The 115343-nt window shown below is 31.5% G+C and carries 118 protein-coding genes, 1 tRNA gene and 2 pseudogenes (1 of these 121 running past the window's edge); 27 read left to right on the top strand and 94 right to left on the bottom strand.

What is annotated here, in order from left to right:
- Nucleotides 1–187, top strand: partial view of a helix-turn-helix domain-containing protein gene (locus tag ACESR5_RS01795; protein WP_373153921.1) — the 3' portion only. Its footprint begins 146 nt before the window's first position; 187 of the gene's 333 nt are visible here — the last part of the coding sequence; its start codon lies off the left edge, out of view; its stop codon occupies nucleotides 185–187.
- Between the two features lie 13 nt (nucleotides 188–200).
- Here ACESR5_RS01795 and ACESR5_RS01790 read toward each other — a convergent pair whose 3' ends face one another.
- From ACESR5_RS01790 to ACESR5_RS01760, 7 genes are all read right to left on the bottom strand, one after another.
- Nucleotides 201–383, bottom strand: coding sequence for a hypothetical protein (locus ACESR5_RS01790; protein WP_373153920.1), 183 nt, complete (start codon nucleotides 381–383; stop codon nucleotides 201–203).
- Nucleotides 384–390: 7 nt separating this feature from the next.
- Complete coding sequence (locus ACESR5_RS01785) at nucleotides 391–738, bottom strand: DUF2958 domain-containing protein (RefSeq protein WP_373153919.1); 348 nt, start codon at nucleotides 736–738, stop codon at nucleotides 391–393.
- Nucleotides 735–1439 carry a DNA-processing protein DprA gene (locus ACESR5_RS01780; RefSeq protein ID WP_087243895.1) on the bottom strand — a complete coding sequence of 235 codons (705 nt, stop codon included), beginning with the start codon at nucleotides 1437–1439 and terminating at the stop codon, nucleotides 735–737. Before ACESR5_RS01780 ends, ACESR5_RS01785 begins: the two co-directional genes overlap by 4 nt.
- A gap of 135 nt (nucleotides 1440–1574) precedes the next feature.
- Nucleotides 1575–1856 carry a hypothetical protein gene (locus ACESR5_RS01775; protein ID WP_373153918.1) on the bottom strand — a complete coding sequence of 94 codons (282 nt, stop codon included), beginning with the start codon at nucleotides 1854–1856 and terminating at the stop codon, nucleotides 1575–1577.
- 74 nt (nucleotides 1857–1930) lie between these two features.
- Entirely contained in the window at nucleotides 1931–2104 is a 174-nt protein-coding gene (locus tag ACESR5_RS01770) for a helix-turn-helix domain-containing protein (RefSeq protein WP_087243897.1), read from the bottom strand.
- 197 nt (nucleotides 2105–2301) lie between these two features.
- Entirely contained in the window at nucleotides 2302–2844 is a 543-nt protein-coding gene (locus ACESR5_RS01765) for a relaxase/mobilization nuclease domain-containing protein (RefSeq protein WP_087243898.1), read from the bottom strand.
- Complete coding sequence (locus ACESR5_RS01760) at nucleotides 2832–3107, bottom strand: hypothetical protein (RefSeq protein ID WP_087243899.1); 276 nt, start codon at nucleotides 3105–3107, stop codon at nucleotides 2832–2834. Before ACESR5_RS01760 ends, ACESR5_RS01765 begins: the two co-directional genes overlap by 13 nt.
- 473 nt (nucleotides 3108–3580) lie before the next feature.
- Between ACESR5_RS01760 and ACESR5_RS01755 the strand changes: the two are divergent.
- The 4 genes and pseudogenes from ACESR5_RS01755 to ACESR5_RS01740 form a co-directional block, all read left to right on the top strand.
- Nucleotides 3581–3745: pseudogene (locus tag ACESR5_RS01755) on the top strand (amino acid--tRNA ligase-related protein); the annotation flags it as partial.
- Between the two features lie 483 nt (nucleotides 3746–4228).
- Nucleotides 4229–4813 (top strand): histidine phosphatase family protein, encoded by a 585-nt coding sequence (locus tag ACESR5_RS01750; RefSeq protein WP_087243901.1) that lies wholly within the window; start codon nucleotides 4229–4231, stop codon nucleotides 4811–4813.
- A gap of 196 nt (nucleotides 4814–5009) precedes the next feature.
- Nucleotides 5010–5468, top strand: a complete 459-nt coding sequence (locus ACESR5_RS01745) for a hypothetical protein (RefSeq protein WP_373153917.1) — start codon at nucleotides 5010–5012, stop codon at nucleotides 5466–5468.
- Nucleotides 5458–5778 (top strand): hypothetical protein, encoded by a 321-nt coding sequence (locus tag ACESR5_RS01740; RefSeq protein WP_087936700.1) that lies wholly within the window; start codon nucleotides 5458–5460, stop codon nucleotides 5776–5778. Before ACESR5_RS01745 ends, ACESR5_RS01740 begins: the two co-directional genes overlap by 11 nt.
- A gap of 216 nt (nucleotides 5779–5994) precedes the next feature.
- Here the strand turns inward: ACESR5_RS01740 and ACESR5_RS01735 are convergent, their stop codons facing one another.
- Both ACESR5_RS01735 and dusB read right to left on the bottom strand, forming a co-directional pair.
- Nucleotides 5995–6975, bottom strand: a complete 981-nt coding sequence (locus ACESR5_RS01735; protein ID WP_373153915.1) for an Ig-like domain-containing protein — start codon at nucleotides 6973–6975, stop codon at nucleotides 5995–5997.
- A gap of 11 nt (nucleotides 6976–6986) precedes the next feature.
- Nucleotides 6987–7985, bottom strand: coding sequence for a tRNA dihydrouridine synthase DusB (gene dusB / locus ACESR5_RS01730; protein WP_373153914.1), 999 nt, complete (start codon nucleotides 7983–7985; stop codon nucleotides 6987–6989).
- Nucleotides 7986–8202: 217 nt separating this feature from the next.
- Between dusB and ACESR5_RS01725 the strand changes: the two genes are divergently transcribed.
- Nucleotides 8203–8649: an NUDIX hydrolase gene (locus ACESR5_RS01725; RefSeq protein ID WP_373153913.1), complete on the top strand. Its 447-nt coding sequence runs from the start codon at nucleotides 8203–8205 to the stop codon at nucleotides 8647–8649.
- A 181-nt stretch (nucleotides 8650–8830) separates the two neighbouring features.
- Here ACESR5_RS01725 and ACESR5_RS01720 read toward each other — a convergent pair whose 3' ends face one another.
- The 8 genes from ACESR5_RS01720 to ACESR5_RS01685 form a co-directional block, all read right to left on the bottom strand.
- Complete coding sequence (locus ACESR5_RS01720) at nucleotides 8831–9370, bottom strand: DUF1697 domain-containing protein (protein ID WP_168080907.1); 540 nt, start codon at nucleotides 9368–9370, stop codon at nucleotides 8831–8833.
- A 28-nt stretch (nucleotides 9371–9398) separates the two neighbouring features.
- Nucleotides 9399–9797: an SRPBCC family protein gene (locus ACESR5_RS01715; RefSeq protein WP_087936704.1), complete on the bottom strand. Its 399-nt coding sequence runs from the start codon at nucleotides 9795–9797 to the stop codon at nucleotides 9399–9401.
- A gap of 29 nt (nucleotides 9798–9826) precedes the next feature.
- Entirely contained in the window at nucleotides 9827–10351 is a 525-nt protein-coding gene (locus ACESR5_RS01710) for a flavodoxin domain-containing protein (RefSeq protein WP_087243908.1), read from the bottom strand.
- Between the two features lie 185 nt (nucleotides 10352–10536).
- Nucleotides 10537–11409: an Hsp33 family molecular chaperone HslO gene (gene hslO / locus ACESR5_RS01705; protein WP_087936705.1), complete on the bottom strand. Its 873-nt coding sequence runs from the start codon at nucleotides 11407–11409 to the stop codon at nucleotides 10537–10539.
- A gap of 132 nt (nucleotides 11410–11541) precedes the next feature.
- Entirely contained in the window at nucleotides 11542–13500 is a 1959-nt protein-coding gene (ftsH, locus tag ACESR5_RS01700; protein WP_191341360.1) for an ATP-dependent zinc metalloprotease FtsH, read from the bottom strand.
- A gap of 15 nt (nucleotides 13501–13515) precedes the next feature.
- Nucleotides 13516–14046 carry a hypoxanthine phosphoribosyltransferase gene (gene hpt / locus ACESR5_RS01695; RefSeq protein WP_087297786.1) on the bottom strand — a complete coding sequence of 177 codons (531 nt, stop codon included), beginning with the start codon at nucleotides 14044–14046 and terminating at the stop codon, nucleotides 13516–13518.
- 27 nt (nucleotides 14047–14073) lie between these two features.
- Nucleotides 14074–15309, bottom strand: coding sequence for a tRNA lysidine(34) synthetase TilS (tilS, locus tag ACESR5_RS01690; protein ID WP_191341358.1), 1236 nt, complete (start codon nucleotides 15307–15309; stop codon nucleotides 14074–14076).
- A gap of 70 nt (nucleotides 15310–15379) precedes the next feature.
- The gene (locus ACESR5_RS01685; protein ID WP_373153911.1) at nucleotides 15380–17566 is read right to left on the bottom strand and encodes a SpoIIE family protein phosphatase; all 2187 of its coding nucleotides are present in this window, start codon (nucleotides 17564–17566) and stop codon (nucleotides 15380–15382) included.
- Nucleotides 17567–17728: 162 nt separating this feature from the next.
- Between ACESR5_RS01685 and ACESR5_RS01680 the strand changes: the two genes are divergently transcribed.
- Nucleotides 17729–18190 (top strand): YbaK/EbsC family protein, encoded by a 462-nt coding sequence (locus tag ACESR5_RS01680; protein WP_373153910.1) that lies wholly within the window; start codon nucleotides 17729–17731, stop codon nucleotides 18188–18190.
- Between the two features lie 21 nt (nucleotides 18191–18211).
- Here the strand turns inward: ACESR5_RS01680 and ACESR5_RS01675 are convergent, their stop codons facing one another.
- The 5 genes from ACESR5_RS01675 to prfA form a co-directional block, all read right to left on the bottom strand.
- Nucleotides 18212–20107 (bottom strand): cell wall metabolism sensor histidine kinase WalK, encoded by a 1896-nt coding sequence (locus ACESR5_RS01675; protein ID WP_087243913.1) that lies wholly within the window; start codon nucleotides 20105–20107, stop codon nucleotides 18212–18214.
- A 3-nt stretch (nucleotides 20108–20110) separates the two neighbouring features.
- Nucleotides 20111–20776 carry a response regulator transcription factor gene (locus tag ACESR5_RS01670; protein ID WP_087243914.1) on the bottom strand — a complete coding sequence of 222 codons (666 nt, stop codon included), beginning with the start codon at nucleotides 20774–20776 and terminating at the stop codon, nucleotides 20111–20113.
- A gap of 152 nt (nucleotides 20777–20928) precedes the next feature.
- Nucleotides 20929–21429 carry a GNAT family N-acetyltransferase gene (locus ACESR5_RS01665; protein WP_373153909.1) on the bottom strand — a complete coding sequence of 167 codons (501 nt, stop codon included), beginning with the start codon at nucleotides 21427–21429 and terminating at the stop codon, nucleotides 20929–20931.
- A gap of 4 nt (nucleotides 21430–21433) precedes the next feature.
- Entirely contained in the window at nucleotides 21434–22288 is an 855-nt protein-coding gene (gene prmC / locus ACESR5_RS01660) for a peptide chain release factor N(5)-glutamine methyltransferase (RefSeq protein WP_373153907.1), read from the bottom strand.
- Nucleotides 22285–23352: a peptide chain release factor 1 gene (prfA, locus tag ACESR5_RS01655; RefSeq protein ID WP_373153965.1), complete on the bottom strand. Its 1068-nt coding sequence runs from the start codon at nucleotides 23350–23352 to the stop codon at nucleotides 22285–22287. The genes prmC and prfA overlap by 4 nt, the downstream gene beginning before the upstream one ends.
- Nucleotides 23353–23496: 144 nt before the next feature.
- Here prfA and ACESR5_RS01650 point away from each other — a divergent pair, with 144 nt between their 5' ends.
- The gene (locus tag ACESR5_RS01650) at nucleotides 23497–24147 is read left to right on the top strand and encodes an HAD family phosphatase (RefSeq protein ID WP_087305068.1); all 651 of its coding nucleotides are present in this window, start codon (nucleotides 23497–23499) and stop codon (nucleotides 24145–24147) included.
- Between the two features lie 171 nt (nucleotides 24148–24318).
- Here the strand turns inward: ACESR5_RS01650 and ACESR5_RS01645 are convergent, their stop codons facing one another.
- From ACESR5_RS01645 to ACESR5_RS01630, 4 genes are all read right to left on the bottom strand, one after another.
- Nucleotides 24319–24972 (bottom strand): ABC-2 transporter permease, encoded by a 654-nt coding sequence (locus tag ACESR5_RS01645; RefSeq protein WP_373153905.1) that lies wholly within the window; start codon nucleotides 24970–24972, stop codon nucleotides 24319–24321.
- Complete coding sequence (locus ACESR5_RS01640) at nucleotides 24969–25814, bottom strand: ABC transporter ATP-binding protein (protein ID WP_373153903.1); 846 nt, start codon at nucleotides 25812–25814, stop codon at nucleotides 24969–24971. The genes ACESR5_RS01645 and ACESR5_RS01640 overlap by 4 nt, the downstream gene beginning before the upstream one ends.
- 2 nt (nucleotides 25815–25816) lie before the next feature.
- Complete coding sequence (locus ACESR5_RS01635) at nucleotides 25817–26188, bottom strand: GntR family transcriptional regulator (RefSeq protein ID WP_087358280.1); 372 nt, start codon at nucleotides 26186–26188, stop codon at nucleotides 25817–25819.
- A gap of 95 nt (nucleotides 26189–26283) precedes the next feature.
- A complete protein-coding gene (locus tag ACESR5_RS01630) occupies nucleotides 26284–26703 on the bottom strand; it encodes a GNAT family N-acetyltransferase (protein WP_373153901.1) in 420 nt (139 codons plus the stop codon).
- An 84-nt stretch (nucleotides 26704–26787) separates the two neighbouring features.
- On the opposite strand from ACESR5_RS01630, the gene ACESR5_RS01625 reads away from it, so the two are divergent.
- Nucleotides 26788–27942, top strand: coding sequence for a CapA family protein (locus ACESR5_RS01625; RefSeq protein ID WP_087243923.1), 1155 nt, complete (start codon nucleotides 26788–26790; stop codon nucleotides 27940–27942).
- A 44-nt stretch (nucleotides 27943–27986) separates the two neighbouring features.
- Here the strand turns inward: ACESR5_RS01625 and ACESR5_RS01620 are convergent, their stop codons facing one another.
- The 4 genes from ACESR5_RS01620 to ACESR5_RS01605 form a co-directional block, all read right to left on the bottom strand.
- Nucleotides 27987–29435, bottom strand: a complete 1449-nt coding sequence (locus ACESR5_RS01620; protein ID WP_206399237.1) for a glycoside hydrolase family 1 protein — start codon at nucleotides 29433–29435, stop codon at nucleotides 27987–27989.
- A gap of 68 nt (nucleotides 29436–29503) precedes the next feature.
- On the bottom strand, nucleotides 29504–29845 hold the full coding sequence (locus ACESR5_RS01615) for a DUF5684 domain-containing protein (protein WP_373153898.1): 342 nt from the start codon (nucleotides 29843–29845) through the stop codon (nucleotides 29504–29506).
- A gap of 143 nt (nucleotides 29846–29988) precedes the next feature.
- The gene (locus ACESR5_RS01610; RefSeq protein ID WP_373153896.1) at nucleotides 29989–32649 is read right to left on the bottom strand and encodes a DEAD/DEAH box helicase family protein; all 2661 of its coding nucleotides are present in this window, start codon (nucleotides 32647–32649) and stop codon (nucleotides 29989–29991) included.
- Nucleotides 32650–32712: 63 nt separating this feature from the next.
- Nucleotides 32713–33546 (bottom strand): DegV family protein, encoded by an 834-nt coding sequence (locus ACESR5_RS01605; RefSeq protein ID WP_087243927.1) that lies wholly within the window; start codon nucleotides 33544–33546, stop codon nucleotides 32713–32715.
- A gap of 257 nt (nucleotides 33547–33803) precedes the next feature.
- Here ACESR5_RS01605 and ACESR5_RS01600 point away from each other — a divergent pair, with 257 nt between their 5' ends.
- Together ACESR5_RS01600 and ACESR5_RS01595 are read left to right on the top strand one after the other, a co-directional pair.
- Nucleotides 33804–35141, top strand: coding sequence for an FtsX-like permease family protein (locus ACESR5_RS01600; RefSeq protein ID WP_373153894.1), 1338 nt, complete (start codon nucleotides 33804–33806; stop codon nucleotides 35139–35141).
- Nucleotides 35113–36399 carry an ABC transporter ATP-binding protein gene (locus ACESR5_RS01595; protein WP_373153893.1) on the top strand — a complete coding sequence of 429 codons (1287 nt, stop codon included), beginning with the start codon at nucleotides 35113–35115 and terminating at the stop codon, nucleotides 36397–36399. The genes ACESR5_RS01600 and ACESR5_RS01595 overlap by 29 nt, the downstream gene beginning before the upstream one ends.
- Nucleotides 36400–36646: 247 nt before the next feature.
- On the opposite strand, the gene ACESR5_RS01590 is transcribed toward ACESR5_RS01595, so the two are convergent.
- The 14 genes from ACESR5_RS01590 to ACESR5_RS01525 form a co-directional block, all read right to left on the bottom strand.
- Nucleotides 36647–37660: an IS1595 family transposase gene (locus tag ACESR5_RS01590; RefSeq protein WP_373153892.1), complete on the bottom strand. Its 1014-nt coding sequence runs from the start codon at nucleotides 37658–37660 to the stop codon at nucleotides 36647–36649.
- Between the two features lie 618 nt (nucleotides 37661–38278).
- Nucleotides 38279–39163 (bottom strand): ParB/RepB/Spo0J family partition protein, encoded by an 885-nt coding sequence (locus tag ACESR5_RS01585; protein ID WP_087246033.1) that lies wholly within the window; start codon nucleotides 39161–39163, stop codon nucleotides 38279–38281.
- Nucleotides 39150–39923, bottom strand: a complete 774-nt coding sequence (locus ACESR5_RS01580) for a ParA family protein (RefSeq protein ID WP_087297768.1) — start codon at nucleotides 39921–39923, stop codon at nucleotides 39150–39152. The genes ACESR5_RS01585 and ACESR5_RS01580 overlap by 14 nt, the downstream gene beginning before the upstream one ends.
- Before the next feature lie 12 nt (nucleotides 39924–39935).
- A complete protein-coding gene (locus tag ACESR5_RS01575; protein WP_373153890.1) occupies nucleotides 39936–40796 on the bottom strand; it encodes a phosphatidylserine decarboxylase in 861 nt (286 codons plus the stop codon).
- Nucleotides 40793–41425 carry a phosphatidylcholine/phosphatidylserine synthase gene (locus tag ACESR5_RS01570; protein ID WP_373153889.1) on the bottom strand — a complete coding sequence of 211 codons (633 nt, stop codon included), beginning with the start codon at nucleotides 41423–41425 and terminating at the stop codon, nucleotides 40793–40795. Before ACESR5_RS01570 ends, ACESR5_RS01575 begins: the two co-directional genes overlap by 4 nt.
- 138 nt (nucleotides 41426–41563) lie before the next feature.
- Nucleotides 41564–42007: an Hsp20/alpha crystallin family protein gene (locus ACESR5_RS01565; protein WP_373153887.1), complete on the bottom strand. Its 444-nt coding sequence runs from the start codon at nucleotides 42005–42007 to the stop codon at nucleotides 41564–41566.
- A gap of 210 nt (nucleotides 42008–42217) precedes the next feature.
- Nucleotides 42218–42676 carry an HIT family protein gene (locus ACESR5_RS01560; protein ID WP_373153886.1) on the bottom strand — a complete coding sequence of 153 codons (459 nt, stop codon included), beginning with the start codon at nucleotides 42674–42676 and terminating at the stop codon, nucleotides 42218–42220.
- Nucleotides 42677–42703: 27 nt separating this feature from the next.
- Nucleotides 42704–43231: a hypothetical protein gene (locus ACESR5_RS01555; RefSeq protein ID WP_373153884.1), complete on the bottom strand. Its 528-nt coding sequence runs from the start codon at nucleotides 43229–43231 to the stop codon at nucleotides 42704–42706.
- A 36-nt stretch (nucleotides 43232–43267) separates the two neighbouring features.
- Nucleotides 43268–43801, bottom strand: coding sequence for a sugar O-acetyltransferase (locus ACESR5_RS01550; RefSeq protein ID WP_373153964.1), 534 nt, complete (start codon nucleotides 43799–43801; stop codon nucleotides 43268–43270).
- A 56-nt stretch (nucleotides 43802–43857) separates the two neighbouring features.
- Nucleotides 43858–43998, bottom strand: a complete 141-nt coding sequence (locus ACESR5_RS01545) for a hypothetical protein (protein ID WP_164483584.1) — start codon at nucleotides 43996–43998, stop codon at nucleotides 43858–43860.
- A gap of 51 nt (nucleotides 43999–44049) precedes the next feature.
- Nucleotides 44050–44637 (bottom strand): hypothetical protein, encoded by a 588-nt coding sequence (locus ACESR5_RS01540; protein WP_373153883.1) that lies wholly within the window; start codon nucleotides 44635–44637, stop codon nucleotides 44050–44052.
- 113 nt (nucleotides 44638–44750) lie between these two features.
- Nucleotides 44751–45881, bottom strand: coding sequence for a CapA family protein (locus ACESR5_RS01535; protein WP_373153882.1), 1131 nt, complete (start codon nucleotides 45879–45881; stop codon nucleotides 44751–44753).
- Nucleotides 45882–46391, bottom strand: a complete 510-nt coding sequence (locus ACESR5_RS01530; RefSeq protein ID WP_373153881.1) for a dUTP diphosphatase — start codon at nucleotides 46389–46391, stop codon at nucleotides 45882–45884.
- 10 nt (nucleotides 46392–46401) lie between these two features.
- Nucleotides 46402–47298 (bottom strand): D-alanyl-D-alanine carboxypeptidase family protein, encoded by an 897-nt coding sequence (locus ACESR5_RS01525; RefSeq protein WP_289527443.1) that lies wholly within the window; start codon nucleotides 47296–47298, stop codon nucleotides 46402–46404.
- Nucleotides 47299–47460: 162 nt separating this feature from the next.
- Here ACESR5_RS01525 and bilS point away from each other — a divergent pair, with 162 nt between their 5' ends.
- The 3 genes from bilS to ACESR5_RS01510 all read left to right on the top strand — a co-directional run bounded on the left by bilS (nucleotide 47461) and on the right by ACESR5_RS01510 (nucleotide 50168).
- Nucleotides 47461–47952: a flavodoxin family protein BilS gene (gene bilS, locus ACESR5_RS01520; protein WP_087936065.1), complete on the top strand. Its 492-nt coding sequence runs from the start codon at nucleotides 47461–47463 to the stop codon at nucleotides 47950–47952.
- 136 nt (nucleotides 47953–48088) lie between these two features.
- The gene (locus ACESR5_RS01515) at nucleotides 48089–48943 is read left to right on the top strand and encodes a zinc dependent phospholipase C family protein (RefSeq protein ID WP_373153880.1); all 855 of its coding nucleotides are present in this window, start codon (nucleotides 48089–48091) and stop codon (nucleotides 48941–48943) included.
- Nucleotides 48933–50168 (top strand): MFS transporter, encoded by a 1236-nt coding sequence (locus ACESR5_RS01510; RefSeq protein ID WP_129737739.1) that lies wholly within the window; start codon nucleotides 48933–48935, stop codon nucleotides 50166–50168. The genes ACESR5_RS01515 and ACESR5_RS01510 overlap by 11 nt, the downstream gene beginning before the upstream one ends.
- 80 nt (nucleotides 50169–50248) lie before the next feature.
- On the opposite strand, the gene carB (ACESR5_RS01505) is transcribed toward ACESR5_RS01510, so the two are convergent.
- The 8 genes from carB (ACESR5_RS01505) to ACESR5_RS01470 form a co-directional block, all read right to left on the bottom strand.
- Nucleotides 50249–53443, bottom strand: a complete 3195-nt coding sequence (gene carB, locus ACESR5_RS01505) for a carbamoyl-phosphate synthase large subunit (RefSeq protein WP_373153879.1) — start codon at nucleotides 53441–53443, stop codon at nucleotides 50249–50251.
- Nucleotides 53436–54515 (bottom strand): carbamoyl phosphate synthase small subunit, encoded by a 1080-nt coding sequence (locus ACESR5_RS01500; protein ID WP_373153878.1) that lies wholly within the window; start codon nucleotides 54513–54515, stop codon nucleotides 53436–53438. The genes carB (ACESR5_RS01505) and ACESR5_RS01500 overlap by 8 nt, the downstream gene beginning before the upstream one ends.
- A 224-nt stretch (nucleotides 54516–54739) precedes the next feature.
- The gene (locus ACESR5_RS01495) at nucleotides 54740–55087 is read right to left on the bottom strand and encodes a P-II family nitrogen regulator (protein ID WP_373153877.1); all 348 of its coding nucleotides are present in this window, start codon (nucleotides 55085–55087) and stop codon (nucleotides 54740–54742) included.
- A 13-nt stretch (nucleotides 55088–55100) separates the two neighbouring features.
- Nucleotides 55101–56339: an ammonium transporter gene (locus ACESR5_RS01490; RefSeq protein ID WP_087304528.1), complete on the bottom strand. Its 1239-nt coding sequence runs from the start codon at nucleotides 56337–56339 to the stop codon at nucleotides 55101–55103.
- Nucleotides 56340–56364: 25 nt separating this feature from the next.
- The gene (locus ACESR5_RS01485) at nucleotides 56365–57819 is read right to left on the bottom strand and encodes a glutamate synthase subunit beta (protein ID WP_373153876.1); all 1455 of its coding nucleotides are present in this window, start codon (nucleotides 57817–57819) and stop codon (nucleotides 56365–56367) included.
- 11 nt (nucleotides 57820–57830) lie between these two features.
- Complete coding sequence (gltB, locus tag ACESR5_RS01480; RefSeq protein ID WP_373153875.1) at nucleotides 57831–62312, bottom strand: glutamate synthase large subunit; 4482 nt, start codon at nucleotides 62310–62312, stop codon at nucleotides 57831–57833.
- Between the two features lie 13 nt (nucleotides 62313–62325).
- Complete coding sequence (gene asnB, locus ACESR5_RS01475) at nucleotides 62326–63906, bottom strand: asparagine synthase B (RefSeq protein WP_373153874.1); 1581 nt, start codon at nucleotides 63904–63906, stop codon at nucleotides 62326–62328.
- Nucleotides 63907–63932: 26 nt separating this feature from the next.
- The gene (locus tag ACESR5_RS01470; RefSeq protein ID WP_087936058.1) at nucleotides 63933–66026 is read right to left on the bottom strand and encodes a glutamine synthetase III; all 2094 of its coding nucleotides are present in this window, start codon (nucleotides 66024–66026) and stop codon (nucleotides 63933–63935) included.
- A 254-nt stretch (nucleotides 66027–66280) separates the two neighbouring features.
- Between ACESR5_RS01470 and purF the strand changes: the two genes are divergently transcribed.
- A complete protein-coding gene (gene purF / locus ACESR5_RS01465) occupies nucleotides 66281–67684 on the top strand; it encodes an amidophosphoribosyltransferase (protein ID WP_373153873.1) in 1404 nt (467 codons plus the stop codon).
- Nucleotides 67685–67708: 24 nt separating this feature from the next.
- Here purF and ACESR5_RS01460 read toward each other — a convergent pair whose 3' ends face one another.
- Both ACESR5_RS01460 and ACESR5_RS01455 read right to left on the bottom strand, forming a co-directional pair.
- Nucleotides 67709–68098, bottom strand: coding sequence for a hypothetical protein (locus ACESR5_RS01460; RefSeq protein ID WP_373153872.1), 390 nt, complete (start codon nucleotides 68096–68098; stop codon nucleotides 67709–67711).
- Nucleotide 68099: 1 nt separating this feature from the next.
- Nucleotides 68100–68435 (bottom strand): hypothetical protein, encoded by a 336-nt coding sequence (locus ACESR5_RS01455; protein WP_289527424.1) that lies wholly within the window; start codon nucleotides 68433–68435, stop codon nucleotides 68100–68102.
- A gap of 110 nt (nucleotides 68436–68545) precedes the next feature.
- Between ACESR5_RS01455 and ACESR5_RS01450 the strand changes: the two genes are divergently transcribed.
- Nucleotides 68546–68896, top strand: coding sequence for a hypothetical protein (locus ACESR5_RS01450; RefSeq protein ID WP_373153871.1), 351 nt, complete (start codon nucleotides 68546–68548; stop codon nucleotides 68894–68896).
- 26 nt (nucleotides 68897–68922) lie between these two features.
- On the opposite strand, the gene ACESR5_RS01445 is transcribed toward ACESR5_RS01450, so the two are convergent.
- The 13 genes from ACESR5_RS01445 to ACESR5_RS01385 all read right to left on the bottom strand — a co-directional run bounded on the left by ACESR5_RS01445 (nucleotide 68923) and on the right by ACESR5_RS01385 (nucleotide 82457).
- Entirely contained in the window at nucleotides 68923–69291 is a 369-nt protein-coding gene (locus tag ACESR5_RS01445) for a hypothetical protein (protein ID WP_373153870.1), read from the bottom strand.
- A 299-nt stretch (nucleotides 69292–69590) separates the two neighbouring features.
- Nucleotides 69591–70844 carry an ATP-binding protein gene (locus tag ACESR5_RS01440; protein ID WP_373153869.1) on the bottom strand — a complete coding sequence of 418 codons (1254 nt, stop codon included), beginning with the start codon at nucleotides 70842–70844 and terminating at the stop codon, nucleotides 69591–69593.
- Nucleotides 70845–71484: 640 nt separating this feature from the next.
- Nucleotides 71485–72300, bottom strand: a complete 816-nt coding sequence (locus ACESR5_RS01435) for an AAA family ATPase (protein ID WP_373153867.1) — start codon at nucleotides 72298–72300, stop codon at nucleotides 71485–71487.
- A 41-nt stretch (nucleotides 72301–72341) separates the two neighbouring features.
- A complete protein-coding gene (locus ACESR5_RS01430) occupies nucleotides 72342–73178 on the bottom strand; it encodes a DUF2262 domain-containing protein (RefSeq protein ID WP_373153866.1) in 837 nt (278 codons plus the stop codon).
- A 136-nt stretch (nucleotides 73179–73314) separates the two neighbouring features.
- Entirely contained in the window at nucleotides 73315–73797 is a 483-nt protein-coding gene (locus ACESR5_RS01425) for an ABC transporter permease (RefSeq protein ID WP_087297376.1), read from the bottom strand.
- A gap of 26 nt (nucleotides 73798–73823) precedes the next feature.
- Nucleotides 73824–74792, bottom strand: a complete 969-nt coding sequence (locus ACESR5_RS01420) for a serine aminopeptidase domain-containing protein (RefSeq protein ID WP_373153865.1) — start codon at nucleotides 74790–74792, stop codon at nucleotides 73824–73826.
- Between the two features lie 30 nt (nucleotides 74793–74822).
- On the bottom strand, nucleotides 74823–75143 hold the full coding sequence (locus tag ACESR5_RS01415) for a TfoX/Sxy family protein (protein ID WP_087936053.1): 321 nt from the start codon (nucleotides 75141–75143) through the stop codon (nucleotides 74823–74825).
- 21 nt (nucleotides 75144–75164) lie between these two features.
- Nucleotides 75165–75710: a hypothetical protein gene (locus ACESR5_RS01410; RefSeq protein WP_373153863.1), complete on the bottom strand. Its 546-nt coding sequence runs from the start codon at nucleotides 75708–75710 to the stop codon at nucleotides 75165–75167.
- 145 nt (nucleotides 75711–75855) lie between these two features.
- Nucleotides 75856–79074: a carbamoyl-phosphate synthase large subunit gene (gene carB / locus ACESR5_RS01405; protein WP_373153862.1), complete on the bottom strand. Its 3219-nt coding sequence runs from the start codon at nucleotides 79072–79074 to the stop codon at nucleotides 75856–75858.
- A 230-nt stretch (nucleotides 79075–79304) separates the two neighbouring features.
- Nucleotides 79305–80507: a threonine ammonia-lyase gene (ilvA, locus tag ACESR5_RS01400; protein WP_087297373.1), complete on the bottom strand. Its 1203-nt coding sequence runs from the start codon at nucleotides 80505–80507 to the stop codon at nucleotides 79305–79307.
- A gap of 116 nt (nucleotides 80508–80623) precedes the next feature.
- Nucleotides 80624–81136: a metallophosphoesterase gene (locus ACESR5_RS01395; protein WP_168080999.1), complete on the bottom strand. Its 513-nt coding sequence runs from the start codon at nucleotides 81134–81136 to the stop codon at nucleotides 80624–80626.
- A 329-nt stretch (nucleotides 81137–81465) separates the two neighbouring features.
- The gene (locus tag ACESR5_RS01390; RefSeq protein WP_087244772.1) at nucleotides 81466–81639 is read right to left on the bottom strand and encodes a DUF4250 domain-containing protein; all 174 of its coding nucleotides are present in this window, start codon (nucleotides 81637–81639) and stop codon (nucleotides 81466–81468) included.
- Nucleotides 81639–82457, bottom strand: a complete 819-nt coding sequence (locus tag ACESR5_RS01385; protein WP_373153861.1) for a Cof-type HAD-IIB family hydrolase — start codon at nucleotides 82455–82457, stop codon at nucleotides 81639–81641. Before ACESR5_RS01385 ends, ACESR5_RS01390 begins: the two co-directional genes overlap by 1 nt.
- Nucleotides 82458–82582: 125 nt before the next feature.
- Between ACESR5_RS01385 and ACESR5_RS01380 the strand changes: the two genes are divergently transcribed.
- Entirely contained in the window at nucleotides 82583–83548 is a 966-nt protein-coding gene (locus ACESR5_RS01380) for a hypothetical protein (protein ID WP_373153859.1), read from the top strand.
- A gap of 1 nt (nucleotide 83549) precedes the next feature.
- Here ACESR5_RS01380 and ACESR5_RS01375 read toward each other — a convergent pair whose 3' ends face one another.
- From ACESR5_RS01375 to ispF, 6 genes are all read right to left on the bottom strand, one after another.
- Nucleotides 83550–83858, bottom strand: a complete 309-nt coding sequence (locus ACESR5_RS01375) for a UTRA domain-containing protein (protein WP_373153963.1) — start codon at nucleotides 83856–83858, stop codon at nucleotides 83550–83552.
- Between the two features lie 297 nt (nucleotides 83859–84155).
- Nucleotides 84156–84569, bottom strand: coding sequence for a DUF188 domain-containing protein (locus ACESR5_RS01370; RefSeq protein ID WP_373153858.1), 414 nt, complete (start codon nucleotides 84567–84569; stop codon nucleotides 84156–84158).
- 26 nt (nucleotides 84570–84595) lie between these two features.
- The gene (locus ACESR5_RS01365) at nucleotides 84596–85165 is read right to left on the bottom strand and encodes a rhomboid family intramembrane serine protease (protein WP_373153857.1); all 570 of its coding nucleotides are present in this window, start codon (nucleotides 85163–85165) and stop codon (nucleotides 84596–84598) included.
- Nucleotides 85155–85952 (bottom strand): DUF5011 domain-containing protein, encoded by a 798-nt coding sequence (locus ACESR5_RS01360; protein WP_373153856.1) that lies wholly within the window; start codon nucleotides 85950–85952, stop codon nucleotides 85155–85157. The genes ACESR5_RS01365 and ACESR5_RS01360 overlap by 11 nt, the downstream gene beginning before the upstream one ends.
- Nucleotides 85953–86035: 83 nt before the next feature.
- Nucleotides 86036–87466, bottom strand: coding sequence for a glutamate--tRNA ligase (gltX, locus tag ACESR5_RS01355; protein ID WP_087305496.1), 1431 nt, complete (start codon nucleotides 87464–87466; stop codon nucleotides 86036–86038).
- A 5-nt stretch (nucleotides 87467–87471) separates the two neighbouring features.
- The gene (gene ispF, locus ACESR5_RS01350) at nucleotides 87472–87948 is read right to left on the bottom strand and encodes a 2-C-methyl-D-erythritol 2,4-cyclodiphosphate synthase (RefSeq protein WP_373153962.1); all 477 of its coding nucleotides are present in this window, start codon (nucleotides 87946–87948) and stop codon (nucleotides 87472–87474) included.
- Between the two features lie 135 nt (nucleotides 87949–88083).
- Here ispF and ACESR5_RS01345 point away from each other — a divergent pair, with 135 nt between their 5' ends.
- Nucleotides 88084–89754 carry a glutamine--tRNA ligase/YqeY domain fusion protein gene (locus ACESR5_RS01345; RefSeq protein ID WP_373153855.1) on the top strand — a complete coding sequence of 557 codons (1671 nt, stop codon included), beginning with the start codon at nucleotides 88084–88086 and terminating at the stop codon, nucleotides 89752–89754.
- Nucleotides 89755–89762: 8 nt separating this feature from the next.
- On the opposite strand, the gene ACESR5_RS01340 is transcribed toward ACESR5_RS01345, so the two are convergent.
- Both ACESR5_RS01340 and ACESR5_RS01335 read right to left on the bottom strand, forming a co-directional pair.
- Entirely contained in the window at nucleotides 89763–90389 is a 627-nt protein-coding gene (locus tag ACESR5_RS01340; protein WP_373153854.1) for a GTP pyrophosphokinase family protein, read from the bottom strand.
- A 78-nt stretch (nucleotides 90390–90467) separates the two neighbouring features.
- Nucleotides 90468–91499 carry a MerR family transcriptional regulator gene (locus ACESR5_RS01335; RefSeq protein WP_373153852.1) on the bottom strand — a complete coding sequence of 344 codons (1032 nt, stop codon included), beginning with the start codon at nucleotides 91497–91499 and terminating at the stop codon, nucleotides 90468–90470.
- Nucleotides 91500–91644: 145 nt separating this feature from the next.
- On the opposite strand from ACESR5_RS01335, the gene ACESR5_RS01330 reads away from it, so the two are divergent.
- Complete coding sequence (locus ACESR5_RS01330) at nucleotides 91645–91944, top strand: PTS sugar transporter subunit IIB (RefSeq protein WP_087245342.1); 300 nt, start codon at nucleotides 91645–91647, stop codon at nucleotides 91942–91944.
- Here the strand turns inward: ACESR5_RS01330 and ACESR5_RS01325 are convergent.
- From ACESR5_RS01325 to ACESR5_RS01305, 5 genes and pseudogenes are all read right to left on the bottom strand, one after another.
- Nucleotides 91939–92934 carry a Gfo/Idh/MocA family protein gene (locus tag ACESR5_RS01325; RefSeq protein ID WP_373153851.1) on the bottom strand — a complete coding sequence of 332 codons (996 nt, stop codon included), beginning with the start codon at nucleotides 92932–92934 and terminating at the stop codon, nucleotides 91939–91941. The genes ACESR5_RS01330 and ACESR5_RS01325 overlap by 6 nt on opposite strands.
- A 3-nt stretch (nucleotides 92935–92937) precedes the next feature.
- Complete coding sequence (locus tag ACESR5_RS01320; protein WP_373153850.1) at nucleotides 92938–93669, bottom strand: class I SAM-dependent methyltransferase; 732 nt, start codon at nucleotides 93667–93669, stop codon at nucleotides 92938–92940.
- Between the two features lie 94 nt (nucleotides 93670–93763).
- Nucleotides 93764–94378, bottom strand: a pseudogene (locus ACESR5_RS01315) (CatB-related O-acetyltransferase).
- 24 nt (nucleotides 94379–94402) lie between these two features.
- Complete coding sequence (locus tag ACESR5_RS01310) at nucleotides 94403–95056, bottom strand: HAD family hydrolase (protein ID WP_087245316.1); 654 nt, start codon at nucleotides 95054–95056, stop codon at nucleotides 94403–94405.
- Between the two features lie 2 nt (nucleotides 95057–95058).
- Nucleotides 95059–95799, bottom strand: a complete 741-nt coding sequence (locus tag ACESR5_RS01305) for a 4Fe-4S binding protein (RefSeq protein WP_373153848.1) — start codon at nucleotides 95797–95799, stop codon at nucleotides 95059–95061.
- Between the two features lie 248 nt (nucleotides 95800–96047).
- Between ACESR5_RS01305 and ACESR5_RS01300 the strand changes: the two genes are divergently transcribed.
- Nucleotides 96048–96326, top strand: coding sequence for a hypothetical protein (locus tag ACESR5_RS01300; RefSeq protein ID WP_087936915.1), 279 nt, complete (start codon nucleotides 96048–96050; stop codon nucleotides 96324–96326).
- A gap of 33 nt (nucleotides 96327–96359) precedes the next feature.
- Complete coding sequence (locus ACESR5_RS01295) at nucleotides 96360–96965, top strand: DUF4351 domain-containing protein (RefSeq protein WP_373153846.1); 606 nt, start codon at nucleotides 96360–96362, stop codon at nucleotides 96963–96965.
- Nucleotides 96966–97028: 63 nt separating this feature from the next.
- On the opposite strand, the gene ACESR5_RS01290 is transcribed toward ACESR5_RS01295, so the two are convergent.
- From ACESR5_RS01290 to ACESR5_RS01255, 8 genes are all read right to left on the bottom strand, one after another.
- Nucleotides 97029–98648: a CTP synthase gene (locus ACESR5_RS01290; RefSeq protein WP_087936917.1), complete on the bottom strand. Its 1620-nt coding sequence runs from the start codon at nucleotides 98646–98648 to the stop codon at nucleotides 97029–97031.
- A 104-nt stretch (nucleotides 98649–98752) separates the two neighbouring features.
- On the bottom strand, nucleotides 98753–99229 hold the full coding sequence (locus ACESR5_RS01285) for an N-acetyltransferase family protein (RefSeq protein ID WP_373153845.1): 477 nt from the start codon (nucleotides 99227–99229) through the stop codon (nucleotides 98753–98755).
- Between the two features lie 11 nt (nucleotides 99230–99240).
- Nucleotides 99241–99969 (bottom strand): MurR/RpiR family transcriptional regulator, encoded by a 729-nt coding sequence (locus ACESR5_RS01280; RefSeq protein ID WP_129736517.1) that lies wholly within the window; start codon nucleotides 99967–99969, stop codon nucleotides 99241–99243.
- 54 nt (nucleotides 99970–100023) lie between these two features.
- On the bottom strand, nucleotides 100024–100662 hold the full coding sequence (locus ACESR5_RS01275; RefSeq protein ID WP_373153844.1) for an RDD family protein: 639 nt from the start codon (nucleotides 100660–100662) through the stop codon (nucleotides 100024–100026).
- Nucleotides 100663–100683: 21 nt separating this feature from the next.
- Nucleotides 100684–101559, bottom strand: a complete 876-nt coding sequence (locus ACESR5_RS01270; RefSeq protein WP_087360397.1) for an ROK family protein — start codon at nucleotides 101557–101559, stop codon at nucleotides 100684–100686.
- On the bottom strand, nucleotides 101559–102983 hold the full coding sequence (locus tag ACESR5_RS01265) for a 6-phospho-beta-glucosidase (protein WP_373153961.1): 1425 nt from the start codon (nucleotides 102981–102983) through the stop codon (nucleotides 101559–101561). The genes ACESR5_RS01270 and ACESR5_RS01265 overlap by 1 nt, the downstream gene beginning before the upstream one ends.
- Nucleotides 102984–102997: 14 nt before the next feature.
- Entirely contained in the window at nucleotides 102998–104320 is a 1323-nt protein-coding gene (locus tag ACESR5_RS01260) for a PTS sugar transporter subunit IIC (protein WP_373153843.1), read from the bottom strand.
- A gap of 158 nt (nucleotides 104321–104478) precedes the next feature.
- Entirely contained in the window at nucleotides 104479–105192 is a 714-nt protein-coding gene (locus ACESR5_RS01255) for a MurR/RpiR family transcriptional regulator (protein WP_162607712.1), read from the bottom strand.
- A gap of 134 nt (nucleotides 105193–105326) precedes the next feature.
- Between ACESR5_RS01255 and ACESR5_RS01250 the strand changes: the two genes are divergently transcribed.
- Nucleotides 105327–105716, top strand: a complete 390-nt coding sequence (locus ACESR5_RS01250; protein ID WP_087360498.1) for a hypothetical protein — start codon at nucleotides 105327–105329, stop codon at nucleotides 105714–105716.
- 21 nt (nucleotides 105717–105737) lie between these two features.
- A complete protein-coding gene (locus ACESR5_RS01245) occupies nucleotides 105738–106637 on the top strand; it encodes a MurR/RpiR family transcriptional regulator (RefSeq protein ID WP_087936867.1) in 900 nt (299 codons plus the stop codon).
- 5 nt (nucleotides 106638–106642) lie between these two features.
- Here ACESR5_RS01245 and ACESR5_RS01240 read toward each other — a convergent pair whose 3' ends face one another.
- The 6 genes from ACESR5_RS01240 to ACESR5_RS01215 form a co-directional block, all read right to left on the bottom strand.
- Nucleotides 106643–107251 carry a DUF1349 domain-containing protein gene (locus ACESR5_RS01240; protein WP_087936866.1) on the bottom strand — a complete coding sequence of 203 codons (609 nt, stop codon included), beginning with the start codon at nucleotides 107249–107251 and terminating at the stop codon, nucleotides 106643–106645.
- A gap of 23 nt (nucleotides 107252–107274) precedes the next feature.
- Nucleotides 107275–107844, bottom strand: coding sequence for a sugar O-acetyltransferase (locus ACESR5_RS01235; protein ID WP_373153841.1), 570 nt, complete (start codon nucleotides 107842–107844; stop codon nucleotides 107275–107277).
- 107 nt (nucleotides 107845–107951) lie between these two features.
- Complete coding sequence (locus ACESR5_RS01230) at nucleotides 107952–109358, bottom strand: 6-phospho-beta-glucosidase (RefSeq protein WP_373153840.1); 1407 nt, start codon at nucleotides 109356–109358, stop codon at nucleotides 107952–107954.
- A gap of 14 nt (nucleotides 109359–109372) precedes the next feature.
- Nucleotides 109373–110092 (bottom strand): glucosamine-6-phosphate deaminase, encoded by a 720-nt coding sequence (locus ACESR5_RS01225; RefSeq protein WP_087359385.1) that lies wholly within the window; start codon nucleotides 110090–110092, stop codon nucleotides 109373–109375.
- 18 nt (nucleotides 110093–110110) lie between these two features.
- Complete coding sequence (locus ACESR5_RS01220) at nucleotides 110111–110380, bottom strand: hypothetical protein (RefSeq protein WP_373153839.1); 270 nt, start codon at nucleotides 110378–110380, stop codon at nucleotides 110111–110113.
- A gap of 29 nt (nucleotides 110381–110409) precedes the next feature.
- Complete coding sequence (locus tag ACESR5_RS01215; protein WP_129736548.1) at nucleotides 110410–111729, bottom strand: PTS sugar transporter subunit IIC; 1320 nt, start codon at nucleotides 111727–111729, stop codon at nucleotides 110410–110412.
- Nucleotides 111730–111982: 253 nt separating this feature from the next.
- Here ACESR5_RS01215 and ACESR5_RS01210 point away from each other — a divergent pair, with 253 nt between their 5' ends.
- From ACESR5_RS01210 to ACESR5_RS01195, 4 genes are all read left to right on the top strand, one after another.
- Nucleotides 111983–112678 carry a response regulator transcription factor gene (locus tag ACESR5_RS01210; protein WP_373153838.1) on the top strand — a complete coding sequence of 232 codons (696 nt, stop codon included), beginning with the start codon at nucleotides 111983–111985 and terminating at the stop codon, nucleotides 112676–112678.
- Nucleotides 112675–113799, top strand: a complete 1125-nt coding sequence (locus tag ACESR5_RS01205; protein WP_373153837.1) for a sensor histidine kinase — start codon at nucleotides 112675–112677, stop codon at nucleotides 113797–113799. The genes ACESR5_RS01210 and ACESR5_RS01205 overlap by 4 nt, the downstream gene beginning before the upstream one ends.
- Before the next feature lie 76 nt (nucleotides 113800–113875).
- Nucleotides 113876–115153 (top strand): aminotransferase class I/II-fold pyridoxal phosphate-dependent enzyme, encoded by a 1278-nt coding sequence (locus ACESR5_RS01200; protein WP_373153836.1) that lies wholly within the window; start codon nucleotides 113876–113878, stop codon nucleotides 115151–115153.
- A gap of 117 nt (nucleotides 115154–115270) precedes the next feature.
- Nucleotides 115271–115343 (top strand) — tRNA-Gln (locus ACESR5_RS01195).

Below are 115343 nucleotides of genomic sequence, written 5' to 3'. Positions count from 1 at the left end.
TCCTACACTAGACACTTTATCTGTCATTGCTAACTATCTTGAATTAGACCTCGCATTTCTTATTACTGGAACTTCTACACTGGAAAAGAACTATTATCTCAAGCAACTTGATGAAATATGTTCAAAAGCCACAAATAAACAGCTTAATCTCATTATAAAGATTGCAAAAACAATACTTGAAGAATAATACCCTTAGCTCATTACTTTGCTAAGGGTATCAGTTTATCTAATTTCTTTTTTATCATCTTACGTATATTGATAATCTTGCAATGATAATGACTGGCTACAATACCTATGTACTGTGGGGACAAGTCATGTTCTATCGAAGCTAATATACCTAATATTGCTTCTATTTCTTCAAGCTCATAATATATCTGATCCATCTCTTGTTCATCCATATTCAAATTCTCTGATACCTAATCTTACACACTCATCATGAACAGTTGTATTTTCTCTTAGATATCTATCTCTTTCTAGGATGGGAATTTCATTACCTAATTTCAATGATTCTAGTTCAGATAATAATATATAGCCCCATTCATTATATATAAGACTAACATACCCAAATAATAACCAATCCCCATCCACAAGCCTTTTTCCACCAGTAATGAGCCATGTTCCTACACCATATGGATTGAAATACCTAGCAATAACCTTAGAATGAAAAACAAGTTCTCTTTGACCATCAATGCCATACTTCAATAATTCTTCTTCTATTTCTTTTGTCAATAGTTTCATACTGCTGACTCTAGCTCCCCATAGTTTTCAATATGCTTGATTTTCTGTTGATTCAATATATCATACAGCTCATACTCATTTCCAATCATATAGACATCCTTATTCTGCTCAATTGCATAAGCAAGTGCCATGATATCTTCATTTGTATCATAGCATTGAGCCATCACAATTTTATCTGCTAGACCACTGACAATTCTATACGAAAAAGGAAGATACTTCTTTGGTGGCTCGACATAATAAGGATACTCACTAAAAACAAGAGTATTTATATTATCAACATCACCATAGAATGAAATACCTCTATCCATAATTTTTATAGTCTTAACTGCATAATCATCCAAAGAGCTTCTATGTGGCTTAACCAGTACAAACTCATCATCTTCTATCATATCATCAACAAATTGATTCAATAGTTCCTGTGTCGAATGATTGCTTTCTGGTGTTATTAAACACAGTGTCTTTTCATCTAACAAATCAATATTTCCCTTATAGAAAAGCACAAATGGTGGACAATTGATTTTCCTTAATCCTGAAGGATATTCCTCATCAAATATACTGATATACTGACAATCTAGCTGTTCCTTCATTTTACATAATGCTTCTCCATCAAACTTTTCCTTATTTGAAAGTGCATTATATATTCTATTGAAATCACCTTCATACTTCAATGCAAAATATAATACTAAATCTCTTATATTCATTTTTCTATCTTCCTTTCATCATAAAAATTAATGGGATTAGCTTCATGCTAATCCCTAACCATTATCTCTTTCAAAAATATAGACAGCAATAGCTGTCAGTATAGCAAAAACCATTTTACCCATTGCATTATCCTCCTAATAACTGAACTTAAATCTAAGACTTTTTGTATCTTTCATATAAGAATAATACAATTCTGCAAAGTTTTGTTTGAAACTCTTGGTATCAAATCTTCGACCAAGAATCTCCTTATAAATTACCTTCTCCCCTTTCATTCCATGAAGTTCTTCTAAATTATACATCTGCATGTACTTCTTGATTTCACTTTCATGTTCCTTGATTTCTTTATCAATTTTTTCCTTTGCAATCTCTAATTGTTTAAGACTGCGAATAACGTTTTGAATATAAAGTTCACTCATTGCTTATTACCTCCTTCAATTTTATATTCATAGATATAATATATAATTGAAAGATTGAACTTTATCTTTATTACTCAACGTCCATATCGTTCTTTTATAAATCTGTTTAGATCATCTCTAGTAATACGATAACTTCTTTTAAATTTGATTGCATTCAATTCCTTGCTTCTTATATACCTTCTAATTGTCTGTTCTGAAATGTTAAGCATTACTGATACTTCCTCTACTGTCATCAATGGTTCATCCATAATATAAAACCTCCTATCATTTGATGTATATCTATATGTTTTATTGATTTTATACAATTAATATGAATCCACAGCATATTTTAATGATCATTTTCAAAATTAAAAAAGCTAATTTTTTTAGCTTAATTTAACATTTTTAATACACCAGTAATGCTTATTCCATATCCCTATACTTTCTACATACTCATTATATAAAGTTATTCATAAAGATTATCTATTTTATTATTCTTTTTATAAACAATCCTAAAATCCCATTGCAAATTAGGTGTCATTTGATACAGGTTAGAAAGAATACCATGAGTTAGATATTTTTTATCAGCAATTCGTTTTCCTGTCATAAAATTAATAGAGTTGATTATAAAATGAACATGAATAGAATCATATTCATTATGTACAAAATACATGTTTTGAAATCCCTCTTCGAGTAATTGAAAACCTACATTTGACATGATCTGAATTCCCTCATAATTAGTAATAGGCTTATGATTGTGTCGTGTTCTAAATGTAATAATAATATGATGCAAAAGATTCCCTTCATTTCTTTGATATATTTTTTTTACAGCATTAAATCCATCAATAGCAGTCTGTGGTGTTCTTGTAATAATACCTTGACCTCCCCAAATTATTCTTTGCATAGGATTGTCCAAATCATCTTTGTCAGTTCTTAATGCATATGCAACAACATTTTCCAGTGCATCACTATTAAGATATTGTCTGTTTTTATATATTAGATTAGACATTGCATTTCCTCCAATTCCATTTGAATAGCTGTTCTTACTTCCTCATCACTTATACACTGTGAATCTTGTAATAGTCTTACTAAGCATGAAGAAAACTCTTTTCTCTTCACAATAAAACTTTCACCTTGTAAATATGAATCTACTAGATTATTCATCAAGTAACTAAGTGTAACACCATTCTGTTGTGCTTTCAGTTGCATCTGTGCTTTCTTTTCCTGAGTTGTTTTAAAATCAATTCGTGCTACAATGCTTTTCTTCGCCATATTCTTTTCCTCCTTTTTATATCAGTCATATCCTATAAGGGATATGTAGCAAGTATGCGTAATGGTCGGACAATGACCATTATGATTCACACATACTTCTACTTATATGTTATGTATCATAATTAAATATTAATATTTAATATGAACAAAAAAATTATTATGAACATTAAAGATTAATTAATCTAATAATATCTAGTACTTAGTAACAATAAGAGTTATAATTATTACTAAAGGAGAGTGAATTATAAATGGATCATCAAACAATCGGTGTAGAAGTAGTTAGAAAATGATAGTAAATGTTACTATCATCTTTTATATTTCATATATTATTATGATAAAAATAATAAATAACTATAAGTGGACACAAAAATGGACACAACTTATATGTTTTTATAAATAATTACATATAAAAAAATATTTAACTTAGTGCCAATAGGGTCCCATTATCATATTTTTGTACACAATTATTTAAACAAAAAAACGAAATGGATTTAGATTATGTAGAAGCATTGGAATACGGATTACCACCAACAGGTGGAATGGGTATGGGTATTGATAGACTTGTTATGTTATTAACTGGACAAGAATCTATCCAAGAAGTTATCTTGTTCCCTCAGATGAAACCAAGAAATAAATAGCGATAAAAACAAGATAATTTAAATTTGAAAATCAAAAAAACAAATACTTTTTCATCTGATATACTATAAGTAATCTTAATCAAGTAAATGCATAACAATATTCTGTAAAAAATTATTAAAAGTAATCATACTTGAGATTAGGTAGGTTACATGTTATAATCTGCTTGTAAATCTGATAGCATTGTACCAAATGCAAATAGGTAAGGATTGTGACTCCTTACCTTTTTAGTTTTTAGAGCGAACTTAACACTAGGCTAGTTATCGTTAAAAGTGACTGTCTAACCATTCGCATATCTAATATACAATGACCTTTACCATAACAGAAATAATTGAATTAAACATTATTATATCACCCAATGTTGTTAGATTGGTAACAATAAAGAAAATGATTAATAAATATGCTCTATAAGCATAGGGAATGGCATAAAAAAAGTATTTGGTTATATATAATAAATTTGATATAATCAATATGAGGTGATATTGATGACTAAACATTTATATTTGATGAGACATGGAGAAACGCTATTTAATAAAAGAAGAAAAATACAGGGTTGGTGTGACTCCCCTTTAACCAAAACTGGCATCTTGCAGGCCAAAGCAGCAAAGAAATGTTTAAAAGATATTTCATTTGATCATTACTATAGTTCTACATCTGAAAGATGTTGTGATACATTAGAAATTATTATCGGACAGGATACACCCTATAAAAGATTAAAACAACTTAAAGAAAGAAATTTTGGTGATTTTGAAGGAGAAAGTGAAGATTTAAACCCAAAGCGTTGGAGTGAATTCAATTATGATGACTTATTCCCTCATTATGGTGGAGAATATACGCATGATGTTGTAGAAAGAATGTCAAAATGTTTACTTGAAATCATGGAAAATGACGATCATCAAAATGTTTTAGCTGTATCTCATGGTGGTGCCTGTTATTCCTTCTTAAGTTCAGTAACTGATCCAAATATAGTAAGGGATAATGGCGGTTTCACTAATTGCTGTATTTTACACTTTGAATATAACGATGGAAAATTTAAGTATATTGATATCTTAAGGCCAGAATTCAGTTAGTAATCGTACTCTATTATTAAAGCAGGACAAAATAGTCCTGTTTTATTATTCATGAAATCTATCATATTTATCAAACTATTCTTTAAGCATCATTATAAAAACGTTTCTTGTCTATATCATCATTATTTTAACTTGTTGGTGTATATGATATAATTATTATAACAATGATATTCAAAAAGAGAGGACCTGTATAACAATGAAACAAATCGATTCCTATTCCTATCAATGTGGTATTATTGATTGTTTTAATGAAATGGTTAAAGCTGGTATAAAAAATATAGCTTTAGCTCATCCTTGTACTACCAAAGAAGAAAGAGATAGCTATATTCCTTTTGTGGAAACTATCACAAATCAATATCAAACTTATTATTATTTGGATGATGATCCTTTAATTACTGATTTATTTCCTTATTCACTCAATAGAAAAACATATAATATTATTTTTTATAAAGAAAAGAAATATATAGAAGAATATATTGCATTAAAAGAACACAAAAGGCAATCTATTATAAATCAACAATATTCTCAGTTAAGAACAGAAATCGCTTATGAATTTGGTCATCTGTTAAGTTATTCAGATCAAACGATTGAACAATATATAAATATGAACAATGAAAAAGAAAATGATGAAGGAGAGATTTCATATGAGTCATGAAAAATATTTTATTATTGTTGTAGGATTAATTATCATAGTTTCTGCAATCTATCATTATACGTCTCAGAAGCCTCTTACAATTTATCATAATATACGCCCTATACTTGCTAAAAATATAACAGATGTTGCTAAACATAATCATGCCACTGCACTATTATTGTTTATATATGGATTGATTTTCATTTTAGAAGGCGTTATTTTCGACCAAACAGTTGTTCTTCATATAGCCATTTTCACTGCTGTACCTGGAATGTTTGTTGTTATGGCCATTTATGAATTTTTTATAAGGAGAAAATATTCAAAAAGGTAAGGTAAGTGATTATGCTTACCATTTTTTTATAGATCATATATTTATATACTTCATCAATTCAAAATTTTTATAATAGTTCTATTATTTAATTATCAAAATAGTAGCAATTTATTTGAAAATATGTTCTTAAGCCAAATAAAAAGAGATTTTCTAAATGATGATTAAACTCAACATTTCTAAAATCTCCTATTTATATATTTTGATGATTTTTATATTTTAGAAACACACACTACATGCTGTGTATCCTTCATTTTTAGCTTCACTTAAAGAAATTGCAATTTGACTTTTTCTTAAATAACGACAACCAGCACGATGATATTTACTACCGGTTTTTGTAATATAAACTGTTTCTCCAATATTCGTATTTGATGATTGTGTTGTTCTATTTGTTGAAGAATGATGTGTTGTATGATGAGAAGATGTCGTTGATTTCTTTTGAGTGGATGGAACAGTAATGTGACAAGTTTGTGTATGTCCGTCTACAGTGGCACTTATAGTTGCAGAGCCTGCTTTTAATGCAGATATATGACCTGCCTCATCCACCGTCACAACATCTGGATTACTTGATGAGTATGTAATGGCATGATGACTGTTCGTTGTCACTTTTAATGTTTGTGTTTCATTTGGTTTCAAAGTCATTGTAGTCTTTGAAGCTTTTAAAGTCACTTCTTCAATTGTGACAGGTATATCTATTGTTGATTGATTTTGATATTGATCTTTGACAATAGCTTTAGCTATGTATTTTCCAGGTGTGTTGTAATTCACGTCATCATCATTAATCGTGATGTCACATTTTGATAAATCTTGTATAGATAAACATCTCTCATAATCAATAGTATGATTTTGTAAAGCTGTTGCCTCTTTTTGTAATTGTAACTGAGGAGCAGTTGTATCTTCGACTGAGACATGCAACGTTTCCTTCTTATCTCCCAATTGGAAATCAATTGTATAATTTCCAACATCTAAGATATCTTTAAAATCATCTATATCCTGACTGCTGTATTCAATGTTTGCAATATCACCATCAGTATCAATAAAATCATCAAATTGTTCTGGTAATGTTTCTCCGTATTCCAAACTGAGTGTATCTTTAACCAAATGAAAATCCTGTTTGTTCCCAAAAACAATACCTATAACACAGACAATAACAAATACACTTAAAATACCAATAATAATTTTTTTAATTAATTTTCCCATATTGTTTTCCCCTATTTTTCCTCAAAAATTGCTTTATCTCCTGTATGCAAATAAATACGATATTTCTCTATAATCTCTTCTAATTCTTTATATGTATCAACCTTAGAAAGAAGATTTTTAATAGCACTGGCTGACTTTAAACCTTTTATATACCATGGAGCATGTCCTCTCATCTGCCTCATAGCATTTTTTTCTCCCTCAACGCCCATTAATCTTTTAGCATGTGATAAGCATTGATTGAGTTTTTCATCCATTGTTGGTTCTTCTAATAAAACTCCATTTTCAACATAAGCAACCATTTGTTGAATAACCCATGGATTCCCAAGCGCTGCTCTTCCAACCATCACAGCATCACAACCTGTTTCTTCCAACATACGTTTTGCATCTTGAGCCGTTTTGACATCTCCATTACCAATAACGGGAATAGAGACAGCTTCTTTCACCTGTCTGATATAGTCCCAGTTGGCATGACCTTCATACATTTGTGAACGTGTTCTTCCATGTACAGCAATAGCACTCGCTCCTGCTTTTTCAATCAATTTTGCAATTTCTACACAGTTAATAGAATCAAAGTCATAGCCAATACGTATCTTAACAGTCACTGGCTTGCTGACAGCTTCCACCACATTTTTAACAATATCATAAACCAAATCAGGATACTGCAACAAATAACTTCCTGCATGAGCTTTTAAAACTTTCTGAACAGGACATCCCATATTAATATCAATAATATCACAGTTTGAATGTTCGTCTACAAACTTGGCTGCTTTGACCATGGAATCTACATCCCCACCAAATATCTGTATACTAACCGGATGTTCATCTTCATCAATCGTCAACATTTCGATCGTTTTTTGATTACCATAACACAAGGCTTTATCACTAACCATTTCACTAACGACTAACCCAGCTCCAAATTCTTTAATAATCTTTCTAAACGCAACATTTGTGATACCAGCCATAGGCGCCATAATAATTCTATTTTTAATTTCTATATTTCCAATTTTCATTTTTTTCACCATAACACAATATAACATACTTTCTTGAAAATACAAAGACAAATACTTGATATAGTATAAAACATAGGAGGCGATAAAGAATAAATTTTCCATTGGCAATGTAATATTTTCCCTCTCCCATTCAAAATACATTGTTAGTAATAAACAAATGCGATTCTCATCAAAAGAATCGTATTTTTTTGTTATAATAATGATTGAGGTGATCATGATGGAAAAACACATAAAAGTGGGTGTAGGTGTTATGATTATTCATGATAATCAAATACTCATGGGACATAGAAATGCTCATTATGAAGATACAGGTGGTATCTATCAACCTGATTGCTGGTGTCTACCAGGTGGCAAACAGGAATTTGATGAAACAATATATGAATGTGCAAAAAGAGAAGTCAAAGAAGAAACAAATCTTCATATTGATGATTTACATATTGTTAATGTTGTTGATGATTTCCAAAAAGATAAACATTTTGTAACGATTCATGTTGTGACCAAAAAATATGATGGTAAGCTCCAAGTTATGGAACCTGATAAACAAGATGAATGGCGCTGGTTTTCATTAAATGAGTTACCTAAAAATATTTATTTACCCTCACTCAAATTTATTGAATTTTATTTGAATAAAAATAAAAGATCTGTCAACCATATAAACAGATAACTTACACTTTCCCCTCTATTTTTCCTCCCCAATATAAAATAGATGTAAGTTATCAAAGTTATATTCCTAATATTGGTAAACCCCAAAAAGAGAAGGCACCTTCCCCTTGTGCCTTCTTTTTTTATAAAAATTTATCTTTATCTATATGACTTTTCATTTTATATCATTATTTGAAAAGTGATTACATATTGGCTATTTTTCTGACTGTATTTGCTGTTCTTATCGTTAGTTTTGCACTGATATTTGCACTTGCTGTCTTGGACCACCAATTTGTTTTTTGATAATCTTTACGACTAAAAGACCAAAATATCACTTCTTTATAATTCTCTATCTTTTCTAATTCTTTTTTTGGTTCCCCAATTTCATTATAGACGTCCAAGAATTTTGCTGGTGGTATAATAAAAATAAGATTATCATAAATATCTTTGTTATTATTGCCCCACCATTGAGGTGAATTGTGTAAAATATCTAGAAGATCTTGTTTTGATATAACAAAAACAGAAATGTCTAAATGAAACTGATTGTGAATCACGAGTTCAATTTGATTTGTCAACTTCTTTATATCATCTTCGTGACTAGAAAAAATAACATTTCCACTATTAAGATAAGTCTTAACATCTTCAAATGCAAGTTGTTCAAAACCTTCTTTTAATGCTGGCATAAAGACTTTATTTTTTCCACTTACATTGATTCCTCTCAATAAGGCAACATATCTTTTCATATTCTTCATCGCCTCTATAAATTAGGATTTATTTCTCTAATATTCTTTTCAAATCCATAACAAACTGTGTTTGCTGTTTTTTTAAATATGATTTTACAAATGGCTTCATATAGAATTTCTTTGCTGTTACCTGTTCTGTAAAATCAATCTCCGTTTTATCGTCTATGGAAGTGAAAATGCCAATCCAATGTCCTTTCATATTGCTATTTTCCATATCAAATTCCCAGCGCTTATGTGGTTCTACAACAGTGATAGTAAAAGTGGTGGAATAGCCGTTTTTGGTATATTCAATAAATTGTTCTTCATTTATTACTTCCGTTTTACTTAAATCACTTCGCCATTGAGTATATTTATCAACTGCTAAAACAGTTTCCCAAACTTTATGAATATTACTATCAATGCTGTCTTTTATATTTGAAATTGTCATTTTTTGCACTTCCTCTCAAATTATAATTTTTATTGAATATATTCCAATAATGGTCTTAGATATTCCTTATCAGTCCAATCACATTTTTCTCCTACTGCACTCATGAGTGCTTTCATCCAAGGTTCATAAGTGCTAGGATCTTTCTTTGCTATAGCTTTTTGTAACATTTTGCATAAAGTTCTATCTTTCAATGACATTTTTTCTTCATCCCAAGCACCTCTCGCATAAAATGTTGGTACATTTTTTAAATCTTCTTTAAGATTATGTGCTTTTACTTCATTAAATGCTTTCTTGTCAAATGGTGATGCACCAACACATAGTATAGCTATTTTTTTATTTTTTAATAAATGATAGTTTTTCCTAAGAAATGATAAACCTGCTATACCAGAAGCATAGATACCACCACATAATACAATTGTATTATATTTTTCTATATCTTTTATCTTTGCATGTGGTGTTTCTATATAATCAAATTGAGTTTCTTCAATTAACCAATTGACATATTTTTTTGTTGATCCATACTTTGATTGATAAATGATAATACCATTTTCCATATTTTCATCTCACTTTCTCATAACGCATTTTCATGATAAATTATATTTTACAATACAATTATATCAGGAATATATCACACAATCATTTCTTTTCAGCTTCTAACAAACTATTATCTCCAAAATTTTTTGTATCATCAAATAGTCGTAAGACATTCTATGATTTCACAACATAAAAAAAGAATATCCTACTGGATATCCTCTAATAATGATTTTAATTCATCTTCACTAAAAGTATACTTTGAATTACAGAACTGACATGTCATTTCACAACCATGATCTTCATCAATCATCGCTTGAATTTCATCTTTTCCTACTGTCATTAATGCATTTCTCATTTTATCTTTTGAACAGTCACATTCAAAAGATAAATCTTGCGTATCTAATATTTCAACATCTTCAAAAATCATTTTTAATATTTCTTCAGGTGTATGACCTTCATTTAATAAAGCAGAAACTGCTGGGAAATTTCTCATTTTATCTTCAATATAAGAAATATCTTCATCACTGGCTTCAGGTAAAAGTTGGATAATAAATCCACCACTAGATAAGATTTCATTTGTTGTATCAACAAGAACACCTAATGAAACGACAGATGGCACCTGTTCTGATACCATAAAATAATAAGAAAAATCTTCACCAATTTCACCAGTTTGGATAGGTACAGTCCCAATAAATGGTTCTTTTAATCCCATATCCTTAATCACTTGTAAAGTTCCCTGATTTCCTACAGCTAAACCAACACCGAGTTTACCTGTATCTTCATAAGTATAATGAACATGTGGATTTCCAACAAAAGCTTTAATTTTCCCATCACTATGTGTACATGCCATTAATGTGCCAATAGATCCACCACCGTTCATTGTGACGGTCATTTTCTCATGATTTTTATTCATCGCTCCAAGCATCAAAGTGGCTGACATCAAACGTCCTAAAGCTGCTGAAGCTGTTGGCCATAAGTCATGCTTTTGTCTTGCTGTTTCTAATAAATGCTGTGTTGTACATGCAAATACACGACAGTTTTTTGATTGTACTAAACCTCTCACTAAATAATCTTTCATCTTTTAACCTCCTAGCGCAAAGTAACCAATTAACGGAATAACCATAGACGCAATAATAATAAGAACCAATAATTTACTCATTGTACTTCTTTTCATTGTAATCTCCTCTTACAAAAATAAGCACATACGTGCTTATTTCATTTCATCTAATAAATCATCATCTAAATTCACTGTGTTTTTCTTTTCTTCTACTGGTGGGTTTTGATCATGATGATCATTGTCATCCACACCATTATCCATTTCTAACATATGTCCAGTGTTATATAATGATTCAATTTGTTCATTATTTAATGTTTCATGCTCTAATAAAGCATTCGCAATAATAATTAACTTATCTTTTTGTTCATTGATAATCTGACGACATTGTTCATAACAAGTATCAATAATCTTACGAACTTGCTGATCAATTTCATAAGCAATTTGACCAGAATGTGTATTGCTTGTAGAAGAATAATCTCTACCTAAGAATACTGCATCATGACCAGAATCATATTTAATTGGTCCTAAATCAGACATACCTAATTCAGTAACCATTAATCTGGCAATACGAGTCGCCTGTTCAATATCATTATGCGCACCAGAAGAGACATCACCAAAGAAGATTTCTTCAGCCACACGTCCACCCATAAATCCAGTAATGCTTGCCATTAACTGTGATTTTGTTTGGAAATACGTTTCTTCTTTTGGTGTCATTAAGTTATATCCACCAGCTTGACCTCTAGGAATAATTGTGACTTTTTGAACTTTATTGGCATCCTCTAAAGTTAAACCAATAATTGCATGTCCTGCTTCATGATAAGCAACCAATTTTCTTTCTTTTTCTGTATACTTACGTGATTTTTTCGCTGGTCCACCAATAACACGGTCAATTGCTTCATCAACATCATCTAAAGTAATACGTTTATGTCCTAAACGAACCGCTAATAAAGCCGCTTCATTTAATACGTTAGCTAACTCTGCACCTGAGAAACCAGGAGTACGTTGTGCAATGTTATCAAAATTCACATCATCTGTAAATTTCTTATTACGTGCATGCACACGTAAGATTTCAGCTCTCGCTTTTTTATCTGGGTTTGCAACTTGAATTTGTCTATCAAAACGTCCTGGACGAAGTAATGCAGGGTCTAAGACATCAGCACGGTTTGTTGCTGCTAAAATGATAATACCTTCATTACCACTAAATCCATCCATTTCAACTAACAACTGGTTCAATGTCTGTTCACGTTCATCATGTCCACCACCGACACCAGTTCCTCTTTGACGCCCCACAGCATCAATTTCATCAATGAAGATGATACATGGTGCATTTTGTTTTGCTTTTTTAAACATATCACGCACACGTCCAGCACCAACACCAACGAACATTTCTACGAATTCAGAACCTGAAATAGAATAGAAAGGTACATTGGCTTCACCAGCCACTGCTCTCGCAAGTAATGTTTTACCTGTACCTGGAGGCCCTACAAGTAATACACCTCTAGGAATTTTAGCCCCCATGTTGGCAAATTTCTTTGGATTTTTCAAGAAATCTACTAATTCTTTTAATTCTTCTTTTTCTTCATCTGCTCCAGCAACATCTGTAAATCTTGTTTTGCTGTCTTTCTCTAATTTTGCACGTGAGTTTCCAAAATCGAAAGCTTTGGCATTGGCACCCCCGCCACCACCAATACTTCTCATTACAAAAAACATCACACCAATCAATAAAATATATGGAAGTAAACCTAATAAAGTATCTACCAACATATTTTCACTTTTTGCATCTAAAACTTCAACTGTAATACCTTTATCTTCCATTAACTGAATTAAAGAATCTAATTCCTGATCAGTCTGTGGAACATTTGTTTTAAATGTATAATTGACTTCTTGACCTTCTTCAGTCTTTGTATATTGTCCTTCTACACTTGTCACATAAATACCAGGCATCACTGATACTTCAGTTACATTTTCTTTATTGACAATTTCCGTAAACTCAGTATAGTTCACTTCATTTGTACGCCCCATATTTAATAATGGAACTAATGAACTCAATAAAATAATGACAAGAACCCAAGGCAATATGGCTTTTATTAAACTCTTATTCTTATTGTTCATATAATCTCCTTTTCACTACTGATAACATTCTTCTTTTAAAATACCTACATAAGGTAATTGACGATATTTCTCATTAAAATCCAATCCAAATCCAATCACAAATGCATTAGGAATTTCAAATCCTACATACTTTGCTTCAATTGGATAAGTACGTCCTTCTTTTTTATCTAACATTGTAACAATTTCAACAGAATTTGCACCACGTTCTTCAAGCATTGCTTTGACTGTTGTTAATGTTTTACCGGTATCTAAAATATCTTCTACAAGTAAGATATCTTTACCTTTGACATCCTGATCCAAATCTTTCTTGATTGTAATTGTTCGTGATTCAACACCTTCATAACTGCTGACATCCATATAATCAAATGTCACATCTAATTCTATATATTTAGATAATTCCGCTAAAAAAGGAACAGATCCTTTTAATAAACCAACCAGAATCACTTCTTTATCATTATAATCATTTGTAATTTGTTTTGCTAATTCTTTACACTTCTCAACAATTTCTTCTTGAGTATATAAAATCTCTTTAACATCTTTATGCATACTTCTCACTCCTTATAATAAGCCTTTTTATTTTATCACAAATACATTTGGTTTTGTAGTCAAATAATCAATGTTTTTTGCAATATGTGGAACTAAAACAATAGTTCCATCCTTATTCACGACAACAGGCCATGTTTTTCTTTTCAAAGCAGGAATTTTTGCATTTATAAATAGACGTGAGAGTTTTTTTGTTCCAGAAGATGTCATAATGCTATCGCCTTCTTTCATTGTACGGATAGTAATTGGATAATCTTCAGGGGCAAGAAAGACCCCTTCATTGATATGACCACTATCTAATAAATGGAAATACTCACAACCAAAAGGCATATATTCTCTAAATTCAAAATGATAGCCCTTGGTTTTATCTTTATCAATGATGTAGATATTATCGTATTCTTTTATGAACAGATAATTAACTGGTAAATTCATTTGAATATTTGGTTTCACACTATCAATCTGATGCTTAATTTCCTGAATAAGTGAATAAGAAATTAACTGTGTTGGCATCACATCACGTAAAATTAAATAAAGGAAGATTTCTCTTAACTCTTTAGGAATATAATAATAGTAAATAATGCCATCTGTTTTATATTGTTGGTAATAGGTTTGAACTTTAAACTCTAATTCTTTGATTCTTTGATTATGTGCTTCAGCCTTTTTTAAAAGTTCTTCTTTTTGTTGTAATGTATAATGATTCAAAACAGTATTACGAACTTTATCTCTTTCAAAATCCGTTTCAAAATTTGTATAATCATCATGATAAGGAATATGCCCATCTTGACATCTTTTAATGATTTCTTCTTTATATAGACACATTAAAGGTCTAATAATGCGCATATTTTGAACATGTGTTTCCTGTTTAATTCCTAAATAGTGAACCGTATTATGATGGGATAACTGCATATAAATAGTTTCCAAATGATCATCTAAATGATGACCTAAAATCACACCATCAACATGATAAAGATCATAGATTTCTTTATAAAAATTATATCTTAACGTTCTTGCCTGATTTTGAAAATTACCCTGATGATAATCTTGAGGATGAAATTCTTTATAATAGAAAGGAATTCCATACGTTGCACAATAATCACTGACTAACTCATAATCCATATAACTATCATGACGATAATTATAATTCACATGAGCAACCAGTAAATGATACCCTTCCTTTCTTAAAGTATCTAAAAGATACATTGAATCGCATCCACCAGACACACCAATCACGTAATATTTTGAACGATCTAATAACTCTAAATTCATGCTATCACTCCATGAGGACATTATATCAAAGAAATGATAATTCCAAAACAAAAATCCCAATATTTTGGGATTATTGCTTACATATTTTTAAAACCATGATGGTCATATCATCATTCCTTTGTTCATCATTTGCTAATGTCATAAATAAATGAGCAATATCTTTAGGATGATCATCACCAATCAAATATTCATTATCCTTTAAAAATTCTCTAAAATGTCCTGAAAAACCATCACTTACCATAAAAATCATATCATTTTCTTTCAAAGTTTGTTTTTGAATCATTGTTTCAAGTGGTGAAACAATACCCATCGGTAACGTTTTAGATTCTACTTCTATGATTTCATGATCACGTAAAATATAGGTTGGACAAGCCCCATATTTCATAAATGTTGTCACTCCATTGACCAGATTGATTTCTATCATATCAACCGTAGTAAACATATCATTACGATTTTTAATCTTTAATAAAGCATTCACTGATTGAATGGTATCATTTAAAGAAATGCCATTTGTAATTAACTGTTTCATGACATCTAATGTCAAGCTTGAATCATCACTTGCTTTTTGTCCCTGTCCCATACCATCACTCAAGGCAAAATAGTCATTTTCATTCATAGAAAAAATCGTATAGCTATCCCCACAGGCAATACTTTCTTTAGCACATTGTGAGACTCCGTATTGAATAAAATAACGGGTATAATGTTTTAAAACAAGATATGTATAACCTAACTGATGCATGGGTGTTTTGATAACTTCTATATCCAATGTTTCATTAAGATAAGCTTCAAGAATCGGTATAAATTCATTTTCAATTTCTTCTCTAGTCATATCATATAGCCCTATTTCTAAATAATAGACTGATTGTGATTCATAGTATTTTTTAAGATGTGCCAATTGAAAATGATAACCTTCCATATGTTCATAAATATGCTTTTCTTCAATATGTCCAATTTCCAGTTGATGAGAAAATTGATGAAAAACATGATTTAATAATGAAAATTGATGGTAGAGATCATTTTTCATCACTTTATATTCTTCCTGAACTCGTCTGATTTTCCGATAATCTTTACGATACTGCTGTACTAAAGCTAGATATTTTTCTGGATTTAAACAATATTGATGAATAAAATCTTCATCAGCTTCACTATAACTTTCTTTTAATCCTTTATTCATTAATTTGACTAAACGATGTGGTCCATATTTTTTATGAAAGCAAGTGGTTTGACTTGAACAATTCTGACACATATCTTCATAAATATAACCCACATATTCTAAAGAACGATTAGGTGCAGGTGCTTTCGTAAACAGAGCCGTCATCTGTTCAAATAAATGACAGAAAGAATCAACCTGTTTTGATAATTGTTGTTTAAAAGTCATTTCCTGATAACTTGAAGACAACACAGGTTTATGTAAACGCATCGGTAAGATGAAAAAAATCAAGCCACTGGCAACGACAATAAATCCATGATATGTATATTGAAAATCTAAAAAGAATGGCAAAATAAGATGAGATACAAAATATAGAGAGACGATAGTTGATTTTTTATGACAAGGAATCATATAGAAAAAGAAAAGGGGTAGTAAAAAAGATAAAATATCATCTTTATATCCTAGATCCATCAACAGCATCAACATAGCACTATAAAATAATCCTGGCAATAAATCATCTAAACATTCATGATAAATCATAATTAAAATAAAAATACGAATTAATATCATTGTTGACATTTGAGAATATGGCAATAACCCCATTGTACATATAAGAATTACAACTGTTAAAGCTTTCATTCTTTCATGAGTCAAAAGCTCAGCTTCGCCATGCATAAATATCGGTGTTAAAGATGTAAAAATCATTGTATTGATATATGTTAAAATAGTGAGTAATAAAGTTGAAAGTAAATCTATTTGAATATAAGCATAATAGATACCTCCAATCAATGTTAAAAGATAGGGCACATATCTTGATTTCATGGATTGAAACAGTAAACAGAATTCTAAAATAACAAAAGATATAGCACTTATCACAAAAACATCATAAGGAACATCTAAGAATATAACCCCTATACCAAGCCCTATAGCATAACCTATAATAGACTGATACCCACACATAAAGCACACATAAAAAAAAGGCAATGCAAATAATAATGATGTTGAATAAATATGTACAATAGAAATTAAAAAAGAAATTAAAGTTATATAAAAAATAAATTGGTACCTAATCTTTTTCATACGACTAGGACTAAGAATCAGTTCCATTTTTCCCACCTCTTGCCATTATTATAGAGGTTCCTTTTTGCATTATTTGTCATATTTAAAAGACAATCATTATTTTTTTAAACAGTCATCATTCTATAGATTTTACTTATCCTATTCAAAAGATTATACTAAAACTGAGAGAAATCAAAGGAGGTCATAACTATGTCATATAAACGTGTTCAAACATATTTTCATCAGCTTCATTTAGCAGATCGTATTATTGATTTAAAGGATTCTAGCGCAACTGTTGAATTAGCCACAAAAGCATTAGGATGTCAACCTCAACAGATTGCTAAAACTTTATCTTTTTTAATAGATGAACAACCTTTGCTAATTGTTATGGCTGGTGATGCCAAAATTGACAATAAAAAATATAAACAATACTTCCATAAAAAAGCAAAAATGATTCCTAATGAACTTGTTGAATCCTATATCGGACATAGTCCTGGTGGTGTATGCCCTTTTGCAGTCAAAGACAATGTACAAATTTATCTTGATATCTCTTTACAAAAGTTAGCATACGTCTACCCTGCAGCTGGCAATGATTATAGTGCGATTCGTTTATCTTGTCATGAACTAGAAGAATGTTGCCATCCTCAAGACTGGATAGATGTTTGTAAATAAGAAAAGTTCCCATAAAGGGAACTAATATTTAAAATAGAAGAGAACACCCTGTGGTGTATTTTCAACACCATATTCAAAATGATGCAATTCCAATATAGCTTTACAGATAGCTAACCCCAAACCAGTTCCACCTTCATTTCTGGCTTTATCAACTTTATGAAAAGAGAGCCAGATTTTTTGTATGTCTTCTTCTGGGATATGGGCCCCTGTATTTTCTACCGAGAAGCAATGTTCGTCCAAATGAATAATGACTTCTTCGCCTGCTTCTGTATAACGCAAAGCATTACTTATATAATTTGTAATAACCATTCCTATCTTAAAAGGGTCGGCTTGGATAATACTAGAATCTAAATCAGTTTTCAAATGAACTTTCTGTGCTTCAAACAGACAAGCCATTGATTCTAAAGCTTCATCAACGATATCTAATAAATCTACTTCTTCAAGATCCAATGTCATATTTTGAGATTCTAGTTTTGATAAGTCTAACATAGCTAAAACAAGTTCATTAATGCGTCTTGTTTCATTTTGAATGATTTGTATGTATTCATTACGTTTCTTTTCATCCTGTTCCAGTTCAACCATTTCACTAAAACCATTGATAATGCCTAGTGGTGTTTTAATTTCATGTGTAAAATTAGAAACGAACTCTTTTCTGACAACCTCTAGTTGTTGAACACGTTCAATTTCCTGATGCAAATCATTGATTGTTTTTTCTAATTCCTTACTCATCTTATCAACACTTCGAGCCAAATCACCAAGTTCATCATGGCGTGAGGTATCAATAGGATATTCAAACTGCTTACGAGAAATACGCCAGGCAGCTAATTCTAATTGTTTGATTGGACGGACAATCATATAAGCCACAATAAAGCACATAATAATAATCAAAACAATAGCTAAAATATATGTTGATGAATTATCATACATAAATTGTTGTAAACTTTTCATACGTAGATTTTCATATTCCTGCGTTATAAAAATATAACCTACTGTTGCTGCATCTACAGTGACTTCTTCTTGCGTTTGATTAGGTGTGATCCAATCTTCTAATCGCATCATAATGGTAGAATAATATTTACCATTATATTCATAAGGATTAATCAAATAGTATTGTGTATAATCATAAATTGATGAATTAAATTCTTTTCCTGAATCCTTAAATTGTTCAAAGTTTTTTTGAATTTGCTGTTTTAATCCATTAAAAGCATCATGATAATCAGTTAACATTGCTTTTTGTGTTAAATTAGAAGAATATGATAAACCATCTGCTGAATATGGAAACAACAGCTCCATCTTGGCACTCATATAAGAACTGGCAACACCTTCTATATGTGTTATTTCACCTTCAACCTGATGCTCAATAACTGTCTGATTGTTGACTTTTATTTCTTTAAAATCCAAATCTCTCATTTCACCATTAAATTCATTATATTGGCCTATATGAACATCAATAGATATATCTAATTGTGAATTTTGATGTTGTATAATGACCTTCTCCAATTTTTCCAAATCTTTTTGACTCAATGAAGAAAAATCAATACCAACAGAATAATTCGTATCATCTTTTTCAACTATCAAAGATAATGATGGTCCTTCAACCCCATCTCTAGACATATCTAAAATCTTTCCATCAGCATCAACCAGACATTTGACTTTCGTTAAATCCCCAGAAAGCGCATGATGATATAATCTTAAAAATTGTTGGGAAGATAAATCAACTGGATTCACTGCAATTCTTTCAATATAATTTTTGGCAAACTTATCTAAGTTACGAATCGTTATTTCAGCATCAGTTTCTAATGTGTTTTTAATATAGCGCTCAATCCCTAAACGAATTTCATTACCTAATACTGCTAAAAAAGCTAATAAAATAATACAGGCTATTTTGATAACTAAACTAAAGTTTAATTTCCTCATAGATTACCCCTTAGAATCAAACATATAGCCAATTTTGACTACCGTTTGAATATAGACTGAAGCTGCTTTTAATTTTTTTCTTAATTTTTTGACATAAGTATCAACAATACGCTGATCACCATAATAATCATAACCCCAGATACGATCTAAAAGCTGATCTCTAGATAAAATTTTACGTTTATTATCAATAAAATACATCAACATCTGATATTCTTTATGTGATAAAGATACTTTTTCTCCATCAATATAAACTTCATGCGTATCATCATTAATACGGATGATTCCTTCTTCAATAATCATCCCCTGCTCATCTTTTTTAAAGCGTTTTAATAAAGCATTACATTTTGCATATAATAATGAAGGTGTAAATGGCTTAGATATAAAATCATCAGCACCAAGATCATATCCTTTTAATTTATTATCATCATCACTTAAAGCACTAATAAATAAAATAGGAATATCATTCTTTTGACGAATCTGTTTACAAACTTCATACCCATCAATACCAGGCATCATAATATCTAATAAAACAAGATCAAAGCTATCATCTAATAGTGATAAACCTTCATATCCATCACTGGCTTCAATAACTTCTTCTCCCTGTTTTTGAAAATACTCTACAATGAACTGACGTATTAGTTTTTCATCTTCAACCAATAAGACTTTCATATAAACACCTCCTATTTTTCTTTATTATAATATAAATTTATGGAAAAAATATGAAAAATAAAAAAAATGAGGATATTTAGTCCTCATTCAATCATTTGAAGCAATATATGCTACTCATTTAACTAGGCATCCATATCGCTGTTGACATAGAGCTATAAATATTTGACATACCCTTCATCATGATAGAAGAAAGATTCTTCAAACTTTTGAAAATCAAGTTTTTTTAACAAATGTTTTGAACGCTGATTATCCTTATAAACATAACAAATCACTCTTTGAAAATGATACTGTTCTTTCATAAACACACAAAAGGCTTCCACGATTTCACTTCCATAACCTTGAGACCAATAAACACTATCTATTGTATATCCCAAAACAAAAACCTTTTCATTAGCCACATCTACAAATAAATCACCAATCATCTGATCATTTTCTTTTAAAATAATAGCTAGATGATAATTTGTTTTTGGTAGATTCAAATCTGTTAACTTTAAACATTGCTGAATACGTTTTGTTGCATCTTTTACTGAATACTTTTTCCATGATTGATAATAAGCGACTTCCTTTTTTTGACGATACTCACTCATACGCATAGCATCTGTAACTTCTAAACGTCTTAAGTATAATCTTGATGTTTCTAAAATCTTTTCCATAATGTTAACTCAAATGATAATAAATAAACAACATGCGATCTTTTCCATTAATATCCTTGATAATTTCATAAGGAATACCTGGAAAATACTGTTCAACTGCCTGTGACATGAGTTCTCTTTGATCAAACCCCATTTCAAAAGCAAGTAAAGCACGGTCTTTTAAAACATGACGAACATCTTTAAAGATCTTTCGATAAAAATACAAACCATCATTTCCACCAAATAAAGCCACATGGGGTTCATTATCTTTCACAACACTTTCAATTTCCTGATCTTGTGGAATATAAGGTGGATTGGATACAAATATATCAAACTTCTGTTGACGGTCTATCAATGGCTCTAACATATCCCCTTGATAAAAAGTCACTTGGGCATCTAATTCACTCGCATTTGCTTTAGCGACCTCTAATGCTTCCTCACTGATATCTGTTGCGACGACATTTAATTTTGGTTCTTCTAATGCCAAAGTAATCGCAATCGCTCCTGAACCCGTTCCTACATCACATAAATCAATAGATGAATAATCATCAAAATAATCATCAATTTTATAAAGAATATTTTCTACCAGTTCTTCTGTTTCATAACGTGGTATCAACACATTTTCATTGACTATAAAATCTCTAGAGAAAAAGTTTTCTTTTCCATTAATATATTGAATAGGTTCCCCATTCATATATCTTTGCATACCATCCTGAAACTGTTTTAATAATTCTTCATCAACTTCTTCATCCATCATCAGATACAATTGATGAGGCTCTTTATGCGCCAAATGATAAAACAGAACTTTCGCAACATTACAGTCTTTATCTTTTTCATCAAGCACGGCTTCACTTTGACGAATCAGTTCTCTTAAAATCATTGTTCTTCTCCTAGAAGTTTCAATCTTTGATCTTCATTCATCAAAGCTTCAATAATATCATCCAGTTTCCCTTCCATAATACGGTCTAACTGCTGAATTGTTAATCCAATACGGTGATCAGTGACACGATTTTGTGGATAGTTATATGTTCTGATCTTTTCGCTACGATCTCCAGTTCCAATCTTACTACGACGTTCACTGCCAATTGCTTCTTCCTGTTCACGTAATTTCATTTCATATAATTTTGTACGCATTGCACGCATTGCTTTATCTCTGTTGTCATGCTGACTACGTCCATCCTGAGAAGTTGTCACAACACCTGTTGGAATATGTGTAATACGTACTGCTGAATCTGTTTTATTAATATGCTGTCCTCCTGCACCTGATGCACGATATGTGTCAATTCTTAAATCAGATGGATTTAATTCAAAATCAACTTCTTCTGCTTCAGGCATCACAAGCACAGTCGCTGTAGAAGTATGCACACGTCCCTGTGTTTCTGTCTTTGGTACACGTTGTACACGATGTGAACCAGATTCAAACTTCAATTTTGAATAAACACCTTCCCCTTTAATCATAAAGGAAATCAAAGAATATCCACCAGCTTCACTCTCCTGAGCTTCCAAAACTTCAATCTTCCATCCCTGTGATTCTGCATATTTGACATACATTCTATATAAGTCACCTGCAAAGATATTCCCTTCATCTCCACCAGCGGCTCCACGAATTTCAACAATAACATTTTTATTATCATTTGGATCTTTAGGAATTAATTCTAAATGAAGTTTTTCTTCTAATTGAGGTTTCTTTTCTTCTAATTCACTTAATTCCAGTTCAGCCATTTCCTTAATTTCTGGATCACTTTCTTTAAGTAATTCTTTGGCTTCTTCAATTCCATCTAAAACCTTTTTATATTCTTGATATAACTGATAAGCATTTTCCAGACTTGCCTGTTCCTTAGAGGCTTCTGTCATCTTTTGAACATCATTTGCAATGCTTGGATCCATTAATATTTCATTTAATTCTTCATATCTTCTTGCGATTGTTTCCAATCTTTCCATCATATTATTCATACTCTAACCTCCAAACCGTTACCATTATAATATAAACATTTAAAATAAGCAAAATAATCTTGTCATAATCTTTGTTTTTTCATTGACACAGATAGATCATTTTTTTATACTCAATATAAAGTGGAGGAATAAAAAATGTTAAAAGCGGTTATTTTTGATATGGATGGATTAATGATTGATACAGAAAATGTCACTTATCAATGTTATAAAGATGTTTTAAAAACGATGAACTTAGAAATGACAAAAGCGTTTTATACAACTTTATTAGGGCGTACTATGGAAGCCACAAGACGTGCAATGTTTGATCAATATGGCGAAGATTTTCCTATTGAAGAAGTTGCGAAAAAAGTACATCAGTTAATGGATGAACAATTTGCAAGAGAAGGTGTTCCATTAAAAGATGGTCTTGTTGAATTGTTGACTTATTTAAAGGAACATCATTATAAAACAATGATTGCTACTTCAAGTCGTCGTGAAAGAGTCAATGCTTTATTAACTGATAATGGCATTCTCAATTATTTTGATGATGTGATCTGTGGTGATGAGGTCGAACATGGAAAACCTGCTCCCGATGTTTTCTTGAACGCTTGTCAAAAGTTAAATGTTCAGCCAAGTGAAGCACTTGTCTTAGAAGATAGTGAAGCAGGTATACAAGCAGCCCATAACGCTCATATATCTGTGATTTGTATTCCAGATATGAAATACCCTGATGAAGATTATGCTAACAAAACAACTTGTATTCTTGATTCACTTCATCAAGTGATTGATTATATTGACAATTTATAAACATAAAAGATTATCAGCCCCAAAAACTGATAATCTTTTTTCATTGATCATTTTTTCTATTCTTTCGATTCTTCCTTTGACGATAAGCTCGAATAGCCTTATTTCTCGTCGGTATCCCAATCCCTAAAAGCAACACAACCATGAGTATTGTAAAATCCATTGATGATTCTCCTAGAATTCTTTTTTATTCATAATAGATAGACTGACTTTTAAAGAAACCAACATAACCAAAAATCCAATCATCAAAAGAATCACCATAAACATTACTGGACCTAAAGCATCAATAGCTAAAATCAATGGAAGAACATTAATATGAAAGATTTCCACTATTTTCATCACCACAAATCCAATCACAACAAGGACACCTACACAAGCAATGAGAGCATATCTTCCTTTTTCTCCACCAAAACGCAGATGAACAGGTATCATCAATGATTCGATTACAAGAAACATCGGTAAAATCACGAAAGCTCCAATCAACATATCTGAAGTCACAGGCTTCCCCTGAACAATAAGCATCAAGCTACATATCATCACTGATACTATCCAGGCTCCTGTTCCTAAAATCAATCCATAAACATACTTTTCTAAAACATAAGTTTTTCTAGAAAAAGGAAGTGTTAATAAGAATGGATAACCATTATCAAATTCATCATAAGAAATTGTACTGACGGTAAATAATGATAAAATCAATGTTATAAAACCAATCATAAAAGTTGGATCTTGCGAACTGATTGATATCAAACATGCCACAACAATAATAATGATAAAGAAACTCTTTTGCATCAACATCAATTTAAAATCTTTAATCAATAAACCTTTCATGATTTTTCACCTCTAATCATCATTGTCATCACATCATCAATATGACTATTTTCTAATACAATATTAGGATAATTTTCTCTATAATATTGTTTTTGATGAGTCAAACAGCTATAACCATAACTTTCCTTTTTGTATTTTAAGATATACGCCTTATCCAACTGTTCAAATTGTTGATCATCTACCTTTAATAAAGCATACTCACTTAATAAGACATCCGTCTCTTCATGCATAATTACTTGACCATCATGAATCATATAGACATCATCACAGAGTGTTTCTAAATCACTGGAAATATGAGAACTGATTAAAATAGCTCTTTGATCATCTTCTGCCATATAATCTCTCATCATATCAAGCAATTCATCTCTCACAATCACATCTAGCCCCGCTGTTGGTTCATCCAAAATCAACAGTTGAGCCTGATGACTCATCGCAACGATAATTTTCAATTTTGCTTTCATCCCTGTAGAAAATTCTTTGATTTTCTTATTTTTAGGCAATTCAAACTGATCCACCATACGTAAGAAGAATGATTTATCAAATCGTTTATATAAATTCTCTAATATAGGAATAATATCTGATATTGTTAAATATCCACTAAAACCTGAATCCGATAAAACAACACCTAATAACTGTTTATCCTCTTCATTCAAAGCAGATTGACCAAATATTTCGATTGATCCACCATCACATTGAATTAATCCCAAGATAGCTTTAAATGTTGTACTCTTTCCAGCTCCATTTTGTCCTATCAAGCCAGTGACATAACCTGGTTTGACTTCTAAAGAACAGTCTAATGAAAATGAAGCATAATTCTTTTTTAAATGTTTTACCTTTAACATAATTAACCCTCCAGAATCATCTCAAATAAACTCTTTAATTCTTCATCACTGATTCCACATCTTCTACCTTTTTGAATGGCCATTTCCAAATCGGCTTCGATTTCCTTTTTTTGTTCTTCTAATAACAATTCACGATTATTCGCACTCACATATGTTCCTTTTCCATGAACTGTCACTACAAACCCTTCTTCTTCCAAGTTATCGTACGCTTTCTTGACAGTCAGGGCACTTATTTTCAACTCTTTTGAGAGAGTACGAACAGATGGTAACTGATCATTTTCTTTAAGTTTTCCTTTTCTTATCATTGTTTTGATTTGATCAACAACTTGTTCATATATAGGTGTCATTAAAGAATGATTAATAATAATTTTCATTTTCTCCCTCCTGTTCATAAACAGTATATAACAGTATGAAACTGTTGTCAACTGTTATATACTGTTATATACAAAAAAAGAACTATCTTATAGTTCTATAAATTCTTTGTATAGTTATAATGCAACATCTCATAATCATTTTGTTCATAAAAGTGATGAGCTTTTTTTCTATAAGTCGATGTTGATAATTCAATCTGTTCTAAACGCAATTCATTGGCCTTAGCTTCGATAGCCTGTAATAACTGTCCGCCAATTCTCTGACCTCGACTTTCTGGTAAAACAACCAGTTCAACAATTTCTCCTGTATCTTGATTATGATGTAAATAACGATGAATCTGAAAGCTTAAAAACCCTAATATTTTGTCTTGTCGATAAACCAGATATATCACATCATTACTATTGATTCCCTGGTGATAAGTTTGTTTAAAATGATCATAATCCAATTTTTGATTTTCTAATATACACATTAAGTCATAAATCTCATCACAATCTTCTAATCTTGCTTTTTCAATCATATAAACCCTCTTTTCTCTATATTTTATTATATCATAGGTATTGAACAGCTTTCGACAATATTATACAATCATTATGGTGATTTCATGAAAAAAATAAAATTATTTGTTTGTTTGGTCCTTTTGCTTGTTGGATGTCAACCGCAACCACAAACACAACCTCAAAAAGAAGAAACAAAAAACACAGTAAGCTGTCATTTTATTGGTGATTTATTATATGAAAAACCTTATTATGACTGGATCGAAGATGATAGCCAAGATAAAGGCTATTATGATTTGGTAAGACCTTATCTACAAAATGATGATTTATCCATTGCTAATCTGGAAACACCTATTGGTGGTAAAGAACTGAACATTTCTGGGACAGGCTATTCTTTTAATGCTTCTCGTGAAATTGGTAAACAGGTAGCATCGCTTGATTTAGAAGTCGTTTCAACTGCTAATAACCACGCTAATGATCGAGGAAATCAAGGCATTGATAATACCCTTGATTTCTTAAAAGAAAAAGATATTTTAGCTGTGGGAACTTACTATAATCAAGATGATAGAGATCAAGGAAAATATATGACTATTCATGGAATAAAGTTTGGTTTTGTATCTTATACATATGCAACAAATCAAATTGTCAGTGATGAAAATCAAGCCAAAGTTGCTTTATTTAATCGTCCTAGTGACCGAAAAATGACACAGGCATATAAAGATTTATTAACGAAAGAAGTAACTCAAACTAGAGAAAACTGTGATGTCTTGATTGCAATGATGCATTGGGGAAATGAATTTACATATGATATTTCAACTCAACAAGAAGAAGTATCTCAATTGCTTAGTGATTTAGGTGTTGATATTATTATTGGTAATCATTCTCATTGTTCACAGCCTATGGAATGGATCAATAATAATCGCACTTTATGTATGTATTCTCTAGGAAATTTTGTAAGTGCAGACCCTATTGTCGATCGTACTCACCAGGAATTTAAAAATGCATATAATGTTTCAATGATGGTTTCACTTGACATTGTAGAAGAAAATAATCAAATTTCTATTCAAAACATTGACTATATCCCTGTTATCAATTACTATGATGAACATTTACAAAACTTTAAACTTATTCCTTATGATCAATATACAACTCAATATGAAACATCACATTATCATTATCATAATGGTCTGACAAAAGAATGGATTCAACAAACTTATCAAAAACTTATACCTGAAAAGCTATCAAATCATCAACTTCAATAAATAGCTTTATAAAATGATAACCGCACTCAAAGCGCGGTTATTTTTTAATCTAAATCTTCACCATTTGTTTCAATGACTTTTTTATACCAATAGAAAGATTCTTTCTTACGACGAGAGAAATCTCCTGTTCCATCATCATATCTTTCAACAAAGATAAATCCATATCGTTTAGCCATTTCACCAGTAGAAGCAGAAACCAAATCAATGCATCCCCAAGGTGTATAACCTCTTAAATCAACACCATCTAAAACAGCTTCATGCATTTGTTGGATATGACTTCTTAAATAGTCTATACGATAATCATCACAAACTTTTCCATCTTCGTCAATCTTATCATAAGCACCTAAACCATTTTCTACGACAAAGATTGGTTTTTGATAACGATCCCAGATTTCATTTAATGAATAACGAAGTCCAATTGGATCAATTTGCCATCCCCAGTCACTTGCTTTTAAGTATGGGTTTGGAACCCCACCTAAAATATTACCTTTACCAGTTCCTTTTGATTCGTCAGCAGTTTGGCAATTTGACATATAATATGAACATGTATAGAAATCAACAGGTCCTGCCGCTAAAATATCATCATCACCAGGTTCCATATGTACAGTAATGTTGTTGTCTTTGAAATATCTCTTGATATAGTTAGGATATTTTCCACGACATTGCACATCACTACAGAACCAGTTCATTAAATGCCCTTTTTGTTGGTTCACGATTTCATCTTCAGGATGACAAGTTAAAGCATAACTTGTTGCCATAATTTGCATACATCCAACTTGATTATTTGGATCAATTTCATGTGCCATTTTCACAGCTAAAGCACTTGCTAAAAATTGGTGATGTAATCCCTGGAAACGATTGTTTGGATTATCAACCTGATCCATAAAGTCCATAGCTTTGATTTCATTTAAAATTCCCTGTGATAAGAATCCACCCATTGGTGTTGTTGCACTATTGATTTCATTGAATGTCAACCAATATTTCACTTTACCTTTATAACGTGTAAAAATAGCTTTACAGAATCTTAAATAACAATCAATCATTCTACGGTCTACCCATGAATTCCATTTCTTTGTCAGATTAAATGGAACTTCATAGTGAGAAATAGTGACCATTGGTTCAATACCATATTTTAAGCATTCATCAATTAAGCTTTCATAAAATTTTAATCCTTCTTCATTTGGCTGTTCTTCATCACCATTTGGAAAGATTCTTGTCCATGCAATTGAAAAACGATACATTTTAAATCCCATTTCAGCAAATAATGCAATATCTTCTTTATATCTATGATAATGATCAATTGCATCATGACTAGGATAAAAAGTTCCTTCTTCTAAAACTGGTGTAATTCTTTTACTTGTTGTTGCTGTACCACCTGTACAGATATCTGGACAAGAAATACCTTTTCCGCCTTCTTGCCATCCACCTTCTAATTGATTAGCAGCAGTTGCTCCACCCCAATAAAATCCACTTGGGAAACTCATATCTTTCATTCCTCCTTTTTCCATATTATAATCAATATTCCCATTTTTTCATATTCATTTTCATAACTTGAAAGTCTTTAACCTATATATCTTGACTGCCCAAAAGCTAAAATCAAAATAAAGATTGGGTAAAAGAAAAATAATCCTAAGGCAAATAATAATCCATGCCCAAAAGCATAAGATAATCTCATAAGGAGATAAATGATAAATATGATATTAATAAAAGGAATCAAGGCTATCAACATTGTCCATCCAGAACTTGTAACCATCTTACAAAAAGAATAAATATTATAAATAGGAATCAATGCATACCATCCTTTTAAACGAGCCTTTTTGAATAATTGCCACCACGCTATGATACTTATTAATGATATAATGAATCCACCTGTTAAAAATATCTTTGAAAATTCCTGCATCATAATCCTCTCCTTTTTTCTTATTATAGCATAAAGGACTATTGACAATAACAATAGTCCAATAATCTTAAATCAAAACCAGATGATTTCTTCTTATTTTCAAACACTGAAATAAATTTTATATAGGCATTGACATCAAAATAAATCTATTCCAAAGCCCCTTTAACTTTCTTTCTTGTTAAGAGTCTATTTTGTCTATTAGCTAAAGCATCTTTTCTTCCTTGAAGCAAAATCTTTCTTCCTGCTTCATTTCTTGTATAAATCAATTGATATTTTCCTATATAAGGCTGCATACACTGCGCAAAAATCATCGCATCTTCTTTACGTTTAGAAAAAATATCAGGAACGGCAAAATATCTATCCATCTTATTTCTTTGATGTTTGTTGTAAAGGATATAGCGTTGATTATCAATTTCATCAAAAAATTCATTCACACATTTTGCAAATAAAGCCTTATCATGAGCAGTTCCTCCACTTAAATAAATAGAGTATAAAACCGCTTGTGATTCTGTTTGTACACGACAATTTAACATTTCAAACAAATGCATATTTAACATAGCCTGATAAATGCCATCACCAAAAGACTGTAAACGATTCAAAGGATTCATCCATGTAAATACTTTTTTTAATCTCCATAACACGCTCACAACACCAATGAAAATACAAGAAAATAAAACATAAATCATAGACTTGCTTTGAATGTGTAAAAGCATTGCTAGTACACATATCAAAATACCTGTAAGTACAAAACTCAGTATAGTTAATAACACATGTCTAATCGCATCATACAATAAGACACTTGTCATATTTTGATCTTCTATGTCTACTTCTTCAACAACTTCAATCTTATCATATATAGCTAAAGAACGATCCCATCTTTCTTTTAACTGTTCTCTTTGAGAGGATAATTCTAACATTTTTTGATTGGTTTTTTTAATATGTGAACGATCTAATGGATACTGAATTGCAGTCAATCTTTCAATACCATTTTCAATAAAGTCTTTATCATAATGAAGGCCTAAGAAATGTTCCATCCTTCTTCTCAAGTTTTCAAAATCACTTTCAGTCTGATTAATCTCCTGTCTATGATTGATAATTCCTTTTTGAGGAGGAACACAGACAAGATGCCAGATATGACTCACTTTATCAGGATTTTTATGATAGGTACGAATGGCTCTTCCACGCATTTGATTACTTAACATAAATGAACCAACAAAACTTGCGAGAATTAAAGTATTTACGCAAGGTGAATCCCAACCTTCACCAAGCAATGACTTTGTCCCAATTAAAACTTGAATATCTTCCTGTTCAAATAAATCACTCACTGCTTCTATGATTTCATGATGATTTCCTTTCACATTCACTTTAACATAATCATCAATGGCCTTAAATGGCTGAAATGTCATTTCTATTTGTTGTGAGACAAGTTGTCTTAATTGATTTTTTAAAAAAGCAGGAATGATAATCATAGATCCACATAAGACTGCCAAATGAAATGGTTGATGATGTTGAATAGTTTCTCTTCTTAACATTTCAAAGAAAGGAAGAACCCCTAAAGCATGCACACTCATTGTATCATCACCAATAGCTTTTTCATATTCACCTTTGATATAATCCGTTAAAATTAATAATTTTAACTCTCTATTCATATGTTTGTATTCATGGCATACAATATCTCGAATACTTTCACATTTTCCAACCGAAGAAATCAGCATCTTTTCAAAAGCAATATCAACTTGCATAATGACTTTCTTTTTCTCAATCAATCCATGTGATTTGACATATTTGTAAAGCTCTTCAAAATCTTCCTCATTGATAATATAAGAATCCCTGTCATCAAAGAAAAATCCCTGCAATAAAATTTCCATCCATTTTATAGACATCTTCTCCAACTTCTTTGTTCCCAATATTTTTAAATATTCTCTTGGATAAGAGAGTTGTTGACTTTCCAAGTAAATCAATAGAGAAGATAAATACGCTGGATTTTCTAATGCTTTATCTAAATCTTGAATAGATCTCACATATGGATGTGATAAAATAGCCTGTTGGAATTTTTGATGATGCATGAAAAATGAAAAAACATTTTGTACATCATCTTGAAATTCTTTCATCTTGGCTTCTTCTTTAGCTGTTGGATAATTAAAATAAACATAATCCTGATGTGGACACAGACTCCCTTCTTTGACTAATTCAGGTACTGTAATTTCTATGTCAATGTCTCCACACATATCTAAATATCTTGTCCACATGGCTATGGAAGAATCATATGGTGGTGTTGCAGTTAAGGAAATTGTAAAAACAGTAGTGATTTGCTTTTTAAAATCCTCCAACGCTTTCCACCATTCAGTTCTTAAATGATGACATTCATCTAAACATAATGTTTCTATTCCTGCTTCTTTTATAGCTTCAATTAAAGAAAAATCCTGATAATCTACATTTTCTTCATCTTCTTGATCTTTAACCTTTCGCATGGCACTATGAATAGATTGATACGTTGAAACATTAATCAATCGAAGATGTTTTAAATCCTGTGATATATATTCCTCACTTTTCAATCCTGCTTTTAAAAAAGCTTCTTTGATTCTTGTCACCCATTGTTGTCGAATAGTAATTGTTGGTACAAGAATTAATGCTGGTTTATTAACGCGTCTGATAATTTCAATACCTAAAGTCGTTTTTCCTGAACCAGGCGCAGCGACAATATGAATTTTATGATCTTTTTTATAAATATCTAATTGATTCAATACTCTTTGTTGATAATCTCTCCAAACACCTTGAAACTCTAATATATCTTGACAGTTCACCATCATCACCTCTTTTTCATTATATAATAAAAGACCGTTAATGACATCATTAACAGCCTTATTCCTTTATTTTCTAATCGCTTGAACAGCAATACAACCTGGTCCGCCTTGAGCTATAAAAACAGGAGAAAGATCATACATTTCAATGACTGTATTTTCAAAAACAGTCTGTAACTGTTTGACAACATCTTGAGCCTGTTTCAAAACCCCTGCATGTGTCACATAAATTTTAAAGTCTTCATTCACACCTAATTCTTGGAAAGCTTTCATAATTTCTTTAACAGCACTTTTAAAAGTCTTTTTCATAGCATATTTTTCTAATCTTTTAGCATCTTTTGTAGTTGTCATAATAGGTGTAATCTTCAACATACCACCAAGTGTTGCTGCAAGTGGTGTTAAGCGTCCTCCACGTTTTAAAAAGCCAAAGTCTTGAGGAATTAAAAATGATTTTTCACATGCAATGCTTTTATGTAATTCTTTCATAATATGATGAATATCCAATCCCTGTTCTCTTAAAGCAACAGCTTTTTCTACTAAGTACCTTTGTGGTCCACATAAAGTCATAGAGTTAATAACATGAATATTTTCACTATGCTCTACACTTTCTTTTGCACTCACTGTACTTTGATATGTTCCTGATAATCCATCAGCCATATTAATAACCAAAATGTCTTCCTCTGGATATTTTTCAAATAATTCCATTGTTTCACCAATAGAAGGCTGTGATGAACTAGGTACATGTCCTTCTTTGACAATATCTAAAAATTCCTGACTTGTCACATCAACATATTCTTTATAACTCTTTTTATCAGCTATAACATTTAAAGGAAGAACATCAACCCCTATTTTTTCTCCTTCCTTTGGTGATAGTAAAGCTCCCGTATCCGTAATAATCTTCATATCCAATCTCCTCGTATCCATAATCTCTTAATTATAAATTAACAAATATATATGGGAATGTCAATATAAATGTAGTTTTTAAAACCATATTTGATAGAGAAAAAATCAATTTATTTTTTTATTTCATTATTGCATAAATTATTTTAATTATTTATGTATAGGTGTATTATATTAGTAGAAAGAGAACTTTTTCATAAAAATTCTTGACCTTGTAGTTACTCTATAGTGTTTAATAAGGATGAAAGAAGGGAAAACATATGCTTACATTCATTAAAAAAATTGTTATTCATCAAAAGAAAGACTATTTACTTTTATTAAGTATCTTAACATTGATAGCTTCTTTTGAATTTTGTTTTATTGCCATGTATGATCATCTTTCGCGTTTAGATTTAAAAATTGACTGGATGACATTCAGGGCAATTGCCTTTATTCCATTTTTAACCTTAATGATAGCAGTTGTATTGAGTGTTTTTGTTGCGAAATATTTTATTCAAAATAAAAAACATGAATTTTCAATGTTATTACTTTTTGGAAGAAAACCCAAAGATTTATTTCTTTATCTGATAATTCAATATGGTATCATGTCTTTGATTGCTTTTTTTCTAGGATTCATTTTAGGTATCTTGATTATGAAAGGTATCAATATTTATCTGATCCATATTCATATGAATTATATTTTCCAATATCATTTCTTAAATACATTTTTCTTGTATACTTTCTTTTTAATCTTTACTGTGATCTTTATTTTAGCAATAAGTGCTCAACAGTTTACGGAGATTGATACTCATATTATAGAAACAATAAATCATAAGAATATGCAAAAAGTGACACCTTATATGATTTCTATGAGTCGTCATGATCAAAAACGTAAGGTTCCAACCGGTCAGATCATTTCATCCCTATTCACTCTCTATATCTTTTTCTACTCATTATATGCATTAGCGACTGATTCGTTATTTGAAAATAAATTCATTTATTTTGCATTATTTCTAATATCTATCGCTTCTATCGCTTCTATTATTAATACTTTCATTCCACTTTTATTCGATTTATTTCACTCAACACTTCTTCATCACCCACTCTTATTCAACAGCATATCAAGTTTTATTGATTTAACCAATCAGCTTGTTTCTATTGCTAATATTCATTCCATTGTCTTACCTACAATGTTTATTCTTGTATTAATGAGTGGTGACATGAGTTATATAACCCTCTTCATTATCCCGTGTTTTATTATGATGCTAATCATGTTGTTACTATGTTTTATTATCAAATATTCACTATATATCAAATCCATAATGCATATTTACGCAACACATTATGCTTTAGGTTATAGTCCAAGTAAACTTTTTCAAATTTCTATATTTAAAAATCTTTTATTTCTTATATTAGTTATCTTTATACCATTTGTTTACATCTATTCTTTAGGGGATTATATTATCACTCATCAATTTCTCACAAGCCAAGTGATGTATAGTTTAGAATGTTTATATTTGGTTTTATATACTTTGCTTATGATTTATATTATCTTGAAAGAAAGACACTGTATAAAGGAGGTCATCAACAATGTCAAATATCTTAATAGAGGCGAATAATATATCAAAAATATATGATCAGGATATATTCTTCAAACGAGGAAAAAATATCTATGCTTTAAATAATGTCAATTTCCAACTTCAAAAAGGTGACTTTATCTGTATTATGGGACCTTCTGGTTCTGGGAAGAGTACATTATTAAATTGTTTATCAACATTAGATCAACCTAGTCGTGGTGATATACAAATCTTTAATCAGTATATTTCTCAAATGCATAAAAATGACTTATGTGAATTTAGATATCAAAAATTAGGTTTTGTTTTTCAAAATCATAACTTAATTCCTTATCTATCTATTTATGATAATATTGCTGCTCCTATTATTCTAGGTAATCAAAAAAGTCAAGATATTGAAAACAGAATCAAAACTCTTGCGAAAGATTTAGAAATCGAAGGTATTCTTGATAAATTTCCACATGAATGTTCAAGTGGTGAATGCCAGAGAACCGCTATTGCACGTGCTTTAGTCAATGAACCAGAAATTCTATTTTGTGATGAACCTACAGGTAATTTGGATTCTAAGAATTCTCATAAGCTTTTAACAATTCTATCGCATCTCAATCAACGTGATACAACAATTGTTTTAGTGACACACGATCCTATGATTGCCAGTTATGGAAAAACAATGATGTATTTATATGATGGTGGTATTAAAGCTGTTGTCCAAAGAAATCAGGCAACGCAAAGGGAGTTTTTAGACCAAATTAACCAAGTCGTTCATCAAGATACATTGCTTTATGAATTTGATCAGACAAGTCCTTTACAATCTACCAATCCTGCTCCTACAACTGAAAAAATCAAAGTTGATAATCAAGATAAAGCATTTATATCCAGACAAACTGTTTATATGGTATTGGATGGATTCAAAAGTGATGAAAACATCTTAAAAAATAGTACACCACTTTATATTCATGGTACCCATATATCCTATCAGAATGTTCATCATGATGATATTGAATTTGATTTCAAGGATATTCAAGAAATCAGAATGGATTTAACTGCACAGTTTGTTATTTTTGGTATATATAGTGAATATGTCTTTCATATTCTATTAGATTGTGTCAGCCCTCAAGGAACATATAAACTTAAAGTAAAAAATAAAGATGATTTCATTCATATTATTGATTACTTCCATCAAAATCATGTTAAAGTTATTGATCCTCGACACATTGAAGATGCTTATCATCAATATCCTGATGATTATTCTCGTCAAAAATATTATAAAAGAACTCACAAAGATCTATTGAAAAAGAAATAAAAACCTGCTCATATGAACAGGTTTTTATGTTCTTCAATCATTCAAATGAATTCTCAGATTCTATTTTCATCTTGAGTATCTGTATATTTTAAGTCATCATATCATTATCAACTGATTAATAACCATTCTGACATAATGTCATTGAAGTCAGTCATCTTATCATCATGATTCTTTCATCTCTTACAATCTTTTTTTTGAATAATCTAACCCTAGATAAATGTTGGTAACTATATTTAAAATATATTGATTATATGGTCTTAAATGAAAATTCATTTGTAAAGTCACTATATCTTAGCTCACACATGGAGTTCATGATCTTCTTGTATATTCCCTTGAAAGTCGTTTTGTTATAGTAATTTTTATTCTGATCTTTCATCTTATATAGTCCAATGTAGTTCTTCAAATACTTGTCTGATATCCCTCTATATCCATGCAAAAACAATTCAATAGACGAATGCAATCTATTGACCTTATCCAATGTATATCCGTCCTTTTCTTTCTTGCCTGATGGAATCTTAATCCATTTAACCCCTAACTTTTTCATCAGTCCATGATATGAGCGAAGGCTGTCACTGACAACTGTACATTGTGAAGAGATTTTGTCTTTATATATTTCATAGAGATTCTTGGTATGTATTCTTCCTCTTTCTGATACCTGTATCACTTTATTGTTGTGTTCATCTATGGCACAGACAATGTTTCTCTTCTGATCGCTGATTCCTCTTTTCTTCTTTGATTCTTTATCTTCAACTGTTATTCCAGGATGTTTGACATCTGAAAGTTTTTCATCAAGGTAAACAACTCCATCTAGTATGCGATCTTTAGCTGTGAGAGAAGCACATACACTCAGTATCTTATGTCTCCACACAAGAGATGTATGTTCGCATATACCTGCAATATGAGCAGACTGTACAATGGTATCACCACGAAAGAGTGATTCCATATACAGATACCATTGATAGGCTTTCTTCTTTGAATATGAAAACAAAGTTCCTGTCATGGGCGAGAAAGTCTTATGACAATGTTTGCATAAATATCTTTGATTTCCATTTTTATCCTTGCCATATCTAATGATGTGCTCATGCCCGCAGTGAGGGCAAAAGGAACTATCAAATTCATCTGACAGTTCCTTATGTACTTCACCATCATAGATATGATTGATGATATGGTTATTGAGCTTTTCTCTAATGATTTCAATTTCATCATCAGTTGCATTATTGATAATGGAATCAATAATATCATTAAACATTTTATCAGTCATAATATCTTCACCTCGATATAAGTATAGCACTGATGAAAATATCATGTTTTATTTTAAAGGGCTTTAACACCGTTTTTATGGAGTTAAAATCAATTACCAACATTTAACTGAAGTTAAATTTTTTTGAATAAAAAATAAATATATTATTGGAATATAAATGATTATTCCAATAGGTAATATTTTTAAAAAGTGAGATTGTAAAAATGTGATAGAAGATAACATAAATGTTAATTGAGCCATATCAGCAGTAAATTCATAAAATGAGAATTTAGTAATTAATATAATGATAAAATATATAATATAGTAAAATAAGACTATTTTATCTAATGATGTAATATACGATAAGTGTATACTCATTCTATAATAAACAAAGAATATAGCAAGTAATAGCAAACTACTCCCTATCAGAACATTTGAAAATTCATTAAATTGAATAATCGTGCTAGTTTGATCGAACGCACCTATTGGAGCTATATATGTTAATAAATCGTTTTCTTTTAAATATATGGACACTGATATAACAACAATAAAGAAACAAATCTTTATAAAAAAATATATTTTTTCATTTTTACCTCCACTTGTCTTTATATTGTCATTTCATGTTCAGTATATTAAGTCTTATGATTCTTCAATAACTCCCATTAATTCTAAGATTCTATTTAAATCTTTAGTATCTGTATATTTCAAAGTAATCGTATGATCATCAACTTTAATTTTTGTACGGTATTTTTTACGTAATAATCCTTCTACATAAACATATTCTTGAGGTTTCACTTCTTTAGGTTTAGACTTTCTTGCTTCTTGAAGCTTGATTCCTTTGACAATATCTTCAACTTCTCTTACAGATAATTGTTGTTCAATAGCTTTTTTTGCAACTTCTAAAGCTTTCTTTTCATCAATAGTAATTAAAGGTTTGATATGTCCCATTGTGAGTGTGCCTTCTAAAACATAGTCCTGTAATTTTTGAGGCATCTTTAAAAGTCTAACAGTATTCGCTACATGAGCTCTAGACTTACCAATACGCTTTGCTAATTCTTCTTGCGTTAATTTGAGCTTTTTCATCATATTCTGATAAGCTTGAGCTTCTTCAATTGCATTTAAATCTTCACGTTGAATATTTTCCAGCAATGCAATTTCCATCATTTGCTGATCTGTAAATTCTACGATAATAGCTGGAACTTCTGTTAAACCAACAATTGAAGCTGCACGATAACGTCTTTCTCCAGCGACAATTTCATAACCTTGAATCGCTTCTTTTAAGATAATTGGCTGAAAAATCCCATGTTCTTTGATAGATTGTGCTAATTCATTCAATTTTTCTTCATCAAAATGTTTTCTAGGTTGATAAGGATTAGGACGAATCTGATCAATGGGAATCTGAACTTGTGCAAATTGAGATGGTTTTTTCTCAATTGCATCAATCATTGTTTGAATATCTTCACCTTGAAATAATTCATTTAAACCTTTACCTAAACCACTTTTTTTCTTTTTACTTGCGGCCATTTCGTTTCACCACTTCCTTAGCCAATTTGGCATATGCTTTTGCGCCCTCAGAATGAGCATCATAATCAAAAATATTTAATCCTTCAGATGGTGCTTCAGACAATTTAATATTTCTAGGAATCACAACATCATATACTTTTTCTCTAAAGTATTTTCTAACTTCCTGTGAAACTTCCACTCCTAAATTGGTACGTGCATCCAACATTGTAAGTAAAACACCTTCTATAGTTAAGTTTTCATTAAAAACCTTTTGTGTTAATAAAATTGTATTCAACAACTGTGTAAGTCCTTCTAAGGCATAATATTCACACTGTACAGGAATCAATACAGAATCCGAAGCGGTTAAAGCATTTGTATTCAATAAACCAAGTGCCGGCGGACAATCAATAATCACATAATCGTATTTATTTCTATATTCACCTAATGCCTTTTTCAGTCTTTGTTCTCTTCCAGATTTGACTTGTGAAAGTTCAATTTCAACACCAGCCAAATCAATATTTGCTGGAACAATGTCAAGGTTATCTACACCAGAAGGAATACTAATATCTTGAATAGGCATTTGCTGTGCGATAGCATCATAAATTGTGTATTCCAAAGATGCACGATCAACACCTAATCCCTGTGTCGCATTTGCCTGAGGATCAATATCAATTAATAAAACTTTTTTACCCATATATGCAAGAGCTGCACTTAAATTAACACTTGTTGTTGTTTTACCAACACCACCCTTTTGATTTGTAACAGCTATAACCTTTGACATTTTCTTTCCTCCTTATCTTTTTATTCCTATTTTCTCTCCCATAAGCACACGTGTTTCATCATTATTTTGAGAGTTTTTAATAATATCTTCATCTATAACAACTATATCTTTTTTAAACAAAACAACTATTGTTGATCCACCAAATTCAAAATATCCTTTTTCTTCTCCGCGCTGAAATGATGTCTTGGAATGATTCACAATTTTTCCTACCATCATTGCGCCTACTTCCATATAAATAACATCCCCAAAGTGTTGTGTATGTAACAACGAATATGAACGTGAATTCTGTTTATAAATGGGGTAATAATCATTCGCAACAGGATTAACAGTATGAAAAATACCAGGTATATAAATATCCTGTTCTTTTGTTCCATCATCAATATAACAATAACGATGATAGTCGTCTACCGTCAACCTAAAAATCAGACATGTTCCACCATCATATTCCTGAGATAACGATTGATTCTTCAATAAATCAGATAAAGAATAGACGGTATCCTTTATTGTTAAACATGTATCTTGATGAATTGGATAATAGGTTAATTTAGAATCTGCAGGTGCAATCAAAAGATCATGTTCCATACAAATAGGTCTTTCTTCTTTTTTTATTTTTCTAGTAAAAAAATCATTATAACAGCTATATTCCTGTTTTTCATATTGACTCATATCAATTTGATTTTGTTGAATAAACGGCTGTATCTTACGTTTTGAAAATCGACTATTCATATAACAGCCACCAATGTGGGTAATAAAAGGAAGGGTTAACACTTTTAGTGCACATCTTCCTAAAAAATGACTGTATAAAAATTTTAATAATTGATTTTGTCTTTGATTGACAATGAGTTCTTGTCCACTTCGGTCAAATATTCTCATAACATCAACAATCCTGTACAAATCAAAATACCCATAACAAGCATAACTAAAATGCCTTTTAAACCAGGTTTTCTTACTTGAAAATTAATAATAAATGCCCATGCGACAACAAACATAACCCATGCATATATACTATACGTCAACTCAGCTGTCAAAACATGTCTTAATAAATAGATAGCTGGGAAGATTAATGCTGCACTTGTGACAGGTAAACCTTGATAGTATTTTCTTTTTTCTGTGGTTTCTTTTTGTCGCATTTCTTCAACCACATTAAAATATCCCAGTCTGCTAATAGCACATAAAGCATATAACGCAAAGATAAAAAACCATAGCCAAGTTACACCACACACAATAGAATCCATCATGGTATAACCAATAATAGCTGGAAATATACCAAAACTAAACATATCAGCTAATGAATCAATTTGTATTCCAAATTTTCTTTCTTCTTCTGTTCTGTCTTTCTTTGTACGTGCCACCATTCCATCAAAGGAATCAAATGCACCACTTAATAATAAGCAAATAAGTGCTCCACTAAAATTCCCTTTAAATGCTAAATGTGTTCCAAATAAAGCACTGATTAAACTTAAATAAGTTAATATGACAGTATAATTATAAAAACCAATCATATCTTTCTCCCACACTTTTTATTTTAACGGTTGTATTATAGCATACTTCTCCTTGTTTTTATAGGACTTTTCTATAATAGAAGAAATTTCGTGAATTGTCTACAAAAAAAGAGTCCGATTTTTCGAACTCTTATGACATTAATCAATCATGATTGTGTTGTTGCTTTCAATAGCTTTCATATCCTGTTTTGGAATTGAAATTCTTAAAACACCATCTTCAAATTTTGCTTTAATATCACTCTGTGGAACACTTTCTCCTACATAGAAGCTTCGACTCATGCTTCCTGCATATCTTTCCTGTCGGATATATTGTCCATCTTTATTCTTTTCATCTTTATTCAAGTTCTTCTTAGCTGAGATTGTCAAATATCCATTGTCAAATGACAATTCCACATCTTCTTTCTTGAAGCCTGGAAGATCCACATCCAATTCATATGTTCCTTCTGTTTCTCTGACATCTGTCTTCATCACATTTCTTGAATGTTTTCCATACAATGGATTTTTCTTTCCAAAGAATTCCTTGTCAAAATCATCAAACCAGTCATCAAATAAACTTTCTCCAAAAATACTAGGCATTAACATATATATCACCTCTTATGAATAATTCTAAGCATTGTTAGAGAATGAACAATGTTTGATATGAGAAGTAAGGAATGCCTTTTTTATTCTCTTTCCTTATTTCTATTTATATTATAGTCCTCTATTTTAGCAGAGTCAAGTATAGAGTGCTAAAAACATTTTTTCACACATTATGTCAACATATAATCATATGAATTTATTAAAAATCTGTATTTACAAGAGTTTATCTAACTCCATTAATAATCTTGATTTCATTATCCTTAATTCTTCATTTGTAGGACAGTTAGAACCATCATACATTTTTTGCATTGGATACCACCAGACAGGTCCCTTACCATTATTACCATATTTTCCTAAATCACCATTGACTCTTGGAAATAAATGCCAGTGAAGATGTGTATCTCCATTTCCCAATAATTCATAGTTCATTTTTTCTGCATTAAAAGCTTTAGAAACTGCTTCAGCTACAATAGACATTTCTTCTAAAAACTTCATTTTTTTGATTGTTTCTAAATGAAATAATTCTGTTTTATGATCTTTATATAAAAATAAAGTATATCCCTTAAAATGCTGATTATCTCCAATAACCACATAACCAGTTTCAAGTTCTTTTACAAAATATGGATTTGTACCATTCTTTATCATTTTTATTCTGTCACAAATTAAACACATTTTAATCACCTCACTAAACTGGAATTTTCAAACCATCTTACTCATTATTAAAGCAATAATTAAAGCAATTATTGCAAATCCAACTATGGTTCCCAGCCATTTGACTATTTTCATTTTTGTAGGAATATAAGGTTTTAATTCTTCTGTATTGGGTATATCCCACGCTTTTGTATGTTCTACCCAATACCAGTCAACAAAAAATCTATCAAATAGTCCCATTATATACATTATAAATAAACTTTGAATAAAAATATTTCCAAACTCTTTTGCATCATTTATATAGCAAACCATTAATGGCACTAGAATAAAACAAGGTAAGTATAAAACTATAATTGATATAATGGTTTGTTTCTTTATTTCTTTTTGAGTAGTATATCCTAATTTTATTGCTTTTTCTTGAACATTCTTTTCGTAAAATACAGTAAATTTTTCAGGACCATTTGCTATACCAATAACACAAAACATTAAAAGTATAAAACATAATACTATACCTTCCATTAGTAACATTAGAATTAACATTAAAATCAACTCGCTTTCAAATTCCAATTTACTCATTTCTTCTATCACCTACTAATAGTATTTTAATTTATATCACTCATTTTTTGATTTCACTTTTGCCGGATTGCCTACTGCTATAGAATTGTTTGGAATATCTTTTGTTACAACACTTCCAGCACCAATAACCGAATTATCCCCAATAGTCACTCCCGGTAAAATAGTACAATTTCCTCCAATCCATACATTTTTACCAATAGTTACAGGTTTGCCAAATTCAATATCTGAAATTCTTTCATCTGGAACTAATGAATGACAAGCTGTATAAATATGGGTATTTGGTCCTATTAAAGTATGCTCTCCTATTTTTACAGGGCAAACATCTAATATGACACAACCATAATTAAGCATAACATTTTTTTCAATGAAAATATTATATCCATAATCACAAAAAAATGGTGGTTTAATCCAAAATTTTCCGTTAGTATTTATTAATTTTCTCATTAATCGTGATTTCATATTGATCTCATTAAAACTTCTTTTATTATACTTAGTACATATTCTATTTGCTCGTGCTCGTTCAAGAACAAGTCTAGGATTAGCAGGATTATATTTTTCTCCAGAAATCATTTTTTCTTTTTCTGTTTTCAATCTTATCATTCCTTTTTATAATTTTAAACTACCACTTATTTTTTGATTAAAGAATCTATTCCTAAACCAACACATAAACCTATACTTATCCCAAAACATATACATATAGGAATGTTATCAGTAAACAGTCCTATAATGACTCCTAGTGATGTTCCAATACACATTCCTATTGACATTCCTTCTCACATATATGTTTTTATTTCATCTTTATTTTTCAATAAATATATTTAACTTTCTGTTACTTTTTCCAACTTTTCTTTCATTGGTGTTAAAAACGGACGTATCGGTTCTAAAACTTTCATGTTTCTTAATAAAACCATAGCCATATTTCGATCTCTTTCCATAAAGTCATCAACAGCATACCATAATTGTTTTTGACAATCTTCTTGTCTATAATCTGAAAGTGAAATCAATGCATAACAATAAAAATAGGCGACAATATCAAAATCTAAACAGTGTCTTTTATGGTTATATTGAGGAATATTTGTTTCTAAAAATTGCAAAACTGTATCGACTGTATGTGGTTTTTTAGAAAAAGGAATCATTCTTTCATATTCTTTTTTTGTTATGGGAGCATGTGTTAGAGTTGCTAATTTACGACATAACTGCCATATTTCCTCAAAAGATGCACCAACTTCTTTGGCAGCTTCCATTAAAGGCAAGGTACTTTTAGCTACCCAAATATTCTCTCCTTGAAATTTTGGACCAGTTATAACAAATGTTTTATGATTCTTAATACAATCTTGAAGATAAGCCTCTTGCTTTTCTCGATAATCTCTTAATTCATCAATTGAAGGTATTTTCTTTCTAGCCATATTTTTTCTCCTATATCCCATATTATATCAACAGAAGATAAGCTATTCAACAAAATCACCACTTACAAAATCTCCTATAATCATTGTATTTAAAAAGAGAACATTTCTGTTCCCTACATATCAATTTGAATATGACTTCCTACTCTTTCTTTTACTTTTTCTTGCATGCGTTCTTTTGAAATTGTTATCCCATTGTATCCTTGTAAAGCATGTTTTTTAGCAAGTTCATCTGTATAATCTTTTAATCTATATACTGTAAATTTCTCTCTTGTATCAATGATATTCTTTTGATTCGTTGTTTCATAATGATTCATAAGTGGTACTAAAGTGACATTTTGAATAGACCACCCACTTCCATCTTTTTTAAAATCACATGTCAGCATTCCACCTAATTGAGAATCTTCTTCTAACATTCCACTAATAAAATTACCCAAACTATATGCTACAAGTGTTTGATGACCATCTTGACCTTCAATCCATTCTACAGGCTGTAAAGTATGCGTATGTGTTCCTAAAACGATATCAACACCTAAATCAGCTAAAAACTTCGCATTTTTCTTTTGAAATGGTTGTGGCTCCAAATCATTTTCAATACCCCAATGACAAGATACAATCACAATATCACTGATCTCCTTTGCATTTTCTACATCGTTTTTCATTTTTTCTTCATCAAAATCATTAATACAATAAGATGGATAATCTTCTGTATAATTTAACATCTGATTATATGCTAAAAAAGCTATACGTAAACCATCCTTTTCAACAACCTGGATCTGATCACGTTCTTCTTGAGACTGATATAATCCAATATAATGCATATCCTGATAATTTTTAAAAACCTGGATAGAATGCTGGATTCCTTCATATCCTTGATCTAAGGCATGGTTAGTAGAACCATTGACAATATCAAACCCAACATCATGTAAATTCTTTGCCATAGCATCAGGAGTATTAAAATAAGGATAGCCAGATGCTTTGCCCCCACCTAATATTGTTTCCTGATTGACAAAAGCCAAATCAGCCTGTTCAATATATGGCTTTATATTTGTATAGTAGGATGAAAAATCATAATCATCATCCGTTTTTGCTTCATCCAATAATCTTTGATGCATTAAATTATCCCCAACGGCGACAAACGAAACTGTATCATCTTTTTTTGGTTCCTGAACTTTTTCTTTTTTTGGTGTATTTTGACAGCCAGAAATCAATACAACAGATATCAATAATTGGATAATCTTTTTCATTTATTTAGTTGTACTCCCAAATCCACCATTACGAATCTCATTTGCATCATCATCTTCAACAAGACCATATTGCATAAAGATTCCTTGCGCAATCCCTTGTCCAGGTAAGACTTCTACAGTTTTATTTTCATTTGTATCATTTGTCATCTTAATAAAGATATGCCCCTCATTATCTGAATAAAAATAATCACTATCAATAACTCCCACTGTATTGTTTAATTGTAGACGATACTTAAATCCTAGTCCACTTCTAGGATAAATCATTAAAACCCATCTTTCATTCATTTCACAACGAATACCAGTTGGAATCTTGATTGTTTCCTGTGGTTTTAAGCATATATGAATAGGTGTATAAAAATCATATCCCGCTGAGCCTTTAGTCGCACGTTTAGGTAATTGAATAGAATCATAAACAGATTGAATCTGTTGCTTAGAAGCATATGCATCATAATCTAAATAAGCTTCCTCAAATTGTTGATAAGATACTTTATAAAATTTTGCTGTTGTCATATTGTTCTCCTTAACCTTCATAATATTCTTCTAATGTTTTGTTTTCCTGATGTAATTGTGTAGCTAAATCTACACCTACATAACGAATATGCCATGGTTCATACCCATAACCTGTAATACGTACTTTATCTTGAGGATAACGCAAAATAAAGCCATATTTATAAGCATCACTTTCAATGAATTTTCCCAGTGGACTATCAGCCACTTTTTCACTTAAACGATCTCCATCCATAGTATAGGATATATCTACACATAAGCCTAGTTCATGTTCACTACGACGAGGATAGGCATTATATTGAATAGCATGCTCTTGGCCAAACACTTTTACAGAATTATCCCAATAAAGCTGTTGTGTTTCTGGTTCACGATAGCCTGAGATAGTATAAATCTCAATGCCTTTTTCCTTGGCTGCCTGATAAAATTGCGTGTATGCCTGATTCGCTTCATGACGCAACTTTTGACTACAATCAATCACTTTTTCTAAATCATCAGGCTTCCATCCCTCAGGTATTTCATGTAACTTATTGACAAGAACAGTCACATCATCAGGATTTTCAACAATATCCGCCTGTGCTGTGATAGGATTAATCAAATCCCCCACATATTCCACAACATCTACAATCAAATCCTTTTGAGCTTTATTTCCAGCCTGATCTTCGACAGAATAATGGACAGTTTTCTTTCCTACTGAAGATGTATCTATATCACTGTAGCTCACCTGATCCATTAAATCACCATCTTGTAAATCGCTGGCTTTTTCAATATAAAGACTATAATCAAATGTATCATTTAATGCTATTTGAACTCTTGATTTTGTTAATGTTAAAACAGGAGCTTCCTTGTCTTGTGATTGACATCCTGTTAACATAAACATAAAAGAGAGTATCCCTATGACAATTTTTTTCATGACTACCTCCATAACATAACGGCTTATTAAAACTATACCCTTACTTAGCTACCATTATAAACCAATTCTACGAAAAATTCCTTAATATTTACTTAATTTATTTCATTTGACAACATTCACACAAATTCATATAATATCGTCATAAAAAAGGAGGATATTTCTATGCAATATGCTATTATTTTTTCAAGTCCAACAGGAAATACACAAATGTTGGCTGAAACTATTAAAAATCATATAAAAGGAGAATGTTGTTATTATGGAAAGGCTGACTTAGCACCATTGATGGCTGATTATATTTTTGTAGGTTTCTGGACAGATAAAGGAACATGTGATGAATCAATTCAGGATTATTTAAAACAACTCCATCATCAAAAAATCTTTTTATTTGGAACTGCTGGTTTTGGTGGTAGTCAAGAATATTTTGATGGTATTTTAAAACGTGTCCAAACAAACATTGCTGATGATAATCAAATTGTGGGACAATTTATGTGTCAAGGAAAAATGCCTATGAGTGTCAGACAACGTTATGAACAAATGGCACAAAAACAGCCGGAAAAATTTATTCCTATGATTGAAAATTTTGATCAGGCATTATCACATCCTAGCCCAGAGGATTTACAATCATTTATCCAACAACTTTCAGTCATTCAATAATCGAGATCATCATAGGATTCATACTTATGATGATCTTTTTATCTCTTTAATCATATGAATATTACAATTTTTTTAAGTATTTTTTACATTCTTTTTATATTTTTGTGGTAATATATACACGTTAGGAGGGGGATATATGCCAGCCATATATACACATTATTGTTTTGGGGAAGAAATGAAAAAAGTTTATTCACCCCATCTTCAAAAAATCATTCAAGACAATATTGAACTTTATGAAATAGGTTTACATGGTCCTGATATTTTTTTCTATTATCAGATTTATCATCATAATGATTTAAATCGTTGGGGAAGTGCCATGCATAAACAAAAAGCTTATGACTTATTTGAAAATTCTCGTCATGTTATTTTAGAAAAAAGTCATAAAGAAGCCAAAATAGCCTATATGTTAGGTTTTATTGCTCATTTTGCATTGGACTACGAATGTCATAGTTATATTGAAAAGAAAATGCAAGCTTCACATGTTTCACATTCCTTAATTGAATGTGAAATGGATAAATATTTATTGATCAAGAATCATCAAAAACCATTATATACAGATTTAACTCAGCATTTACATCCCACTATGGAAAATGCCAAAGTGATTCAAACTTTTTTTAATCAATTTAGTGTTCAACAGATTTTATCAACATTAAAATCCATGAAAACATATAATCGTTTTCTAGCAAGTCATAATCCATTCATCAGAACATTAGTGAAAGTCTTTTTATTGATTTCAGGTAAATATAAAGGTTATCGTGGATTGTTGATGGATCAAAAAGACCACGAATCATGCAAAGATAGTAATCTACGTTTAGAAAAATTAATGAAAAAAGCCATTCCACACTGTCTTGAACTCAGTGAAAATTATTATACATACTTAACAAAAAACGAACCACTCAGTCATGATTTTTTAGCACATTACAGTGCTCAAGAGGGTTGGGAAAATATTCCAGTATTATCGTATGAAAAGGAGAAAGAATATGACATCTAAAACAACATCTTTAGAAAAGAAGTGGATTATGTATGATATTGGAAACTCTGCTTTTACATTACTTGTATCTACAATCATGCCTATTTATTTTAATTTCTTAGCTGACAGTGCACATATTTCTGAAACAAACTATTTAGCTTTTTGGGGGTATGCAACATCTATAGCCACAATCATTACAGCTATTCTTGGTCCTATATTAGGAACTGCTTCTGATTTTAAAGGATGGAAAAAGAAGCTGTTCATGGTTGCTTTACTCATTGGCGCATTGGGTTGTATTTTACTTGGTTTTACTTCATCTTGGTTATGGTTTTTATGTTTATTTGTGATTGCAAAATCTGCTTATTCATTAAGCCTGGTTTTTTATGATTCTATGCTTATAGATATTACAACTCCAGAACGTATGGATAATGTTTCTGCTAAAGGATATGCCTGGGGATACATTGGAAGCTGTATACCTTTTATAGCCAGTTTAGCCCTTGTATTATTCTATGAACAACTTTCATTAACAATGGAAACAGCTATGAGCATTTGTTTTCTTTTGATTGCCTTATGGTGGTTATTATTGTCAGTTCCTTTAATTCTAGGATATCATCAAACATATTATTTAGAAAAAGAAAACCATTATGTTAAAGCGAGTTTTCTACGTTTAAAAAATATCTTTATAGAATTAAAAAACAATCCAAAGGTCTTATTCTTTTTAATAGCTTTCTTCTTTTATATTGATGGTGTTTATACCATCATTGATATGGCTACGGCCTATGGAACAGCTTTAGGATTAGATACAACTGGTTTATTATTAGCGTTGTTATTAACGCAAATTGTGGCGTTTCCAGCTGCTTTAATTTTTGGAAAATTAAGTTCGTCTATTGAAAATACAAAACTCATCAAAATATGTATCTTTGCTTATTTCCTTATTGCATTATATGGAATCACTCTCCAACAACAATATCAATTCTGGATTTTAGCTGTTGGTGTTGGAATCTTTCAAGGAGCTATTCAATCATTATCACGTTCTTATTATGCAAAAATCATTCCAGCCAATCGTTCTGGTGAATATTTTGGTTTATATGATATTTGTGGTAAAGGGGCATCATTCATGGGAACAACTCTTGTTTCCCTTATTTCTCAAGTTACAGGTATGATGAATATAGGTGTAGGTTCATTAGCTATCATGTTCTTCATTGGTTTTGTATTCTTCAAAAAAACAGAAAAATTGCATCAATAATTTTAGACTCTTTATATGGAGTCTTTTTTATTACAGATAAAAACGGATGTCACCAAAATATGACACCCATTTTTCTTTTATTAAATTTTTGTTATATCAATAAGTGATGTATCACCATGATGTCTTTTTTCAAGACAGTTAATTAATGCTTGAGCTGTATCCAATGATGTATAAATTGGAATACCTGCTTCTACTGCAAAGCGACGAATCATAAATCCATCTTTTAAATTATTGTTTCTTGTTGGTATATCAATGATTAAATCAACTGTATCAGTTAACATTAAATCAAAGATTGTATTTTTCTTATCAGCAATATAATTGACAAGATGAGCAGGAATTCCATGTTCAATAAGATACGTAAATGTTCCAATTGTTGCATAAATGTCATACCCAAATTGATGATATTGTTTTGCAATTGGTAAGAATTCTTCTTTGGCACTATCTTTAATCGTACAGATAATATTCTTTTTCTTTGGCAAATCAATACCTGTCGCAATAAATGCTTTATAAATGGCTTCATCAAAGTCTTTAGACACACCTAAAACTTCTCCTGTAGATTTCATTTCAGGGCCTAAGCTGATTTCTGCACCAGTAATCTTTTCAAATGAGAAGACTGGCATCTTAATAGCCACTGTTTCTTTTTCTTTAGCCAATCCATATTCATATCCTTGTTCCTTGATTGTTTTTCCCATAATGACATGTGTTGCGACATCTACCACAGGAATATCAGTAACCTTAGAAATATAAGGAATAGTACGTGAAGAACGTGGGTTCACTTCAATAACATAGACTTGATCTTCATAAACAATAAATTGAATGTTAATCAATCCAATGACATGTAACGCTTTTGCTAGTCTTTGTGTATAATCCACAATCACATCTTTAATTTCCTGTTTAATCTTTTGTGGTGGATATACTGAGATACTATCTCCACTATGCACTCCTGCACGTTCGACATGTTCCATGATACCTGGAATCAATACACCATGTTCATCACAGATAGCATCGACTTCAACTTCTTTACCAGATAAATATTTATCAATTAAGATAGGATGTTCCTGATATTGACGATTAATGATTTCCATGAATTTCTTGATGTCACCATCATTTAAAGCAATTTCCATTCCAGCTCCACCTAATACATAAGAAGGTCTGACAAGCACTGGATATCCTAAACGATTGGCTACTTCTAAAGCTTCTTCTGTTGTGAAAACTGTTGAACCTCTAGGACGATCTATATCACAACGCTGTAAGATTTCATCAAATCTTTCACGGTCTTCAGCAGCATCTACATTATCAGCTGATGTTCCTAAAATAGGAACTCCCATTTCCATTAGAGCTTTTGTAAGCTTGATGGCTGTTTGTCCACCAAATTGTACAATGGCACCATCTGGTTTTTCTAAACGCACAATACTTTCTACATCTTCAGGTGTCAATGGTTCAAAATACAGACGATCAGCTATATCAAAGTCAGTTGATACTGTTTCTGGATTATTATTCACAATAATTGTATCATAGCCAGCCTCCTTTAACGCCCAGACACAATGAACAGAACAATAATCAAACTCTATCCCTTGTCCAATACGGATTGGTCCTGAACCTAAAACCATAATTTTCTTTTTATCATCACGAGGATCAACTTCATTATGTTCTCCATATACAGAATAATAATAAGGTGTTGTTGCATCAAATTCAGCTGCACATGTATCTACTGTTTTATAAACAGCTTCAATATGATGATCTAATCTCATTTGATGAATATCTTGAGTTGTATGATTTGTATACTTAGCAATAATTTGATCTGGGAATTCTAATCTTTTAGCAAGTTTTAATAATTCAACAGTCAGTGGTTCTGTTTTTAATTGTTGTTCGACTTCCGTTAAATGTTTGATTTTATCAATAAACCAGCAATCAATACGTGTTATATCATGAATTTCCTGTTCACTCATTCCTTGTCTTAAAGCCTGTGCTACTACAAAGATACGATGATCATCAACATCTTTTAATTTGACTTTTAATTCATCTAATGAAAGTCCATCGACTTCAGGAATATGTAAATCATAAACATTTTGTTCGAGAGAACGTAAAGCTTTCATAAATGCACCTTCAAAATTATGAGCAATACTCATGACTTCTCCTGTGGCTTTCATCTGTGTTCCTAGTTTTCTAGATGCCCCAACAAATTTATCGAATGGCCATTTTGGAATCTTACAAACAATATAATCTAACGTCGGTTCATAAGAAGCATATGTTTTTCCAGTAACTGCATTTTTAATTTCATCCAATGTATAACCTAAAGCAATTTTCGCTGCCAGTTTGGCGATTGGATAACCTGTTGCTTTTGAAGCTAAAGCTGAAGAACGCGAAACACGTGGATTAACTTCAATAACGCAATATTCAAAACTATCTGGATTTAAAGCATACTGCACATTACATCCACCTTGAATATTTAAGGCTGTAATAATATTTAAAGCCGAACTTCTTAACATCTGATATTCTTTATCAGATAAAGTTTGACTTGGTGCCACAACAATACTATCTCCCGTATGTACACCAACTGGATCAAGGTTTTCCATATTACATACTGTAATACAGTTACCATGTCCATCACGCATCACTTCATATTCAATTTCTTTCCATCCAGCAATACTTTTTTCAATGAGGCACTGACTCACACGTGATAAACGCAATCCATTAGAACAAATATGATGTAATTCTTCTTCATTATTGGCAATTCCACCACCTGTTCCTCCTAATGTATATGCTGGTCTAATAACAACTGGATAACCAATTTTATTCGCAAACTCAATGGCTTCATCTACATGATTCACGACAATTGAAGCAGCACATGGTTCTCCAATCTTTTCCATTAATGTTTTAAACTCTAATCTATCTTCAGCCAGTTTGATTGTATCTGTTGAAGTCCCAATCGTACGGACATGATGTTTTTCTAAGAATCCTTCATCAGCCAAAGCCATCGCAATATTTAAAGCATTTTGTCCTCCAAGCGTTGGTAAGATACTATCTGGTTTTTCAACTTCAATTAAATGTTTGACAACCGGTACAGTTAAAGGTTCTATATAAACCTTATCAGCAATATCTTTATCTGTCATGATTGTGGCTGGATTGGAATTAATGAGTACAACTTCTATTCCTTCTTCTTTTAAAGCACGACAAGCTTGTGTTCCTGCATAATCAAATTCAGCAGCTTGTCCAATAATAATTGGTCCAGACCCAATCACTAATACTTTTTGAATATCATGATTTCTAGGCATTTTGATTTCCTCCCATCATTTTGATAAATTCGTCAAATAAATATGATGTATCTAATGGTCCAGCACATGCTTCTGGATGAAACTGCACTGTTTTAATTGGTTTTTGTAAATATTCAATACCTTCAAGCGTTCCATCATTGACGTTCTGGAACCACATTTTTGCGACTGTTGGATCCAAAGATTCATCTTTGACGACATAATTATGATTTTGTGTTGAAATATAAACACGATTTGTCTTTAAATCCTTAACTGGATGGTTAGCTCCATGATGTCCATAAACCATTTTTTGAGTTTCAAATCCATGTGCCAAAGCCATGAGCTGATGTCCTAAACAAATCGCAAAAATAGGCATTTCACTTTGACTTAATATTTTCATATTGTCAATAATATCTAAACATTCAGATGGATCACCAGGCCCATTAGAAAGCATGATACCATCAAAATGTCCATCAAGAATCGTTTGAGCAGATGTATGTGCAGGGAAAACTGTCACTTCACAATCTCTTTTCACCAATTCTCTCGCAATATTTTTCTTGGCACCAAAATCATATAAGGCAACTTTATATTTTCCTTGACCCAAAACATAAGGTTTTGAGCATGTTGTCTGATCAACAACACCGCTAACTTTATATTCACGAATACGTTTTAAGACTTCTTCAAGGTCTTCATAATGATGTGTTGTAATTAAACCATTCATACAACCTTCATTTCTAATTAATTTTGTGATAAAACGTGTATCAACACCTTGAATACCTATAATATCATGTTGTTTTAAATATTCTTCTAAATCCATATTCTTTCTAAAATGACTGCCAAATCTTGCCAATTCATTCACAACAAAACCTTCTACATAAGGTTGATTAGATTCCTGATCTTCCAAGCAAACACCATAATTTCCTATCATAGGATATGTCATGACAACACTTTGTCCAACATAAGAAGGATCAGTTAAAACTTCTAAATATCCAGTCATAGAAGTATTAAAAACAAACTCACTGATGACTTCTTTATTTCCACCAAAGTGTTCACCTTCAAAAACATGTCCATCTTCTAATATCAAATATGCTTTCATCGTTACCTCCTTGTGTCATAAAAAAACATATCAATAATGATATGTTTTTAAGAAATATAAAAAAATGAGAAAAGAGAAGCATCACAAAGAATTGTTTTCAGCGTTAGTGTCTTCATCATATTTCTCATTCCTTTCCTTAGTTCTCGTATAGTATAGTCAAAATTCTACGAATTATCAAGATATTTTTAAAAATTTTTATTACCATAATTTTAAATTATTAATAATTATTCATTAATTGCTTTTTCTCCTGTTTCACGCGTACGAATTTTGATAGCATTATCAAGCTTATAAGTAAAAATCTTACCATCTCCTACTTCTCCAGTATAAGCCGCCTGACAAATCGCTTCAATCGTTTTTTCAGCCCATTCTTCACTGCTGACAACAATTTCAAATTTAATTTTTGGTAACATGTTCACTTCAACTTCCTGACCACGAACATATTCTGTATAGCCATGTTGCAATCCACATCCCATCACTTGAGATACTGTCATACCATTGACTTGGATACGAGCAAGTGCTTCTTTGACTTCTTCATACTTTTCTTCTCTTACAATTGCTTCAACTTTAATCATATTCACTTTCCTCCTAATCTAATCCATTAAAAGACGGATAAGCATTTTCCTGATGTTCAGAAATATCCAATCCTTTTTGTTCTTCTTGTTTAGAGACACGAAGGGTTGTGAAACATCTGACAATAGCAATACAAATCAATGTCCCTACCACTGCCACTGCAATCGTAATAAGAATACTTGCTAATTGAGCTAAAAACAATTGAGTATCACCAAAGAACAAACCATTCCATCTGGCAACATCGTTAATAGACGTTTGTGTAAACAATCCTGTCGCAATACCACCCCAGATACCGCCAATACCATGACATCCAAAAGCATCCAAAGCATCATCATAGCCCAATTTCTGTTTCACTTTAGAAATCATCAGATAACAGATAGGACTACCAACCAATCCAATAATGATAGATGCCCAGATAGGCACATATCCTGCTCCTGGTGTAATAGCGACAAGACCGACAACCATACCTGTCACACTTCCTACCAACGTTGGTTTTCCACTCATGAATACATCCATCAGCATCCATGATATCATTCCAGCAGCTGCTGATAGACCTGTTGTCATAAAAGCATGAACAGCTAATTCATTAGCCTGTAAGGCACTTCCAGCATTAAAGCCAAACCATCCAAATAAAAGTAAGCTAGCACCTAAGACAACAAATGGAATATTATGTACATGATATTGTACACGTAAGTAATCTTTACGTTTTCCTAAAACAATACATAAAACCAGCGCACTGACACCAGAACTGATATGGACAACATTTCCACCAGCAAAGTCTATTGAACCAATCTTCGCTAAAAAACCACCAAGGCCCCAAACCATATGAGCCATTGGATAATAAACAATCACTGACCAAAGAATAATAAACAAAAACAAAGCTTTAAATTTCATACGTCCAGCAACTGCTCCAGTAATTAAAGCTGGTGTAATAATGGCAAACATCATTTGAAAAATGGCAAACTCTAAATGAGGAATTGTGGATACATAATCTGTTGTACTTCCTTCGATGCCCTGTAGACCTAACCAGCTGAAATCTCCAATGATTCCAAAGTGATCATTTCCAAAAGCCAGTGAGTATCCAAATAATGCCCACATCACTGCTGCAATCCCAATGACAAATATAGAAGTCATCATTGTATTGACAACATTTTTACGGCGAACAAGTCCACCATAAAAGAATGCAAGTCCCGGTGTCATTAATAACACCAGGGCACTACATATTAACATAAAACCAATATCCCCTGAATTCATATCATAGACCCCCTAACTTTATTTATTATTCATTCATATAGCTATATCCCATTAAGTATTGATCAACTTCTTTGGCACATTCATTACCTTCAGCGATAGCCCAAACAACAAGAGATTGACCACGATGCATATCCCCTGCAACGAAAATCTTCTCTTCCTTTGTCGCATAACTCTTTGGCATTGTCGTCACAACTTGACGTTGATTTACCGATAAATCAAACTGTTCTTTGATATCGTCTTCAATACCTACAAATCCTGCCGCAATCAACAATAAATCTGCCTTTACTATTTTTTCACTATCTTCTTTTTCAACCCATTGACCATCAACCATTCTCCCCTGAACAGTTTTCACAGCTTTGAGTTGTCCATCTTCTTCAATACATTCTTTAATCGTTGTTTCATAAACACGTGGATCTTTCTTAAAAACAGCCAGACTTTCTTCTTGTCCATAGTCTGTTTTCAATTCATCTGGCCACATTGGCCAAGGACGTGTGTTTTGATGAGGTGGACATGGCATCATTTCTAGTTGTGTAACTGATGCACATCCCTGACGAATACATGTTCCAACACAGTCATTACCCGTATCTCCACCTCCTACAACAACGACATGCTTTCCTTTGGCATCAATACGTAAAGGACTTTGATTTAATAAATCTTGTGTTACGCTTTTGAGAAAATCCACTGCAAAGTAAATGCCTTTAGCTTGTCTCCCTGGTACATTTAAATCACGTGCTTTTTTCGCTCCACAACATAACACAACTGCATCATATTCTTTTAATAATTCTTCTTTCGTTATATCTTGTCCAACATGAACATTGGTATAAAACTGAACCCCTTCTTCTTTCATTAATTGAATACGACGTTCAATAATCTGTTTTTCAAGTTTCATTTGAGGAATACCATACATCAATAATCCTCCTAAACGATCATCTTTTTCAAAAACACTGACCTGATGTCCACGTTGATTTAATTTATAGGCTACCGTTAATCCTGTAGGACCACTGCCAATAACAGCTACTTTTTTAAATGAACATATTGGCGACTGTTCAGCTTTCATCAATTGATTCTGATAAGCCTTTTCAATAATAAATAATTCATTATCTTTAATGGTCACGGCATCTCCATGCAATCCACATACACATGCCTTTTCACATAATGCGGGGCACACACGTCCTGTAAACTCTGGGAAGGGATTTGTTTTTAATAGACGTGAAAGTGCACGTTCATCATTATGGTGAAAGATTTCATCATTCCACTCAGGAATGAGGTTATGTAAAGGACAACCTGTAACCATATGATTGATTTCAATAGCTGATTGACAAAACGGAACACCACAATTCATACAGCGAGCTCCTTGCTGACGACGTTTTTCATCAGAAAGAGGGATGTGGAATTCCTGAAAATCAGCGATTCTTGTTTCTGGTGATTCAGTGAAATTATCTTCTCTATCAAACTCTAAAAATCCTGTAGCTTTTCCCATACATTACCCTCCTATTGATGAACTTCTTTAAAGGCCATTAATGCAGCCTCATCATGTGAATAGCCTTGTTTTTCAAAGCTTTCAATATTATCTAACATACACGCATAATTAACTGGCACAATCTTTTTAAAATGTGGTATCCATGCTTCAAAACTTTCCAAGATATCTTTAGCCAGTAATGACCCTGTATATTGCACATGTTTTTGTAATAACAATTTTAAATCTTCTATATCCTTATGCTGTTTGACTTCCTGCATTGTGACTAATTCTTTATTTAAACGTAAATATAAATCATGATCTTTATCTAAGACATAAGCGATACCCCCGCTCATTCCTGCCGCAAAGTTCTTTCCTGTTTTTCCTAAAACAACCACTTTTCCACCAGTCATATATTCAAGTCCATGATCACCACAGCCTTCTACCACAGCAATCGCACCAGAATTACGGACCGCAAAACGTTCACCAGCACGACCACTGATATAGGCTTCTCCTGATGTTGCTCCATATAAGGCAACGTTTCCAACAATGACATTATCTTGAGCCACAAATTGAGCATTTGAAGAAGGATGAATAATCAGTTTTCCACCAGATAATCCTTTTCCAAAATAATCATTGGCATCTCCTTCAACTTGCATTGTGAGACCTTTTGGTATAAAGGCTCCAAATGATTGTCCGGCTCCACCAATACATTCAATCTGATAAGTATCATCTTGCAGATTGTTTTGGAAACGTTTTGTGATTTCACTTCCCAGCAATGTTCCGAAACTACGATCAAGGCTGGAAATATGTATTGTCTCCTGATGTGGCTGTTTTGTTTCCAGATAAGAAAGGAATCTTGGTAACAAGACTTTTAAATCCTGACTATCTTCTAAGTGGAAATCAAAAACATTTTCTTTTTGGAAATGCACATTGAGATCCTTTTTTGTAAAGAATGATTCTAATTCCTGATATTCTGGTTTGACTTTCAGAACTTCCATATGTCCTATCATTTCATCTATGCTATGGAATCCCAGCTGTGCCATGATTTCACGTAATTCCTGAGCAATAAAAATCATAAAATTCATAACATATTCTGGTTTCCCTTTAAAACGTTTTCTAAGTTCAGCATTTTGTGTCGCAATCCCAACAGGACAAGTATCAAGATTGCAAACACGCATCATCACACAACCCATTGTCACTAATGGTGCTGTCGCAAAACCAAATTCTTCTGCACCTAATAATGCTGCCACAGCTACATCTCTTCCTGTCATTAATTTTCCATCTGTTTCTAAAACAACACGTGTTCTTAAATCATTTTCGATAAGACTCTGATGAGCTTCAGCTAGTCCTAATTCCCAAGGCAATCCCGCATAATGAATCGAACTTTGTGGGGCAGCCCCTGTTCCTCCATCATAACCAGAAATCAAAATAACCTGAGCTCCTGCTTTCGCAACACCTGATGCAATCGTTCCAACTCCTGATTCTGAAACAAGTTTGACAGAAATACGCGCATCACGATTGGCATTTTTTAAGTCATAAATCAATTGTGCCAAATCTTCAATAGAATAAATATCATGATGTGGTGGTGGTGAAATCAAAGTGACTCCAGGTGTTGAATAACGTGTTTTGGCAATCCAAGGATAAACTTTCTGTCCTGGTAAATGGCCTCCTTCACCCGGTTTTGCACCTTGTGCCATTTTAATTTGAATTTCTTTGGCACTGACCAGATATTCACTTGTGACTCCAAAACGACCACTGGCCACCTGTTTAATGGCACTATTGGCTTCTGTATATAATCTTTCTGGATTTTCTCCACCTTCTCCAGAATTTGATTTTCCTCCTAAGCGATTCATTGCCACAGCCAAACATTCATGTGCCTCCTTAGAAATAGAACCATAAGACATCGCTCCTGTTTTAAAACGTTTGACAATATCATCAACACTTTCTACTTCATTAAGAGGAATAGAATGTCTTTGTGTTGTATCAAATTCTAATAAATGACGTAAAGCAAATGGCTGACTTTCTAATTGATGAGAGTATTCTTTAAATAATGCATAATCACCACTTTGAGTTGCTCTTTGAAGTAAAACAATTGTTTCAGGACTATACATATGCACTTCACTTTGTGGTCCACGTCTCAATTTATGGAAACCTAAACTTTTTAATGATGTATCTGTCTTTAATCCTAATGGATCAAAGGCATGATCATGATAGTAACGAATATCATTTTCAATATCTGTCAAACCTTTTTCTCCCACACGATAAACTGTATGAGGGAAATAGTTTTCCATAATATCTTCTTTTAAACCGACAACTTCAAAGATTTGTGCTGACTGATATGACTGTAAAGCAGAAATACCCATCTTCGCGGCAATCTTAACAATACCTTTTAAAATGGCATGATTATAATCTTCAATAGCCTTATTTTCCTCTTTATCCAACATATTAAGCTGAATCATTTCCATGATACATTCATGGGCCAGATATGGATAAATAGCTGTAGCACCAAAACCTAATAAACAGGCAAATTGATGAACATCACGTGGTTCACCACTTTCTAAGACAATGGACATCGCTGTTTTTCTTTTGGTTTTCACCAAATGACTTTCAATAGCTGAAACAGCCAGTAATGAAGGGATAACCAAATGATTATCATCGACACCTTTATCAGAAAGAATTAAGATATTGACACCTTGACGATAAGCTTTATCACAATCAAGAAATAACTGATCTAAAGCTTCTGTTAAGGAAATCCCTTTGTAATATAATAAAGAAATGACTTGACTATGGAAGCCATCACGATTTAACTGTTTGAGTTTATCCATATCACGACTGTCTAAAATAGGATTATTAATTTCTAAGACCTGACAATTATCAGATTGATCCTGTAATAAGTTTCCATTAGATCCTAAATATACCGTTGTATCTACAACCACTTCTTCTCTTAAAGAATCAATAGGTGGATTGGTCACTTGAGCAAACTGTTGTTTAAAATAATGAAATAATGTTGGATGTTTTTGACTCAACATAGCAAGTGGAATATCTGTTCCCATGGATGCTGTAGGTTCTACACCATTTTTGGCCATAGGTAAAATCATATCTTTGACATCTTCATAAGTATAACTAAAAATTTTATATAAGATATCACGGTCACTTTGACTATGAATATGAGATTTTTTATCTGGCGCTGGTAAATCTTTTAAATGTAATAAATAATAATCCAACCATTCTCCATAAGGATGTTCTTTAGCATAGCTCATTTTACATATATCATCTTCAATCAGCTGCTGTTTTTGAGTATCTACTAATAACATTTTTCCTGGTTGAAGACGTGATTTTTTGACAATATGACTTTCATCAATATCTAAAACGCCAACTTCTGATGATAAAATCAAAGTCTGATCATCTAAAATATAATAACGTGATGGCCTTAAACCATTTCTATCTAAAGTAGCTCCCATGGAAATACCATCAGAAAATAAGATAGCAGCAGGTCCATCCCATGGTTCCATCATTGTCGCATAATAATGATAAAAATCTTTTTTCTCTTGTGACATGGCTGTATTTTTCCATGGTTCTGGAATCAATAGCATCATAGCTTTAGCTAATGGCATCCCATTCATATATAGGAACTCTAATGTATTATCTAGCATAGCTGAATCTGAACCATGTACATCAACAATTGGGAAAACCTTTGTCATATCTGATGAAAAATACTTTGAATCTAATGTTTCTTCTCTGGCCAACATACGATTCGCATTACCTCTAATTGTATTAATTTCTCCATTATGAGCAATCATACGATTAGGATGTGCTCTTTGCCAGCTTGGATTGGTATTGGTAGAAAAGCGCGAATGAACCAATGCTATTGCACTATGATAATCATGATCTTGTAAATCATCATAGAATTGTCTTAATTGATGAACAAGAAACATCCCTTTATAGACAATTGTTGATGAAGATAATGAAACCACATATGTCTGTGGTGAAGATTTTTCAAATTCACGACGAATCACATATAATACTCTTTCAAAGTCCATTCTTTGTTGACAAGTTTTAGGTTTTTCAATAAAGCATTGCATAATATAAGGCATACAATCCTTAGCCTTTTGACCTAAGATATCTTCATGACATGGCACTTCTCGCCACCCTAGAAATGTGGCCTGATGTTTCATGACAATGCGTTCTAAAGTTTTCATAGCTTTTTGTCTTGTCAGTGTATCCTGTGGTAAAAAGAACATTCCCACAGCATAATCATAAGGTTGAGGCAAAGTGATATGGAGATTATGTGCAACTTTATTAAAGAAACGATGTGAAATCTGTAATAAGATTCCAACCCCATCACCGACTTCTCCACTGGCATCTTTTCCAGCACGATGTTCTAGTTTTTCGACAATTGTAAGTGCCTGATCAATAACCTGATAATCCTGTCGTCCATCAATATGAACGACAGCGCCAATACCACAGGCATCATGTTCTCTGACATGATGCAATCCCTGATTATACTCTTTCATCAAATCATCCTTTCTACTTTCCACTATCTCCATAATTTTCTAAAAACCTGGCAGAAGGATCGTTGACCTGACAACCTTCCCAATTTGGATTTGGCATCCAGAATCCTTTCACCATTTGTGCCTGATGTGGATAATATTTTTCAAAGATTTCACGATATAATAATGACTCTTTTGTAAATGGTTGGGCGAAATCATATTTCTTTCTTTTTTCTTCAAATCCCTGATCACTATAATAATTATTCGCATAAGCTTTGATTTCATCACTTAATGAATGTCCTACCGCATCTGAAAAAGCTGCTTTTTCACGCATTAAGATATCTTGAGGTAAATATCCTCTGTCAAACGCTTTACGCAATAAATATTTTCCTTTTCCATAATTATTCATTTTTAAAGCAGGATCAATATGCATAACATAATCCACAAAAGCCAAATCTCCAAAAGGCACACGTGCTTCTAAGGAATGAACACTAATACAACGATCAGCACGTAAGACATCATACATATAAATTTCTCGAATACGTTTTTCAGCTTCCTTTTGGAATTCTTTTGCATTTGGCGCAAAATCTGTATATTTATAACCAAATAATTCATCTGAAATCTCACCCGTTAATAAAACTCTGATATCTGTATGCTGATGAATATACTGACAGACAAGATACATACCAATAGATGCACGAATAGTCGTAATATCATATGTTCCTAAAGTGGCAATAACAGGTTCTAAGGCACTTAGAACATCATCTTTTGTGATAATCACTTCGGTATGTTCACTGCCAATAAACTCAGCCACTTCTTTGGCATATTTTAAATCAATGGCATCTTTATTCATACCAATTGCAAAAGTACGAATAGGTTTTTTTAGCAGACGTGATGAGACTGCACAGACAAGTGATGAATCTAATCCACCACTTAATAAGAAACCAAGTGGTGCATCTGCATCCAGTCTTTTTTCAATACCTTTGACTAATAAATCATGTATATTTGTATAGATTGTATTGAAATCATCATGATGATAGTTTTCCACCAGGCTCATATCTCTATAACAAACAAACTCCCCATTTTGATAATAATGTCCTGGTGGAAAAGGTACAATCTTATCACAGATGCCAACTAAATTTTTGGCTTCTGAAGCAAAGACAATGTGTTGATGATCATCATAACCATAAAATAATGGGCGAATCCCAATCGGATCTCTAGCAGCAATAAATTCTTTTGTATCACCATCAAAAAGAATCAATGCAAATTCTCCATCTAATTCTTTAAACATGTCTACACCCATTTTTTGATAAAGAGGAAGCAGGATTTCACAATCACTCTCCCCTTGAAAGTCAAAGCCCTGCTTCATCAATTCTTCTTTCATTGGTCTAAAACCATAGATTTCACCGTTACAGACAACATAATGCTTCCCTCTTTGAAATGGTTGCATACCATACTCATTTAATCCCATGATGGATAAACGTTGAAATCCCAATAGCCCTTTACCTGTATCAATAATACGCATAGCATCAGGTCCCCTGGTATGTGTTCTTTCAAAACCTTTTAAAAAAATCTCTTTTTCTACATTGCTGTCGCAATACGCCATAATCGAACACATTGTCATAACCCCTCTCTTATATAATTTTATAAAATACCAAATAACAGTTTGCCATATGTTGGGAATGGCCATACATTTTCGGCAGTTAATGTTTCCAATTCATCACATGGTGTACGTAAAGCACTCATAGCTGGAATGACTTCATCTCGATAATAGAAAGCTGCCTTTTCAAAGTCTTCAATCGCTTCAGCTTCTTTTAAGACTTTGTCTAAATGTTTTGTGGCTTTGAAAGCTTGATCTAATAATGCTGAAACATCTTTTAAAGTTTCTTTTTCATAAACATTTTCTAACTTGGCAACTTCTGTTTTCATTGCACAAGTTTGTGCTAAGTCATATGAATATTGACTAACAGCTGGTAAGATTTCTTTTTGAGACATATTGACCATTGTTAAAGCTTCAATATGCAAAATCTTGACATATTCTTCCATCATAATTTCATAACGAGAATGCACTTCTTCTTCATCAAAGACTTTATGTCTTTTAAATAATTCAATATTGTTTTCCTTGATAAAATATGGTAAAGCATCGGGTGTTGTACGTAAGTTTAATAGTCCACGTTTCTTGGCTTCCTCTACCCATGAATCATCATAACCATTACCATTGAAAATAATACGTTTATGTTCTTTGATTGTTCCTTGAATCAATGCATGTAATGCTGAAGAAAAATCCGGTGCTTTTTCTAGAATATCCGCAAATTCTTTTAATTCATCTGCAATCACTGTATTTAAAACAATATTACATCCTGCAATAGATGAACTTGATCCTGGCATACGGAATTCAAATTTATTACCTGTAAAAGCAAATGGTGAAGTACGGTTACGATCTGTTGTATCTTTAGGAAATTTAGGTAAGACATGAGCCCCAATCTTCATGACTTCTTTTTCCTTAGAATCATATGGTCGATCTTCTTCAATAGCTTTTAAGATTTCAGCTAATTCATCACCTAAGAAAACAGAAATAATAGCTGGCGGTGCTTCGTTAGCTCCCAAACGATGATCGTTACCTGCAGTCGCAACAGATAATCTCAACAAATCCTGATGTTCATCAGCCGCTTTAATCACAGCGCATAAGAATAATAAGAATTGAGCATTTTCATGTGGTGTATCTCCAGGTTCTAATAAATTCACACCTGTATCTGTTGATAATGACCAGTTATTATGCTTTCCACTTCCATTGATACCATCAAATGGCTTTTCATGTAATAAAGCAACCAAACCATGTTTTTTCGCAATTCTTTGAATCAATTCCATTGTTAATTGGTTATGATCAGTTGCAATATTGGTAGTAGAGAAAATAGGTGCTAACTCATGTTGAGCTGGTGCGACTTCATTGTGTTCAGTTTTCACTAAGACACCTAATTTCCATAATTCTTCATTTAAATCATTCATAAATTCTTGAACTCTACTCTTGATTGTTCCAAAATAATGATCTTCCATTTCCTGTCCTTTTGGAGATGGTGCACCAAATAAAGTACGTCCTGTATAAATCAAGTCTTTTCTTTGTTCATAATATTTTTTATCGACTAAGAAATATTCCTGTTCAGGTCCCACTGTTGTTTTGACATTCTTAACATTTTCGTTACCAAATAATTTTAAGATACGTAATGCCTGTTTGTTGATAGCCTGCATACTTCTTAATAATGGTGTCTTTTTGTCTAAAGCATGCCCTGAATAAGAACAGAATGCTGTAGGAATACATAAAACACCATTTTTAATAAAAGCATAAGAAGTTGGATCCCAAGCTGTATATCCTCTGGCTTCAAATGTTGCACGTAATCCCCCATTCGGGAAAGATGACGCATCAGGTTCTCCTTTAATTAATTCCTTGCCAGAAAATTCTAAAATAACTTTCCCATTTTTGTTTGTTCCAATAAAACCATCATGCTTTTCAGCTGTTACACCTGTCATCGGTTGAAACCAGTGCGTATAATGTGTAGCTCCATGTTCCACAGCCCAATCTTTCATCGCATTCGCCACAGCATTTGCAATCTTGATATTTAAAGATTTCCCCTCTTTAATTGTTTTTTGAAGTTCTCTGAAAGTATCCTTCGCAAGTCTTTCTTCCATGACTTCTTCATCAAATACCAAAGTTCCAAAAATATCTGTTATTTTCTTTTCCATATCTATCACTCCTTTATGTAAACCTATCCGTTTACTTATTTTGCATTATGATACAGCTTCGTGTTTTTGTCAATGTTTTTTTATCATTTTAATAAATTATTATTATATTGATTGAAAAAATACAATTATTCCGTTATAATAAAGACGAATAGGAGATATTGAATCCCGTAATATTTATTTTTATGTAACATCTTATACAACAAATTTTGATATATGTATCTCCTATTCTTCTATAAAATATAAGGAGAACAACAATGATAAATGATTTAAAAGAAATTCATGAGGAGTGTGGTGTGTTCGGTGTGTTTCAGCATCCAAATGCAGCTAACCTCTGTTATTATGGTTTACATGCCCTTCAGCATCGTGGGCAGGAAGGAGCCGGTATTTTAGTTGCGAACGATCATAAACTTTCTATTCATAAAGGAGAAGGTTTGGTCACTGAAGTTTTTAACAGTGAAAAGATTCATCAGATGAATGGCATTCACGCTATTGGTCATGTGCGTTATTCAACTGCTGGTGGTGGAGGTATTATGAATGTACAGCCATTACTTTTTAGAACCATGGTGGGTGATATGGGAATTTGTCATAATGGAAATATTGTGAATGCTAATGTATTGAAAGCTGAACTTGAAGAACAAGGCAGTATCTTTTCATCTTCATCTGATACTGAAATCTTAGGACATTTAATCAAACGTCAAAAAGGACATATGATAGATCGTATCTGTGCTTCTTTAGAAAAATTAGATGGAGCTTTTGCTTTCCTCATTCTTTTAGAAGATCGTCTCTATGCTGTCAGAGATCGTTATGGATTAAGACCACTAGCTATTGGGCAGCTCCCTAATGGAGCGTATGTCTTTGCTTCAGAAACATGTGCATTAGATATTGTAGGCGCTAAATTTCTAAGAGATGTCGAGCCAGGAGAAATAGTCAGAGTCAAAGGCAATCAATTGTTATCTCGTCTTTATACAAAACAGCCTATACATGATAAGATCTGTGCTATGGAATATGTATATTTTTCTCGTCCCGACAGTATCCTTGATGGTATCAATGTTCATACAACACGTAAAAATGCTGGAAAACAACTTTATTTAGAAAGTCCTGTAGATGCTGATATTGTGATTGGAGTACCAGATTCATCTATATCTGCTGCAATTGGATATTCAGAAGCTTCCCACATTCCTTATGAAATGGGACTAATTAAAAACAAATATGTTGGAAGAACATTCATTCAACCTACGCAGGAATTAAGGAATCAGGGTGTTCGTATGAAGCTTTCGGCTGTTTCTTCAATTGTGAATCAAAAAAGAGTCATCATGATTGACGACTCTATTGTCAGAGGAACAACATCCAAACGTATTGTGACTTTATTAAAAGAAGCAGGCGCTACAGAAGTTCATGTCAGAATTGCTTCACCGGCAATCAAATATCCTTGTTTTTATGGTGTAGACACGTCTACTCTTGATGAATTAATTTCTCACAAGATGACAACTCAGGAACTCTGCACATATATTGGTGCTGATTCCTTAGCCTTCATCAGTGAAGAAGGACTTCAAAAATCTATTCATTTTGAAAAAGAACATACCTGTGATTTATGTATGGCTTGTTTCAATAGAAAATATGTCACACCACTATATGATAATGATTTTCAAGACGATTAAAGGTTTGTCAAAACGACAAACCTTTTATATTTTTATCGCAATAATCAAAGCCAACATCCCAATAACAAGAACCGTCCCACAAATCCTTAATACTTTATTTTCCTGCTTAGAAGATAGCCATAAAAATTTTTCACTTACTAACTGCTGTGTCATAGATTTATAAATTTCAACACCTAAGAAAATTAAAAATATGATATACAATTTTAAAGAGTTCACATTAAACCCTGAAAACAAATCACAAACATATGCCCAAAGTAAAACAACAATAACCAAACCAGTAAAATAAATTCCTTTAGAATAACTATATGTATTCCAATAGCCATATGCCTGATAATCTCGACAGAGCACATCTTTAATAATCAATGTCGAAGCAACTACAAAGAACAAATAGTCTGCTGAAGTCATATATAACATTTTACTCTTCTTCCCTCTTAAAAAAGTGCTTATCAGCAACATATTGACTGATTTTCAGTCTACGTAAAGTTTTGCTTTCATAAACTACAATAATACCTAGTATTGCTATTTTGATATATGCAATTCCAAAAGATAAAAAAAGACCTGGAAACACAAATAAAAACAAGACTGCCAGCCAATCCTGTATGACTTCTCTTTTCCATTCTTTCTTAAATAAATCTGGAAACAAAGGCTTATCTAGAATACACACTAGACATTTATCACTCATCACTTCATATAATACAATTCCAATAAACATAACACATATATAAACAATTTCACGAATCATTTCTTCCATTTTGATCACCATTTCATATATACCAAAATATTATGAAATTTCTGTGTATTCACTTTTTTGTTTAGATAACATCGTTTTCTGTTATATAATGAAAAAGAGGAGTGGACATCATGAATAAAAAGAAAATACGTCTCATTATTGGAGGGCTTATATCCCTTCTCATAGCATGGATTATCATAGACACTTTCACAACTGTTCCTATCTATTTATATATTGATCAAGTCCATGAGCAACAATCCCAGATTATTATTCATATTTCTGATGGTTCAGGTCATTATGACTATAAAAAATATAAGCTGAATCAAATAGAAGATAGCATTTATCAAATTCAGGGTTATGGCTCTATGCTTTCAGGAAAGAAATACCCTTTAGAAATAACAATTGATAATAGTCAAAATCAAATCAAAGAAATCAAACAAAAAAACTTGGATAATCAATTAGAAACCATATATTCTCAATGAAATAGCAAAATAAAGCTATTCCTTTTTTATATAAACTTAATCATGACCAACAAAGCTAATAATGCAATGACTACAGAAGTTCCACAAACTTTTAAAACCATATTTTCTTGTCTTGATGAAAGCCATGAAAAATGTTCCGTAAGAGAATGATGATTTTTCATTTTATAAAAATCCATACCTACAAATAGAATATATATCATTAAAATCTTTAAATCATTTAAATTCATTTCATCATGTAAATATAATAAAAACAACAATAACCCTATAACTATACTTCCTATTATATATAATCTTTTTGAGCCAATAAAACTATGTCCCTTAGAAAAAACATCTCTTATGACATAAGATGTAAGTCCCATAAAGAAAGCAAATTCTGGCATTGTCATATACAACATATGATTTTCTCCCCCTCCATTTTCTTATCTTGATTTCAGTATAACAAAGCAAGATGAAAACAATATGTTTATAATCTTTACTTCAGGTTAAGATTTCATTAAAACAAAGCATTATCGCAATTGCCTATCAGATATTCACTATGCATATACAATTCATTTATGTAAAAAGCCTATACAAACATCCATTTGCATAGGCTAAAGTTCCTATAATATATTTATTCGTTCTTCTTGTACGATAGTTAACTTTTGAAAAATATCCTCATTACTATTATCTGTATTTTGTAAATAAACTTTTTTCTCTATCGTAACTGATATTTAGTAGCTCGTCCTTTCCCCGACTTATAAATAATATTTTTATCAGATAATGAACTCAGTATTCTAATAAGCTTTGCCTTATTATAATGACTTTGTTTTTCTATTTCTGCTCTTGATAGTTTTAAATTTCCATGAAAAAGCTGTATAATCTGTTGTTCTTCACTTGTTAAATTAGTAATATCTAATACAGTTGGTAATATGATTGTTATGGAGTTCTCATAGACTTTGAATTGTGGTTTCGTTAGAGAATTGTTATATGATTTGTTGATTCTTTTGATTCCTGTACCAAACATTTCTATATATCTTAGTCTATAGAAAACATTACCTATAATGGGATTTCTAAGCATTGAAATCTGTCCATCAAGATATTCTGATTCGCTCATTCCTAAAGGGAGTCCTCCTGGAGATCTTATCTCAATTCTATCATCAAACATACTTACTCTTATAAATGCATTGATGTCCCAAAAGCGATGAATCATAGCATTGGCTATAGCTTCACGAAACGCATTTTCTGGGATACGATTGACAATCTTTCTAGAAGTTCCATCAATCTTTTCATATTGATAATATTTTTTATACATTTCAACACTTTCTTCCAATAACAATAAAATAGATTTATTTTCTAAAATAATTCTATCCATAATTTCATCAATATCTTGTTCAAATTTTATAATATCAACACCCTTATAATTATTTTGATCAGCAAGTAATGCTGCTGCATTATTATATTGATGATTTTTTGTATATAAATCTAATGTTTTCAAAATATCTTCATTTAATTCTTGTATAGCCAATTTATCTTTTAAAGCTTTTTCTAAACAATTAAATGTTAAATCCTGTTTTTGAGAAACAAGTTCTTCATATGATTGATGACTTCCTTCTAATATAAGTCTGTTCAATTCTAGTCTATCTACTTCAATAGTTGATGTATCATGTCTTTTATATGCTTTACCTTTATATAAATAAGGTTTAAAATCACTTTCATAAACAGTAAGAGTTATTGTTGAATCAGCATTAATATTCAAATCATATAATGGTACAGGATTCATATTATCATTCATTTTGTTTTCAATACTTAAACAAAAATCTATTGCATTTTTTATTCCTTTAACCAGACCATCATCGTCAATTCCAAAAACGATTCTTCCTGTTCCATAGTTTGCGAAAGCACTGACTGTCTTGAGAAATGTGTTGGATTGTATCGTTTCTTTAAACTCTAAATTTCTAGATTCTTTCATAACAGTCTCCTCCCTGAATATATTATTGTTCCATTCGTTTTGCAACGAAAGAAAAAAATCGTTTCAAATCATATGAAACGAAAAAGTAACTATTCAAAAAGTATGACCATAATATTCATTATTAAACTTTTTCAATCAATTTAAAAGCAATTAATCATACAGACTAACCGATTTAAATGAATAAGACTAAAATTAGTATAAATCATCTCAACAATAATAATATAAGCATTATGACTAGTAACATAATCATAGAGCAATGTTTATAAACCAAATGAAACAATGCTTCTTCTTTTTAAATTCATTAATGTTATATTGGTGTTTATCTTCACTAGCTTCTGGTTTTCATAATTGAGGTTCAATGTTACTTTGACATTAAGATTGTTATTGAATGATGTTTCAATATCATCCATTAACAAATAATCTGTTGTTACATCAAAACATTTACTTAAAGCTACTAAATTTTCTAAATATGAAGTCCTTTGACAATACTCCCATCAAGAAATACCTTGATAGGGATGTACTTCAGCTTTGCAACGAAAAACATGATCGTTTCATTTCTATCAATTAATTATCAAATGACAATTGTGTTCAATAAGCTACAATTTCTCTGAAAAACAAAAATTTCAGATATCTACAAGATTTACTCAAATTCTTTTTCATTCTTTTTAAAAAAATTGTAAAAATAGCGAACATTCTCTAAATCACTCCATTTGGTAACAGCATATTCTTTGGAATCAATATTATATATTTTTGCATCTAAAGTTCCTAACATAAAAGGTGAATGAGTTGCTATAATGAATTGACAATCTAGCCACCTTGCCATGTTATTAATTTCTTTAGCTAAGGCAACTTGATTTGCAGGAGAAAGAGATACCTCAGGTTCATCTAATAAATATAATGTATCCGGTTGTAGGAAGTCCTCGAAGTACTGCATAGATGTTTCCCCATTAGAATATTTTTCTTGCGCAAACATGATATACTCCATTTGTTTTGAGCTAGCCTTTGACTCTAAATATTTTATTGCTTCTTCCTTCGTCATTCCCTTTTTTATATAATCATATAACATGCCGTCTGATAACACTTGTTGCTGTTGAATTTTCTTAATCTCATAGAGAATATCTTCGCTTTTGATATAATGGCTATTCTCTGGTAAGTGTCTTATCTTTTGACCAAGTTCATCTTCACCCAAACGATAAGAGCATTCTAAACAAAATTGAGTAAAGTAGTTTGTCATACCATATGAATGACAAGTCGCATTTTCCTTACCTTTGAGTTCTAGCTTGTTAGCGATAATATTAAGTAATGTTGATTTTCCAGAACCATTATTCCCATAAAAGACTGTTACTGGCGTAAATACAAAAGGCTCTATATCTTTATTCCTAAAAACACTATACGGATAAATATGAGGATTAGATATTTGAGAATCACTCAATTGAAAACTTCTTAAATATATCATGAATAAAGAATCCTCCTTTGCTCAATTGTAAGTTTTTACTCTCATCCAGCTATATTAGCACTTATAATTTCTCCATTTGGCTTAACCTCTATTTCAATAGCATGTCCCCAAAACATATCGTCATCATTGAAAAACAAAGATAAACTTCCATCTGAACTAACTGTTATTTCACTCATTTCCATACGCTTCATAAATATTTCTTTTGTAATTTCTTCAGCATCAATTTCATCTGACGCATCCATCCACTCATTTGCAAGTTCTTTTAGTTCTTGCGCAGCGAATTCACGGTACTTCGTATCATTCTCCACAATATTATCTAATACCTTTTTTAGTACCTTCATTGCCTGTTTTGCAGTATCCCCATCCTCCTCATCGGTTTCCAGATATGCATTCACTTCTACTCCATTCCAATTGACAATTCCCTCAAACCATGAAAATTCTCTATCTAAGGCAAAAGAACCTAATTCATTTTCTATAGAAATTGGCTTAGAATAATATTCTTTTAAAGCTTCCAATTTTTCATTAGAAGCATTTTCTTCAAGTACATTTATAAGCATATATCTGTTGTTTATATATTGTAATTGATATGGCAGCAATTTTTGCGGTATACATTTTCTGACAGTGACACGATAAATGCCAAATTGCTCAAATTTATATCCCCATCCATTGCGTTTATTATCATTTTTTATAAGCCATTCAACACGACCTTTCTCATGAAAGAACTGACCAGTACGCAAATCTATAGACGCAAGAAAATCAACAAAAGGTTTCAACATGTCTTTTATATTTACTGCCCCTTTGCATGATGATTGTACTAAAATAAGCATTTCATATTCTTCTGTTTCGAATTCTTTTTCAAAATCTGTTTGTACTGACATAATTCGCACCACCTTTTCTTAATCATTTATATAATTAAATTTTCTTGATTCATACATTTTTTTCTCTTCTTACCCTCCAGACAAGAAGTATTTCTCGCTTTTTGCTAGGTCAATTAGGATTTACTTATATCTATTCCTATAAAAGTGTCAATATATATCCGTCTATCAGAGCAATTAGCAGATACATAATAAAGGCTCTGATAAACGCTTCTATATGCTTTTTTGGATTTTGATACAATTCCTTTTCTGGTATTTTTCTTAAACGAACACGCTTTGTATTCCGCCACCATAAAAGGTCTACAATAAATAAGTCAAAGATATTCAATCCCTGTCCTATAATACATAAACAAAGAAAATTATGTGTGAAGCCATTTTCTTTGATAAACAACCCTAATATAAATAGTACGAACAGAAATAACAGAAAATTGGATATAAATGTAACCACTTTATTGCTTTCCTTAAATTTTCCTTGATATTCTGCAATACTCTTTATTCGATTTTGCACTTCATCTGGATAAGATGAATAGCTTTTTAAATTTTTGTTATCTGTACCTGTTCCCCAAAAACATATTAGAAAAAACGCAATACATAAAATTACGGTTTCGATTATTATAATCATTCTGTTTCACTCCAAATTTCAATTTGTTATTGTAAATTGTTTATAAATTTTATACTTTCATCATATATTTTTTGATATTCAATATTATGAACATAATGAGAACATTCCAAAACTTTATATTCTCCATTTTGCTTACTATTTATATAATCAATAATAAAGTTTCTCCATTGTTCTTTTGCATATCCTGTCCCATCTCCATTAGATATAAAAAATAACATAGGTACATTAGTAATATCAATACTTTCTAATTTTTTAGCATTTTCTTTTATTTGTTTTGTTTCATTTAGCATCGAAGTTGTTGCTGTTCTTCTATAAAAAACAATTCTATACAACTTTTTTTCTTCATCTGTTAAATTTCCATCTTTAATTGCAGAAGAAGAATTAACAATAGATGGTATAAATCTAGTAAGTCCTATATCTGCTCCAAATTTAGCTAAAGAAAGGAGCATATTATTTATTTTCATATTCTCGTATGCTTTAGGGACTGATGGATCTAATCCCACTATTCCTTTTATTTCATCTGGATATTTATTTGCCCAATATAATGCTTCAATTCCAGACATAGAATGAGGAAATAAAATATATCTATTGTTTTTTATACCTGCTTTATTCAATGATTCTCTTGTTTCAAATAAAATTGTATCTATATCTCTATCAATATCACTTATATCACTAAAACCATAACCTGCTTTTTCTACTACTGCTATTTGATAATCATTTTCAAATAATGAATATAGTGTTTTAAAATCAAGTGTAGGTGAACAAGTTCCTCCTCCAGACATAAATACTAATGTTGTATCACTATTGGAATTTCCACTTACATAAACATTTATATTATGATTATTAACTTCAACAAGTTTACCAGTTGTTTTAAAAAATTTATCTTCTTTTTTTAATTTTATTTTATGATTAACGAAACTTATTATCATCAACAATACTATAAGGAAAATAATAACTTCAATTATAATTATACTAATTTTTAAAAATTTATTCATAGATTATCTCACTTTCAAATTAGGAGTTGTTTATTTCTTCTTTTTTTGTTTTGGGGCTGGCAGTTCATCATACATTGCATGAAACAAGCATGTCAAAAATTCCTTATTATCAACTTCATCTACCAACAACATCTCTTTTGCTCCCTCATAGGGTAATTCATACGGAGCTGTCGGCATATAACTAATTGCTGATTTTACTGGTTTAACAAGTAATCTATCATCATAGATACCGCCTACAATCTTGCCACGATAATAAATAATAAATTCTCCCATCATAGCTCGGTAAGTAATTTCTTCTAACTCAGATAGCTGCCCTAAAATAAACTCTAAGTATTCCTTGCTTGATGCCATATTTCCACCTCAAATTCTAATTTATTGGACATAATCATTTACTATTCTCTTATTTTCAAATGATAACAGGACACTAAATATTATTTCTATCAGTATCATCGTTATTGCAAGAGTATAATTAGCAAAATTTAAACCAACTATCAAAGATAATATTGGAATAATTATTGACAATACCATATATGTTTTTGAATTATATAACCAACTGTATGGCAATAAATGTGCTCCGAATATCATAGCAATAACCATTAGCATTTTATCCGGCAATGTAGGATAAATCCACATTGCTATTAAAAGGTATATCATTTGATTTGCAGAAAATAGTATTCCTAAGTAGTTTAATGGATTACTTTTATCTTGAAATTGTATTTTTAATATTTTAGAAATTAAAAAAGCTATAGGTAATAATGCTGCAGTGCAACAAAATGTCAATAGATTTTTTGTTAATATAGGTAAATCTGTTAATTGTACGATTAAAACCATAATCCATATTACTACTGATGCAATGATAAAATGAATACCTTTCTTTTGCTTTTGGGCACAATCTTTTTTCAAATCTTTCAAGTTCATTTTTTAGCTCTCCTCAATAAATTCAAATTTGTCTACTTCTGTATGTTTATTATACCAGTAACTATTATCCACAACAACGATATCCTTCTATTCAACTATTTTTAACCAAAAAAAGAGAATAGATAACTCCATTCTCTCATTGATTTTATTGAATTTCACTATGGTATTCTTGTAATGATTTGACTGCATGGCTACCATGAATCTTCATTTCCATAATTCCTTCTAATGCAGCTTTTGCAGCAGCGATGTTTGTCATATATGGAATTCTCATCTTAATAGCTGTTTTTCTGATATAGCTATCATCATGAGCACTTTGTTTACCATGAGGTGTATTGATCACCATAGCAAGTTCACCATTTGTAAGGGCATCTGTAATGTTTGGACGTCCTTCATTTAATTTCTTAATTTTTTCAACTGGTACACCTGCTTCTTGAATTAAAGCGTATGTATTTCCTGTTGCTACAATTGTAAATCCTGCATCATAGTATCCTTTTGCAAGAGAGACAACTTGTGGTTTATCTAAATCATTAACACTGATTAATACTTTTCCTTCAGTTGGTAAGATTGTTTGTGTCGCTTCTTCAGCTTTATAGATAGCTGCTCCAAATGAACTTCCTAATCCTAACACTTCTCCTGTTGATCTCATTTCTGGTCCTAAGATTGGGTCAACTTCTGGGAACATATTGAATGGGAATACAGCTTGTTTAACACCAACATGTGGAATTTTCTTTTCAGTTAATTTTAGTACTGGTGATTCTCTACCAGTTAATTCCATTGTCACAATATCAGTTGCAATTTTCACCATATTAATATTACATACTTTAGATACTAAAGGTACTGTACGTGAAGCTCTTGGGTTGGCTTCAAGAACATAAACTTTATCATCAGCAATTGCATATTGCATGTTCATAAGTCCACGAACATTCATTTCTTTCGCGATTTTCTTTGTATATTCTTTGATTGTTTCTAAATGTCTCATTGGAATATGTTTAGAAGGTAAGATACATGCTGAATCTCCAGAGTGAATACCAGCTAATTCGATATGTTCCATAACAGCTGGAACGAAAACATTTGTTCCATCACTAATAGCATCTGCTTCACATTCCATTGCATTATTTAAGAATCTGTCAATTAAGATTGGACGATCTGGTGTCACACCAACAGCCGCAGCCATATATTGTTTTAAGCTATCATCATCATAAACAACTTCCATTCCACGTCCACCTAAGACATAAGAAGGTCTTACCATTAATGGATAACCAATTCTTTTAGCGATTTCTAAAGCTTCTTCAACATTGACAGCCATTCCTGATTCTGGCATAGGAATTTCTAATTTTTCCATCATTTCATTGAATAAATCTCTATCTTCTGCCATATCAATTGTTTCAGGTGTTGTTCCTAAGATATGCACACCATTGGCTTTTAATTGAGAAGCTAAGTTTAATGGTGTCTGTCCACCAAATTGAGCAATCACACCAACTGGTTTTTCCTTATCATGAATACTTAAAACATCTTCTAATGTTAATGGTTCAAAATATAATTTATCAGAAGTATCATAATCAGTAGAGACTGTTTCTGGATTACAGTTGACAATAATTGTTTCAAATCCTAATTTCTTTAAAGCAAGTGAAGCATGAACACAGCAATAGTCAAATTCAATACCCTGACCAATTCTGTTTGGTCCTCCACCTAAAATCATAATCTTTTTCTTATCATGATGAATATCACTATGATCTTTGGCATTATATGTAGAATAGTAATATGCACTATCTTTTGTACCACTGACATGAACTGGTTCCCAAGCTTGAGTAATACCATTTTCAATTCTTTCATTTCTGATACTATCTTCAGAAACATTTAAAATCTGACTTAAATATTTATCTGAGAAACCATCTTGTTTTGCTTGTCTTAAAACATCTACTGGCAACTCTTTCCCTGCATATGATTTTAACATTTCTTCTTCATCAACTAATTCTTTCATTTGTTCAATGAAGTAATGTTTAATGCTTGTTAATTCATATAATTCTTCAACAGTTGCTCCTTTTCTTAAAGCTTCATACATGATGAATTGTCTTTGACTTGTAGGAACTGTTAATTTTTCTAATAACTGTTCTTTTGTTAATTCATTGAAATTCTTTGCATATCCTAAACCATATTGACCAATTTCAAGAGAACGAATCGCTTTTTGGAAAGCTTCTTTATAAGTCTTACCAATACTCATAACTTCCCCAACAGCTTTCATCTGTGTTCCTAGTTTATCTTGTGCACCTTTGAATTTTTCAAAAGCCCATCTTGCAAATTTAATAACAACATAGTCACCATCTGGTACATATTTATCTAAAGTTCCATATTTTCCACATGGAATTTCATCTAAAGTTAAACCAGCAGCTAACATAGCTGAAACAAGGGCAATAGGGAAACCTGTTGCTTTTGAAGCCAAAGCACTAGAACGTGAAGTTCTTGGGTTGATTTCAATAACAACAATTCTATCTGTTTTTGGATCATGTGCAAACTGAACGTTTGTTCCACCAATAACACCAATTGATTCTACAATTCTAAAAGCCTGATCTTTTAAACGATCTTGAACATCTTGAGAAATTGTCAACATTGGCGCACTACAGAAAGAATCTCCAGTATGAACACCTAATGGATCAATGTTTTCAATAAAACATACAGTAATCATATTGTTTTTAGCATCTCTGACAACTTCTACTTCTAATTCTTCCCATCCAAGAATAGATTCTTCAATCAAACATTCATGAACAAGACTTGCCTGTAAACCACGAGAAACAACTGTTTTTAATTCTTCAACATTATAAACAAGTCCTCCTCCGGCACCACCCATTGTATAAGCAGGTCTCACAACAACAGGATAACCTAATTTATCAGCAATCGCCAAAGCTTCCTCAACTGTATTCGCAATTTCACTTCTTGCCATATCAATACCAAGTTCATTCATGGCTTTTTTGAATTCCAAACGGTCTTCACCACGTTCAATTGCATCAACCTGCACACCTAGAACTTTGACATTGTATTTATCTAAAACTCCAGCATTATGTAATTCAGCACATAAGTTTAATGCTGATTGTCCACCTAAGTTAGGCAATAAGGCATCTGGTCTTTCTTTTTCAATGATTTGTGTTAATCTTTTTAAATTCAATGGTTCAATATAAGTCACATCAGCAGTTTCTGGATCTGTCATGATTGTCGCTGGATTAGAATTGACTAAGACAATCTTGTATCCTAAACTTCTCAATGCTTTACATGCCTGTGTTCCTGAATAGTCAAATTCACAAGCCTGACCAATAATAATAGGTCCTGAACCAATAACTAATACTGTGTTTACATCTTCTCTTTTTGGCATATCTTTTCCTCCTTATCCATAAAAAAGACATATCAAATCAAATGATATGTCCTATAACAAATATAAAAAATAAGAAAAAGAAGACTCTGGAGAAACAGCTATTTGATTCGTTGTTTTTAAACCAAAATCCATCATTTTTCTCATTCCTTTCCTTATCTTTAATAAGTATATATTTTTGTATTTATACATTCAAGAAAATGATAAATAATAATCAAAAAGATAATATATTATCAATTTATTCTTGTGATTTCATATCCCTCTTTGGCAAATGTATCTATAATTCTTTGTATATGCTTTTCTCCATTGGTTTCACAAGTGACACGTAATTCCACTTCAGAGAAACGTGCAAAGTTCTTAAACTGGTTATGTTCCACACCAATAACATTCGCATTACATTGAGCTAAAACATGAGATACATATTCAAGTTCACCAGGTTTATCTAATAACTGTACAGTAAATGTAAAGACACGACCTCTAGCAATCAATCCCTTATTAATCATTGAAGAAATTGTTAAAACATCAATATTTCCACCACTAATCAATGATACAACTTTTTTATTCTTTTCATTTAATTTCTTTAATGCTGCAAGAGATAAAATACCTGAATTTTCAGCGATCAGTTTATGTTTTTCCACAAGCAATAAGAACGCATCCATCAATTCATAATCAGAAACCGTAATAATACCATCCACATATTCTTTAATATAATCAAAAGTCATATCACCAATTTCTTTAACGGCTGTCCCATCAGCAATTGTATTGGCTTCTTTTAAAGCCACAACCTGATCTTCATTAATAGCCGCTAAAGCACTGGCAGCACCTTCTGGTTCTACTCCAATAATCTTGATTGTTGGCTTGATTTGTTTGGCAGCACAGGCAATCCCTGAAATCAATCCACCACCACCAATTGGCACTAAGATAATATCTGCTTCAGGCAATTCTTCAAGTATTTCTAACGCAATTGTTCCTTGCCCTTCAATGACATCTTCATCATTAAATGGATGTACAAATGTATATCCATGTTCCTTTTGTAAATCACAAGCTTTCTGATAGGCTTCATCATAAACTTCACCAGCCAAAACAACCTCAGCTCCATGTGCTTCTGTTGCTTCTACTTTAATTAATGGTGTATGTTGAGGCATTACAATTGTGGCCTTGACACCTAATTTAGAAGCTGCGTATGCCACCCCTTGAGCATGATTCCCAGCCGAAGAAGCAATTAAACCTTTAGCTTTCGCTTCATCATCCATTTTGACAATCTTATTATAAGCCCCTCTTATTTTAAAAGCACCTGTTCTCTGTAAATTTTCAGGTTTGATATAAACCTGATTTTTACATTCCTTTGAAAAAGCTTCACTATATATTAAGGGAGTAGGAATAATGACTTCATCAACTCTCTTTTTGGCTTCTTGAAAATGCTTTAAATCTAACATATTGAATCTCCCTCTCTTTCATATACTTTCAACATTATAACATAACTCATTATAGATTTGAATTAATTTTTTTCATATTCATAAATACTATACTTATGATTTAGTTAAATACAAATTTATATATGAAAGAAATTAAAAATTTCATCAATACTTACAGGTCTATATTCATGCGCATCCACACCAACATCATATCTATAAATACCTTCTTCTCTCATTTTTAAATTATAGCTCCTATCATTATGTTGATGTCCATGTAAATGAATAGAACCTCTAAAAGAATGATTCCACTCTAAAAAAGGATAATGTGATAAAACAAGAAATTTCTTTTGATACTTTAGTTCTTTATAATCACAGACTTCTTCAAACAAACATTCATCATACTTTTTATCATGATTCCCTTTTACTAATATTTTTCTTCCATTTAACTTTGAAATGATCTGATTAGCTTCATCTAAAGACAATTTCATTGTTAAATCTCCTAAGATATAGATAAAATCATTCTTTTTTACAAACTGATTCCAGTTTTGTATCAATGTTCTATTCATCTCATCAACATCTTGAAATGGTCTATTGCATAAACGCAGAGCATTTTGATGTCCTAAATGTAAATCACTTGTAAAATAAATCATTTGATCACCTCCATGACAATAAAAGGTATAGTTGATAAACCATACCTTTACGATAACACACCTTTCATGACATGTTAATATTTTATTAAGATTTTTCTGATATAAAAAGTCATATGAATAAGATACTATACTTATTTCCAATCTAAAATGAGTTTAATTCCCATAAAAAAACACAATTATCAGTAAACCTTATATAACAAATGTATTTCAAATGACGTTTGTTATAAAAAGAGTATTCTTTTAAAAAAATAAACCTCTATAATATGAAATGAATCTCGTTATTAGAACACTCAAATAACAAAATTCTTCTCATATTTGTAGAGGCTTTTTTATTTAAATTGATTTAATTGTTCATCGTAGATGTAATCAATCTTTTGTAATGTTTGGATAACTTCATCCTGTGAAACATCCAAATCATCACATAATGATTCTAATGAATCATATTGATCTCTCAGTTTCATATTGATAAAACTTAAAAGCATGGCTGGATCTTTAGGTAACATTAGTATTCAACTCCTTCATAGATTTGTGATAAAACATATGCAATACCATCTTCATTATTTGATTTCGTTACGACTTTTGCACGTTGCTTCACTTCTTCAACTGCATTTTCCATCGCAACGCCAAGTCCTGCATATTCAATCATACTTAAATCGTTATAGCCATCTCCAAAAGCTATGACCTCTTCTTGTTTAATGCCTAAACTCTTAGCTAAACGATCAAGAGATGCTGCTTTATCTATATTTTTGGCCATCACTTCTAAAAAGAATGGTGCACTACGATAAATACTTAATTCATTTCCAAAAGGCTTTTTAAATTCTTCTTCAATAGAAGCAATATATTCTGGTGTTCCCGTTAATAAAACTTTATGTATAGGATTTTCTAATATATCAATAAAAGATGAAACCTGATATTTTCTTATATCATTAATTTTTGCTTCAATGCAAACATACTCATCGTCAATATCTTCTGTATAGATACTATCATTTTTATATGTCATACAAGCTAAGTTGTATTGTTTAGCTTGTATATACACCTTTTTAGCTTCTTCAATAGATAATGTTTGTTCATATACTGTTTCCTGATTCGGTACAGTTCCCACTCTGGCACCATTAAAAGAAAGTAAATATCCACCAAATTCATCCAACAATAATTCTTTAGCTTCATGTCTAAGTCCTGCTGTTGGTCTACCTGAAGCCAAAACAATCTTAACTCCCTGTTTTTGAACTTCGATTAAAGATTCTTTTGTTTTAGCAGTGATTTGATTATCAGAATTCTTTAAAGTCCCATCTAAATCTAATGCGATCAATTTATATTTCATCATAACCTCCTGTTTTTTTACTATCTTATAAAATTTTGTATCATTTGTCTATATTCTATTTTCCAAGATAATCACATATTTTATAAGCATATTTATAGTATAATGACTATCAGGAGGGGATAAAAATGAATCTCAAAAACAAATTAAGAAATCAGATGATTATTCTCACAATACTATCATTCTTTATATATCTCTTTTTCTTCTTGCGTATTAATGTTTATACTTATACACCTATCTTTCGTATAATCTATACAATCGTTTTTATAAGTATCATATTGATACAATGGATCATGTATTTTTCTCAAAATAAAAAAATACCAGCTATTCATGACTGGTTAGAAAACTTTCTTGCCAAACATCCAGATATTCAACATTTGCAATCTTTATCTTACGCTACAATATACGCTCAAAAACGTATCTTCGCCTTATTAGTCTATTATTTCTGTTTAAATATCATGGCTATTGTTTTTTCTTATTATATTATTATGCGTATTATCTTTGATCAGCCTATAAGTATGATCTTCTTGTTGTTTATAGTCTGTTTGTTGATAATTGTATTTGTATATGCATACATCTATACGCATATTGAAAAAACATATTATCAGTCCTATTTATACCATGATTATAAACTCTATATTCAAATGACTTATCATCTTTGTTGTATCCCTGTCTTTCAAAAAGCAATCTTGAGTTACAATACACTTATGAATGTTTCATCAGCATTGGGAAGATTGGGTTATCCTCAGGAAGCCTATGATTTTTTACTTATATGGAAACAAAATGCCAAAAGACTTCCTGCCCTTACAAAACTTTATTACTATGAACATTGCATTGCTCACTTAGCAATGCTACAGGATCTTGAAAAGTTTGAGGATGCTTATACAAAGTTTCAAACTCTTTATCAAAGTCATCCTCGTTTACACCAAAGAGAAAATATCAAAACATTAACTTTGATTGTTTCTCTTTATGTCGCTTATATTCATAATCAACCTGAAGAAGTCCTTCAACTCAAAAAACAAATACTATCATCTCATAATGATCTTCCACCTCAAATCAAAACAATTTTTGAATGGGCAGAAGCCAAAATATAATTCATCTAATCAACATTATAAAGACTTTGAACAAGGACAGACCTTTTACCATACGTATGACGTGAACGAACATATTCAAAAGGAGTCCATTATTTAAATACGTTACTTGTTGTACTTCAAGCATAGGTGTTGTTGGTGTACATTTTAAGTATTCGACTTCCAAGTTGTTTGGTAAATCAGCCCTAATCTTACGATTAGCACCAACAATCTTGAGTTTAAGATCTTCCTTTATATCATTATAAAACGAAGATAATAAAATCTCTTCTGTTAAATGGGGTATAACTTGAACTGGAACTTTTAAATATTCTATTCAATAGAGTTCTTTATGCAATAAACGCAGACGAATAAGAAGACCAAAAAGCGTCCAAATGGACGCTTTTAAGTCGTATTCAAAAAAATTAATCATTCAATAAAAATATTTTTTATTTCAATACAAAGAAATGATTTATTACTTACACGTCTTCGATACCTCTCTACAATTAAATACTATATAGTGAGTTCATTATATCAAAGCGAATCATCACTTAAATCAAAACACTTAATCAACTACGTCATTAATAATCAATCTATAGTGACTATGTTTTATCATCAAATGAATGAAACATTATCACCTTTTTAACGAAATACTCAAAATAGTTTCTAACTGTTTTAAAAAATAATCCTTATTCTCTTTTGTTGGTTTAGATGGACCTTTGATATGCTTATGACTTTTTCTTTGATGAGCCCCAATATAACGTCTTAATAAAAGCTCATCAATATTCTGTGATGTGATTTTTAGCCCTGAGACATGTAAAACATAAGCGCCTTTTCCTAATGCCAGGGCTGCCAACCCATAGTCTTGAGTAATGAGTAAATCCCCTTTTTTCAAATCAGATAAAATACGCATATCAACACTATCTTTACCAATTTCACATTCTATAACAGGATAAGGGGCATCCTTTAATAAATGGGCATAATCTAAATACACAAACATCTCTATTTGATAGTCTAATGTCAATTGATAAATGTCATTTTTATACATGGCAGCATCGCCATCAACAATCACTCTCATACAATATGTAGTGCCAAAATCAAAACTATAGCGACAATACCACCAATAAGTCCGCCGATATGACCCGTTTTAGAAATACGTCTATCCATGAATGTATAAATCAGATTGATAATAATCACAAATGCAAAATCATTTAATACACTCATAAATGGACCACCTAAAATATATCCTAAAGCAATGATAGCTCCAAAAAATCCAAAAACAACACCACTAGCTCCAATCGTTAAAGTCTGATAATAACGTGATGAAATTTGTGATGCACTATAACTTAATAATGAACTTAATATCATGGATATAATAACCAGATACAAGTAAGGAACTGTTCCTAGACAAGCCTCTAGAAAATGTCCTACCTGATATAATGCATATGCATTCATTAAAAAGTGAAAGAATTCTGCATGTATAAAGTGACATGTTATAAAACGCCAATATTGATGACGTTCTTGAATATAAGGAGGATAAAATCCTCCTAATTTTAATGCACAACTCCATTTATCATCATGTTGTATAAACTGAATATATATAAATATAACTGCACAAATTAATACATAAATATTAGTTATCATCTTCTACCTCTATAACTGTAATTGTTCTTACGACTTGTGTCGTATTTCCATCTTTATCACTAACCGTATACATAATCTCATAGATTCCTGGTACTTGATTATCAACATGTCCATCGACAATCAGACGTGATGTAATATCTCCTTCAATATCATCTGTCGCATAAACACCATCATATAAATCCACACTCTCTCCAACATGAATTTCAAGGTTTTCAATACCTTTAATTGTTGGTGCAATAGCATTTTTTTCTACAACAACCTTGACTCTTAAAGAACTTGACTGGTTGCCATGCTGATCTTCTACAATGATACGTTCAATCTGTGTTCCTTCAATTTCAAAAGATTTTATTTCACTCTTTTTACCACTTTTTTCATCATAGAAATAAACCTTTGTAAGTGAATGGTCTTCAACATTTTCAATCAAGTCTTCAGCTTGAAGTGTTTCACCTAACTGAACATGCCATTCTACTTTCTTTAATTGAAACTTAGGTTTAATTGTATCTTCTACCACAATCTCAAAATATTGTGTTTCATTAAAATAAGTAATAGATGCCTGATATGTTCCAACTTCCTTTGAAACATGTGATAAATCTAATTTCACATTTTCTAAGACTGAATGATTCGCATTGACATATTCACTAACATCTGTAGGAATAACTTGTCCATATTGAAATGTAAAAACATTTCTTTTTAATTTAATTGGGGAAATTGTTAATGCTAAATAAATTAATATTGTATCAACAAGAATAAAAAAGGTTAAAATTGAAACAATAATTTTATTCTGCATAGTATACACCCCCTATTAAATATTATATCACTAAAATATGAAATTTTTGTGTCTAATGCTTTTTCTTTTGAAAAAAGAAGGGATTACCCTTCTAATCTTGATAAAACTTTTGTTTTTCCAAGCAAAGCAATTGATTTTGTTAAATCTGGTCCATGCATAATACCAGTCGTTGCAATACGAATTGGCATATATAACATCTTTCCTTTTGCTTTTGCTTCTTTTTGTGTTGCCTTGATACATGCAAAGATATGATCTGCATCAAATTCTTCATCTGATAATTGTTCTAAATGTGATTTAAACACCGCTAATGTATTTGGAATAGATTCATCCTGCATAAATTCTTGAGCTTCTTCACTGATCTGCATGTCATCTTCAAAGAATAATGCAACCTGTTCAACAATTTCTTCACCATAACTGATATGATCACGATGAACATCAATTAACTGTCTGATCCATTCATCACTCTTATCAGATAAATCATAAGCCTTTTGTAAGAATGGTAGACACAAATCAACCAATTCATCTAAAGTTTTTTCTTTTAAATATTGGCTATTCATCCATTTTAATTTATCGTTATCAAAAATAGCCCCTGATTTAGAGATACGATCAACACTAAATGATTGAATCAATTCATCCAATGTAAATAATTCTTTTTCTTCTTTTGGTGACCATCCTAACAATGCAATATAATTCAAAATAGCTTCACTTAAATATCCTTTTGAAATTAAATCCTGATAAGAAGCATCCCCATTACGCTTACTTAATTTATGTGTTTCATCTTTCATCACAGGTGGACAGTGAATATAAACTGGTGGTTCCCATCCAAATGCCTGATATATCAAATTATATTTAGGTGTAGAAGACAAATATTCATTTCCTCTGACAACATGTGTAATATTCATTAAATGATCATCAACAATATTAGCAAAATTATATGTTGGATATCCATCACTCTTTAACAATACACCTTCAGATAATCCTGCATTTTCAACTTCAATATGTCCATAAACTTCATCATCAAAAGAAGTGACTCCTGTACTTGGAATTGTTTGTCTGACAACATATTTTTCACCATTAGCAATTCTTTGTTTTGCTTCTTCTAAAGATAATGATTTACATGGGTCGATATACCCTAATTCTTCATGATCAGCATTTTCTTTTTTTGCTTCTTCAATTGTTTCTTCATCACAGAAACAATAATGTGCGCCACCTAATTCTACTAATTTATCAGCATATTCTTTATAAATAGCTAATCTTTGTGATTGAATATAAGGTCCTACATCTCCTGGTTTATCTGGTCCTTCATCATAATGTAAACCTGTCTTATCAAGAACATCATAAATCATATCAACTGCCCCAGCAACTTCTCTTTGCTGGTCAGTATCTTCAATTCTTAAAATGAAATCCCCACCATCATGTTTTGCAATCAAATATTCATACAAAGCTGTTCTTAAATTCCCAATATGCATATAACCTGTTGGACTTGGGGCAAATCTTGTACGTACTTTACTCATTTTCTCTATCCTTCCTTATTTAATAATACAACACTCTGGGCAACAATACCTTCTTTTCTTCCAACAAAGCCCATCTTTTCGCCTCTTGTGGCTTTAATATTAACTTGTGTGATGTCACAATGAAGAACACGAGCAACATTGTCTTTCATCTTGGCAATATGTGGAGCCATCTTAGGTTCTTCACACAAAATTAAGCTATCAATATTTCCAATCTGGTAACCTTCTTTTTTCATCATCTGATACGTATATTCTAATAATAACATGGATGAAATCCCTTTGTATTTAGGGTCTGTATCTGGAAAATGCTTTCCAATATCACCAAGTCCCATGGCACCGATAATACTTTCAATAATCGCATGAAGCAAAACATCCGCATCGCTATGTCCTTTTAAACCTTTTTCGTAAGGAATTTCCACCCCACCTAAGATAAGTGGTCTACCTTCTACTAACTGATGAATATCAATAGATTGTCCAATTCTCATCATACACATCATCCTTTCTGCCCTATTCTAGCACAAATAAGATGAATATACAAAACTATATCTTATGAAACTGTTTTATATTTTCAAAAAATATGGTAAACTAAAGCATATATTGAAACAAGGAAGGTTGGACACATGGATAATAAAGAAGTTATAAGTAAAAATTTTATTGAAAGAATTATAGATAAAGATTTAGAGGAAGGAACATACACAAAAGTTGCTACACGTTTTCCACCTGAACCTAATGGATATTTACATATTGGACATGCGAAGTCTATCTTATTAAATTATGGACTCGCTAAAAAATATAACGGAACTTTTAATCTTCGCTTCGATGATACAAATCCAACAAAAGAAAAGACTGAATTCGTTGACTCTATTGTTAAAGATGTGGAATGGTTAGGTGCTCAATATGATGGTGAAATCAAGTTTGCTTCTGATTATTTTGAAGATATGTATGAAGCTGCAGTAAAGTTAATCAAAAAAGGAAAAGCCTATGTTTGTGATTTAACAGCTGAACAAATCAAAGAATACCGTGGAACATTAACAGAACCAGGAAAAAATTCACCTTATCGTGATCGTAGTATTGAAGAAAACCTTGATTTGTTTGAAAGAATGAAAAATGGTGAATTTGAAGATGGAAGCAAAGTCTTACGTGCTAAAATTGATATGGCTTCACCAAATATCAATATGCGTGATCCGATTATTTATAGAATTGCCAGAATGACACATCATAACACTGGTGATCAATGGTGTATTTATCCAATGTATGATTTTGCTCATCCTATTGAAGATGCGATTGAACATATCACTCATTCTATCTGTACACTTGAATTTGAAGATCACCGTCCTTTATATGATTGGGTTGTCCAAGAACTTGAATATCCTGAACCACCAAAACAGATTGAATTTGCAAAACTTTATTTAACAAATGTCATTACTGGAAAACGTTATATTAAGCGTTTAGTTGATCAGGGTATTGTTGATGGATGGGATGATCCACGATTAGTTACCATTGCTGCTTTAAGAAGAAGAGGATTTACACCTGAATCATTAAAGAATTTCATGGATTTAGTTGGTGTCGCAAAAAGCAATTCATCAGTTGATTATGCAATGCTTGAATATTGTATTCGTGATGATTTAAAACCAAAAGCACCTCGTGTTATGGCTGTTTTAGATCCTATTAAGCTTGTGATTGACAACTACCCAGAAGATCAGGTTGAATACTTAGATGCGCAAGTGAATATGGAAAATCCTGAATTAGGTGTAAAACAAATTCCATTCTGCAAGGAGTTATGGATAGATAGAGATGACTTTATGGAAGAACCACCTAAAAAATATTTCCGTTTATTCCCAGGTAATGAAGTGCGTTTAATGAATGCTTACTTTGTTAAATGTGTAAGTTATGAAAAAGATGAAAATGGAAAAGTGACTGTTGTACATTGTACTTATGATCCAATCACAAAAAATGGAACTGGATTTACAGGTCGTAAAGTCAAAGGAACAATTCATTGGGTACCAGTACCTTTCGCAAAGAAAGTCACTGCCAGATTATATGAAAATCTTGTGGATGAAGAAAAAGGTGTTTACAATGAAGATGGAAGTGTCAATTTAAATCCAAATTCATTAACAGTTGTTGAAAACTGCTATATTGAACCAGCTATTGAAGATGCAAAACCTGGAGATTCATTCCAGTTTGTAAGAAATGGATATTTCTGTGTTGACACAAAAGATTCTACTGATGATCATCTTGTCTTTAATAGAATTGTCTCTTTAAAAAGTTCATTTAAATTACCAAAGAAATAAGATGGGGGCTACCCATCTTTTTTATGTACTTTCTGATATATTTTTTGCATTTGTAAATCTGTTAATGCCATACGACTGGCACATTGTTGGAGTTCTTCACAAATATCCTGTAATACCTGATCTTTGTTTTTATATAAAATTTCATGTTCTAAACTGGCCCAAAAATCCATTGCAATTGTTTGCATTTGAATTTCAACTGGAAGCTTCATTTTTCCAGATTTCAAATAAACAGGTACCTCTAATACAAGATGCAAAGAGCGATAACCTGTATCTTTAGGATAATCAATATAATTCATTTTCTTTACTAATATAATATCATCATGCATGATTAATAATTGAGAAATATATTGAATATCATTGATATAATGACAAATAACTCTTAAACCAGCAATATCATTTAACTTTTCTAAAGATTGCCTTTCTAAAGGATATTGCTTTCGTTGCAGTTTGTCTATGATACTTTCAGGAGATTTAATACGTGATTGAATATTATGAATTGGACTATATCCATTTTCACACTTCAATTCATCATCAATACTTTCTAACTTCATTTTCATGACTTTAATAGCCTGTCGATAAGGCTGCATTATTTTCCAAAAAGTCTTATGATCATTCAATTCATCTTTCAAGTCCATAACATCACCCAATCATCATTGTATGTCAGATTATGAAAAGGATTATCATATAAATATGTGAAAAAATAAGACAGAGAATTAACTCTGCTTTATCATATAATCTGTTAAATTAATACCATGTTTCATAGCATATAGAACATGATTTTTATCATTGATATGAGCCACTTTTGCTTCTAGGATAGTCGCAATATATCTGGCATCATCATCTAAAATCATCGGCCAGAAAAAGTAGAATCTTGTCCCATCTTTAAAGAAAAACTCAAAATCAGGAACATAGACTTCATAGGCAATAGGACTTGCTCCCATGACATTCATATATTTACGATTTGCATAAACATTGACTTTTTCAATATCCTCATAACGATAATAATGCATAATCTTTTCATCTTTACCTACTAACACTGCAAAGAAATATTTTAAATTATCCATCATTCCTTTAAATTCATAATAGCGAATACCATCTCTTAAAAATTCTACAGACTGGTCTAAAGAGTTATCTAACATCATGGATGGGCCTGTTGCACGATTAGCCACTCCAATCGACACAATGGTTAAAGTGATAAACATCAAAGCAAAGAGAGTCCACCATATCCAAGCCTGTTCTATAACAAGCCTTAACCAGATCATGACTGTTCCTGTCAAAAACAATGAACCTAATACTTCATAAATAATTTGTCTTTTTGCCCATGCCTTTGTTAGCTTTCTTCCTAACGATACAGTATTGGTTGTTTTTTGAATACCTAACTTCCAATGATGTGAGGTTTCTTCAATATCCTGTAAAGCTGGAATTAATGGTAAATCTTTATCATGATAGTTATCAATCGTTTTTTTAATTTCTTTCATATTTTCTATTTGATTATCCAAATGAATCTGATTGACTCTTAAACATTCATGAAAATCTAAATGTCCATTAACAATAGCTTTAACATCATCAATAGAAATATTTAATCCTCTTAAAAATTTAATTAATTTTAAGACCTGTAAATCTTCATCACTATAGTTACGATAACCATTATCATCTCTTTGAGGAGTAATAAAACCTTCTTTTTCATAATAACGAATGGTATGTTTACTTAGCCCTAATTCTCTTTCTAAATCACTTGTTTTCATATTATTTCCCTTCTTTCTACTTATATTGAACACTATGGAGTCACTCTACAGTCAAGAGTTTTTTTGATTTGATTGAAGTTTTTTCACTTTTTATAACAATATGATAAAATAGAATTATAAAGAAACATAGAAAGGAGAAAAACTTATGAAAATTTTATTATGTTGTAAAGCTGGTGTGACTTCTAATATGTTTGCATCTGCCTTAAAAGATGAAGCTTCTAAAAAAGATATGGAAGTTATCATTTGGGCAACTGCAGAAACAATGATTGAATATTCTATTGAACAAGCAGATTTAATACTTGTTACACCACAGCTAAAAAGCTCCGTATCTAAATTTGAGGATCTTGCCAAAGCTGGAACTCCTGTTATTTTGATCAGTGATGAAGATTTTGTTCAATTCAATGCAAAGAAAGTTTTAGAAGAAGCACTTGCCAGTCTTTCATAATGATGACACTTGATCAGCTGGAAAAAGAATTCCAGCTTTTCTTCTGGCTATAGTTTGAACTTTACAAACTGTTAAGCTATGTTTCAACATCTCATAACATCTTTGATAATCTTGATTTTGATACATATCTACAAATGCCTGCATTTCAGCATACATAACATGTTGATGTTGATGATCTGTTTGTATGCTTGTTCCATCATGATTAACCCATTCAACAGTCTTGATAAAACTTGATGGTGTATCCACATAAAAATATCCTTTTTCTCCTTGAATGGTATTGAATGAAGGCGATTGACAATCTTTCGCCCCAATACATACACATTGAAAATGTGGATATTGTAAAACAAGAACACCCGATGTATCAATATGATGTTCAATACAAGGATAATAATGGATATCCTGTGGTTCACCAAATAATCCCACAACAAAATGAATATTATAAATATTGATATCCATCAATGCGCCACCTGATTTGGTATAATCAAATACCGGCAAAATATCTCCTTCAAGAAATTTTTGATAGCGTGATGAGTACTGACAGAAATGACATTGTACAATCTTGATATTTCCTATTTCATGAAGATGAGCTTTTATATATTGATAATGAGGTAAATATTGATTTGTAATAGCTTCCCATAGAAACAAATGGTTTTCCATGGCGATTTTTTGAAGAAATAATGCTTCCTGATAAGTCGATGTCATTGGTTTTTCTATAATAACATGTTTATGATGTTGCAAAGCCCTTTTAGCAAATTCAAAATGCAAATGATTGGGTAATGCGATATAGATAGTATCGACATGCTGATCATTTAATAATTGTTCATAATTTGTAGAATAACGTTCAAAACTATATTGTTCTACAATCTGTTTTAGCTTTTCCTCACTTCTTTGAGTTCCTGAAATATGAATGAGTTGAATATCTTTGATTTCATGAATAAAGGAAAGAAATTCACCCACAATCATACCACTTCCTACAATTCCTAGTTTCATTATTTACACCTTTTGTACCGCAATCAACAACATCATAGGTCTACGCATTTCATCTTTCATACCCTCCATATTCATCATTTCTAAAGGTGGTTGAGGTTCAACAACATGTTGAATCATGAAGCCATGTTTCATGAGCGTTTCAAGATACGTTGTCAAAGTACGATGATATTTCACTACTTTTTCTTGTAAAAAGACAGCTTCACGTTGTCCTTCATAAAAATAACAATCAACTGGAAAATGTAAAATATTCCCATTTTCATCGTAATACCAATCCTGATTTCCATAAGATGTGAAAACAGGATGCTCGACTGAAAACACAAAATTTCCACCCTTTGTCAACCAATTGGCAATATGTTGAACCAATTGTTCATAATCTTTGACATAATGTAGTGCCAATGAACTGAAAACCACATCAAAACTATCAGGTTCTAATGTTAAATCTTCCATAGCGATTTGACGATATTCTATTTGAGGATGTGCATGCTTTTGTTTGGCCGTTTCTAGCATACGTTTAGAAATATCAACACCCAAAACATATTGCGCATGATGTTCCGTCGCATATTGACAATGCCACCCATATCCACAGCCTAAATCTAAAACTCTTTTTCCTTGAAAATCTGGCAGTAGCTTTTCAAATTCATGCCACTCACCAGCTCCTTGAAGTCCGTAAATAGAACGATACATTTGACTATATTTTTCAAAAAAGACTTCATCATCATATTTATTCTCTTTCATAAATAACCTTCTTTCCCTTTTATCTTAGCATATCCATGAAAAAAAGCATATGTTTTCACATACGCTTAATGACTTATATTCTCCCCATATCTTTTTAAAATGATTGAATCTGCTTCTTAACTTCATCTAAGTCTGAATTGCATAAAATCGGCAAAGCATCTACTAATTGTTCTGGAGGGAGATCCCACCATTTCCACTGTAATGAAAGTTCAATCAATTCATCATCAAATCTTTTTCTAATGAATCGCGCAGGATGACCACCAACAATAGTATAAGGCTTGACATCTTTTGTCACAACACTATGTGCTCCAATAATAGCGCCATCACCAATATGTACACCTGGCATAATGACACAATGTCGCCCAAACCAGACATCATTGCCAATGACTGTATATCCTTTAAATGGCAACTGGGCTAAATGATCAGGAACTCGTTTTGCCCATTCACCACCATCACAGCAAATGGATATGTTGACACACTATTGATACGATGATTGGCTGAACCCATAATAAATTGTGTTCCAGAAGCAATCGAACAAAACTTTCCAATAATCAAACGATCGCCAAATTCGGGATAATTAAATAAGATATTCTTTTTTTTCAAAATGAATTGCATCTTCATCATCATAGTAAGTATATTCACCAATTTCAACATGACTTGCTTTCACAACATTTTTAATAAAAAAAAGGACACGACACAAAGTGAGAATAAAGAAAAAAGTCCTTAAAAAGGACTATAAATACTCAAAAACATCTAACAAAGAATCAATACATGTAATATCTGGATCTTCAATGTCTTTATGTCCAATCAGGAAAGCACGCATTCCAACACTTTTCGCTGATTGCATATCTTTGTTGTAACTATCTCCTATATAAACCGCTTCGCTTGCTTTTAATTTTGTTATTTCTAACGCTTTTTCAAACATTTCTTTGGCAGGTTTATAATAATGTGTTGTTTCACTGGAAATAATACCTTTTGGTTTTAATTCCAAATTTTTCATATTTTCTTCTACATACTGTAAATCATTATTCGTAATAATATATATAGGTAAAGGACATTGTTCAAAAAAATCATAAGAATCATCATATGCTGGTGTATGAATCCAATGTTGAACAAGTAAATCACAATAATGCTGACTATCTCCCTGTAAACCTATTTGATCTTTAATGCTTTCAAATGCTTCAAAAGCTATTTCATACTCATTTTTATAATCTTTTCCATTATAATGCATAACTAATTCATCATGTTTCTGATACCACATTTCTCCTAGTTTTTGTGGATCTTTTTCATTTGAATTTTCTACACATTCATCTAATAATTTTGTTAACCATTCACTTGTGTCATATACCAATGTTCCCATATGATCAATGAATATCGCCTTTAACATGATTAACCTCCTATCAATTCACTTTGCTTATACAAAGTACAAACTTTTTGAATTTTTTGACGTGTTACTTCAACTTGCTGTAAATCACAAACCCTTGCATGTGTTGGACAAATTGAAACACAACGCATACATGAAATGCATTTTGTTTCATCAGTGACTTGTAAACGATGACAATCAATGGCTTCTACAGGATAAAGTTTAGCACATAATCCACATTTTGTACACTGAGAAGTTACTTTTGGTTTGAGTCCTCCATGAAATTCCTTATAAGGTCTATGTCCTGGAACTTCAATAGGGTGAAGATTGTTTTTTAAAGTTTCTACTAACTTTTGAATATGTTGATAATCTTCCTGATTAGGTCTTCCTTTCGCATAATCATGGACAATAGAATGTTCACAAACAACAGCCATTGCACCTTCACAAATAAATCCTAATTCATCTAAAGTATCTTTTAATTCTATAAATGTATCATCATAATGTCTATTTCCATAAGTCACAACGAGAATTACAGGTGTCTGATTTCCTTTCAATAATTTTAATCGCTCTATAGCAATAGATGGAACTCTTCCACCATATGATGGAACACCTACAATACATAAATCTTCATGTGAAAATTCATGTGCTGAAAAATCCGTTCTTGATAAATCATATTCCTGTATAGGTTTATCCCATTGTTTTCCTATAAACCGTACAACTTCTTGAGTACTTCCTGTACCACTAAAATAAATAAGATGAATAGACATATACATTCCTCCTATGCATATCACTATTCTAACATATTTTCCAAGACTTTCCATTAACAAATATTCAATATTCAAAAAATCACTATTTATGAGCTATAACAGTTTGTTGAATATGAAATTTAAAAATATATGCTTTAAGCAATTTTTATGGTATCATATATCTGTATGAAAAAAATATTTTCAAATTGATCTAAAAAAGAAGAAAAATGAACCTTTTTTGCGTATATGAATAATAGGAGGTATGATTCATGTCTCAAAAAAAGTACAAGCTTCAAAAGATTTTTGATATTCGTATCAGAACATTATTTAAAAATCATCATATCGTGGTCGATTTTATCAATGGTATTCTTTTTTATGGAAATGCAATCATTCACTTTGACGATATCTCTTTGGCTGATTCCAATCTTGATTCCCATCTCCCCATTCAAAACATCACAAGAGAACGTGAACGTGATAATATCTATCTTGTAAAAATAGATGACCATGAGTGCCTGATTGGTATAGAGCATCAATCTCAAATTGATTGAAGCATGTTTCAAAGGACAAGGGAATATGATGAAATGAATTATCTTCAACAATTCTTCCTATACCAATCCAATCATCAGATGATTATGGGTGTCATGACATTGGTTGTCTATTACGGACAAAAGAAATGGAGTGCTCCTAGAGCATACGAGGACATGATGAAGCCCATACCTCCTGTTTTCAAAAACTATATGAATGTTGCATCCTATCCACTCATTGAAATGAGATACCTGGACCCAGAGAGATTTCACAATCAAAAACTTAAAGAGCTTATTACTGGATTGAAATATTTGTACAATCATCAATATGATGAAACTCACGATATAACAGTTAGTCATGAAATCGCAATCTCACTCGCAGCACTTACAAAAAACACACAAATTTATGAAAAGGTAAAGGAGAAAAAGATTGATATGTGTCAAGCTATCAGAGATTATGGAAAAGAAAATCTAAGAATAGGAAAAAAAGAAAGTATCATCCAAACTTTAATTAAACAACTGCAATCAAAATTAGGATTTCTTTCAAAAGATACCCTTGCAAAAATCAAATCATGCAATCAAGAACAACTTGATTCACTTACAATACATATTTTTGATATTCATAGTGAAAAAGATATTCTTCGTTATTTATCATTTGATTAATGTATATTTGATAGATGGATTATCTAAAAACAAAGTTCATACTTTATATGTAAAAAGAACATTCTATTTTTGAATGTTCTTTTCATCGTATTTTTTATGATAAGCTGCTGTAATCAAACCTTGAAATAATGGTTCACTACGATTAGGACGTGATGAAAATTCTGGATGGAATTGACACGCTACAAAATAAGGATGATCTTTCAGTTCAATAATTTCCACAAGATTTCTTTCTGGATTCTTACCTGAAAAAATAAGTCCATGTTGTTCTAAGATATCTTTATATTTATTATTAAATTCATAACGATGTCTATGTCTTTGTTGAATCAAGTCTTTGCCATATAGTTCATGAACACGACTTTCTTTTAATAACTCACAATCATAATTTCCTAGTCTTTGTGTACCACCCATATCGTTCAATGTCTGATCACTCATTAAGTGAATTAATGGTGTTGCACACATCTCATCAAATTCAATAGAATTGACATCTTGAAGTCCACAGACATGTCTTGCAAACTCAATAGAAGCCAATTGCATTCCTAAACAAATACCTAAAAATGGAATCTTTTCTTCTCTTGCAAAGCGAATAGCCTTAATCATTCCTTCAATACCACGTTGTCCAAAGCCACCAGGAACCAAGATACCATCTGCTCCCTTTAACATGTCTCCTACATTTTCATCATTAATGTCTTCAGCATTAATCCAATCAATATGTACGGTACTATTTTCATAATAACCTGCATGGCGTAAAGCTTCATTAACTGATAAATAAGCATCTGGTAATTGTACATATTTTCCAACCATCTTGATTGTTAATTCTTTATTAAGACCTTTAACACGTTGAATAAGCTGTTGCCATTCAGTCATATCAGCTTTTGGAGCTTCTATTCTTAAATGATCCAATACCAAATCATCCATATGTTGATCCAATAACATCATTGGCAGTTCATATAAAACATCAACATCATAATTAGAAATAACAGCTTCTACTGGGACATTACAGAATAAAGAAATTTTTTCTTTTAATTCCTGATCAATATGTTTTTCACTACGACAAACAATAATATCTGGCTGAATACCATATCCTCTTAGTTCTTTAACACTATGTTGTGTTGGTTTGGTTTTGACCTCATGGCTTGCTCCAATATAAGGTAGTAATGTTGTATGTATATAAAGAGTATTTTTATATCCGATATCTAAACGGACTTGTCTAATGGCTTCAATAAAAGGTAAACTTTCAATATCTCCAACTGTCCCGCCAATTTCAGTAATCACAATATCAGCCTGACTACTTTTAGCCGCTGCATAGATTTTAGCCTTAATCTCATTGGTAATATGGGGTACAACCTGTACAGTTGCTCCTAAATAATCTCCACGACGTTCTTTAGAAATGACATCGCTATAAATTCTTCCTGTTGTAATAGATGAACTACGATTCAATTCTTCATCAATAAAACGTTCATAATGTCCTAAATCCAAGTCTGTTTCGGCACCATCTGTCGTCACAAAAACTTCACCGTGTTGAAATGGCGACATTGTTCCCGGATCCACATTAATATAAGGATCAAGCTTTTGCATAAAGACTTTTAATCCTCTTTGTTTAAGCAATCTCCCTAAAGATGCAGCTGTCAATCCTTTTCCTAATCCCGAAACAACTCCACCTGTCACAAATATAAATTTAGCCATTTTCACTATCTCCTTTCTCAAATAAAAATGCACTCCAGCGGAAAGCCTGAGTGCCCTTTCTTATTCTAGCAAAAATTATTTATCAAAGCAATTATTTTTTCTTATTATTGTAATAATCTTTCAAAATCATCATCAGTCAATCGATATACTGTCCACTCATCCATTGGCTTTGCTCCTAAAGATAGATAGAAATCAATACTTGATTGATTCCAATCCAGACACCACCATTCCATTCTTCCACAGCCTCTTTCTTTAGCAATCCTTACAAGTTCCTTAATCGTTGCTTTTCCATATCCATGACCTCTATATTCTGGTTTAATATACAAATCTTCTAAATAGAGACCTGCACGTCCTAAAAATGTTGAAAAATTATGAAAAAACAAAGCAAACCCAATTCTATGATGATCCTTCACAACAAAAATCACTTCAGCTTTCTTATAATCAAATAACCATTGTTCCAATAATGCTTTATTTGCAATCACTTCATGTTCTAACTTCTCATAACGTGCCAACTCTTTAATAAACTGCAAAATAACAGGTACATCTTTTCTTTTGGCATTTTCAAATTCAATATCCATCATATACTCCTTTTTTAAATAATCCCATATTCTTCTAATGTATCAGCTAAACTTTCTAAAATATAAATGACTGGAACCTGTGTTGCTGAACTATAAAAATCCTCATTTCTTGAACTTGGTACATAATAACAGATAGCTAAATCTGCCATTTTTGCTCCTGAAGAAGAAGCACTGTTGGTTATAATAATCACTTGTACTCCACATCTTTTTAACAACATGATTCTTTGAATCATTTCATCCGTTTCACCAGATACACTTAAAACGATTGCACAGTCATGATGATTATACATCCCATGTACACGCATACTAAAATCATCACACACAACACTTCTTTTCCCTTTACGATTAAACAAATACGCTCCTGCTTTAGCTATAGCTCCTGAAATACCTACACCCCAAAACATCACCTCTTTGGATTGAGCGATTATTTGTGTTGCTTGATGAATACTTTGATTAAATTCATCATTATCAACTTTTTGAAAATAATCCAAAATATAATTTAATTTGTTCTCTTTATGATGTAAGTGATTTTTATTTTCCATTTTAATAGCTGTTTTCCATTCCACAAAACCATCATAACCTATCTTTTGAGCAGTACGTGTAATCATCGAAGGAGAAACATGAATGACTTCAGCTATATCTTTTAATTTCAGCTTAACAACTTCATCACGATGTGCTTCTACATAATGATAAATAGACATTTCTAAATCATTTAAAGTATTTAATTTTTCTATTGTTACCATCAAAACACCTCCTCAAGAAAAAAACTGAACACTTAAGTTCAGTTTAAATAAATTTTATGAAAGTTTCAATTTCTTTTTACAAATTTTTTTATTCTTCTTTACTTCATAAGTATATTGAGGTGATTTAATATCAACAACTAAAGTTTTTACGACAATATCATGCAAAGATTTCTTAGAGTTGAATACAAAAACACAAATCACTGAAATCAAACTAATAACAATACCAATATAAGCATATAATGAAGCAAAATTAAATCCTGTCATAACATTAATCATCTGATGCAACATATTGCTTGCAGTATAAATACTTCCTTCAACAAGTAAAATCATGACACCTTGTCTAAGCAGAATTTGTTTCATTGTGACATCACCATAATGATCACCAACTATTTTTAATCCTAATATTTTTTTACCTAATGTTTGCCCCTTTGTATATAATGGAATCCCAATATAATATAACAAGCTTACAGAAAATGACAAGCCTCCTGCAATCAGTTGATAAGGTTGTTCAAAGATGGTAATCACTTGTGGTATATATGAAGCATCCTCATGTAATGACATATAAAGTAAAATAAGGGGAATAGATGCCAGCAATCCTCCAACATACCAGTCAATAGCGTAAGCTATAAATCTTTTGATATAACTTGTCTGATTCTTGGATTCATTTTTCAATTCATTAAAATAGTTTTTCATCTCACATCTATTCCTTTCCTTTTATTTTTGATTTAAAAATTGATATAAAGCTCCTACAAGATTCGCATCATTACGATAATAACATGGTTCAATAACCGGTTTTACATAATAATCATTATTCTCAAATATTTCATCATTAACCTGTTGAATATATTCAAAGAGAAGTGGTTGGGCACTAATACCTCCACCTATGACAAATTTTTCTGGATCTAAAACACATTGTAAACTATAAATTCTTTTGACAAGGATTGTCACAAAATCCTTGATTGCTTTTTGTACTTCAAGATGACCTTGATTTGCCATTTCAAAGATTTCAATACCAGTATATTCCTGTTGGGTACTTAGACGCTTTTGCACACATTTTAATAATCCTAAAATACCATTTGTTGCCCACCAGAAATCTTCCCCATCTATACCATGAGAAAAAATCATTGAAAACTCACCACCAAAGAAGTGTTTTCCATATTGTACTTCACCTTGATGAATAACACACCCACCAACGGCTGTTCCTAAAACAATGACAACACCATCTTCAACATCTTGAAGATTCCCAAATCCAAGTTCAGCTGCTCCAGCACATTTAGCATCATTACCAATAGTTATAGGGCATGGACAACGTTGCTGTAATTTTTCTTTCATAGGAATATCTCGAATATAAGATAATGCCCCTCCAGTAAAACAATAGCCCTTTTGAGGATCAATAATTCCCGGCATAGAAAGAGCAATCCCTTCAATACCACCTTTATAATCATCATAAAGCTGTCCTATCGTTTCAATAAAATGTTCCAATGTGTCCTGAGGTGTAGGTGTTGATCCTCGTTCATATATTTGAGCTTGTTCATCCATTAAAGCATATTTAATAGAACTTCCACCCACATCTAAAACAAGATATTTCACTATAGCTTATCTCCTTGACTGGCAATGACTTGTTTATACCATTCAAAAGAATCTTTTTTATAACGTTTTAAAGTTCCAGAACCATCATTGTTTTTATCTACATAAATAAAACCATAACGCTTTTTCATCTCACCTGTAGAAAAGCTTACACAATCTATACAACCCCAAACAGTATAACCTAAAACATCAACACCATCTATTTCAATAGCTTTTTTCATTTGTTCAATATGTTCTTTTAAATAATTAATACGATATTGATCATGAACTTGATTATTATCTTCTAAAACATCAATAGCTCCAAAACCATTTTCAACAATGAAGGTAGGAAGTTGATAACGGTCATAAAGCCAGTTTAAAGTATATCGTAGTCCTTTGGCATCAATTGGCCATCCCCATTTTGTCTTTGAAATATATGGATTATCACATAAATCAGTTGCTTCATTATAATCTAAATATTCATTACCATCACCTTTTGTAGTAAAAGACATGTAATAACTAAAACCAATATAATCTACACAACCATCTTTTAAAGTAGCTATGTCTTCTTCTGTGATATCAAGATGATAACCTTTACGTTTAAAGAATGATTGCATATAAGCTGGAATCTTTCCACGTGCATGAACATCAAGATACCAGAAACGTTTATGATTCGCTCCAACAGCCTTTAACATATCATCCGGACTACAAGAATAAGGATAAATAGGTGTCATTGCCATCATACAACCAACCATAAAATCCGGATTAATATCATGAGCAATTTTCACTGCCTTCGCACTGGCAATCAATTCATATAGACTGGCCTGATAAACAATTTCTTCTTTATCTTCGCCTTCTTGAAAGAGAATTCCAGAATTTGTTAATACAGAAATATCAGATTGATAATTGGCTTGATTATTAATTTCATTAAATGTCATCCAATATTTCACTTTATCTTTATATCTTTCAAAACAAACTCTTGCAAACCTTTCAAAGAAAGTGATTAACTGTCGATTTCTCCATCCGCCATATTTTGTAACTAAACCATAAGGCATTTCAAAATGTGATAATGTAATTACAGGTTGAATATCATTTTTAAGTAATTCATCAAACAAATCATCATAGAATTTCAATCCTGCTTCATTAGGCTGTTCTTCATCACCTTGAGGAAAAATTCTTGCCCACGAAATAGAAGTTCTAAAACATTTAAATCCCATTTCTTTAAACAATGCAATGTCTTCTTTATAACGATGATAAAAATCAATGGCTTCATGATTTGGATAAAATTCATTTTCATCAATGACAGGTGTAATCTTTCTTGGACTGGCATGGCTACCTACAGTCATAATATCTGATACATTGATACCTTTGCCACCATCACGCCATCCACCTTCAACTTGATGGGCGGCAACTGCACCGCCCCATAAAAAACTAGCTTTCATCTTTATTCACCTTCACCAGCTTATTCTGCCTTAACAGCTGCTCTTGTACTTGCCATAACAAATGGTAAATAAATGACTGTACTAATAGCTACACAGACAAATCCAATGACGAGTGCCATAATACTTGTTGCTCCCGAACCTAAAAATGGAATCAAGAATCCCGGTGTTGTCCAAGCTACACTATAAGCAACCGGTGGAATGATTTGAATCACTTCAACACAGAACCATCCAAAAATATTACATACAACTGGTGCTAAAATAAATGGAACCATATACATAGGATTCATAACAAGTGGGAAACCAAAAATAATTGGCTCATTGATGTTAAATAATCCCGGTGCTAAAGACATCTTCGCAATTTGATATTGTGCTTTATTTTTACGTCCAGCAATAAACATCGCAATAATCAAACCTAGAGTTGCTCCTGAACCACCTGTATTACCAAATGCATCATTGATTGATCCCCAGTTGACTGGATAAGGGGCACCCCATGCCGTTCCATTAGCAGCAACATAAGCTAAGTTGGCATTGGCTTGTTCTGTGAAAATAACAGAACGCAATGCATTTAATGTATTTGGTCCATGAATACCTAATACCCATAAGAATTGTTGTACCACAACAAATGTTAATATTGTTCCCATTGAACTTCCTAAAGATGTTAATGGTGCCTGAATCGCATTATAAATAAGCACTTGAATACCATCAGCTGTAATTTTACCAAAAATAAAGTTAATCACACCAGTTAATCCAAGTACAATCATAATAGGAATTAATAAGTTAAATGATTTAGAAACAGCTGGTGGAACCATTGCTGGCATAGAAATTCTTAATTTAGAATTACGTCCTAAACGTGTCAAAATTTCAGCAACAAATAAACCAACAAATAAAGCAACGAATAGACCTTGTGCTCCTAAATAAGTTGTTGTTAAACCTGCACCAGATTCATCAGCAAAAGCTCTTGAAGCAGGATACAAAATGAAATATGCAGAAAGAGATGTTACACCACATAAAACTTTATCTCCTTCCATTTCTTCAGCTAATTGATAGGCTGTTAAAAAAGCAATTAAAACAGCTAAGATATTTGTTGTCCCGTTAATAACTGAATTGAGGACTGCCTGATATTCAGCTAAATTAGGAATCAAATCTCCTAAATGAAGCAAACTTGCAATGAATCCATTTGGATCTAATAAAACATTGTTAATCAATAAAACCATTGAACCTGCCATTGTCAGTGGGAATGATAATGTAAATGCATCACGCACTGCAGCGACATGTCTTTGACCATTGATTTTAGCAGCAAATGGAACAAAGAACTTTTCCATTGTTGCCTGTAACTTGTCCATAATTTTTCCTCCCTTATCTCAATTTTGACAGATAATTTGAAACCGGTTTCTTATCTACGTCAGCATTATAACAAACCCCTCTAAGCAAAAAAAGGGGTTTTCCCCATTCATCATTTTCATTCATTTTTAACAAAAAATAACATTTTTGTGACAAAACGTTACACTTCCATTGTCATTCCTGCCAACTTTTCAATAATACACATTGCCGGTATTTGAGATGTTAATTCTCTATCATTAATACGATGTCGATTGATATAATAAGGAATCATCAGATGACTTAGTCTTGATAATGTATTATTTTCCGTAGCACTAATGCCTATAATATGACATCCACTTTCTTTACAGCCATGTAACATGCTGATTGTTTCCACCGTTTCTCCTGATACTGACAAAACAATCACCACACATTTTTCACCAGAAAATGTCATATTCGTATAAGGATCATGTATCGCAACAGATAATTTCCCATAGTTTGTAAAACATCTTGCTCCATAATCAGCCATAATTCCCGAATCACCAATACCAATAAACAACAATATATCTGCATTACCAATCATTGTCGTGGCTTCACTAAATTTTTCTCGATAAAAAGGACTATCCAACTTTTCGATACAATGAATGATTTCAGCAAAATCATATTTTTTTAAAAGTGTTTTTTCTCTTAATTCATTTTTAAAGACATATTTCAATTCTTTAAAGCCATCATATCCAAGCTTTTTACAAAAACGTAAAATAGATGCTGTAGATGTTGAAACACCATCTGCTAACTCACGAATACTCATATATGGGAATTCTAATTCATGGGTAATAATATACTCATAAATCTTCATTTCTAATGGATTAAACTGTTGAATCTGTTCCTTTGTAAACATTCTTATCACCTTTTTTATCATATCAAAATTCAAACTTTTCCAAAAGAAAAACATTACCGTTTCTATAATTTTATATTGTATTTATTATGCTTTTTGAATAAAATATTCTTATAAATATAAACAGGAGGCATATGATGCAGGTAGAAAGACTTAATTTAGAAACAAATGAAAAAGAAAAAGTGGATTGTATAGGTATTGTTCAATTTATTGGACATGATAAAAATGCTGATTTAACAGATGGAAAGAATTATTATGTGATTGGATTTCATCAACAATTATTAAAAGTTATTGATGATACACAAGATTATTATTACTATATTCCCTTTGATGCAAATGATATTGGTCAAAAAGAAGGCATTGTGAGTGGTTTTCATATTATTGAAGATCCTACTGGTAAAATTCATGAATTGTTTGCTTCTTATAAAAAGGATTTTGACTTGAAACAAAAGAAACGTTCTCAAAAACTTTCTCAACGTCTTATTCAATGGAAATTAAAAAAACTAGATGAAAAAGAATCAAAATAAACATTCTTTAAGAGGTCTATCATGTCATTATTTCAAAAATTAAAAGAAAGTCAAAAATTTACTCACAATGAACAAGCTGTCATTGATTTTATACTCAATAATCCTCAAGAAGTTATTAATTTAAGTGTTGATGAATTAGCTAAAGTCACTTATACATCTCCTTCGTGTATTGTCAGATTAACTAAAAAGTTGGGTGTGAAAGGTTATTCTGATTTTAAAATCAAATTCGCTTCAGAACTCAATTCTTTAATTCTCAATGAAAAACGCATTGAAATCAATATGCCTTTTGAACAAAATATCAAAGAAGAAGATATTCCTAAAAGATTTTATCAAATGTATCATCAAGTTATTGATGATGTTTATCATTCATTAGATATTCAACAATTAAAAAATATTGCTCATTTATTGTATCATTCTGATGCTATTACAGTATATGGTGTAGGTTCTTCACTATTAACTGCTCAGGATTTTGTTATGAAATGTCAAAAACTTAGGCTACCAATCTACTGCAATACTCAAATAGGTTTTGAAAATGTCCATCGTTTTAAAACATCTAAAAATCCTATTGCTTTTATTATCAGTAATAACGCTACGAGTACAAGAGTTAAAAATTGGGTATTTGAAAATATTCATTTGAATATTCCTGTTATTTTAGTGACTTCTAATGAAAATTCACCTTTAATCAAGCTTTGTAAATATGCTGTGATTTTAAAACATGGTGAAAATGACATTATCAAACAAGGGGCTTTTGCGTCTAAAATATCTATGACATTTTTATTAGATAATATCTATATGCTCATCTTTATGAAAGATTATGAAAACAATATTCATTATATTTATCACTTTGAAAACTCTGTTATCAAAGATCGACAAAATAGACGTCAATATGAATATAACCATCAAAAAGATCATCACAAATGATCTTTTTATTTTTCATCTGGTTGTTGTCCATCATGTGCCAGCCATTGACATTCTCCCATCATCATATGAGTAAATGTCGCTTTGAATGATGAATTTTCTGGACTTGCTGCATATATACCAAATTGAATTTCATCTATAGCTTGATTCATATGACAAATACGCATTTGTTGAAAAACTTGACCGTCATTTGAACACTCTATACAAAAATCATCTTCTCGTCTGCTTAAACGATACCACATAGACTTTATAGAAGCTGGAATAGATGTCGTTGCCCAATCAGAATATCCATTATTTGTTACAACACTACCTAATCTTTGAAATGCTTCATTTTCATATTCAATAGAAGCCTTTAACCAATTTTCACTATCCAAATACATCACAATGCCACATTGATCAAAACGCTGATGACTCTCAAATTCAGTTTTAACTACAAATGAAAAGTATTTTTCTTTTGTTTTCATCTGTAAAACAGGAGCATTATCATTTCTAAAATGATAATAAGTCCTTTGCCATAAATCTGTATACGGCTTTGTAATCATTTCAATTTTATCCTCTTTTATATCATAGCTTTGAGGTTCTCTTGTCCACTTTAACTGACTTATATCAAATTCCATAGTTTTCTCCTTACTTATCTCTCTCATTGATTTATTGTTTTGATTACTCTCGCTGGAACTCCTGCAACAACTGAATTATCTGGTATATCATTAACAACGATACTTCCAGCTCCTATCACGCAACCACTTCCAATCGTAACACCCGGCATGACACTGACATTCGCACCAAACCAGCAGTTATCCCCAACGACAATCGGTAATGCCTGTTCAAGACCATCATTACGTCTTTGATAATCAAGTGGATGTTTTGCAGTATAGAAACCACATGAAGGTCCAATAAAAACGTGATTGCCTATAGTTATCTTAGCTCCATCCATAAAATAACAATTATAATTAACAAAAACATACTCACCAAATTGTATATGCTTTCCATAATCACACTGAAAAGGCGCAACAATCTCTAAGCTCTTTGGTAAATAACCTAAAATCTGTTCCATAATCTTATTCTTTTGTTCAAAACAACTTGGTTTTGTTAAATTATATTCATGACATAAATCAAAGCACCGATACCTTTTTTTAACGAGTTCTTCATCATAATTGGCATCATACCATAACCCCTGTTTCATCTTTTCTAATTCTGTCATATCTTTCATTCTTCCTTTCTGTATTTGCTAATATAAGTATTATAACGATTATCACATTATTATACAATACACTTAAAAACACACCTTATGGAATGATTCCAATAAGGTGTGTCATCTTATAATCCTTGTTCAGTTAATTCTCTTGCGATATCATCTTTAATCGTGATACCTTCTGCTTCAAGCTCGGCAATCTTATCAGCAAATTGTGGTAAATATTTTTTATGGGCAATCAATAATTCATCCATAATACGTTTCCCTGTTGTTCCAGACATCACTTGTGGATTTAAAGTGAAAGCTTGAAGCAATAAATTATAATCACCAGTCACGGCAGCTTCTTCTACACAAAGTTCCATATTTTTCATACATTGCAACCATCCTCTTTGAGCAGGATGTAATGGTCCAAAGGCAATCGCTCTTGCTCCTGTGGCTCCAATAAATGAAGACACTTCTACTGTACAATCAGCTGGTAAATCTGGCACTGCTCCATTATTTCTTGTAGATACAACAATATGTGTGTTTTTATCCGCATAGATAGAAGCAATTGTTTCACAGGCAGCATCACTATAATGTGTTCCACCACGTTTTGTTAATTGTTCTGGTTTATAATTTAAATTTGGATCTTTATATAATTCAAATAACTCTGCTTCTGTTTTCTTAACTTGTTGACCTCTTGTTCCAACATTGACATCATGATATTCTTCTAAAGAATGTTTCAACATTTCTTCTTGACGATAATAATATCTATGATATCCACATGGAATCATTTGCATTTGATCTAATTGTTCTTTAAAGAACTTCACATTAAAGATATTCTTTGGTGTTCCATCATCAACATCTGGATCATAGATGGCATCAATAATTTTTTGTGTAATATCATTTCCTGTTGCATTATCAAAGACTTTATGCCAATGGAAATGATTCAATCCAGCAAACTTATATGTTAATTCATCCAATGTTTTATGAATCATTTGTGGTTCTTTCATCATTGCTCCTACAGGAACATTACATAATCCAATCACTTTATCCCATTTTCCGTATCTCATGACAGCTTCAGTGACCATTCCACTTGGATTTGTAAAGTTAATTAACCATGCATCTGGACATAATTCTTTCATATCTTCTACAATATCTAAAATCACTGGAATTGTTCTTAAAGCTTTAAACATACCTCCAGCTCCATTGGTTTCTTGTCCTAACATTCCATATGATAAAGGAATTCTTTCATCTTTAATACGGGCATTTAATAATCCCACTCTAAATTGAGTCGTCACAAAATCAGCATCTTTTAATGCTTCTCTACGGTTTAAAGTTAAATGCACTTTGACATCATATGGTGAAGCATCCCACATACGTTGAGCCATCGCTCCAACGATTTCAAGTTTTTCTTTTCCATCTTCAATATCAACTAACCAAATTTCTTTGATTGGAAGTTCATCATATCTTTTAATGAATCCTTCCATTAATTCTGGTGTATAGCTACTTCCTCCACCAATTGTTACAATTTTTACAGATTTCTTTTCCATGTTTTTCTCCTTTATTAATATCTTTTATAATCTTCTGGATTTAATAATGATGCAGCATCCTTATCAGCAATAATCGTAAAGTTTGGATGTAATTTTAAAATTGTTGATGGTAATTCATCAGTAATCGGTGAATCTAAAACTTGTTTTAAGATTTCTGCTTTTTCTTTACCATTGACAATCATCACAAGATGTTTAACACGCATTAAACTCTTTGGACCCATCGTATAAACATAAGGGATATTGTCACGAGGGCGATATGTTTCATTGACTGCAACTTGATCATCACGTAAAATCTTATAGGTATAACTATCCATTGGTGTACAGCGAGGACAATTACTACAGAAATGTCCATCCCATCCTAAACCAATGACCATCACATCTAAACCTCCACCATTTCTAATTTCTTCATCATATGTATCCCAGTTATCTTCTGTTACACAATGAATTTGAGAATCAGGAATATTGGCAGGTGTATAAAATAATTCATGCATTTCTTCCCAGATGGGACCATGTTCTTGTCCTATATAAGGTCCATCATCAAAAATATAATATTGAATATCTTTGAATTTCTCCTGATCTTTAACATAAGGAATCATCATTTCATACATTTTTCTTGGTGAACGTCCAGAAGTCAATGAAATATTGACACGTTTATCTTGCATCATAGCACCTAAGACAATATGCATACAGCTTTCGCTCATTTTTTCTTCATTTTCTTCAATAATTAATTTCATATTCTTTACCCTTTCTATTTAAAATATATGAATGAATTGATTAATCATACAAATAATATAAACAATACCAACTATTAACCATATAACTTTTTGCTGATATAAAAATTCATTATTTTCATCAAATAATCGATATAGCCCATAAGGTGTGAAAAGGAAAATCCATAAATATGTCCACATTTTCTTTTTTGTAAAACCATTGAATTTTTCTTCTTCAATAGAACGTCGATTCATTCTTTTACGAATTTGAATAATATTTTTCTGTGTTTCTGTTAATTCTACTTTACTCATGTCTTTTCCTTTTCCTTTCATTTTTATTTTTAAGCTTGATTTTCTTCCATTTGTGCCTGTTTATTAGAAATCAAAACAAATGGAGTATAAATAACAACTGATAAAGCCACACAAATAATTTGTGTAATTGCTGTACCAATATGTCCACCGGTTGCTAAAAATCCCATAATACCTACTGGTGTTGTCCAAGGGACTTGGAATGAAATCACTTGTGCAAATCCAATCACTGTCATCCAATAAGCAAATGTTGCTGAAATCACTGGAGCAAACATAAATGGAATAGCTAAAATTGGGTTTAAGACAATTGGTAAACCAAATGTCATTGTTTCATTGATATTGAAGATTGCTGGAGCAATTGATAATTTTGCAATTGTACGATAGTCATCACGTTTAGAGAATAACAATATAGCAATCAATAAACCACCAGTAATCCCGGCACCTGTAATAATTGTAAAACAACTAATAAATCCAGTATTTAAAATATTTGTAGGTTCGAGTCCTTTTAAAACTGCATCGGTATTTTCAGTTAAAGCCAATAACATAGGTGCTGAATAGATAGCCCCTAAAGTCTGTGTACCATGAATACCAACAACCCATAGTAATGTAGATACCCAGAACAATAACAAATAACCTGGTAAACCAGTTAAAACACCTGTGAGTGGTGCTTGAATCCATTTTGCAATAGCATCATAGAATGAATATCCAAATACTTCATTAAATAATAATCCAATACCTGAAATAATAAAGATAGTCACAACACCCGGAATCAATACATTAAATGCATTAGCAACATTACTTGGTACCGTTTCTGGTAAAGAAATCTTCATCTTTCCACCTTTAACTAGTCTAATATATATTTCTCCAGAAAGGATACTTGAAATCATTGCCATAAATAATCCTTGTGCATTTGTATACTGTACTGCCAATACATCAGCAACATCAAAAGAAATTCCTTGATCATTTGTCACAACCATTGTTGTCGCACATAATGTAACATAACAAGATAATGCTACCAATGGTAAAGTCATATCTTGTTGCATTCCATATTGTTTTCCTAGTTCAATCGCAATTAAGACAACTAAACCAATTGTTAAGAAGTTTAATGTTGCATAATATGCAGCATCAAACATTGGATTTAAGTTTTCTAACCAGCTAAATATCTCAAAGTTAGCTAAACTAATCCCTTGTTCATTAGGTGTACAAATAACACTTGTAAATAAAACACTAAATGCTCCACAAATCGTAATTGGCAATAACGCTGTAAAAGCATTTCTAATCGCTGACATATAACGATTTGTCTGCAATTTTTCTGCTACTTTTAAAATAGCTTCCATTAATTTGTCTGTCATATTATTTTCCTCCTCTTCCTTTTGAGCCTATTGTATTGATTTTTGATACCGCTTTCAATATTATGGAAATTCATTGGAACTTTCTTTCAATCTTTTTTGCTTTTTGATGATTTTCTTAAAACTTTCTGACTTTTTTATTTTATTTTATGAAAAACAAAATGAAATGTTCAGTATCATTAAAACATTTTTTCTTTAGAAAAAAGATTGTTGTTTCTATAAATTTCTATATAATATGTTTAGGAGGCGATAAGACATGAATACACCTCATATACTCGTTGTAGATGATGAAAAAGAAATTACTGATTTAATTGAAATTTATTTAACACAAGAAGGATATCAAGTGGAAAAAAAATATAATGCTTTCACTTTGATGAATGATATTTTAGAGTATCATATTGATCTTGTTATTTTGGATATTATGATGCCTGAAATTGACGGAATACATGCTTTAAAAATGATTCGTGAAAAATATAATGTGCCTGTTATTATTGTTTCAGCCAAAACTGCTGATACTGATAAAATTGAAGGACTATTGACAGGTGCCGATGATTATGTCAGTAAACCATTTAATGCTATGGAACTGGTTGCCAGAGTCAAATCACAGCTTCGTCGCTATCAAGTTTTTAATAAGCCTATCAATCATTCTTCACATTTGATTGAAGCAACAGATTTAATTATTGATACACAAAAGAAATTAGTAACACTGGATGGAAAACCTTTAGCTCTTACAAGAATTGAATATGAAATTCTTGTCTTGTTGGCTAGTCAACCGGGAACAGTCTTTTCTATTGAAGATATTTTTGAAAAAATCTGGCATATGAAATCAAATAATTCTAATAATACAATTATGGTCCATATTAGAAAACTAAGAGAAAAAATAGAAAGGCAACCAAGAAATCCTCGACACATTAAAACTGTCTGGGGCGTAGGTTATAAATTCGAACTATGATTCAAAAGATTCAACGATTACTTATCAGTAGTTTTCGATGGCGTTTATTTATCAATATTATTGTTGCTTATTTTATTGCTTTTCTATGTGATCTGGCATTAATGATTATCCTACAACATATCAATATATTTCATTTATCTTATGAATGGTTATACATTCTGGCTTTCTTTATTTCATTACTTATCTTTTTAGTGACCTTTTCAGATTTAATGAATATCACACTTAAATACATTGATGTTTTAAGTGGAACAATTCAAAGAGTCACAGCTGGTGATTATGAAGTTGAAGCACCAATTAAATACGATGATGAACTTGGTTTACTAGCGGCTAATATCAATGCCTTAGCTAAGACTTTAAGTGATAAAGAAAAAGAAAGTGAGATTCTTAAAGAAAATGAACGTATGGCTTATGATGCTGAAAGAAATGCTGAAAAACAAAAAAATGATTTAATTACAAATGTTGCTCATGATTTAAGAACACCACTGACAACCATTGTCGGTTATCTGGAACTGATTAAAAATAATCAGCAACTGACAAAAGAAGAAATTCAAAAATATTCTAGTGTGGCTTATGAAAAATCCAAAAGATTACAAAGTATGATGGATGATTTATTTGAATTTACTAGCCTAGATCAAGCGAATGTGAAAGTTCATATGACAACAATCAATATTAGTGAGCTGGTTTTACAGATTGTTGATGAATTTTATCCTACTTTTCAAGAATATCATATCATTCCAGAAGTCAAGACAAGTCAAAATAACCTTTTTATTAAAGGTGATGGACAATTAATCGCAAGAGTCTTTGATAATTTATTATCTAATGCTGTAAAATATGGTAAGGATGGTAAAAAGATTAAAATTGAAGTTTTGAATGATGATGAAACAGTAACTATTAAGATTATGAATTATGGCAATCCTATTGATAGTGCTGATTTACCATATATTTTTGATAAATTTTATCGTAGTGATGCCTCACGTTCTTCATCAACGGGTGGAACAGGTCTAGGTTTAGCGATTGCTAAAAATATTATTCAAATTCATAATGGAGAAATCTTAGCTACGAGTCACCAGGATAAAACAACATTTATTGTGATTTTACATAGATTACATACAAATGAATAAATATTTTTTCTTATCGAATAAAGATTGCAATTTATTGAATGAAAAGGTACAATGACTTCAAAGTGGGGGATTAAAAATGAAAGCATATCAAGATATGAATCAAGATGAATTAAAAACTTTACATCAACAATTAAGCAAACAATACCAAGACATGAAAGATTTACATTTACAGCTAAATATGGCTCGTGGTAAACCTGATTTTAGTCAAGTTCAACTTTCTATGCCTTTATTAGATGTTATTAATAGTCATTATGATTTTACAGATAAAAAAGATTATTGTAATTATGGTATATTAGATGGAATTGATGAAGCCAAACAGTTATTTGCAGATATTTTAGAAACAACACCTGAACATATTATTGTTTATGGAAATTCAAGTTTAACAATCATGTTTGATCAGATCAGTCGTGGTTTTACACATGGATATTTAGGACATACACCTTGGTGTCATTTAGATAAAGTCAAATTTTTATGTCCTGTGCCTGGATATGATCGTCATTTTGCTATTACAGAACGTTTTGGCATTGAAATGATATCTATTCCTATGGATGAAAATGGTCCTGATATGGATCTGGTAGAAAAATATGTGAATAATGATGAATCGGTGAAAGGTATATGGTGTGTGCCTCAATATTCTAATCCATCAGGAATAACATATTCTGATGAAGTTGTAGAAAGATTTGCACATCTCAAACCTGCCGCTCCAGATTTTAGAATTTTCTGGGATAATGCCTATATTATTCATCACCTTTATGATCATCATCAAGATCATGTCAAAAATATTCTTGAAGCTTGTCAAGAAGCAGGAAATCCTGATCTTGTGTTTGAATTCTGTTCAACATCAAAAGTTACTTTCCCAGGAGCTGGGGTAGCGGCTATGGCTACATCCATTAATAATAAAAAAGATATTTTAAAACATTTAACAGTTCAATCTATTGGTCATGATAAGTTAAATCAATTAAGACATGCTGAATATTTTAAAAGCATCGAAGATTTAAAACATCATATGAGTCAACAGGCTGAATTATTAAGACCTAAATTTGAAATGGTATTAGATATTTTTGATAAAGAATTAAAACCACTTCATATTGGAACATGGTCTCATCCATTAGGTGGATATTTTATCACTTTTGAAGCTATGGACAATTGTGCACAAGATATTGTTCAAAAATGTAAAGAAGCAGGTGTTATTTTAACTGATGCGGGTGCAACTTTCCCTTATGGTCATGATCCCCATGATTCCATTATCAGAATTGCTCCTTCATATCCACCTTTAGATGAATTAAAACAGGCAACAGAACTCTTTGTCTTATGTGTAAAACTTATAAGTATTGAAAAATTATTAGAAAACTAAGATGAATCCAATGGTTCATCTTTTTTCCTTTTATAAGTGAAATATGAAAAAAATTAAATTTTCGCTTAAAAAATATTGACTATACTCCAAAAAATTGATATATTAAATAAGCACTGTTGGGATATAGCCAAGCGGTAAGGCAACAGACTTTGACTCTGTCATTGCGCTGGTTCGAATCCAGCTATCCCAG

The organism is Clostridium sp. AUH-JLR23 (assembly GCF_964238065.1).
In the GTDB taxonomy this organism is placed as follows: Bacteria; Bacillota_I; Bacilli_A; order Erysipelotrichales; family Coprobacillaceae; genus Allocoprobacillus; species Allocoprobacillus merdigallinarum.
This window is presented reverse-complemented; position numbering and strand designations above follow the sequence as displayed.

What these genes read in the sequence shown, in the direction of transcription:
- ACESR5_RS01790 (WP_373153920.1), bottom strand. Translation starts at nt 383, where the DNA reads ATGGATCAGATATATTATGAGCTTGAAGAAATAGAAGCAATATTAGGT.
- ACESR5_RS01785 (WP_373153919.1), bottom strand. Translation starts at nt 738, where the DNA reads ATGAAACTATTGACAAAAGAAATAGAAGAAGAATTATTGAAGTATGGC.
- ACESR5_RS01780 (WP_087243895.1), bottom strand. Translation starts at nt 1,439, where the DNA reads ATGAATATAAGAGATTTAGTATTATATTTTGCATTGAAGTATGAAGGT.
- ACESR5_RS01775 (WP_373153918.1), bottom strand. Translation starts at nt 1,856, where the DNA reads ATGAGTGAACTTTATATTCAAAACGTTATTCGCAGTCTTAAACAATTA.
- ACESR5_RS01770 (WP_087243897.1), bottom strand. Translation starts at nt 2,104, where the DNA reads ATGGATGAACCATTGATGACAGTAGAGGAAGTATCAGTAATGCTTAAC.
- ACESR5_RS01765 (WP_087243898.1), bottom strand. Translation starts at nt 2,844, where the DNA reads ATGTCTAATCTAATATATAAAAACAGACAATATCTTAATAGTGATGCA.
- ACESR5_RS01760 (WP_087243899.1), bottom strand. Translation starts at nt 3,107, where the DNA reads ATGGCGAAGAAAAGCATTGTAGCACGAATTGATTTTAAAACAACTCAG.
- ACESR5_RS01750 (WP_087243901.1), top strand. Translation starts at nt 4,229, where the DNA reads ATGACTAAACATTTATATTTGATGAGACATGGAGAAACGCTATTTAAT.
- ACESR5_RS01745 (WP_373153917.1), top strand. Translation starts at nt 5,010, where the DNA reads ATGAAACAAATCGATTCCTATTCCTATCAATGTGGTATTATTGATTGT.
- ACESR5_RS01740 (WP_087936700.1), top strand. Translation starts at nt 5,458, where the DNA reads ATGAGTCATGAAAAATATTTTATTATTGTTGTAGGATTAATTATCATA.
- ACESR5_RS01735 (WP_373153915.1), bottom strand. Translation starts at nt 6,975, where the DNA reads ATGGGAAAATTAATTAAAAAAATTATTATTGGTATTTTAAGTGTATTT.
- dusB (WP_373153914.1), bottom strand. Translation starts at nt 7,985, where the DNA reads ATGAAAATTGGAAATATAGAAATTAAAAATAGAATTATTATGGCGCCT.
- ACESR5_RS01725 (WP_373153913.1), top strand. Translation starts at nt 8,203, where the DNA reads ATGGAAAAACACATAAAAGTGGGTGTAGGTGTTATGATTATTCATGAT.
- ACESR5_RS01720 (WP_168080907.1), bottom strand. Translation starts at nt 9,370, where the DNA reads ATGAAAAGATATGTTGCCTTATTGAGAGGAATCAATGTAAGTGGAAAA.
- ACESR5_RS01715 (WP_087936704.1), bottom strand. Translation starts at nt 9,797, where the DNA reads ATGACAATTTCAAATATAAAAGACAGCATTGATAGTAATATTCATAAA.
- ACESR5_RS01710 (WP_087243908.1), bottom strand. Translation starts at nt 10,351, where the DNA reads ATGGAAAATGGTATTATCATTTATCAATCAAAGTATGGATCAACAAAA.
- hslO (WP_087936705.1), bottom strand. Translation starts at nt 11,409, where the DNA reads ATGAAAGATTATTTAGTGAGAGGTTTAGTACAATCAAAAAACTGTCGT.
- ftsH (WP_191341360.1), bottom strand. Translation starts at nt 13,500, where the DNA reads ATGAACAATAAGAATAAGAGTTTAATAAAAGCCATATTGCCTTGGGTT.
- hpt (WP_087297786.1), bottom strand. Translation starts at nt 14,046, where the DNA reads ATGCATAAAGATGTTAAAGAGATTTTATATACTCAAGAAGAAATTGTT.
- tilS (WP_191341358.1), bottom strand. Translation starts at nt 15,309, where the DNA reads ATGAATTTAGAGTTATTAGATCGTTCAAAATATTACGTGATTGGTGTG.
- ACESR5_RS01685 (WP_373153911.1), bottom strand. Translation starts at nt 17,566, where the DNA reads ATGGAACTGATTCTTAGTCCTAGTCGTATGAAAAAGATTAGGTACCAA.
- ACESR5_RS01680 (WP_373153910.1), top strand. Translation starts at nt 17,729, where the DNA reads ATGTCATATAAACGTGTTCAAACATATTTTCATCAGCTTCATTTAGCA.
- ACESR5_RS01675 (WP_087243913.1), bottom strand. Translation starts at nt 20,107, where the DNA reads ATGAGGAAATTAAACTTTAGTTTAGTTATCAAAATAGCCTGTATTATT.
- ACESR5_RS01670 (WP_087243914.1), bottom strand. Translation starts at nt 20,776, where the DNA reads ATGAAAGTCTTATTGGTTGAAGATGAAAAACTAATACGTCAGTTCATT.
- ACESR5_RS01665 (WP_373153909.1), bottom strand. Translation starts at nt 21,429, where the DNA reads ATGGAAAAGATTTTAGAAACATCAAGATTATACTTAAGACGTTTAGAA.
- prmC (WP_373153907.1), bottom strand. Translation starts at nt 22,288, where the DNA reads ATGATTTTAAGAGAACTGATTCGTCAAAGTGAAGCCGTGCTTGATGAA.
- prfA (WP_373153965.1), bottom strand. Translation starts at nt 23,352, where the DNA reads ATGATGGAAAGATTGGAAACAATCGCAAGAAGATATGAAGAATTAAAT.
- ACESR5_RS01650 (WP_087305068.1), top strand. Translation starts at nt 23,497, where the DNA reads ATGTTAAAAGCGGTTATTTTTGATATGGATGGATTAATGATTGATACA.
- ACESR5_RS01645 (WP_373153905.1), bottom strand. Translation starts at nt 24,972, where the DNA reads ATGAAAGGTTTATTGATTAAAGATTTTAAATTGATGTTGATGCAAAAG.
- ACESR5_RS01640 (WP_373153903.1), bottom strand. Translation starts at nt 25,814, where the DNA reads ATGTTAAAGGTAAAACATTTAAAAAAGAATTATGCTTCATTTTCATTA.
- ACESR5_RS01635 (WP_087358280.1), bottom strand. Translation starts at nt 26,188, where the DNA reads ATGAAAATTATTATTAATCATTCTTTAATGACACCTATATATGAACAA.
- ACESR5_RS01630 (WP_373153901.1), bottom strand. Translation starts at nt 26,703, where the DNA reads ATGATTGAAAAAGCAAGATTAGAAGATTGTGATGAGATTTATGACTTA.
- ACESR5_RS01625 (WP_087243923.1), top strand. Translation starts at nt 26,788, where the DNA reads ATGAAAAAAATAAAATTATTTGTTTGTTTGGTCCTTTTGCTTGTTGGA.
- ACESR5_RS01620 (WP_206399237.1), bottom strand. Translation starts at nt 29,435, where the DNA reads ATGAAAGATATGAGTTTCCCAAGTGGATTTTATTGGGGTGGAGCAACT.
- ACESR5_RS01615 (WP_373153898.1), bottom strand. Translation starts at nt 29,845, where the DNA reads ATGATGCAGGAATTTTCAAAGATATTTTTAACAGGTGGATTCATTATA.
- ACESR5_RS01610 (WP_373153896.1), bottom strand. Translation starts at nt 32,649, where the DNA reads ATGGTGAACTGTCAAGATATATTAGAGTTTCAAGGTGTTTGGAGAGAT.
- ACESR5_RS01605 (WP_087243927.1), bottom strand. Translation starts at nt 33,546, where the DNA reads ATGAAGATTATTACGGATACGGGAGCTTTACTATCACCAAAGGAAGGA.
- ACESR5_RS01600 (WP_373153894.1), top strand. Translation starts at nt 33,804, where the DNA reads ATGCTTACATTCATTAAAAAAATTGTTATTCATCAAAAGAAAGACTAT.
- ACESR5_RS01595 (WP_373153893.1), top strand. Translation starts at nt 35,113, where the DNA reads ATGTCAAATATCTTAATAGAGGCGAATAATATATCAAAAATATATGAT.
- ACESR5_RS01590 (WP_373153892.1), bottom strand. Translation starts at nt 37,660, where the DNA reads ATGACTGATAAAATGTTTAATGATATTATTGATTCCATTATCAATAAT.
- ACESR5_RS01585 (WP_087246033.1), bottom strand. Translation starts at nt 39,163, where the DNA reads ATGGCCGCAAGTAAAAAGAAAAAAAGTGGTTTAGGTAAAGGTTTAAAT.
- ACESR5_RS01580 (WP_087297768.1), bottom strand. Translation starts at nt 39,923, where the DNA reads ATGTCAAAGGTTATAGCTGTTACAAATCAAAAGGGTGGTGTTGGTAAA.
- ACESR5_RS01575 (WP_373153890.1), bottom strand. Translation starts at nt 40,796, where the DNA reads ATGAGAATATTTGACCGAAGTGGACAAGAACTCATTGTCAATCAAAGA.
- ACESR5_RS01570 (WP_373153889.1), bottom strand. Translation starts at nt 41,425, where the DNA reads ATGATTGGTTTTTATAATTATACTGTCATATTAACTTATTTAAGTTTA.
- ACESR5_RS01565 (WP_373153887.1), bottom strand. Translation starts at nt 42,007, where the DNA reads ATGTTAATGCCTAGTATTTTTGGAGAAAGTTTATTTGATGACTGGTTT.
- ACESR5_RS01560 (WP_373153886.1), bottom strand. Translation starts at nt 42,676, where the DNA reads ATGTGTTTAATTTGTGACAGAATAAAAATGATAAAGAATGGTACAAAT.
- ACESR5_RS01555 (WP_373153884.1), bottom strand. Translation starts at nt 43,231, where the DNA reads ATGAGTAAATTGGAATTTGAAAGCGAGTTGATTTTAATGTTAATTCTA.
- ACESR5_RS01550 (WP_373153964.1), bottom strand. Translation starts at nt 43,801, where the DNA reads ATGATTTCTGGAGAAAAATATAATCCTGCTAATCCTAGACTTGTTCTT.
- ACESR5_RS01545 (WP_164483584.1), bottom strand. Translation starts at nt 43,998, where the DNA reads ATGTCAATAGGAATGTGTATTGGAACATCACTAGGAGTCATTATAGGA.
- ACESR5_RS01540 (WP_373153883.1), bottom strand. Translation starts at nt 44,637, where the DNA reads ATGGCTAGAAAGAAAATACCTTCAATTGATGAATTAAGAGATTATCGA.
- ACESR5_RS01535 (WP_373153882.1), bottom strand. Translation starts at nt 45,881, where the DNA reads ATGAAAAAGATTATCCAATTATTGATATCTGTTGTATTGATTTCTGGC.
- ACESR5_RS01530 (WP_373153881.1), bottom strand. Translation starts at nt 46,391, where the DNA reads ATGACAACAGCAAAATTTTATAAAGTATCTTATCAACAATTTGAGGAA.
- ACESR5_RS01525 (WP_289527443.1), bottom strand. Translation starts at nt 47,298, where the DNA reads ATGAAAAAAATTGTCATAGGGATACTCTCTTTTATGTTTATGTTAACA.
- bilS (WP_087936065.1), top strand. Translation starts at nt 47,461, where the DNA reads ATGCAATATGCTATTATTTTTTCAAGTCCAACAGGAAATACACAAATG.
- ACESR5_RS01515 (WP_373153880.1), top strand. Translation starts at nt 48,089, where the DNA reads ATGCCAGCCATATATACACATTATTGTTTTGGGGAAGAAATGAAAAAA.
- ACESR5_RS01510 (WP_129737739.1), top strand. Translation starts at nt 48,933, where the DNA reads ATGACATCTAAAACAACATCTTTAGAAAAGAAGTGGATTATGTATGAT.
- carB (WP_373153879.1), bottom strand. Translation starts at nt 53,443, where the DNA reads ATGCCTAGAAATCATGATATTCAAAAAGTATTAGTGATTGGGTCTGGA.
- ACESR5_RS01500 (WP_373153878.1), bottom strand. Translation starts at nt 54,515, where the DNA reads ATGAAAGCATATTTGATATTAGAAGATGGACATGTTTTTGAAGGTGAA.
- ACESR5_RS01495 (WP_373153877.1), bottom strand. Translation starts at nt 55,087, where the DNA reads ATGATTAAAGTTGAAGCAATTGTAAGAGAAGAAAAGTATGAAGAAGTC.
- ACESR5_RS01490 (WP_087304528.1), bottom strand. Translation starts at nt 56,339, where the DNA reads ATGAATTCAGGGGATATTGGTTTTATGTTAATATGTAGTGCCCTGGTG.
- ACESR5_RS01485 (WP_373153876.1), bottom strand. Translation starts at nt 57,819, where the DNA reads ATGGGAAAAGCTACAGGATTTTTAGAGTTTGATAGAGAAGATAATTTC.
- gltB (WP_373153875.1), bottom strand. Translation starts at nt 62,312, where the DNA reads ATGAAAGAGTATAATCAGGGATTGCATCATGTCAGAGAACATGATGCC.
- asnB (WP_373153874.1), bottom strand. Translation starts at nt 63,906, where the DNA reads ATGTGTTCGATTATGGCGTATTGCGACAGCAATGTAGAAAAAGAGATT.
- ACESR5_RS01470 (WP_087936058.1), bottom strand. Translation starts at nt 66,026, where the DNA reads ATGGAAAAGAAAATAACAGATATTTTTGGAACTTTGGTATTTGATGAA.
- purF (WP_373153873.1), top strand. Translation starts at nt 66,281, where the DNA reads ATGATAAATGATTTAAAAGAAATTCATGAGGAGTGTGGTGTGTTCGGT.
- ACESR5_RS01460 (WP_373153872.1), bottom strand. Translation starts at nt 68,098, where the DNA reads ATGTTATATATGACTTCAGCAGACTATTTGTTCTTTGTAGTTGCTTCG.
- ACESR5_RS01455 (WP_289527424.1), bottom strand. Translation starts at nt 68,435, where the DNA reads ATGGAAGAAATGATTCGTGAAATTGTTTATATATGTGTTATGTTTATT.
- ACESR5_RS01450 (WP_373153871.1), top strand. Translation starts at nt 68,546, where the DNA reads ATGAATAAAAAGAAAATACGTCTCATTATTGGAGGGCTTATATCCCTT.
- ACESR5_RS01445 (WP_373153870.1), bottom strand. Translation starts at nt 69,291, where the DNA reads ATGTTGTATATGACAATGCCAGAATTTGCTTTCTTTATGGGACTTACA.
- ACESR5_RS01440 (WP_373153869.1), bottom strand. Translation starts at nt 70,844, where the DNA reads ATGAAAGAATCTAGAAATTTAGAGTTTAAAGAAACGATACAATCCAAC.
- ACESR5_RS01435 (WP_373153867.1), bottom strand. Translation starts at nt 72,300, where the DNA reads ATGATATATTTAAGAAGTTTTCAATTGAGTGATTCTCAAATATCTAAT.
- ACESR5_RS01430 (WP_373153866.1), bottom strand. Translation starts at nt 73,178, where the DNA reads ATGTCAGTACAAACAGATTTTGAAAAAGAATTCGAAACAGAAGAATAT.
- ACESR5_RS01425 (WP_087297376.1), bottom strand. Translation starts at nt 73,797, where the DNA reads ATGATTATAATAATCGAAACCGTAATTTTATGTATTGCGTTTTTTCTA.
- ACESR5_RS01420 (WP_373153865.1), bottom strand. Translation starts at nt 74,792, where the DNA reads ATGAATAAATTTTTAAAAATTAGTATAATTATAATTGAAGTTATTATT.
- ACESR5_RS01415 (WP_087936053.1), bottom strand. Translation starts at nt 75,143, where the DNA reads ATGGCATCAAGCAAGGAATACTTAGAGTTTATTTTAGGGCAGCTATCT.
- ACESR5_RS01410 (WP_373153863.1), bottom strand. Translation starts at nt 75,710, where the DNA reads ATGAACTTGAAAGATTTGAAAAAAGATTGTGCCCAAAAGCAAAAGAAA.
- carB (WP_373153862.1), bottom strand. Translation starts at nt 79,074, where the DNA reads ATGCCAAAAAGAGAAGATGTAAACACAGTATTAGTTATTGGTTCAGGA.
- ilvA (WP_087297373.1), bottom strand. Translation starts at nt 80,507, where the DNA reads ATGTTAGATTTAAAGCATTTTCAAGAAGCCAAAAAGAGAGTTGATGAA.
- ACESR5_RS01395 (WP_168080999.1), bottom strand. Translation starts at nt 81,136, where the DNA reads ATGATTTATTTTACAAGTGATTTACATTTAGGACATCAAAATGCTCTG.
- ACESR5_RS01390 (WP_087244772.1), bottom strand. Translation starts at nt 81,639, where the DNA reads ATGTTACCTAAAGATCCAGCCATGCTTTTAAGTTTTATCAATATGAAA.
- ACESR5_RS01385 (WP_373153861.1), bottom strand. Translation starts at nt 82,457, where the DNA reads ATGAAATATAAATTGATCGCATTAGATTTAGATGGGACTTTAAAGAAT.
- ACESR5_RS01380 (WP_373153859.1), top strand. Translation starts at nt 82,583, where the DNA reads ATGAATCTCAAAAACAAATTAAGAAATCAGATGATTATTCTCACAATA.
- ACESR5_RS01370 (WP_373153858.1), bottom strand. Translation starts at nt 84,569, where the DNA reads ATGTATAAAAATGACATTTATCAATTGACATTAGACTATCAAATAGAG.
- ACESR5_RS01365 (WP_373153857.1), bottom strand. Translation starts at nt 85,165, where the DNA reads ATGATAACTAATATTTATGTATTAATTTGTGCAGTTATATTTATATAT.
- ACESR5_RS01360 (WP_373153856.1), bottom strand. Translation starts at nt 85,952, where the DNA reads ATGCAGAATAAAATTATTGTTTCAATTTTAACCTTTTTTATTCTTGTT.
- gltX (WP_087305496.1), bottom strand. Translation starts at nt 87,466, where the DNA reads ATGAGTAAAGTACGTACAAGATTTGCCCCAAGTCCAACAGGTTATATG.
- ispF (WP_373153962.1), bottom strand. Translation starts at nt 87,948, where the DNA reads ATGAGAATTGGACAATCTATTGATATTCATCAGTTAGTAGAAGGTAGA.
- ACESR5_RS01345 (WP_373153855.1), top strand. Translation starts at nt 88,084, where the DNA reads ATGGATAATAAAGAAGTTATAAGTAAAAATTTTATTGAAAGAATTATA.
- ACESR5_RS01340 (WP_373153854.1), bottom strand. Translation starts at nt 90,389, where the DNA reads ATGGACTTGAAAGATGAATTGAATGATCATAAGACTTTTTGGAAAATA.
- ACESR5_RS01335 (WP_373153852.1), bottom strand. Translation starts at nt 91,499, where the DNA reads ATGAAAACAAGTGATTTAGAAAGAGAATTAGGGCTAAGTAAACATACC.
- ACESR5_RS01330 (WP_087245342.1), top strand. Translation starts at nt 91,645, where the DNA reads ATGAAAATTTTATTATGTTGTAAAGCTGGTGTGACTTCTAATATGTTT.
- ACESR5_RS01325 (WP_373153851.1), bottom strand. Translation starts at nt 92,934, where the DNA reads ATGAAACTAGGAATTGTAGGAAGTGGTATGATTGTGGGTGAATTTCTT.
- ACESR5_RS01320 (WP_373153850.1), bottom strand. Translation starts at nt 93,669, where the DNA reads ATGAAAGAGAATAAATATGATGATGAAGTCTTTTTTGAAAAATATAGT.
- ACESR5_RS01310 (WP_087245316.1), bottom strand. Translation starts at nt 95,056, where the DNA reads ATGTTAAAGGCGATATTCATTGATCATATGGGAACATTGGTATATGAC.
- ACESR5_RS01305 (WP_373153848.1), bottom strand. Translation starts at nt 95,799, where the DNA reads ATGTCTATTCATCTTATTTATTTTAGTGGTACAGGAAGTACTCAAGAA.
- ACESR5_RS01300 (WP_087936915.1), top strand. Translation starts at nt 96,048, where the DNA reads ATGTCTCAAAAAAAGTACAAGCTTCAAAAGATTTTTGATATTCGTATC.
- ACESR5_RS01295 (WP_373153846.1), top strand. Translation starts at nt 96,360, where the DNA reads ATGAATTATCTTCAACAATTCTTCCTATACCAATCCAATCATCAGATG.
- ACESR5_RS01290 (WP_087936917.1), bottom strand. Translation starts at nt 98,648, where the DNA reads ATGGCTAAATTTATATTTGTGACAGGTGGAGTTGTTTCGGGATTAGGA.
- ACESR5_RS01285 (WP_373153845.1), bottom strand. Translation starts at nt 99,229, where the DNA reads ATGATGGATATTGAATTTGAAAATGCCAAAAGAAAAGATGTACCTGTT.
- ACESR5_RS01280 (WP_129736517.1), bottom strand. Translation starts at nt 99,969, where the DNA reads ATGGTAACAATAGAAAAATTAAATACTTTAAATGATTTAGAAATGTCT.
- ACESR5_RS01275 (WP_373153844.1), bottom strand. Translation starts at nt 100,662, where the DNA reads ATGAAAAACTATTTTAATGAATTGAAAAATGAATCCAAGAATCAGACA.
- ACESR5_RS01260 (WP_373153843.1), bottom strand. Translation starts at nt 104,320, where the DNA reads ATGGACAAGTTACAGGCAACAATGGAAAAGTTCTTTGTTCCATTTGCT.
- ACESR5_RS01255 (WP_162607712.1), bottom strand. Translation starts at nt 105,192, where the DNA reads ATGTTTACAAAGGAACAGATTCAACAGTTTAATCCATTAGAAATGAAG.
- ACESR5_RS01250 (WP_087360498.1), top strand. Translation starts at nt 105,327, where the DNA reads ATGCAGGTAGAAAGACTTAATTTAGAAACAAATGAAAAAGAAAAAGTG.
- ACESR5_RS01245 (WP_087936867.1), top strand. Translation starts at nt 105,738, where the DNA reads ATGTCATTATTTCAAAAATTAAAAGAAAGTCAAAAATTTACTCACAAT.
- ACESR5_RS01240 (WP_087936866.1), bottom strand. Translation starts at nt 107,251, where the DNA reads ATGGAATTTGATATAAGTCAGTTAAAGTGGACAAGAGAACCTCAAAGC.
- ACESR5_RS01235 (WP_373153841.1), bottom strand. Translation starts at nt 107,844, where the DNA reads ATGAAAGATATGACAGAATTAGAAAAGATGAAACAGGGGTTATGGTAT.
- ACESR5_RS01230 (WP_373153840.1), bottom strand. Translation starts at nt 109,358, where the DNA reads ATGGAAAAGAAATCTGTAAAAATTGTAACAATTGGTGGAGGAAGTAGC.
- ACESR5_RS01225 (WP_087359385.1), bottom strand. Translation starts at nt 110,092, where the DNA reads ATGAAATTAATTATTGAAGAAAATGAAGAAAAAATGAGCGAAAGCTGT.
- ACESR5_RS01220 (WP_373153839.1), bottom strand. Translation starts at nt 110,380, where the DNA reads ATGAGTAAAGTAGAATTAACAGAAACACAGAAAAATATTATTCAAATT.
- ACESR5_RS01215 (WP_129736548.1), bottom strand. Translation starts at nt 111,729, where the DNA reads ATGACAGACAAATTAATGGAAGCTATTTTAAAAGTAGCAGAAAAATTG.
- ACESR5_RS01210 (WP_373153838.1), top strand. Translation starts at nt 111,983, where the DNA reads ATGAATACACCTCATATACTCGTTGTAGATGATGAAAAAGAAATTACT.
- ACESR5_RS01205 (WP_373153837.1), top strand. Translation starts at nt 112,675, where the DNA reads ATGATTCAAAAGATTCAACGATTACTTATCAGTAGTTTTCGATGGCGT.
- ACESR5_RS01200 (WP_373153836.1), top strand. Translation starts at nt 113,876, where the DNA reads ATGAAAGCATATCAAGATATGAATCAAGATGAATTAAAAACTTTACAT.